We start from the raw sequence: 113,347 nt of genomic DNA on the forward strand, positions 1-113,347 counted from the left end.
GCGGCCGGAGGCCTGGATGCCGACTGCGTGGCGGCGGTCGTCGATGCGGCGGGGCAGGAGCGCCCACGGGTACGCCGCCAATGGCCAGCCGGGCTCAGCGACCGCGAGGTCGAGGTGCTGCGGCTGGTGGCGCGCGGTCTGTCGAACCACCAGATCGCGGCCCGGCTGGTGATCTCCCGTCGCACCGCTGAGCACCACGTCCAGCACATCTACGCCAAGATCGGCCACTCGACGCGTGCCGCCGCTATCTTGTTCGCCATGGAGCACGACCTGCTCAACGGGTGACGTACTCCCGGATGATCGCGGCCACCAGCGCGGGATCCGTGCGGTGGGCGATGTGGGCGTGGCCCTCCAGCACCCGCACCTGCGCCCCCGGGATGGCGTCCCTGGCCATCTCCGTGGCGTCCTGGATGTCGGGGGTGCTGCCGGATCCGGACAGCAGCAGCGAGCGTGCCGCGATGCGGTTCATCCCACCGGGGAGGTACTCCCAGCGCTGCTCGGCCCGGGCCTCGCGAGCGATGGTCGGAGCCGTCTCAACGCGACCCGCCCATTCGGGACCGGCGCGCAGCTCTTCGACCTGCTCGTCGGTGAAGTCGAGGAGGTCGCGGAACAGCATGACGACCGCCGTCTCGTGGTCGCCCGCAGCCACGGCCTGCTCCACCCGGTCGACCCAGCCCACCGGATACCTCAGCCCCAGACTCGGCTCGTAGAGCACCAGGTGGCCGACGTTCCGGGTGAGCTCCGCGGCGCCCATGGCGCAGCTCGCGCCGAACGAGTGCCCCCAGAGCACGACCGGTCGCCCGGTGCGAGCCGCGACCTCGTCCACGACCGCGGCCACGTCCGCGAACTCCAACTCCAGCGAGTACGTCGCGCCGTCTCCGCTGGCGCCGAAGCCGCGGCGGTCCATCGAGTACGTCGTGAAGTCAGTCCTCAGCTCGGCCACCAAGGCTGCCAAGACCGTGTGGTCCTGGATCGAGCCGTGCACCAGCACGATGGCCGGCCCCCGCCCTTCCACCCACACGGCAAGCTCGACGCCGTCGGGGGAGCGAACGGCGAGGCGCTCAACCTTGGTCGACGTGGTCATCGCTGTTCGCCTCCGCTGACTGGATGAACGCGACCACTTCGGCGACGTACGCCTCGGGGTGCGTCACGTGCGGGATGTGACCGGCCCCGACATAGGTCACTTGCCGGGCCTGCGGGAGCAGGCGGGCGAGCCGGCGTTCCACGGGCGCGAAGATCGGCGGGCTCTGGTCGCCGGAGGTGAGGAGCGCCGGGCCGCCGTAGGTAGCGAGCGGGGACTCGCCGACGGACACGCACTCCGGGTCGTTGAGCTCGTCGAGATAGGTCAGCGCGTTACAGGTCATCATGGCGCGCATGGCGTCGGGCAGCGCCGCCCAGCTGCCCGGGCCGAGAGCCACCTGGTCCACGAAGAGCTCGGCCGCGCCGGCGTGGTCGCCGGCGGCGATCCGTCGACCCACCTCCGCGAGCGGGCCGGCCTCGAGGTCGGCCTCGGCGAGCGCCTCCGCACTGCCCTCCTCGAGCACACCGAACAGCGGCGGCTCGTGCACGACGATCCCGCGCAAGAGGTCGGCCCGAGCGGCCGCGAGCTGGAGCGCGATGACGGCACCCGAGGAGCTGCCCACCACAGACGCTGGTGCGAGGCCGAGCTGTTCGATCAGGGCGGCGAGATCAGCGACGTCTTCGGAGAAGTGTCCCTGCCCGGGCGGCCGCTCGCTGTCGCTGTGGCCGCGCCGGTCGTACGAAAGCACGCGGAAGTGCTCGGCCAGTCCCGGCACGACCGGACCCCAGTTGTGGTGCGACCCCCAGGATCCGTGGACCAGCACGAGTGGGACGGCGGTGCCGCCAGTGTCGGCGTACGCGATCCGCACGCCGTTGACCGTGATGAGCTCCAGCCCTTCCCGCCGGGCTGCGGGTGCCGTCGTGGCTGCCATCCGGACCACCCCTTCGCAATGCCGTGGTGTGCCACCAGCCTCCCCGTTCAGGGCCGACGCCGGCATCGGTAGCTTTGCCCATCTCCACTGCGGGCACTCACTACGCGGGCGTTCCGGGTGGGATGTTTCGGTTGTGGTGGAACACGTTCTTGGGGTCGTACTTGGCTTTCAGCGCGGCGAGCCGCCGGTAGGTGGTGTCACCGTAGGCCTCGTGGATGCTGCTCGGGTCGTCGTCGGCGTCGAGGAAGTTGACGTAGACGCCGGCACGGTGGGGCTGGAGGGCGTCGACGAATGATCGTGCCCACGCGGTCTCCGCGGCGCGGATGGTGTCGTCCTGCTCCGGCAGCCAGACCGCGTCGATGCTCATGGTGTGCTGCACATCGCGCCCCGAGTAGGGCGTGGCCTCTCGGGCGGCTCGGGCCACCGTCCCGCCGATGTGGAAGATCGCGGCGTACGACCTCGGGGAGGTGGCCTCGTAGGCATGCTCGGCCACGATGTCGATGACCGCGTCGGAGAGGGCGGCGAGGTTGGTGCCCTTCCAGTAGTAGTGCCAGCCGTGGGGGACGGTGCCGTCGAGGCTGCTCTGGTGGTCGACGTACAACGTCGGCCCGACCAGATCGACGAGCGGAGCTCCGAATTCTCGGAGCGCACGGACGGCCCGCTCGCCTGCCTCCACAGAGCCGGCGTAGCAGCTGGCCACCGCGATGGCGGGACGGAAGTGCAGCTCGGCGCTGACGACGGGCAGCGGAGGCAACGTGCCGAGCCGCACGATTGTCATCAGCTCGTCGGGCGCGTCGGTGACGAACTCTCGGTAGAAGCGCAGCACGTCGGTGGTGTCCTCGGCCGCCCAGAACACAGGTCCGGCCGTGAGCGTCGGGCCGACGGGGTGGAGCGCGAACCGGAACGAGGTGACCACGCCGAAGTTCCCGCCTCCGCCGCGAAGCGCCCAGAACAGGTCTGGGTGCTCGTGGGTCGAGGCCCGGATGATCTCGCCGCCGGCGGTGACGACCTCGGCCTCCACGAGGTTGTCGACGGAGAGCCCGTGCTTGCGCATCAGCCAGCCGATGCCGCCGCCCAGGGTCAGGCCGCCGACGCCGGTGTGGCTGATGATGCCGCCGGTGGTTGCCAGGCCGTACGCCTGGGTCTGGTCGTCGACATCGCACCACAGGGCGCCGCCCTGGACGAGGGCCGTGCGTCCGACGGGGTCGACCCGGACCTCGCGCATCGCGGAGAGGTCGATGACGATTCCGTCGTCGCAGACCGCGGTGCCGGCCACGTTGTGGCCCCCACCGCGGACGGCGATCTCCAGGTCGCAGTCGCGGGCGAAGCGTACTGCCGAGGCCACGTCGGCGGTGCCACGGCATCGGGCGATCACCCGGGGATGGCGGTCGACGCTGCCGTTCCAGACGGCCCGTGCGGCGTCGTACTCATGGTGGCCCGGGACGATCGCCTCGCCCCGGAATCGTGGGATCTGGATCGTGGTGCCTGCGGTCATGGTTCCTCCCTGGGTGGACGGTTCCATCGCATCACCGGCCGGCGCCGGAGAGAACGCAGGAATCTGGACCCCGAGGTAAGGAATCTGGACTTCCGGTCGCGCGGTCGGAGCGGGACACTGCCAGCATGAGGACGTACGGCCAGTACTGCCCGATCGCGCGTGGTGCGGAGATCTTCGCCGAACGGTGGACGCCGTTGATCATCCGGAACCTGCATCTGGGCTGTGAGACCTTCGGCGAGCTCCTCGAGGGAGCGCCCGGCCTCTCGCACACCCTGCTCGCGCAACGGCTCAAGCAGCTCGAACGTCTCGGCATCGTGGAGGTGACACCCAAGGCACTGGGCCGCGGCCACCGCTACCTGCTCACCGAGTCGGGCGATGACCTGTTCACGGTCTGCGTGACCCTCGGCGAGTGGGGAGCACGCTGGCTCGAGGTCGCCCCCGAGCACCTCGATCCGTTCGTGGCGCTGTGGTCGATGTGCAACGCGCTCCGTCCCGAGCGCCTCCCCGACCGGCGCGTGGTCATCCGGCTGGACTTCACCGGCTACCGGCGCCACGAGCGGTATTGGCTGCTCGTCGAGCACGCCGACACCGAGATCTGCAAGGAGTATCCCGGCCTGGACGAGGACCTGTTCGTCACCGCCGATGCCGAGGCGTTCGTCAAGTGGCACCTCGGGCAGCTCTCCTGGGCGCAGGCGATTCGCGACTCACGGATCCAGCTCGATGGTCCGTCCTGGCTCGTCAAGGCCTTCCCGACCTGGAACGGTCGCAGCATGTTCGCCCACATCAAGCCCGACCGGCGCATCGGCAAGACGCCAGCCGCGATCACCTGAACCGTCTCCACCCACAGACAGTGACGTCGAAGGCGTCGCGGCTGAGGTTCGACAGCAACGTCATGGTGGGCGGTCAGAAAAGCCAGCGGAAACATGTTCCGAGCTGCCGAATCGGAACCCCGTCCCACCAGCGGCAACGCCGCAGGAGGGGCGGGGTTCTCGCTTTGTCATTCGCCGACTCCAGGCTCAGTGGAATTGCTGACCACTCCCTGCGGGAGGATCGTCAATCCGCCCGATGCGGCAGCCGGTCGCCCCTTTCTATCGTCGCTTCATGAGCAGGCCCGAGCGATGGAGGACATCATGAGCAGCCACCCGAATGTTGCGGTCATCGACCGGATGACCCAGGCGATCGCCGAGAACGATCGCGAGACGCTGAGCCGTGTCTTCACCGACGACATGGTCTTCCACGGCCGTGGTCCGATTCCCTTCGCAGGCGACCATTCCGGAGTCGACGGCCTGCTGGCGGCGATTGGCACCGTCTTCGAGCTGACCGACGGGGATGTGAAGCTGGAGCAGTTGTGCTGCCTGGCTGACGACGAATGGGGGGCGGAGTGGGAGCACGCCGTCTTTGGCCGCAACGGGCGGACCTTGGAGATGAATGACTCCTTCGTCTACCGGTTCGACGACGGCCGAATCCGCGAGATGTGGTTCATCGCGGCGGGACCAGCCGAGGCTGCGTCGTTCTGGGCGTAGGCGTCGTATGCGCGCGACAATGAGTCCGTGGGCGACGGAATCGGGCGTGCACGCGAGGCCTTCGACAAGCAGGCCTGGCGGCGGGCGTACGACGAGCTGTCGGCGGCCGCAGTGGTGGAGCCGCTCGAGGTCGACGATCTCGAGCGGCTGGCGTCCGCGGCGTATCTCGCCGGACTCAGCGAGGCGAGCCGGTCCGCTTGGATCAGCGCGCACGAGACGTGTGCCCACGTCGGCGACGTGGCGCGGGCGGTTCGGTGCGCCTTCTGGCTGGCTTTCGCGCTGTTGAACGGCGGCGACCTGGCGCGCGGGGGCGGTTGGGTCGACCGCGCCCAGCGGCTGCTGGATGACCGCAAGATCGACTGCGTCGAACGCGGTTACCTGCGTTACGCGGCTGGGCTGCGTGCCGCGTTCTCGGGCGAGGCGAGAGCCGGGTACGAGGCGTTTCACGCGGCGGCGGAGATCGGGGTCCTCTTCCGCGACCCTGAGCTGGCAGCGCTGGCTCGGATCGGCGAGGGCAGGTGCCTGATCTGGTTCGACCGGGTGGACGAGGGGGTCGCCCTGCTCGACGAGGCGATGGTCGCCATCGAGGCCCACGACGTCTCGGCGATCGCGATCGGCGATGCCTACTGCACCGCCATCGAGGGCTGCACCGAGGTCTTCGATGTCCGCCGCGCCCACACCTGGACCGCCGCGTTGAGCCGGTGGGTCGACGGCCAGCCAGAGCTCATGCTGTACCGAGGTCAGTGCCTGATCCATCGCGCCGAGATGCTGTACCTTCGCGGCGACTGGGACGCCGCAGCGGACCAGCTCGAGGAGGCCTACCGCCGGCTGGCCGATCCGGTGGGGCAACGGCGGGGCGCCGCCGCCTACCTGAAGGGCGACCTGCACCGGCTCCGTGGCCAGGACCGTGCCGCCGAGGCCGAGTTCCAGCTGGCCAGCGAGCTCGGTCGCGATCCGCAGCCGGGGCTCGCGCTGCTGCGCTTGGCCACGGGAAAGGTCGAGGCGGCCGCCGCCTCCATCCGGAGGGCCTATCACGAGGCCGGTGACCCCGTCTCACGCGCGCGACTGGCTGCCGGCTACGTCGAGATCACCCTCGCCAGCGGTGATGTCGCCGCCGCGCGGTCGGCCGCCGACGAGCTCGGCGCTGTGGCCGGCCTGCTCGAACGCCCTCTGCCGACCGCGCTGCACCTGCAGGTCCTGGGGGCCGTGCTGCTGGCCGAGGACCAGCCCGAACCCGCGCTGTCCGCCCTGCGGCGAGCGCTGGCCGGTTGGCGCGAGCTGGACGCGGCCTACGAGGCCGCCCGCACCCGGATGCTGATCGCAGCCGCGTGCCGAGCGGTGGGGGACGATGACGGTGCCGAGATGGAGCTCGCCGGTGCCATCCCGGTCTTCGATCGCCTCAACGCAGTCCGCGACGGAGCAGCTGCCCGGGCTGGGCTCCACCTCGCAGCCCGGCCGTCCAGCGGCCTGACCAGCCGCGAGGAGGAAGTCCTCGCCCACATTGCCAAGGGGCTCACCAACCGTCAGATCGCCGAGCGTCTCGTCGTCAGCGAGAAGACCGTGGCAACCCACGTCGGCCACATCCTCACGAAGCTGGGACTGCCCAGCCGCGCCGCCGCCACCGCCTACGCCTACGAACACGGCCTGCAGTGACCGGGCTCCGCCGGCTCCGCGCTGATCTCCCGATCGCACGAACCCACCACCGGCAGGCGGGAGGTACGCCGGCCTCGACCGTCGATCGGGCCGTGGGTCGAGGCCGGATGCGAGTGCACCGCGATGAGGTGCCCCGGCTGGGCGCGTCGTCCGCCGGCATCCGCGAGCGCGGTGCTGGCGTCGCGGTGAGCCCTCTGGATCAGTTCCGCCCCCCGAGCGAAGTTCGCCGCTGAGGTCCGGATCGGGCACGGCGGGGGCAGGACGATCAGGTCCACCGTGTCGGCGTAGAACGCGAGATCTGCGGCCAGGCGCTGGTGGCTGAGCAGGGTCAGCGCGTGGAGGGCGGCGCTGAGCGGTGTGCGTGGTGCTTGGGGGAGCGCGCAGGGGTAGCCGGACGGCAGGACGTAGATGGTGTCGGCGCCGGCTGACACCGCGGCGGACAGCGCCGTGTTGTTGGCCAGTCCGCCGTCGACGAGTGCGACGCCGTCGAGGGTGACCGCGGGGAACACCGCGGGGATGGCGCAGCTGGCCAGGACTGCCAGCTGCGCATCCCCCTCGGTCAACGCCATCTCGCGGCCGGTCAGCTGGTCGGTGGCGACGACGACCAGGGGCACGGGGGAGTCCTCGAGCCGGGCGAACCGCAGGTGTTGCCTCAGCAGCGCTCGCATCCCTCGATCGACGAGGAGCGCGCTCCGACGCCCGGCGAGGGCACCGAGGGCGTGCCGGACGTCGAGGCTGAACACCGACCGTGCCCGTAGCCCACCCCAGACCCGGGCCAGGGCGTCGATGCCTGCCGTCTCGAAGCCGTGCCCGGCGACGAAGGCGGCGTTGAGTGCCCCGGCCGAGGTGCCGACCAGCAGGTCCGGTGTGACCTGCTGATCGGCCAGGGCCCGCAACATCCCCACCTGCACTGCGCCCAGGCTGCCACCGCCGGAGAGGACGAATGCTGTCGTCACCTCGGCCTCGCCTCAGCGCCTGATGGGCGCGACGTCGGTGGGGTAGGCCCACGCCAGGCGGCTCAGGACGAGCGCCGCGAGCATCAGGCCGAAGTCGCGCAGTGCGACGTCGCCGTACCCACCCACGAGCAGCAGGTTGACGATGATGCCCGCCAACCAGGCGGCCACCAGGGGGCCGCCCACGCGGGGGAGGAGGAGCACGACGAGGCCGGCGACCACCTCGACCACGCCGACGGCGTGCATGGCCTGGGCAGCGTCGCCGGGGATGAGGTCGTTGACCTGGACGGCGAGGTACTTCGTCCAGTCGTCGGCGAGCACGTTGGCGAACTTGTCGATGCCGAACAGCACGGGCAGTGCGGTGAACCCGATGCGGAGAGCCCAGAATGCCTGGATCCCGGGATCCGTGCCGATCCGGGCGGGTCGGTGCGTGGTGGTCATGGATGGTCCTTCCTGTCCTGGCACGGCGGGTGCCGGTTCTGCAGCGCGCCATCGGCCGGGCCGGTCCTTGCCGTGCGCTGTCGACCGCATGGTCGTGAGCAGTCTGTGTCGCGGGCTCGGCGGCTCTTACCGACAAGAAATCGGGTCACGGACCCCGGTAAGAACCGGGGGCTCGAGCGACACTCACCCACCGTGACGACTCGAACCGACCTCCACGGCATTCCGGCGACGCAGAGGGGTTCTTCCGGCTCGGGTGACGCCGCCGCGGACTACGCTCATGAGTGAGGTCCGCGAGCTGACCGCCTGGGCGCCGTTGCGGCACCCAGGGCCCCACCTGAGGAGCGAACCGATTTCGAATGCCGACTGGATCGACGACCTCTCGGCGACCGGGCCACGGCATGACACGGCGGTGGCGCGACTGCACGACCTCATGCTTCGATCCGCGTGGCACCAGGTCACTCGCATGCCGGAGTCGGCCACGCTGGGGTCGCGGCGACGCGAGGAGATCGTGCACGCCGCCGCGGACGAGGCGACCATGTCGGTGCTCACCCGCCTGGACGCCTTCGAGGGTCGCAGTCGATTCACGACCTGGGCCTACAAGTTCGGGATCCTCCACACCGCCGTGGAGGTACGCCGCTCGGCCTGGCGTGACCGGGAGATCGATCTCGACTCGGTCCCGGAATTCTCGGCCTCCGACACCGGCCCCGAAGGCTACGTCGAGGCCCGCGACCTCTCCGACGCGGTCGGTCGGGCGATGGTTTCGGCGCTGACACCCCACCAGCGTCGGGTGGCGCTGGCGCTGTTGGTCGACCACGTACCCATCGACGTCCTGGCCGAGCGTCTCGGCACGACACGCAATGCGCTCTACAAGACCCTCCACGACGCGCGGAAGGCGCTGCGGTCCCACCTCGCGACCCAGGGTTTCCTGAGCCCGAGCCCGACCAAGGAAGTGACCCGATGACCACGCCAGCGTCCCTCGGCCCCGAGGCGATCCGGCAGCTGACCATGCCGACGGACCCGTGGCTCTCCTGTGACGACTGCTTCGACCAGCTCGACGCAGTGCTCGAGGAGACGCTCACCCACGCGGCCCCGATGGGCGACTCGTTCCGCGTCCACCTTCGTGCCTGTGCGGTGTGCCACCAGGAGGCCCACTCCCTGGCGGCACTCGTCGCCCCGGACTACGGCATCGACCCCGCACGCGCGGAGGCCGAGCTGGACGCCGTGCTGCGTGACGACGGGTCGCCAGCCGTGTGAGACATGCCCGGAAATGGGCGAACCGCCGGCGTCTCGGGTCACCGGCGGTTCGAGAAGAAAACTAGCTCGGCAGCTGGCGGGGAGTGAACGAAATCCGCTCAAGATCTCCTCAATTCGGTATGCGCCTCGTGTCGGGAGGGCACCCCTGAGGCCTGGAGTGGCTGCTGTGGCAGCATCGCGAACATGTGGGAAGCAGCGTTCTGGGGCTTCGTCGGGGGCGTCGCACTGCTCATCGGTGCGGTCGCGGGGATCTGGCTGCCGGCCAGCAAGCGGTTCGTCGGCCTGATCATGGCCTTCGGGGTGGGCGTGCTGTTCAGCGCCGTCGCCTTCGAGCTCACCAGCGAGGCCTACGACCGCTCCGGGGCCGACGCCGTGGTGCTCGGCCTGCTCGGCGGCTCCCTGGTGTTCTTCGCCGGCGACTGGCTCATCGACCGCCGCGGCGGGAACCGGCGCAAGAGCCAGAACGGCTCCCCGGCCGACGCGGGCGCGATGGCGCTGGTCCTCGGGGCGCTGCTGGACGGCATCCCGGAGTCGGCGGCGATCGGGGTCAGCCTGGTGGGTGGCGGCTCGGTGGGGACCGCGGTCGTCGCCGCCGTCTTCCTCTCCAACATCCCCGAGTCGCTCTCGGCCTCCGCCGGCATGCGCAAGGACGGCCGCTCGGTGACCTACGTGCTGGGGCTCTGGGGCGCGGTGCTGGTCGCCTCGACGATCGCCGCGGCCCTCGGGTTCGGCCTGCTCGGCTCCGCTCCGGCCGTGGTCATCGCGGTCACCCAGGCGTTCGCGGCCGGGGCGATCCTCACGATGCTGGCCGACACGATGGTGCCCGAGGCGGTCGAGCACGCCGGGGCGCTGGTCGGCCTGGTCACCGCGGTCGGCTTCACCCTGGCGTTCCTGCTCTCGATGGCCTGAGCCGGGTATCAGAGGTCGCCGGACATCAGGATCCGGTCGACGTCGACCGGATCGCCACCCGGGCCGGGTTCTCGCGCGGCGTGCGGTACCGCACGGCGTACCGCTCCTCGGCCCGTCGTACCGAGCCGGCATCGGTCAGCACCGCGCCGCGGCCCTCGATCGTCGACCAGCGCCGGCCGTCGACCTGGCAGGCGGCCAGGTGCGGGGCGTGGTCGAGGTTGCGCGCCTTGCGGGAGGAGCCCGAGGTGATCACCCACGCACAGCGCTGCTCGGGGTCCAGCGCCACCCCGACCGGTACGACGTGCGGCCGGCCGTCGGCGCGCAGCGTGGTCAGCGTGCACAGGTGCCGCTCGGTCCAGAAGTCGAGCAGCGCGGGCGGCCACGCGCCCCAGTCAGGCGTCCAGGAGGTCACCGCCCCATCGTGCCCGGCGGCCCACAACGCGAGCCTTGGGTGGTCGCCGGTGAGCGGCTACGTTCGCCAGCATGCTGCCGCGTGCCATCGCCGTCGGGATCGACACCGTGCTGGACCGGACCGTGGCCCCCGGCTACACCAGGATCGGCCCCGCGATCCGCCGGCACCTCTCGACCTGGCCGGCCGACCCCGAGCCCGATGCGATGAAGGGCACGGTGGTCGCCGTCACCGGCGCCACCTCGGGCCTCGGGCTGGCCACCGCGGAGGGCCTGGCCCGCCTCGGCGCCGAGGTCGTGCTGGTCGTGCGCGACACCGACAAGGGCGCCCGGGTGGTGCGCGAGATCCAGGGCCGGCTGCCGCTCGCCGAGCTGCACCTGGCCCGCTGCGACGTCGGCGACCTCGACGACGTACGCCGGTTCGCCGACGAGCTCGACGCCGAGCACCTCGACGTGCTGGTCCACAACGCCGGTGCCATGCCGCCCGAGCGCACCGAGTCCGCGCAGGGGCATGAGCTGACGATGGCGCTGCACGTGCTCGGTCCGGTGCTGATGACCGAGCTGCTGCGCCCGCGGCTGGGCGACGCGCGGGTCGTGATGGTGACCTCGGGCGGGATGTACGGGCAGCGGCTGCGCGCCGACGACCCGGGCTACCTGCAGGGCGACTACTCGCCGACGACCGCCTACGCCCGCAGCAAGCGGGCCCAGGTCGAGCTGCTGCCGGTGCTGGACCAGCGCTGGGGCGGCAGCGGGATCTCCGTGCACGTCACCCACCCGGGCTGGGCCGACACCCCCGGGGTGGTCGACTCGCTGCCGACCTTCCACCGGGTCACCGGCCCGCTGCTCCGCGACGCCGAGGGCGGCGCCGACACCACGGTCTGGCTCGCGGCCACGCAGCCGGTGCCCACCGGCGGCATGCTCTGGCACGACCGGCGGCCGCGCCCCTTCCACCTGCTGCGGCGGACCCGCACCGGCGAGGACGAGCGCGCGCAGCTGTGGGACTGGGTGCGCGCCCAGTTGGACCTGCCCCAGGGCCCGTAGCGCCGGTCCCGGGCTAGATCCAGCGCTGGAACCAGATCCGGTCCAGCCACTCCGAGTGCGTGAGCAGCTGGTCGGTCCAGATCGGCCAGAACCACGCGAAGTTCACCATCACCAGCACGAAGAAGGACCCTGCGACCACCACCCCGGCGGTCCGCCGTGCCGTCGGCACCGGCGAGGTCCCGATCAGCTTGCCCATGGCCAGGGTGACCGCGAGGACCAGGAACGGCAGCGTGACCACCGCGTAGAACAGGAAGATCGGCCGGTCGTCGTACATCAGCCAGGGCAGCCAGGTCGTCAGCGTGCCGACGATGGTCAGCCCGAACCGCCAGTCCCGCGCGCCGACCCACATCGCCGCGGCGTACAGCAGCGCCAGCAGGCCGCCCCACCACAGCACCGGCGTGCCGAGCAGCAGCACCTGGCGCAGGCAGTCGCTGCCAGCGGGGGCGTCGCAGCCCTGGGTGCCGGGCTTGATGTCGACGTCGGCCGCGACCCCGACCGGCCGGTTCAGCAGCAGCCAGCCGGACGGCTTCGAGGCGTAGGTGTGGGTGCTGTCGTTGAGGAAGTGCGTGTGGAACATGTAGACGTCGCGCTGGTAGTGCCACAGCGACCGCAGCGACTGGGTCACCTCGCCGAACCCGCTGGCGTCCGGCTCGTTGCGGGTCGGCCAGTCCTTGCCGCCGTTGTAGTGGGTGTACTGCGTCGCCGAGAGGTGGGTCTCGTACTCCTGCGCGTGGATCAGCCACCCCGTCCACGTGGCGACGTAGACGACCAGCGCGACCAGCACCAGGTGCACGAAGGCGGGGATCCCGTCGACCAGTGCCGACTTCAGCACCGGCCAGCGCACCCCGAAGGAGCGCCGCGCCCCCGCGCTCCACAGCCACGCGAGCAGCCCGAAGGCCGCGAGCGCGTACGCCGCCTCCCACTTGCTGCCCAGCGCCAGCCCCCAGCAGACCCCGCCGACCAGCAGCCACGGCCGGAACAGCAGCCCGCGCACCGGGCCCCAGCCGCGGCCGGTGACCGGGTCGGGCGCCACCCGCGCCATCCGGGCGCGGTACCAGTACCGGTCGTTGACGACGCAGGTGACGCCGCAGAGCATGAAGAACGCCACGAAGATGTCGAGCAGCGCCAGCCGGGACAGCACGAGCTGCAGCCCGTCGAAGGTCAGCAGCAGCCCGGCGACGCAGCCCAGGGCGGTGGAGCCGGTCAGCCGGCGGGCGAGCCGGCACATCACCAGCACCATCAGCGACCCGACCACGGCCGCGGCGATCCGCCAGCCGAACGGGTCCATTCCGAAGGTCTTCTCCCCGAGCGCGATCAGCCACTTGCCGACCTCAGGGTGGACGATCATCGACGGGCTGTCCTTCCAGACGCCCGTGGTGGTGCCGTCGAGGATCTTCTCGTTCGCGTTCCCGACGTACTCCCGCACGTAGCCGAAGTGGGCGAGCGACCACGCGTCCTTGGCGTAGTAGGTCTCGTCGAACTCGAACTCGTGCGGCGTCCCGAGGTGCCACACCCGCAGGAAGAAGGCGAGCACGGCGACGCCGATGCTGGCCGACCAGCCGACCACCGGGTCCTCGAGCCGGGCCCGGCCGCGGGCCCGCACCCGGGCCGGCGGCACCGGCCGACCCTCGGCGGTGCGGGAGAGGGTGACCCGTTCCTCGACCGCGGTGTCGGGAGGCACGGACGTCGTCACGGTCGCAGACTCTACGGGGCCGCCGGAGCGGGTTCGCACGCCTGCGATGATCGGGGCGTGACGACCCCTCCCGGCACGCTCGTGCTCGCTGCCACCCCCATCGGCCGGGTCGCCGACGCCCCGCCGCGGCTGGCCGAGGAGCTCGCGAACGCCGACGTGGTCGCCGCCGAGGACACCCGTCGGCTGAAGCGGCTCACCACCGACCTCGGGGTCACCGTCGCCGGACGGGTCGTCTCCTACTTCGAGGGCAACGAGAGCGCACGCACCCCCGTGCTGCTGGAGGCGCTGCTGGCCGGCGAGCGGGTGCTGCTGGTCACCGACGCCGGCATGCCCAGCGTGTCCGACCCCGGCTACCGGCTGGTCGCGGCCGCGGTCGAGGCCGACGTGCCCGTGACGGCGGTGCCGGGCCCCTCCGCGGTGCTCACCGCGCTGGCCGTCTCGGGGCTGCCCGTGGACCGGTTCTGCTTCGAGGGCTTCCTGCCGCGCAAGGCCGGCGAGCGGTCCCGGCGGCTGGCCGGCCTGGCCGCCGAGGAGCGCACCATGGTCTTCTTCGAGGCCCCGCACCGCACCCAGGCTGCGCTGGCCGCGATGGCCGAGGAGCTCGGCGGGGACCGGGTGGCGGCGGTCTGCCGGGAGCTGACCAAGACCCACGAGGAGGTACGCCGGGGGCCGCTCGCCGACCTCGTCGACTGGGCCGCCGAGGGGGTCCGCGGCGAGGTCACGATCGTGGTCTCCGGTGCCGCCGGGGGCCCGGACGTCGCCTCCGACCCGGCCAGCCTGCGGGCCGCGGTCGCCGACCTCGAGGAGGGCGGCACCAGCCGCAAGGAGGCGATCCTGGAGGTGGCCCGTCGCGCCGGCCTGCCCAAGCGGGAGGTCTACGACGCGGTGCACAAGCCATGACCGCGCGGCTCACGTCGTACGCCCACGACGGCCTGACCTTCGACGTGGTCGACGAGGGGCCGCTGGACGGCCCGGTCGTGGTGCTGCTGCACGGCTTCCCCGAGCGGGCCACGAGCTGGCGCGGGGTGACCGAGCGGCTGCACCGGCACGGGCTGCGCACCCTCGCGGTCGACCAGCGCGGCTACTCGCGCGGCGCCCGGCCGCGCCGCCGCCGCGACTACCGGCTGCCCCTGCTCGTCGGCGACGTCGTCGCCCTGCTCGAGCGGGTCGGCGCCCCGGTCCACCTGGTCGGCCACGACTGGGGCGCGGCGGTCGGCTGGCTGCTCGCGGCCCGCCGCCCCGACCTGCTGCTGAGCTGGACCGCGGTCTCGGTGCCGCACCCGCGGGCGTTCGTGCACGCCGCACTGACCTCGAGCCAGGGCCGCCGGTCGTGGTACTTCGGGTTCTTCTCGCTGCCGCGGCTCCCCGAGCGTGCGGCGCGACCCGGTGGGGCCCTGGAGCGCGGGCTGCGCCGCTCCGGGATGACCGACGCCGACATCGAGCGGTTCCGCACCGAGGTCGTGGCCGACGGCGCGCTGCCCGGGGCGCTGGCCTGGTACCGCGCGCTGTGGCTGGCCACCGGCCCTGCCGGACGGGCCCGGGTGCGGGTGCCCACCACGCTGGTCTGGAGCGACGGCGACGTCGCGGTGGCCCGCCGCGGCGCCGAGCTCAGCGCGGCGTACGTCGACGCGCCGTTCCGGCTCGCGGTGCTCGAGGGCGTCAGCCACTGGATCCCCACCCACGCCCCCGAGCCGCTGGCCGAGGCGATCCTCGACCACGCCGGCCGCCGCACCGGACAGGAGGAGCAGGCATGACCGATCGCCCGACCCGGACCCGCGCCGCGACCGAGGAGAAGAGCGGCAGCCGGCGCGACCGCGAGCGGCCGCCGGCCCCGGACCCGCTCCCGCACCCGGTCGTCGACAACCACTGCCACCTCGACATCGGCGACTCCGACGACCCGGCCGCGTGGTTCTCCACCGGGCAGGCGATCGAGGCGGCGGCCGCGGTCGGCGTGCCCCGGATCGTGCAGATCGGCTGCGACCTCCCCGGCGCCCGCTGGGCGGTCGAGGCCGCGGCGTCGTACGACGCCCTGGTGGCCGGCGTGGCGCTGCACCCCAACGAGGCGCCCCGGCACGCCGCCGCCGGCACGCTCGAGGAGGCGCTGGCCGAGATCGAGCGGCTCGCGCAGGCCCACGGCAAGGTCCGCGCGGTGGGGGAGACCGGGCTCGACAACTTCCGCACCGGCGAGGACGGTCGGGCCGCCCAGGTGGAGTCGTTCCGCCGCCACATCGACCTGGCCAAGCGGCTGGACAAGACCCTGGTCATCCACGACCGCGACGCCCACGAGGAGGTGCTCGCCGTCCTCGACGAGGAGGGCGTGCCGGACCGCTGGGTCATGCACTGCTTCTCCGGCGACGCCGACGTGGCGCGCCGCTGCCTGGACCGGGGCGCCTACCTGTCCTTCGCCGGGACGGTGACCTTCAAGAACGCCCAGCCGCTGCGCGACGCGCTCGCGATCACCCCGCAGGACCGGGTGCTGGTGGAGACCGATGCGCCGTACCTGACCCCGACCCCGTATCGTGGTCGCCCGAACGCGTCGTACCTCGTGCCCGTCACGATGCGCGCGATGGCGGAGGTCCGCGACGTGGACCTCGGCGAGCTGTGCGCAGCCGTGGACGCCAACACCGACGCCGCTTTCGGCGGTTCCTGGTAGCACGAAAAGGTGACGATCCAGAGGATTTGGTCACCATGACATGGGTCACTTCGGTGAAAAATTGGGGACCGGGAGTTTGCGTGCTCCCGGGATCTCGTTATCGTCTTGTGACTGATGGCCGGGATCGGGATCGATCTGACCAGTGCAGGTGGTAGCCGCACCGTAGCGGCAGCCCCGCGTAGAACCCCCGCAAGCACGTTTTCCACCGACCGGTGGTCCGCGTGCGCGCGACGCGCTGGCGCCCGAGAACCGGGGAGTACGACGTTCGGAGAATCGTGCCCATTCATGAAGAGAGCAATGAGCACAACCAACCCCTGATCTCTCGGCTGACCCCTGCCTGGGCGAGGAGCCGCGCCGCGCTGGTCGCACTCGCGACCGTGGCCGTGCTGGCCGTGGCCGGCACCACCTTCGGCTACGCCGCCCTCAGCAAGTCGGTGACCGTCTCGGTGGACGGCAAGTCCGAGCAGGTGACCGCCATGGGCGGCACCGTCGGTGACGTCCTGGACTCCCAGGGCATCGACATCGGGGACCACGACATCGTCGCCCCCGGCCTCGACGAGAAGGTGTCCGACGGGAGCCGGATCACCGTGAAGTACGGCCGCCCCCTCGAGGTGGCCGTCGACGGGAGCGACCCGCACACCTACTGGGTGACCTCGACCAAGGTCTCCAGCGCCCTCGGCGAGATCGGTCGTCGCTTCAGCGGCGCCGACCTCTCCACCAGCCGCGGCGGCACCATCGACCGCGAGGGCCTCAAGCTCGACGTGGTCACGCCGAAGACCCTCACCGTGAAGGTTGCGGACAAGAAGCCGGTCAAGCGTGAGGTCACCGCGCTGACGGTCGAGGACGCGCTGAAGGAGATGGGCGTCAAGGTCGGCAAGACCGACGAGACCACTCCCGCCCCGAAGCACGAGGTCGAGGACGGCGACAGGATCGTCTTCACCGACGTCCGCGTCGTCAAGAAGCAGGTCGAGGGCGAGAGCATCGACTTCGAGACGATCAACCGGGACGACTCCTCGATGATGGAGGGCGACTCCAAGGTGGTCCGCGAGGGCTCCGAGGGGACGCGCGACGTCACCTACCGGCTCGTCTTCCGCAACGGCGACCTCGCCGTGCGCAAGGTGCTGGACCAGCAGGTCACCAAGGCCCCGGTCGCCGAGGTCGTGCACATCGGCACCAAGCAGCCGGCCCCGACCCCGCCGGCCAGCAACTACGCGTCGGGCGACTCGGTCTGGGACCGGATCGCCGAGTGCGAGTCGGGTGGCAACTGGGCCGCGAACACCGGCAACGGCTACTACGGCGGGCTCCAGTTCAACCTGAGCACCTGGCAGTCCTACGGCGGCGTGAGCCGCCCGGACCTCACCAGCCGTGAGTACCAGATCAGCATCGCCGAAAAGGTGCGCGACGCCTCCGGTGGCTACGGTGCCTGGCCGGTCTGTGGCGCCCAGGCCTGACGTCCGGGCTCGGCGCTCGAGCACCTGCTTTCGGTGGTCGAGCCTGTCGAGACCTAGGCTCGTCCCGTGACGAGCGCATCTTCATCCTCCGCCGGTCCGAGGCTCCTCGGGCCGGCGGAGGTGCGTTCGCTGGCGGCCGAGCTCGACCTGCGCCCCACCAAGCAGCGCGGCCAGAACTTCGTCATCGACGCCAACACCGTCCGCCGGATCGTCCGCGAGTCCGGCATCACCCCCGACGACGTGGTCGTCGAGGTCGGGCCCGGGCTCGGGTCGCTGACGCTGGCCCTGCTCGAGGTCGCGGCCCGGGTCGTCGCCGTCGAGGTCGACCCGGTGCTCGCCGAGCGCCTGCCGGCGACCATCACGGCGTACGCGCCGGAGCAGCGGGACCGCTTCGAGGTGGTGCTCGGCGACGCGATGCGGATCGACGCGGTCCCCGGCCCGCCGCCGACCGCGCTGGTGGCGAACCTGCCCTACAACGTCTCCGTCCCGGTGCTGCTGCACATGCTCACGCTGCTGCCGTCCCTGGAGAGCGGGCTGGTGATGGTCCAGGCCGAGGTCGCCGACCGGCTCGCCGCGGCGCCGGGCTCCAAGGTGTACGGCGTGCCGTCGGTCAAGGCCGCCTGGTTCGCCGACGTGCGCCGGGCCGGCGCCATCGGCCGCAACGTCTTCTGGCCGGCGCCCAACGTCGACTCGGGCCTGGTCGCCTGGACCCGGCGCGAGCCGCCGGCCACGACCGCCACCCGCCAGCAGGTCTTCGCCGTCGTGGACGCGGCCTTCGCCCACCGTCGCAAGGTGCTGCGCGGCGCGCTGCGGGGCCTGGCCGGGTCGGCCGAGGCCGCGGGCGCCGCGCTGGAGCACGCCGGCGTGGACCCGCTCGCGCGGGGCGAGTCGCTGACCGTCACCGACTTCGCGCGGATCGCCGAGGGCCTGGCTGCGCAGGGCCCGACCGTGGGGGCACCCGCGTGAGGACCACGACCGCGGGGCTCACGGTGCGTGCCCCCGCCAAGATCAACCTGCACCTCGGCGTCGGGGCGGTCCGCGAGGACGGCATGCACCCGCTGCTGACCGTCTACCACGCGGTCGGGCTGTACGACGACCTCAGCGCGGTCGCGTCCCCGGACTGGAGCCTCGGGCTCGCCGGCGAGGACTACATCGGCAGCGCCGGGGTCCCGCTGGGTGGCGAGAACATCGTCGACCGCGCCGCGGAGCTGCTGGCCGCCCACCACGGCGTCGCGGTGACCGGCGACCTGCACATCACCAAGGCGATCCCGGTGGCCGGCGGCATGGCGGGCGGCTCCGCCGACGCCGCGGCCGCGCTGGTCGCCCTGGACCGGCTCTGGGACCTCGAGACCTCCGACGACGACCTGCTCGCGCTCGCCGCCCGGCTCGGCAGCGACGTGCCGTTCGCGCTGGTGGGCGGGACCGCGCTCGGCACCGGGCGCGGCGAGATCGTCACCCCGGTCGCCGACCACGGCACCTGGTGGTGGGTGGTCGTGCTGTCCCCGGACGGGCTGTCCACACCGGCGGTCTACCGCCACTTCGACGAGCTCTTCCCCGACGCACCCGCGACGCCGCCGCCGGCCGACGAGCTCCTCGCCGCGCTCGACTCGGGCGACCCGTACCGTCTCGCCGCCGCGATGCACAACGACCTGCAGGCCCCCGCCTTCGACCTGCGCCCGGACCTGGAGCTGCGGATCGCGCAGGGAGAGTCCGAGGGGGCCCTGCGCGGGCTGGTGTCCGGCTCGGGTCCCACCTGCGTCTTCCTCTGCGAGTCCGGCGACCACGCCCGCGCGGTCGCCGGGGCGCTGCTCGCCGACCGCGAGCCACCCGTCGTACTCGTCGCCAACGGGCCGGTGGCCGGAGCCCACGTGGTGACCCATGGCTAACCTCGTCAACCTCGAGCGGGTCTCGAAGTCATACGGCGTGCGGCCGCTGCTCACCGACGTCTCGCTGGGCATCGGCGCCGGCCAGCGGATCGGCATCGTGGGCCGCAACGGCGACGGCAAGACCACGCTGCTGGAGGTGATGACCGGTCTCGAGGAGCCCGACACCGGGCGCGTGTCGCGGTCCCGCGGGATGCTGATCGGCTACCTGCACCAGGGTGACGAGCTCGTCGACACCCACACCGTCCGCGAAGCCGTGCTCGGCGGCCGGTCCGACCACGAGTGGGCCGCGGACCCGCGCAGCCGCGAGATCGTCGAGGTGCTGCTGGCCGGGGTCTCCCTCGACCGGCCGGTGCTCGGCCTCTCCGGCGGCGAGCGCCGACGTTGCTCGCTGGCCGCGCTGCTGCTCGGCGACCACGACCTGATCGTGCTCGACGAGCCCACCAACCACCTCGACGTGGAGGCGGTCGCCTGGCTGGCCGAGCACCTCGTGCAGCGGCCCTCGGCGCTGGTGGTCGTCACCCACGACCGGTGGTTCCTCGACGCGGTCTGCCAGTGGACGTGGGAGGTGCACGACGGCGTCGTCGACGCCTACGAGGGCGGGTACGCCGCGTTCGTGCTCGCCAAGGCCGAGCGCCAGCGCCAGGCCTCGGCCTCGGAGACCCGGCGGCAGAACCTGGCCCGCAAGGAGCTGGCCTGGCTGCGCCGGGGTGCGCCCGCGCGGACCTCGAAGCCGAAGTTCCGGATCGACGCCGCCAACGCCCTGATCGAGGACGTGCCGCCGCCGCGGGACCGGCTGGAGCTGCAGCAGTTCGCCACCCAGCGGCTCGGCAAGGACGTCATCGACGTCGAGGACGTCGACCTGCGGCGTGGGATCCCGGGGGCAGGCGAGCGGGTGCTGCTGTCGCACGCGACCTGGCGGCTCGGACCGGGGGACCGGGTCGGCATCGTCGGGGTCAACGGGGCCGGCAAGACCTCGGTGCTGTCGCTGATCGCGGGCGAGCTGCCGCCGTCGGCCGGCCGGGTGAAGCACGGTCGCACGGTCGCGCTCCAGCACCTCACCCAGCAGCTCGACGACCTCGACCCCGAGGGGCGGGTGCTGCCGACGGTCGAGTCGATCCGCCGGGTCACGAAGACCGCCGACGGCGAGATCACCGCGACCTCGATGCTGGAGCGCTTCGGGTTCACGGGGGACCGGCTCACGGCGCGGATCGGGGACCTCTCCGGTGGCGAGCGGCGCCGCTTCCAGCTGCTGCGGCTGCTGCTCACCGAGCCCAACGTGCTGCTGCTCGACGAGCCCACCAACGACCTCGACATCGACACCCTCAACGTCCTCGAGGACTTCCTCGACGGTTGGCCCGGCACCCTCGTGGTCGTCTCCCACGACCGCTACTTCCTCGAGCGGGTCACCGACTCGGTCTGGGCGCTGCTCGGCGACGGCCAGATCTCCATGCTGCCCCGCGGCGTGGACGAGTACCTCGAGCGCCGTACCGCTGACCTGGCCATGGCCGAGTCGGCGCAGACTCGCGCAGAAAATGGGCCGAGTCGGCGCGGACTCCCTCCCGAGAACGGTCGAGTCGGCGCAGACTCGCGTGTCGACGAACCCGTGCCGGTCGCACCCGACACGGCCAAGGCCAAGGCCGGGAGCGCCGAGGAACGGGCGGCCCGCAAGAACATCGCCCGCATCGACAAGCGGCTCGAGCGGATAGCGGAGCAGGAGGCGGCGCTGAACGCCGAGATCCTCGAGCACGCCCAGGACTACGAGAAGCTGGCGGAGCTCAGTGCCCGGCTCGACGAGCTGGCGGGCGAGAAGGAGGAGCTCGAGATGGAGTGGCTGGAGGCCGCCGACATCGTCGAGTGAGGGTGAAACTGCGCCGACTCGGCCTTCCCCGCGGGTGAAACTGCGCCGCCTCGGCACCCCCAGCCGGTCAAACTGCGCCGACTCGGGTCAGGCGAAGGGGGCGAGGAGCATGCGCAGCAGGGCGGCGAGCTGCTGCTGCTCGGCGTGGGGGAGGTCCTGGAGGAGCGACTTCTCGGCCTCGAGCAGTGCCTCGAAGGCGCCGTCCACGGCGGTCTTGCCCTCGGCGGTGAGCCGGACGATGACGCCGCGCCGGTCCTCCGGGTCCGGGTGCCGCTCCACGAAGCCGCGGGCCGCGAGCCGGTCCACGCGGTTGGTCATCGTGCCGCTGGTCACCAGCGTCTCGCGCAGCAGCCGACCTGGCGAGAGCTCGTACGGCGCGCCGGCGCGGCGCAGTGCGGCCAGCACGTCGAACTCCCAGGACTCGATCCCGTGCTCGGTGAACGCCTGGCGCCGGGCCAGGTCGAGGTGGCGAGCCAGCCGCGAGATCCGGCTGAAGACGGCGACCGGGGCCAGGTCGAGGTCGGCGCGCTGCCGCGCCCACGCCTCCACCAGCTCGTCGACCTCGTCCCTCATGGTCGGCAGTCTAGCCCGATCGGTCGAGAATCTTGACATCGAGACAAAATTCGATGAGGATCCGAAGTGTCTTGATGTCAAGAGACTGTGAGGAGAGCTCGTGGCGCACCGCTGGGACCCGGACCGTTACCTGACGTACGCCGACGAGCGCGGCCGTCCGTTCGTCGAGCTGGTCGCGCGGATCGGTGCAGCCGAGCCGCGCACGGTGGTCGACCTGGGCTGCGGCCCGGGCAACCTCACCGCGCTGCTCGCCGACCGCTGGCCGGGTGCGAGCGTCACCGGGCTCGACTCCAGCCCCGAGATGATCGAGCGGGCCCGGGCGGCGGGCGCGCGGGTGGCCTTCGGCGTCGCCGACCTGCGTGAGTGGGTCTCGACAGGCTCGACCGGCGATGAGGCAGCGTCGACCGACGAGGACCTCGTCGACGTGCTGGTCTCGAACGCCACGCTCCAGTGGGTGCCCGGCCACCTCGACCTGCTCGGGGGACTCGTCGGGCGGGTCCGCCCCGGCGGCTGGTTCGCGTTCCAGGTCCCCGGCAACTTCGACGAGCCCAGCCACACGATCCGGCGCGACCTCGCGGCCGGGTCGCCGTACGCCGAGCACACCCGCGACGTGGCCGTCCCCTCCAGCCACGACCCGGCCGTCTACCTCGACCGGCTGGCCGCCCTCGGCTGCACCGTCGACGCCTGGGAGACGACGTACCTGCACGTGCTGACCGGCGAGGACCCCGTCTTCGCCTGGGTCTCCGGGACCGGTGCCCGGCCCACCCTCCAGGCGCTGCCCGACGACCTGCGCGCGGACTTCGAGGAGGAGTTCAAGCGCCGGCTGCGCGCGGCGTACCCCCAGCACCACTACGGCGTGGTGCTGCCCTTCCGGCGCATCTTCGTCGTGGCCCGTACCCCCGAGTGACCGAACAGGAGTGATCATGAAGCTGCACCACGTCCAGGTGGCCTGCCCGCCCGGCGGCGAGGACGCCGCCCGCGCGTTCTACGCCGACGGCCTCGGCATGAGCGAGGTCGAGAAGCCCGCCGACCTGCGCGCCCGGGGCGGCGCCTGGTTCCGTGCGTACGACGCGGACGGCGCCGTCGCCGCCGAGATCCACGTCGGCGTCGAGGACCCGTTCGCGCCGGCCCGCAAGGCGCACCCGGCGTTCGTGCTCGACACGGTCGCTGGGCTCGAGGGCGCCGCCGCCCGGCTCGCCGACGCCGGCCACGAGGTCGACTGGAGCCAACGCACGACCTTCGCCGGTTACGAGCGGTTCCACACCTTCGACGCGCACGGCAACCGGGTCGAGGTGCTGACCCCGGCCTGACGGTGCCGCCGGCCGGCGGTGAGCTGGCCACCGAGCCAGGCGAGCAAACGGTGGCTGACTCACCGCCCGGTCCTGCGCGCGTGGGCGGACTCACCTCCCACTCATAGTTACCCGTCGGTAGCATGACGCCATGAGCCAGGTCCTGACCCTGTGGAAGAAGACCAGCGCGCTGCCCCAGGGGGCCCGCATCTTCTCGGTGCTGTTCGCGCAGAAGGCGCCGTACTTCGCCACCATCCGCCCACGCTTCGTCGACATCCGGCCGAACCACGCCGAGCTGGTGATCCCCAAGCGGCGCCGGGTGCACAACCATCTCGGCACCGTGCACGCGATCGCGCTGTGCAACGGGCTCGAGGCCGCGATGGGGGCGCTGGCCGAGGCCACGATCCCCGCCGACAAGCGGTGGATCCCCAAGGGCATGGAGGTCAGCTACACCGCCAAGGCCACCAGCGACATCACCTGCGTCGCCGAGACCGACCCCGAGCAGTGGACCTCCCTCCCGGACGCAGGGGGCGACCTCCCGGTCCGCGTCCGCGGCGTCCGCGACGACGGCACCGTCGTGATCGAGGGCGTCATCCGGCTCTGGGTCACCCCGCGGAAGTAGCCGCCCCCGGGACCGAGGGGCGACCCCGGATTTCTCCGAGAGCCCAGCCCCGGTTCACCCGGAAGATGCCCGCGGTCCAGACTCCCCGCGGAAACTCCGGCTGTCCGGGCCGGCCGCCGTTGCCGCCGGCCCTTCCACGGCAGTACGAGAGGCTCATCGTGACGACTCCACTTCTTGCCAGGGCCGGTCTGGTCGGTGCCCTGGTCGCCGGCGCGGTCGCCGGGGTCACCAGCATGTCCGCCGAGGCCCGCGACGGGTTCAGCGTGGTCGGCGTCCCCGCCGCGAACCCCCGCACCGGCATCGAGAACAACGTGCTCACCCCGTCGGCGACCCAGGCGTCGGTCGCCTGGGGCAGCCTGCCCCTGACCAACCCCGACACCGCCAACGGGGTGACGCACTACGGCTACAACACCCTCGACGGTGCGCCGCTGACCCAGAGCAGCGACGAGGCGCACAAGACCGAGCCGGACAAGAACGTCTACCTGACGTTCGGCGGCCACCACTACCTCTACCAGGGTCACGAGATCGGCCCCCGCGGCTACGTCACGCGGATCGACCTCGACCAGACCGACCCGGCCAGGCGGGTCACGCTCATCTCCGACAAGGACCCCCAGGGCAACGCCTACCCCACGATCGACGGCATCACCTGGGACCCGTTCACCCACCAGCTCCTGCTCACCGCGGAGGCCAAGTCCCCCACCGGCGGCGTCTTCGGCGTCTCGCTGGAGGCGAACGGCGACGCGGTCGACGGCAGCGCCGTGCGGCTCAACGCCCTCGGCTCGGGCGGGTACGAGGGCGTGCAGAACGACAAGGACGGCAACACCTGGCTCGTCGAGGACATCGGTGGCGCAGGCGCCAGCGGCGGCAAGCTCCCCAACAGCTACGTCTACCGCTTCGTCCCGACCGACAGGACCGACCTGACCAAGGGTGGCGCCCTGCAGGCGCTGCAGATCCGGCGCAAGGACGGCTCCCCGGTCACCGCCGAGCAGCTGCAGTCCAACCCCTCGGACTCGTTCATCACCGACCTGCATACCTACGGGACGTCGTTCAGCACGAAGTGGGTGACCGTCCACACCGGTACGACGGAGGCGTTCGACGCCACCGCCGCGGCCAAGGCGGCCGGCGCCACCCCGATGAAGCGACCGGAGAACGGCGTCTTCCGCCCCGGCACCGACTTCCGGGAGTTCTACTTCACCGAGACCGGGGACACCAGCACCTCCAGCACCCTCCCGGGTGCCTGGGGCGGCGTCTTCCGTCTCTCCCAGGCCGACCCCAGCGCCGACACGGGCCGGATCTCGATCGCGGCCCTGGGCGACAAGGCGCATACCGGCTACGACAACATCGCGTTCGCGACCGACGAGGACCTCCTCGTCGTCGAGGACGCCGGAGACACGCTGCAACAGCAGCGCAACGCCCTCGACTCCGGCTACCTCTTCCGTCTCGGCAGCCGCGATGCTGCGGCGGACGGCCGCGGCCGGGCGCCCGAGCCGGTCCGCTGGCTGGCGGAAGGCCGGGACGCCTCGGCCACGTTCGACGCGATGGGCGGTCCGGCCTACAACGACGGTGACAACGAGATCACCGGCATCCACGTCTCCGACGGCGACCCGACCACCGCGGGCCTCCTCGGCGCCAAGGTCCCGAACCCCACGAGCGACTCGTGGCGGACGTTCTGGACCCAGCAGCACGGCGACAACGCCACGTGGGAGATCCACTGGGGCAGCGGTCGCTGACGGTCCCAGCAGCACCGCTTCGACGACCCGCCCGGGCCTCCCGGGCGGGTCGTTCGCGTCACCCCGCCGTGCTTGACCCCACGAAGACCGGGTTGGTCAGCGCGACCATCGGCGCCGTCGAGCCGGCGGTGGGATCGACCACGACCTGCGCCGGACGGCGTACCTCCGCGCGGACGAACGGCGTCGCGCCGGCCGGCACCTGCACGGTGACGGCGACCGTCCCGGCGTCGTCGGCCACCGCGCCGGCGAGCACGCCCGCCGGTCCGTGGACCTGGGCCAGGCAGCCGGGCACGCCCGCGACCTCGAGGCGTACGTCGACCAGGTCACCCGCCGCGGCGGCCAGCCGGTCGCCGCACTCGGCCCTCGCCTCGCCGAGGGTCGCCTCGAAGACCAGCTCCACGGTCGAGGACTCCGCGAGCCAGGCGTGGCCACCCTTGAGCGCCTCGACGATGGCCGTCGTACCGAGGTTGTCGGCGCGGACGACGGTCTGGGCCAGACCGACGGCCTGGCTGTCGTTGTGGGAGTCGGAGTTGCCGACGACCGGGACGAACCGTCCGGAGACCAGCAGCGCGTGCCAGTGCTCGAGGGCGGTCTGGTCGTCGCCGGTCCACGGCCCGTTCCAGATCTCGACGGCGTCCATGTCGGCGTAGTCGTAGCCGTAGTCCCACCTGATGCTGGGCAGCGGGTTGAACGGGTGCGCCGCGATCGCCATCCCGCCCAGTCGGCGCACCCGCTCGGTGAACCGGGGCAGCTGGCCGTCCTCGGCCCGGTAGCGCCAGTCGATCCAGGCGCCGGCCGGCAGCCCGACCGCCAGCCAGTGTCCGCTGCGGGTGGTGACCTCCTCGCCGCTCATGACCAGGAAGTCGTCGGGGACGTGCCGGCCCCAGACCAGGGTGGCCGCGCTGGTGTTGTGGTCGGAGGAGCCGAGGAAGTCGAGCCCGGCGGCGCGCGCCGCCGCCAGCACCTGGGTCTGGGTGCGCGCGCCGTCGGAGTGGCGGGTGTGCACGTGCAGGTCGCCGCGGTACCAGCCCGGACCCGTCCCCGGCACCCGCCGCGGCGCCGGGTCGGCCTCGAACACCGGGCCCTTCGGGCCGTAGTGCAGGCGCACGTCGACCCGCCACGGCGTGCCCGGCGGCACGATCTGGTAGGGCCCGAGCAGGACGTTCCAGACCCCCGGCGTGATCGGTCCGGCGAGGTAGCCCGGGGTGGCGGAGGTCCGGCTGATCCGGAAGTGCCGACGCGCCCCGCCCGACCAGCCCCGGAAGCCGGCCGCGTCGCCGATGCCGTGGCCCGAGGGGTCGAAGATCCCGATGTCGACGACGTTGTAGCTGAAGCCGAAGCCGGTGTCGGTGGGATCGAAGTCGTAGGAGACCTCGATCGTGCTGACGCCCTTCGGGACCCGGAACGGCAGGTAGTGCCAGTCCGCGGTGTCCGGGTCGGAGAACTCGCCGCGGAAGGTCCGGCCGATGACGGTGCCCGCGGCTGCGGGCTCGAACGTCACCAGCGCGGCGGACGTCGCGACGCCGGCGCCGGCGAGGAAGAGGGAGCGGCGGTCGAGGTGGTGGTCGCACATGGTGCGGTCAGCATGCCGCGCCCACCACCCGGCCGTGGCGGGAACGGGTCAGAAGGTCCCTGCGCCGGCGCCGTCGCCCGTGGGTACGGCCGGCGCTGACTTCTCGCCGGTGAGCCGCCGCTGCAGCATGTGGGCGATCCAGGTCAGGATCAGGTTGCAGGCGATGAAGAGCGCCGCGACCACGATCGCGGTCGGCACCTGGTTGAAGAACTGCAGGTAGATCTGCTTGCTGATGAACGTCAGGCCCGGCGCGAGGATGTAGACGCCCAGGGTGGTGTCCTTCAGCGCCACCACGCACTGGCTCACCACCGCCGGCAGCATGATCTTCACCGCCTGCGGCAGCTGGATGATCGTCATCACCTGGGTTTTGCGCAGCCCGAGCGCGTACGCCGCCTCCACCTGGCCGTGGGGCACCGCGTTGACGCCGGCCCGGAAGACCTCGGCGAGCACCGAGCCGTTGTAGAGCGTCAGCGCGAGCACGACGCACCAGAACGACGACAGCGGACCGTCGCCCACGCTGAGCATGTAGAAGATGAAGATCATCAGCAGCAGCACCGGGATGGCGCGGAAGAACTCCACCACCAGGAAGCTGGGCAGGCGGATCCACCGGTGCTCCGACAGCTTGCCCACGCCGAGGGCCAGGCCGACGACGACCGCGAAGATGATCGCGAAGAACGCCATCTCCAGCGTCTTCAGCAGGCCGTCGACGAGGAGCACCCGCACGTAGTCGGGGGTGACGAACGGTTCCCACTTGGCGTACTCGAGCTGGCCGGTCTCGTTGAGCTTGCCGACGATGAGCAGGACCAGTCCCAGGATCGCCAGCAGCGTGATCCCGGTGTAGACCCGGTGCCGCGCGATCGTGCGGGGCCCGGGTGCGTCGAAGAGGACGTTGCCGCTCATGCCACCCTCCAACGGCGCTCGATGACGTAGGAGCTCAGGGTGAGCACCTCGACCAGGATGATGTAGCCGACCGCGAAGCTCAGGAAGATGCCGGGCCGCTGGTCGGCGTTGTCGTTGGTGAGGGCGTGCATGGTCGCGGTGGCCTCCGCGATGCCGAACGCCGCGGCGACCGAGGTGTTCTTCAGCAGCGCGACCTGCACGCTGGTCAGCGGCGGCACGACTGCCCGCAGCGCCTGCGGGAGCACCACCAGCCGCATGCTCTTGGCGAACGTGAGGCCGATCGCGCGGGCCGCCTCGGCCTGGCCGAGCGGCACCGCGTTGACGCCGGAGCGGAACGCCTCACAGACGAACGCTGCGGTGTAGAGCGTCAGCGCCAGGCAGGAGCGGAAGAAGAAGGAGGAGACGTGGTAGCCACCGACCTCCCAGTCCTCGATGAACTTGAAGTTGTAGCCGAGCTTGGGAGCGGCCACCGCCATGAAGATGAAGATGATGACCAGCGGGGTGTTGCGGAAGATGCCGATGTAGACCGTCGCGGCCTTGCGCATGATCCCGACCGGGCCGACGCGCAGCGCGGCGAGAAAGACGCCGAGCACCAGCGAGAGGATGCTCGAGACGACGAACAGGCCGATCGTCAGGCCGAACGCCTTGAGGTACTCGTCGAAGTTCGAGAAGACCGCATCCATGCGCCTGTGGTGCCTCCTGTCGTGTGGTGCGGGCGGTGGGCGGGACGACGTACGCCGTCCCGCCCACCGTCAGGGGTGGTGACGGGTCAGGCCGCCTGGCACTCGTCCAGCTCGGGCTGGTCCGGAGCGTCGACCCCGGACTTGCCGAGGGTGGCGTCGAACGCGTCCTTCCAGGTGCCGTCGTCGAACGACTTGGTCACCGTGTCGTTGATCCAGCCGCACATCTCCGGGTAGTCCTTGGAGTACCCGATGCCGTAGCGCTCCTCGGAGAACGTGTCGCCGACGACCTTCAGGTCGTCGGGGTGCTGGGCGGCGTAGCCGAGCAGGATCGCGCCGTCCGTGGTCATCGCGTCGACGGTCCCGTCGAGCACCTGGTCCACGCACTCGGAGTAGGTGTCGAAGCCGCGGGGCTTCGCACCCTTGGCCTTGACGTTGTCCAGCGAGGTCGAGCCCGTCACCGAGCAGACCTCCTGGCCCTTGATGTCGTCGACGCTCTGGATGTCGCTGTCGGCGCCGACGAGCAGCTGCTGGCCGGTGACGTAGTACGGGCCGGCCTGCCCGACGACCTGACGGCGCTCGTCGGTGATCGAGTAGGACGCGATCACCAGGTCCACCTCGCCGCTCTGGAGGAACGGCTCGCGGTTGTCGGAGATCGTCTCCTTCCACTCGATGTCCTCGGGAGCGATCCCGAGCGAGCCGGCGAGGATCTTGCCCATCTCCGGGTCGAAGCCCTCCGGGGCGTCGTCGGTGGCGCCCTTGAACCCGATGCCGGGCTGGTCGAACTTCACGCCGATGGTGATCTTGCCGTCCTCGGCCAGCTGCTTCATGCGGGTGCCGTCGTCGAAGTTGTCCGCGGCGTTGTCCACCACGTTGACGTCGACGGCCTCGCTCCCGCCGTCGTCGCCGGCGCTACCGCAGGCGGCCATGGTCGCCGCCAGCCCTGCGGCGGCGAGGACCGCCTTGGTCCGCTTGAATCGCATTCGTCTCTCCTCTGGTTCTCCGGGCCCCCGCCCGGCCCCCTTCGGGGTGTTGTTGCGTTGCGTCGATCCGTGGTGCGGCCCGGGGCCGCGTCGTGTCCTCAGTGCGTGAGGATCTTGCTCAGGAAGTCGCGGGCGCGATCCGACCGCGGGTTGCCGAAGAACTCCTCGGGCGTGTTCTCCTCGACGATCGCGCCGTCGGCCATGAAGACCACCCGGTCCGCGGCCGTGCGGGCGAAGCCCATCTCGTGGGTGACGACGACCATGGTCATGCCCCGCTTGGCGAGGTCGACCATCACGTCGAGCACCTCCTTGATCATCTCCGGGTCCAGTGCCGAGGTCGGCTCGTCGAAGAGCATCACCTTGGGCTCCATGGCCAGCGCGCGGGCGATCGCCACTCGCTGCTGCTGTCCGCCGGAGAGCTGGGCGGGGTACTTCTCGGCCTGGTGCCCGACCCCGACCCGGTCCAGCAGCTCGCGCGCGCGGGTCTCGGCCTCGGCCTTCGCGATGCCGCGCACCTTGATGGGGCCGAGCGTGACGTTCTCGAGGATCGTCTTGTGGGCGAACAGGTTGAAGCTCTGGAACACCATGCCGACCTCGGCGCGCAGCTGCGCGAGGGCCTTGCCCTCCGCCGGCAGCGGCTGGCCGTCGAGGCTGATCGCGCCCTTGTCGATGGTCTCGAGCCGGTTGATGGTGCGGCACAGCGTGGACTTGCCGGAGCCGGACGGACCGATGACCACCACGACCTCGCCGCGGCGGATCCGGAGATTGATGTCCTGCAGCACGTGGAGCTCGCCGAACCACTTGTCGACGTTCTCCAGCGCGACGAGGGAGTCACCTCCGGTCGGCGCCGATGATCCGGTCTGCTGAGCTGTCATGGCTCAGCAACCTATCGGTCCTGGGCCCTCAACGTGGTCACGCGGTGGCCGGAGTTGTTCGATTGAGACCTGCGCGGGCCCCCGCCGTACCCTTGTGCGGTCATGACTGAGGCAAGCCGCACCTACGAGGTCCGCACCTACGGGTGCCAGATGAACGTCCACGACTCCGAGCGCCTGACCGGGCTGCTGGAGGACGCGGGGTACGTCGCCGCCGGGGCCGGCCGGCAGGCGGACGTCGTCGTGTTCAACACCTGCGCGGTGCGCGAGAACGCCGACAACAAGCTCTACGGCAACCTCGGCCACCTGGCGCCGGTCAAGGCCGCGAACCCGGGCATGCAGATCGCTGTCGGCGGCTGCCTGGCGCAGAAGGACCGCTCCACGATCACCCGGAAGGCGCCCTGGGTGGACGTCGTCTTCGGCACCCACAACATCGGCTCGCTGCCGGTCCTGCTGGAGCGCGCGCGGGTCCAGGAGGAGGCGCAGGTCGAGATCCTCGAGTCGCTCGACGTCTTCCCCTCGACGCTGCCGACCAAGCGGGAGTCGGCGTACGCCGCGTGGGTGTCGATCTCGGTCGGCTGCAACAACACCTGCACGTTCTGCATCGTGCCCTCGCTGCGGGGCAAGGAGAAGGACCGGCGCCCCGGCGACATCCTCGCCGAGATCCGGGCGTTGGTGGCCGAGGGCGTCTCCGAGGTCACGCTGCTGGGCCAGAACGTCAACGCGTACGGCGTGGAGTTCGGCGACCGGCAGGCGTTCTCCAAGCTGCTGCGCGCGTGCGGCGACATCGAGGGCCTGGAGCGGGTCCGGTTCACCTCGCCGCACCCGGCCGAGTTCACCGACGACGTCATCGAGGCGATGGCCGAGACGCCGAACGTGATGCCCTCGCTGCACATGCCGCTGCAGTCCGGCTCGGACAAGGTGCTGCGCGACATGCGCCGGTCCTACCGGCAGTCGAAGTTCCTCGGGATCATCTCCCGGGTCCGCGCCGCGATGCCCGACGCCGCGATCACCACCGACATCATCGTCGGCTTCCCCGGCGAGACCGAGGAGGACTTCCGGGCCACCCTCGACGTGGTCCGCGAGGCGCGCTTCTCGGGCGCCTTCACCTTCCAGTACTCCAAGCGCCCGGGCACGCCCGCCGCAGTCCTCGACGACCAGGTCCCGCCGGACGTGGTCAAGGACCGCTACGAGCGCCTGGCCGCGCTGGTCAACGAGATCGCCTGGGAGGAGAACAAGGCGCTCGTCGGCCGCACGGTCGAGCTGATGGTGGCCGAGGGGGAGGGGCGCAAGGACGCCGCCACCCACCGGCTGTCCGGGCGCGCGCCCGACAACCGGCTGGTGCACTTCGCGGCGGACTTCTCCGAGGTGGACGCCGACGGGGTGCGGCCCGGCGACATGGTCACGGTGACGCTGACCTACGCCGCCCCGCACCACCTCGTCGCCGACGGCCCGGTCCTCGCCGTGCGCCGTACCCGCTCCGGCGATGCGTGGGAGGCCCGCCAGGCGTCGCCCTCGACCCCCGGCGTCGCGCTCGGCATGCCCACGCTGGGCGCCCCCGCCCCGCTGCCGGACGCGCCCGCCTGCGGCTGAGCTGCCTGGGAATCGCCGCCGTCAGTCCGAGCGCGGGTCCTTGCTGGAGTAGCCGGCCTTGGGCGCGAGGCCCTCGGGGCTCGGCTCGGGGTTGCCCGTGGACTGCTCGGGCGGGACGTCGGCGTCGGCGTCGCGCTCCTCGGGGCTCACGTCGCGGACGCCGTCGGTGGCGACCTGGCCGGGGCCGGTGGGGCCGACCCGCTCGCTGCTGACCCCCATGCCGCCGGCGGCACGGTCCGGGCCGGCGGAGTTCGGGTTCGAGTCGCGGACGTCGGTCTCCTGCTCGTGGGCGGGCTCGTGGGGGTCGCTCATGCCGGGGACTCCTTCTCCCCGGACATCGACTCCTCGTCCCGCGTCGCCTGGGTGGAGGTGTCCTCGCCCTCCTGCATCTCGTCCGGCACCTCCACGTCGTCGACGGCCGGGTTGTCCTTGGTCGACAGGTCCCGGGTGGTCGGCTCGGCGTGCTGCTCCATCTGCTCGACGGCGTCCGCGCCACCGGGGGCGGGCTCGCCGGGCTCGATCTCGGGCTCGGGCATGGGGCCGAGGTCGTCGTTGCTCATCGCGTCCTCCTGCGAAGTCGGGTCGGGGATCAGGCCGGGGTGAAGCCGAACGTGGTGTACGCCGTGGTCGTACCCGTCCACAGCGCCTCCAACACCGACCGCTCGTGCGGCACCACCGGGTCGGGCAGGTCGGCGAGGGCGCACCAGCGCAGCTCGGCGCACTTGTCGGGCTCGACGATCCGCGGCTCGCCGGACCAGGAGCGGGCGGTGAAGAAGAAGTCGATCCGCTCGTCGATCGGCTCACCGCCCCGGGTGCGCTGCATCGCGGTCACGAAGGCCAGGTCGAGGTCGGTCACGGCGATCTCCTCGAGCGCCTCGCGCCGCGCCGCGTCGTACGCCGTCTCGCCCTGCTCCACGTGCCCGGCCGCGGCCGCGGCCCAGTGGTCGTCCATGTAGCCGGTGTTCCGGCGCAGCTGCAGCAGCACCTCGGGGCCGGTGACCCCGTCGCGGAGCAGGAAGACGTACGACGCGGGCACGACCACGAACCGGTCCAGCGGGGTGCTCACTCGTCGTCGGACTCGGTGATCTCGAGGTCGTGCGGGGTGGTCTCCGGCTCGCCCTCGACGTCGTACACGGTGCCGGTCTCGTCGGAGACGGCGGTCTCCCGCTCTTCGGCCTCGTACTCCTCGGGGTCCGGCGCGTCCTGGAGCTCCTCGGTCGCCTGCGCGGCCAGCTCCTCCTCGGGGACCTCGTTCATCTCGCTGGTCATCTCACTCATCTCCTGAGCCGTCGGAGGGCTCGTCGAGGGACGTCCCGGCGTTCTCGAGCTGGGCTTCCTTCTCGGGGTCGCCGGCGGGGTCGCGCTCGTCGGTGTGGGTCTCGGGCCGGTCGTGGACGTCGTCGGGTGCGACGCTGTCGCCCTCCCGCTTGGTCACCCGCTCGGTCGCCGGGCCCGGGTCCCGGGCCGGCTCGCCGGGGGTGTGCGACCCCGACGGCGCATCGGTGCGCTGCGGGCCGCCGGGCGGCGCGGGGGCGTCGATGCCGCCCGGGCCGTGCGGGTCGACCGGACCTTGCGGCGTGCTCTTCTCGTCGTTCACGTGGCTCCTCGGTGGTGGAGGGTCAGCGCAGGTCGTCGTTCTTGCCGTCGAGCTTGTCCAGCGCGTCTCGCGCCTTCTCCGCTCCGGTGGCGATCTTCTCGCTGTGCTTGCCACCGGTCTTGTCGTCGGCCAGCTGCGCGGCCTTGTCGATCCCGTCGGCGATCTTGTCGCCGTGCTTGTCCACGGCGTCCTCGAGCGCGTTCTTGGCCTTGTCGAAGAAGCTCATGACTCACTCCTCTTGCTGGGTCGTCCTGGCCGGCGGCTCAGGAGGTGTACCCCGTTCCTGACACACTAACCACATGCCACGTGACCCGATCGGAGCGCCGATCACGGTGCCGGTCGTGGCCGTGGTGGGGGCCACCGCGTCCGGCAAGACCAGCCTGTCGCTGGACCTCGCCGAGCGGCTCGGCGGCGAGGTCGTCAACACCGATGCGATGCAGGTCTACCGCGGCATGGACATCGGCACCGCCAAGCTCCCGCCCCACGAGCGGCGGGGGATCCCGCACCACCTGCTCGACACGTTGAGCGTGCGCGACCCGCTCACCGTGGCGGAGTTCCAGGCCGACGCGCGCGCGGTCGCCGGGCGGCTGCGGGCCCGGGGCACGGTGCCCGTCCTGGTCGGCGGCTCCGCGCTCTACACCCGCGCGATCCTGGACCGGTTCGAGTTCCCGGGCACCGACGAGGCGGTCCGCAGCCGGCTGGAGGACGAGCTGGCCGAGGTGGGCGCGCACCGGCTGCACCAGCGGCTCGCCACGCAGGACCCCGAGGCAGCGGCGCGGATCCTCCCCGAGAACGGCCGCCGGGTCGTCCGCGCGCTCGAGGTCATCACGATCACCGGGCGCCCGTTCACCGCGTCGCTGCCGACGATGGAGTACGCCGACCCGGGCAGCGTGCAGATCGGCGTCGACATCGACCGGCCCACGCTCGACGCGCGGATCGAGCAGCGGGTGCAGCAGATGTTCGGGGCCGGCTTCGTCGCCGAGGTCGAGCGGCTGCTCGCCGAGGGGCTGGCCGAGGGCCGGACCGCGAGCCGGGCGATCGGCTACCGCGAGGTCGCGGCCCACCTCGCCGGCGAGCTGAGCCTCGAGGAGGCCCGGGAGCGGACGGTCGTCGCCACCCGCCGGTTCGCGCGGCGCCAGGACTCGTGGTTCCGCAAGGACCCGCGGATCGTGTGGGTCGACCACGACGACCCCGAACGGGTGGAGAAGGCGCTGGCCGCCGTGCCACGCTGAGCCGGTGACGCGTACGACGTACTACACCGCCAGCACGCTGGACGGCTTCATCGCCGACGAGCACGACTCGCTGGACTGGCTGTTCGTGCAGCACATCGACGAGGACGGCCCGATGAGCTACGGCGCCTTCATCGAGACCATCGGCGCGCTGGCGATGGGCGCCACGACGTACGAGTGGGTCCGCGCACACCTCGCGCGGACCGGCGAGGGCTGGTCCTACCAGCAGCCCACGTGGGTGTTCACGCACCGCGAGCTGCCGACGATCGAGGGCGCGGACGTCCGGTTCACCGCCGGCGACGTGCGGCCGGTGCACGCGGAGATGGCGGCTGCCGCGGACGGCCGCGACCTGTGGGTGGTCGGCGGGGGCGACCTCGCCGGCCAGTTCGCGGAGGCGGGGCTGCTCGACGAGGTCTGCGTGCAGCTCGCGCCGGTCACGCTCGGGGCCGGCCGGCCGGTCTTCCCGCGCCGCTTCGACCTGAGGCTGACCGAGCTGGCCCGCAACGGGGACTTCGCCTGCGCGCGGTACGACGTGGTGGGGCCGCGGACCTGAGCGCGGACGGTCGGTGCCGCGTCGTACCGTTTCCCTGTGCCGACCGACAGCTGGACCGAGATCACCACGACCGACGAGCTCGTGACGCTGCTGGGCGAGCCGCTGCCGCGGGTCCGGGACAAGGCCCGCCCGGCGCTGCTCGAGGTGGACCGGGACTGGCTGGCCGCCTCGCCGTTCTGCGTGATGGCGACCGCGTCCGCCGACGGCCGCTGCGACGCCTCGCCCAAGGGCGACCCGGCCGGGCAGCTGGTGCACGTCCTCGACGAGCGCACCATCGCGATCGCCGAGCGGCCCGGCAACCGGCGCGCGGACGGCTACCGCAACATCCTGGAGAACCCCCACGTCGGGCTGAACTTCCTCATCCCGGGCCGCGGCGACACGCTCCGCGTCAACGGCCGGGCCCGGCTGGTCAGCGACGCGCCGTTCTTCGACGAGATGCTGGTCAAGGGACACCGGCCGCTGCTCGCGGTGGTGGTGGAGATCGACGAGCTGTTCTTCCACTGCGCCAAGGCGTTCCTGCGCTCGGGGATCTGGCAGCCGGAGACCTGGGACCCCGAGGGCATCGTGCCGCGCCGCGCGGTGCTGGCCCACGAGATCGAGCCGACCGGCATGACCGTCGAGCAGCTCGACGACTACTACCGTCCCGAGAACTACAGCAAGGGCCTGTATGCCTGACGCCTACCCGTTCCTCAAGGGGCACGGCACCGAGAACGACTTCGTGCTTCTGCCCGACCACGACGGCACCGTCCACGGCGCACTCGCCCCCGAGCGGGTGCGCGCGCTGTGCGACCGGCGCGCGGGCATCGGCGGCGACGGCGTGATGCGGGTGATCCGGACCGCGTCGTACGCCGGACCCGACGCGGGCACGCTGGCCGACTACTCGGGGAGTGCCGAGTGGTTCATGGACTACCGCAACAGCGACGGGTCGCTCTCGGAGATGTGCGGCAACGGGATCCGCGTGTTCGTGCGCCACCTCGTGGACGCCGGTCTCGTCGACGGGACCGTGCCGGTGCCGGTGGCGACCCGGGACGGGGTGAAGGCGCTGACCGTGGCGGGCGACCTGGTCACCGCCGACATGGGCGCCCCGCAGGTCCTCGGCTCCAGCGTCGTGGGGGTCGGCCTGCGCAGCTGGCCGGCCCGGCACGTCGACATGGGCAACCCGCACGCGGTCGCGTTCGTCGACTCGCTCGAGGACGCCGGGTCGCTGCTCGACCCGCCGGCGTACGACGGGGGCACCTATCCGCACGGCGTGAACGTCGAGTTCGTCGTACGACGCGGCGAGCGGCACGTCGCCATGCGCGTGCACGAGCGCGGCTCGGGGGAGACCCGCTCCTGCGGCACCGGCGCCTGCGCGGTGATGGTGGCCGCGGCCCTGCACGACCGGCTGGTGCCCGAGGGCGGCGCGCCGACCGACGACGTGGCCTACCGGGTCGATGTGCCGGGCGGCACGCTCACCGTCACCTGGACCGCCGACGGCCGGGTGCTGCTGACCGGGCCCGCGGTGATCGTGGCCTCGGGCACCACCACGCTCTGACGGGTCGTGTGCCTGAGACCGCGCCATGGCGCGTCCTGGGGCACACGACCCTGCCCCTATGCTCGCCAGCCATGGACATCAACGGAGCATCAGCGATCGTCACGGGCGCCGCGTCGGGCATCGGCGCGGCCGTCGCCCGCCAGCTCGCCGCCGGCGGCGCGAAGGTCGTCGTCGCGGACCTGCAGGCCGACAAGGGCGAGGCCCTCGCGAAGGAGATCGGCGGCGCGTTCGTCAGCGTCGACGTGACCGACACCGAGCAGATCAAGGCGGCGGTCCGCACGGCCGTCGAGCTCGGCCCGCTGCGGGTGCTGGTCAACTCCGCCGGGATCGGCTGGGCCCAGCGCACCATCGGCCGCGACGGTGAGTTCGACTCCGCCCACGACCTGGCGGCGTTCACCAAGGTGATCGCGATCAACCTGATCGGCACCTTCGACGCGGTCCGGCTCGCGGCCACCGAGATGAGCAAGCTCGAGCCGACGGAGGCAGGCGAGCGCGGCGCGATCGTGAACCTGGCGAGCGTCGCGGCGTTCGACGGCCAGATCGGCCAGGCGGCGTACTCCGCCTCCAAGGGCGGCGTCGTCGGCATAACCCTGCCGGTCGCCCGCGACCTGTCCGCCTCGGGCATCCGGCTTAACACCGTGGCGCCGGGCCTGATCGACACCCCGATCTACGGCTTCGGCGGGGACGCCGAGGCGTTCAAGGCCAAGCTCGGCGAGAGCGTGCTGTTCCCCAAGCGGCTCGGTCAGCCCGAGGAGCTCGCCTCGATGGTGCTCGAGTGCATCCGCAACACCTACATGAACGGCGAGACGATCCGCGTCGACGGCGGCATCCGGATGCCTCCCAGGTAACCCGGCGGTCGTGTCCCCCACGGTGCGCCATGACGCACCCCGGGGGACACGACGCGTCAGGGCCAGCGCGTCGTCCGCCACCACCCGTCGTACGCCGTCGAGGTGGGCGCGCCAGAACTGCTGGGGGTCGCCCTCCGGCGGGGGCCCGGGGTCGAGGTCGCGCTTGGTCATGAAGTCGTGCGGCCCCGGGCCGGCCCGGTTCTTGAAAGATCCGACACGTGCACGAGAACCGGCGCATCGACCCCACCGAGCGGGTGCACCTGCGCGACGCCGCCGGCTACAGCCCGCCGATCCACCGGTTCGCGCCCACGCCGGGGCTCGCGGGCCTGGTCCGGCGCTACTGGATGCCGGTGTGGTCGCTGCCGGAGGGCGCGCGGTCGGTGCAGCGGGTGCTGCAGTACCGGTCTGCCTGATCGTGGTCTCCGACTCCTACGCGCTGCTCGTCGGGCCGAGTTCCGGGCTGTCCACCCAGGAGCTCGCCGGGGAGGGCTGGGCGCTCGGCACCATGCTCCAGCCGGCGGCCGGGTCGCTGGTGTGGGGTGCGGGCGTCGCCGGGCTCACGGACCGCGCCGTACCCCTCGTGGACGCGCCGGGCCTCGACGGCGCCGCGCTCGTCGACGCGATCCGGGGCCGGGTCGGCGACGACCCGCACGACCCGGGCCGGCAGCATGCCGCGGTTGCCGCCGTCGAGGCCGCCCTCACCCCGCTGCTCCCGGTCGACGACGAGGGGCTGCTCGTGAACGCGGTGGTGGAGTACGTCGAGGGCGACTCCGGCGTGCAGCGGGTGAGCCAGGTGCGCGACAAGTTCGCGATCGGCGAGCGCACGCTGCAGCGGATGACCCAGCGGCGGATCGGGCTCTCGCCGAAGTGGCTGGTCCAGCGCCGCCGCCTGCACGAGGCCGCCGAGCGGCTCGCCGGCGAGGCGCGCCCCGACCTGGCCCGGGTCGCCGCCGAGCTCGGGTACGCCGACCAGGCCCACTTCGGCCGCGACTTCCGGACCGTCACCGGGCTGACCCCGGGGGAGTACGCCGCGGAGCCGCGGTGACTGTCACCCGCCAGCGGTCCCGGCCGGCTAGGGACCGGACCCGGGACCGCCCCCGGCGGGTGCCCCGGGATAGCGGGTGAGCGACGCAGGCGGTCACGGGCAGCAGCACCGCCACCGTCGACAGGTGCGACGGTGCGTCCCCGGCTGGTGTGCCGCGACGTGGTCGACGCCTGCGTCGGCGCGTTCACCCGCCCTCCCGGGCGGGTCGCCCGAGCGACGACCCTCATTCTGGCGGTGCGGGTCGGGGTACGCGTGCCCCAGATTGGTGAAAAGTCACCGGTCACCCGGGGAAACTTGCCGCCCACCCCGCCAGGTCCAGCACCAGGTCCGCCCGGTGCCGGGCGGCGTCGACCAGAGCGGCGTTCGGCTCGTCGACCCGGTGCACCCATGCCCGCGCGGCGGCGGGGGACTTGCCGAAGTCCTCGTGCCGCGCGACCAGCCTCGGGACCCGCACGGCGGCCGGGGTCTCCACGTGCCAGACCGCGTCCAGGCTGTCGCGGGCGGCGCGCCAGCACGGGTCGTCGAGCAGCAGGTAGTTGCCCTCGGTCACCACCAGCTCCGCCGTCGGCGGCACCGGGAGCGCGCCGGCCAGCGGCTGCTCGAGGTCGCGCTCGAACGCCGGCGCCATCACCACGTGGTCGGGCCGCGCGCGCAGCCGGGCCAGCAGCGCGGCGTACCCCCAGCCGTCGAAGGTCTCCGGCGCGCCCTTGCGGTCCAGCAGCCCGCGACGGACCAGCTCGACGTCGGCGAGGTGGAAGCCGTCCATCGGCACCACGACCCCGGCGTGCGCCGCGGCGAGGTACGCGGCCAGCGTGGACTTGCCCGCCCCCGGAGCCCCGGTGATCCCGAGCAGCACCCGCCCACCCGGTGGGTGCGCGGGGAGCAGTGAGGCGAGCTCGGCCCCCGAGGCCGAGAGGCGCACCACGTCCACCTCAGACGCGGATCCGCGCGGAGGTCGGGTCATACATCGGCCGCAGCGACACCTCGATCGGGTGCCGCACCCCGGCCACGTCGACCTCCCACGACCCGGCCGCCAGCCAGTCCGCCGTCACCGGCGCGCCACCACCGGACACGAACGCCAGCCCCACCGCCGAGCCCAGGGTCCAGCCGTACGACGCGGCCCGCACGTAGCCGACCGGCACGCCGTCGCGGTGCACGACCTCGGCGTGGAACAGCAGCGGCTCCGGGTCGAGCAGCCGGACCTGCACCAGCCGCTGCGCCATCCCGCCGCGGGCGGCGTTCGCGGCCCTGCGCTCCAGCACCGCCTCGCGGCCGACGAACCCACCCGGCTTGTCCAGCGCCAGCGCGAAGCCCAGCCCGACCTCGAGCGGGCAGTCGGTGTTGTCGATGTCGTGGCCGAAGTCGCGGTAGCCCTTCTCCATCCGCAGCGAGGCCAGCGCCTTGAGCCCCACCGGCTCGAGGTCGTACGCCGTGCCGGCGGCCTGCAGCGCGTCGTACACCTTGAGCCCGGACCCGGCCGGCACGTAGAGCTCGTAGCCCAGCTCGCCGAGGTAGGTGATCCGGGCGCACAGCACCTCCACCCCAGCGACGTCGATCCAGCGGGCGGTGCGGAAGCCGAAGGCCTCGGTGGACAGGTCGGCCGCGGTGAGCGAGGCGAGCAGCTCCCGCGACCGCGGGCCCTGCACGTTGAGCTGGGCGTAGTCGGCCGTGACGTCCTCGACGCGCACGTCGGAGGAGCCGACGGCCCGCCCGAGCCAGGCCAGCGCGTGGCCGTGGGCGGTGTCGGAGGCGACGACCCAGAAGTCGTCGTCGGCCAGCTTGGTGACGGTCAGGTCGGCCTCGATCCGGCCGCCCTCGTCGAGCCACTGGGTGTAGGTGATCGTCTCCGCCGACGCGGTCACCGGGCCCGCGGAGACCCGGTCCAGCACGGCACCGGCGTCGGCCCCGGAGACCCGGAGCTTCGCCATGAAGCTCATGTCCATCAGACCGACGCCCTCGCGGACGGCCCGGTGCTCGGCCTCCCACTGCGCGAACCACGGGGCCCGGCCCCAGGTCGGCTCCGCGGACGGGGTGGCCCCGGCACCGGCGAACCAGTCCGCACCCTCCCAGCCCGAGACCTCGCGCAGGTGCCCGCCCTGGTCGACGAGCCGCTCGTGCACGGGGGAGAGCAGCATCCCGCGGGCCGAGTGCAGCTGCTTGCCGGGCGTGTGCGCGGCGTACACGGTGCCGAGGATCTCGGTGGTGCGGGCCGCGCGGTAGCCGTCGTCGGCCTGGTAGGGCCGGAACCGGTCCACGTTGAACCCGGTCACGTCCACGTCCGGGCGTCCGGTGGTGATCCAGTGCGCCATCACCCGGCCCAGGCCGCCGGCGGAGAGGATCCCGACCGAGTTCATGCCCGCGGCGACGAAGTAGTTGCGGATGCCGGGCGCCTCGCCCACCGCGGGCGCCAGGTCCGGCGTGAACGACTCCGGCCCGCAGAAGAAGGTGCGCACGCCGACGTCCAGCGTGACCGGCACCCGCGCCATCGCCTTCTCCAGGAACGGCGCCATCCGGTCCCAGTCCGGCGGGATCTTGCCGAAGGAGAAGTCCGCCGGGATCCCGTCGACCTTCCACGGGGCCGCCTGCGGCTCGAAGAGGCCGACCATCATCCCGCCGCCCTCCTCGCGGTAGTAGCCGTACGACGCGGGGTCCTCGAAGACTGGCGCGTCCGGGTCGAGCCCCTCGATCGTGTCGGTGATCAGGTAGTAGTGCTCGGCGGCCTGGTTCGGGATCACCAGCCCGTTCTGGGCACCGAGCTCGCGGGCCCACATGCCCGCGCAGTTCACGACGTACTCGCACTCGATGTCGTGGCTCTCGCCGGTCGAGCCGGTGGAGACGCGCACGCCGGTGACCGCGCCCCGCGCGGTGCGGACCTCGTCGACCGAGACCCCCTCGACGAGGCGTACGCCGAGCTGCCGGGCGCCCTTGGCGAGCGCGGTGGTCACGTCGACCGGGTTCACCCGGCCGTCCCCGGGGACGTGGAAGCCGGCCAGCAGGTCGTCGGTCCGCGCCCACGGGAACAGCTCGGCCATCTCGGTGGGGGAGATCTCGTCGACCTCGAGCCCGAGGTGCCGCTGGAAGGTGGCGACCCGGCGGTACTCCTCGAGCCGGTCGGCGTCGGCCGCGGCCTCGATCAGGCCGACCGGCTTGAAGCCGGTCGCCTGCCCGGTCTCCTCCTCCAGCCGCGCGTAGAGCTCGCGGGAGTAGAGCCGGATCGCGGTCGAGGTCTCCGAGGTGGACCCGAAGCAGGTCATCAGCCCGGCGGCGTGCCAGGTGGTGCCGGAGGTGAGCCGGTCGCGCTCGAGCAGCACCACGTCGGTCCAGCCCTCGTGGGCGAGGTGGTAGGCGATCGAGCAGCCGATGACACCACCACCGATGATGACGACGCGGGCACGGTCGGGGAGCGCGGGGGTGGTCACCGACCCAATCTAAGGGGCCTGCGTGAGCTTGTAATGGAGCCGGACCGCGGTGGCCGACCACAGCCGCAGCACGTGGTCGGTGCGCAGCACCCCGTCAGGGTCGACGTAGACGTGGAACTCCTCGTGGATCGGGGCACGCGCGGCGTGGTGCCGGTCCCGGTCCGCGACGAGGACGTAGGCCCCGTCCTCGCCGAACGCGCCCGGCGGGGAGCTCAGCACCAGGGACCCGTCCGGCCGGGCCCGGGGGCGCAGCAGGACCTGCACGTTGCCCGCCTCGAGCGGGAAGGCCACGTGGACGCTCGGCTGGTCGGACCCGGGGAGGGTCCGGCTGGAGTAGCAGCCGCTGTAGACGTACTCACCGGTGGAGCGCAGCGTGCGGATCCACCCGGCGGCCCGTTGCCGGCCGTCGGCGTCGAGGAGTGTCACGACCCGGCTGTCCATGCCCAGCGCCACGTCCAGCGGCCGGGTCGGCAGCGCCAGCTGCTGGACCCGGCGACCGAAGAGCCGCGAGACGAGCTCGCCGCCGGGCGCGAAGAGCGGGTTCCACTGGGTCCAGACCTCCATCCGCCACGCGGAGGTGTGCTCGTAGAAGTGCCGGACCTCCGGCCTCAGGTCCGCGGCCCGGAAGGTGGCCCCGTCGAGCTCGGCCATGTCCGGGACCAGCCCGGCGCCGTCGTGCTCGCGCACGGTGCCGCCGAGGGCGGTGGCCGCCGCCCCCAGCCAGCCGTCCCCGATGGTCTGCCCGTCGTGCATCGGGGCCGTCAGCCACGCCTCGTCGCCGGCGAGGTCGACCGGGCGGCCCGTCGTACGCCAGAACGTCCGGGTGACCCGGTCCAGCCGGGGCATCAGCGAGCTCATGGGGAGCAGCGTGCCCGAGGGGTCGGGGAATCGTCGCCCGCCTCGCGGCGTTGACCCTGCACAGGAGTCAGCCCGGGTGATATCGGCTCGCGCTCCCCGACTCCCGGACCTACCCTGAGAGGCATATGACGAACGCACACGACTTCACCCTCGACGCCGAGCTGGACGCGACGGAGAGCTGGGACGCCGAGGACCTCGGGACCGACGAGGCAGGAGACTGGGTCTCCGGCTATGCGGACGAGCCCGACCCCGAGGACGTCGACCAGACCGTCGGCGAGATGGACCTCGCCGAGCGGCACGCGCTGCGGCGCGTCGCGACCCTGCGCACCGACCTCGAGGACATCACCGAGGTCGAGTACCGCCAGCTCCGCCTCGAGCGGGTCGTGCTGGTGGGCGTGTGGACTGACGGCAGCGTCGAGGACGCCGAGAACTCCATGGCCGAGCTCGCGCTGCTCGCCGAGACCGCCGGCTCCGAGGTGCTCGACGCGATCTACCAGCGCCGGCAGAAGCCCGACCCGGCGACGTACGTCGGCCGCGGCAAGGTGGACGGCCTGCGCGAGATCGTGCAGGCCAGCGGCGCCGACACCGTCATCTGCGACGGCGAGCTCGCGCCCAGCCAGCTGCGCAACCTCGAGGACCGGCTCAAGATCAAGGTCGTCGACCGGACCGCGCTGATCCTCGACATCTTCGCCCAGCACGCGAAGTCCAAGGAGGGCCAGGCCCAGGTCGAGCTGGCCCAGCTCAGCTACATGAAGCAGCGGCTGCGCGGCTGGGGTGGCAACCTGTCCCGCCAGGCCGGTGGCCGGGTGGCCGCGGGTGCCGGCATCGGTGGCCGTGGTCCCGGTGAGACCAAGATCGAGACCGACCGACGCCGGATCAACACCAAGATCGCCAAGCTCAACCGCGAGCTGCGCGAGATGAAGGGGACCCGCGACACCAAGCGCCAGGAGCGCCGTCGCCACCAGATCCCCAGCGTCTCCATCGCCGGCTACACCAACGCCGGCAAGTCCTCGCTGCTCAACCGGCTCACCGACGCCGGGGTGCTGGTCGAGAACGCGCTCTTCGCGACCCTGGATCCGACCACCCGGCGGACCACCACCGCCGACGGCCGGGTCTACACGATGAGCGACACGGTCGGCTTCGTGCGGCACCTGCCGCACCAGCTGGTCGAGGCGTTCCGCTCCACGCTGGAGGAGGTCGCCGACTCCGACCTGATCCTGCACGTCGTCGACGGCTCCCACCCCGACCCCGAGGGCCAGCTGGCCGCGGTGCGCGAGGTGTTCGCGGAGATCAAGGCCGACCAGGTCCCCGAGCTGGTGGTCATCAACAAGGCCGACGCCGCGGACCCGATGGTGCTGGCCCGGCTGCGCCAGCGCGAGCCGCACTCGGTGGTCGTCTCGGCGAAGACCGGCGAGGGCATCGCCGAGGCGCTGGCCGTGGTCGAGGGCGAGCTGCCCCGGCCCGACGTGGAGTTCAAGGCGCTGCTGCCCTACGAGCGCGGCGACCTGATCAACCGGCTGCACCAGCACGGCGAGATCGCCTCGCTCGAGCACACCGCCGACGGCACGATCGTGCACGGCCGCGCCAACGAGGACCTCGCGGGCGAGCTGGCGGCGTACTCGCTCTGAGCGGCCGCCGGACGTCATACGTTCCGGTCGTCGGGGCGACGAGGTCGTATGACGTCCCGGCGGGTCAGCGCGGGACCAGCCGGATCGCCAGCCGCGGGCACGCGCGTACGGCGGCCCGGGCGTCGGCGACGAGCTCGTCGGTGACCTCGCCGCGGACGATCGGGTAGCCCCACTCGTCGAGGTCGACGACCTCCGGCAGCAGCTCGTGGCACAGCCCGCGGGCCTCGCAGCTGGGCCAGTCGACCCGGAGCCGGCTCATGACGCCACCGCCCGGTGCTCGCCGGCGCAGCCACCGGCGGCGTGCGCGGCGACCTCCTGCGGCAGCACGGCCAGCAGCGAGCGCACCAGCCGCGACGTGCCGTCCGGGTGGGCACAGGCCCCGCGGCCGCGCACCAGGCCGGCCAGCTCGGCGACCCGGTCGGTGCCGCCCGATCCGTCGACCACGGCCCGCAGCGCCACGCCCAGCGCCGGCAGCCCGTTGCGGCAGGGCCCGCAGCGTCCGGCGCTCTGCCCGGCCAGGAAGTCGACGATCCGGCTGGTCAGCGCGACCGGGCAGGTGCCCGCGGCGGGGGTGAGCAGCACCCCGGCGCCCAGCGGGGTGCCGATCGCGGCCAGGCCCGCCACCGACAGCCGGGCGCTGGCGACGGTGGGCCAGGTCGCCCACGACCCGTGGAACCCGCCGACCAGCGCGGGCAGTCCCCACGCCGCCTCCGGCAGCAGGTCGCGGAGCCGGGTGCCGTAGGGCACCTCGTGCACGTGCGGCACCTCGCCCGGCCGGGTCAGCGTGAGCAGCGCGGTGCCGGGCTCCTGACGGGTGCCGTGGCGGCGGTAGGCGACCTCGCCGCGGAGCGCGAGCAGGCCGACGTGCGCCCAGGTCTCGGCGTTCGAGAGCAGGGTCGGGCGGCCGCGCAGGCCCTCGACCGCCTCCGGCTGCCAGGCGGTGACGGGCAGGTTCGGCCGCCCCGACAGCAGCTCGATGACCGCCCGGGCCTGCCCGGCGACGAAGCGCGGGGCCGCCTCGTGGGCGTGCACGTCCAGTCCGTCGCTTCGCTCGCCGAGGGCCTGCAGGATGCTGCGCCGCACCTGCGTCCGCTCGCCCGGCAGCACCAGGTGCAGCTCGCGGGCGCCCAGCGCCCGGGCGGTGGCCACGGCGCCGTCGAGGACCAGGTGCGGCCGGGCCAGCGCGAGCGCGCTGTCCTTGGCGCTGGCCGGCTCGCCCTCGCTGAGGTTGACCACGACCACCGGCCGGCGCCGCCGCGCGGCCGCCTCGAGCTTGGTCGCGAACGGGAACGCCGCCCCGCCGCGGCCCCGCAGCCCGACCCGGCCGACCAGGTGCTGGAGCTCGGGGAGCCCGAGGTCGGGGAGCGCGCCGTACCGCTCCCGGTGCGCGGCCAGCGACGGGCCGTCGTCGACGCCCTCGAGCAGGGCGGGCCCGCCGTGGATCCAGACTTCCTGCGGGACGGGGACGGGGGAGGTGGCAGGGCCGGTCACGGCAGGCTCCTCTCGGCCAGCGGTTCCCGGACGCGGGCGGGTCGGCGGGTGCGGCCCAGCCGGACCAGGCCGGCGGCCAGGACGGCGCCGACGCAGGCCAGGGTCGGCAGCGCGGCCCAGCGGTGCTCGGGCGCGAGCAGCGTCGCGGGATCGGTCCCGAGGTCGGTGCCGATGCCCAGGCCGTGCACCACGGCGACGCCCCAGGCCAGCCAGGACAGCAGGTGCACCGAGTGCCAGGCCCGGAGGCTGAGGTGGGAGCGGAGCAGGCTGGTCAGCACGACCACCGCCATCAGGTCCAGCGACAGCGTGCCGAGCCCGAGCCACACCGGCATGTACGTCGCGCCGACGGGGACCACCGCCTGCCACCACCGGATGTCGACGAAGGTGTCGGCGACGGCCGAGGCCACGTGCACGACCAGCAGCACCACCGACAGCAGCGCCAGGTTGCGGTGCAGGGACTGGGTGACGAAGCGCGGGACGCCGCGGCCGGCCCGGCCGTTCATCGCGAGCACGCCGAGCACGGTGCTGGTCGTGAGTAGCACCAGCAGCACGAGGCCGGTGCTGCGGTTGAGGTACCAGAGGAACGGTCCGTCGGTCATGCGGCTCCTCCTTCCAGAGGAAGGTCGTCGGTGGGCCAGGCGCCCACGGTGTGAACGCTGCCGTCGCGGGCCACCAGGCGTGCGGTGACGCCGTGGCCGGCCAGCCAGCCGGGCGCGTCCGCGCCCAGCACGACGGCCGCGGTCGAGGCGGTGTTGGCGGCGACGCAGGTCGCCCCGGTCGTGGTGACGGTGCGCCAGACCTCGGCGGCGGGCAGGCCGGTGCGCGGGTCCAGCAGGTGGTGCCGGCGTACGCCGTGCCGGGTCCAGCGGCGGACCCGGGTGCTGGAGGTGGCGAGCCCGCCCCGGTCCAGCGCGACCAGCGCCTCGGGCGGGTCGCCGGGACGCTCCGCGACCGCGACCGGCCACGGACGACCGTCGGGCGCGGCGATGCGGAGGTCGCCGCCGACGCTCACCAGCGCCCCGGCGTCGAGCTGCTCGGCGTACGCCGCGGCCACCAGGTCGGCGGCCCAGGCCTTGCCGGTCGCCCCGAGGTCGAGGGCGGAGCCCACCGGGATCCGCAGAGCCCCGGCCGGGTCCAGCTCGATCTCCCGCCAGGCGTCGGGGTCGGGCGCCGGGGCCATGGCCGGCAGCGCGGGGTCCTCCGCCCGCTCCACCAGCTGCGCGAAGTCCCGGTCATAGCCCAGGTGCACCAGCGGCCGGCCCAGCAGCGGGTTGACCAGCCCGTCGGTCGCGCGGGCCGCGCCGAGCGCCGCGTCGACCGCGGCGACCAGCAGCGGGTCGACCTCGACCCAGTGGCCCGGGTGCGCGTTGGCCAGGCACAGGTCGGAGTCGGGCCGGAACCTGCTGCACACCTCGTCGACGTCGCGCAGCACCTCCCCGGCCAGCCGGCGGGCCGTCCTGAGGTCGTCGGGGCTGCGCACGGCCACGAACACGCTCGTGCCGAGCGCCGCGAAGGTGGACGCGGTCGGGACCACGGTCGTCACGAGCCGGTGGCCGGCGCCGGCGGGGGCGGCGGAGGGGGCGGCGGCGGTGGCGGGGGCGCCGCGGGTCCCGGAGCCGCGGGGGCGGCGGGGGATGCCGGGACCGGCGTCGTCGAGCTGGGGGCGCTCACGCTGCCCCCGCCACCGACGGAGGAGGACGTGCTGCCGGCGGCAGTCACGTAACGGGTGGTCACCCGGGTCCGGGTCGGCCGCGGGTGCAGCACCACCGAGGACCGCAGCGCCTTCGAGGTACGCCGGGCCACGAGCGCGTCGTACCTCGCCCGGGCCTTCTCCGCGCGGGCGGCCGCGACGCGGTGCTGGGCCTGCTGCTCGGCCCGCTGCCGGGCCTGGTCCGCGGCGTGCGCCTGGGCGGCCAGGCCGGCGAGCCAGCCGGTCGAGGTGAGCGCACCGACCAGGGTCACGCCGGTGACGGCGCTGACCGCGAGCCGGTAGCGCTCCCGGGTGCTGGACGAGTAGGTCATGGCCAGCACCCTCCGGGTCCGCGCCGCAAGCCGGCCTCATGGCGTCGTCAAGTCCTCGTCAAGAGGGGGCTTGACCCGGATTTGAGGTTCTCGCGACACGCCCCTAGGGCGAGGGCTCCCACGATGACCCCATGAAACGACTCTCCGCCGGAATCCTGTCCGCCGCCGCGCTGGCCGGCCTCGCCGGCTCGACCGTCGCCTACGGCTGGGGGAGCTCGGGCGCGGGCAGCCCGGCGCCGGTCTCCTCGCCCCGGTCGACCGAGCGCCCGCACGCGCAGGTCGTGCGGCCGGGCTCCGCCTTCCGGTGGGCGCCGTGCAGGCCGCCGGCCCACCTCGAGCACGGGGTCTGTGTGACCGACGTGGTCCGCACCGTGGTGGTCCCGGCCCCGGCGGCGCCCGCGGTCCCGGTGGCCCCCGGGACCGCGACCGCACAGGGCGCCGCCACTGCGCCGAGCACCCCGGCCGCCGTCGCGGAGGCGGGCGCGGAGCCGGGCGAGGACCACGCAGAGGAGTCCGGTGAGGACCACGAGGAGGAGCACTGGGACGACGATGGCGACCACGCCGAGGAACCCGACGACTGAGCCGGCCCGGCGCTCAGCCGGCGGCCCGGGGCAGCACCACCTCGACCAGCGCGCCGCCCTCCGGGGCGGTGCCGGTGCGCACCCGGCCGCCGCAGCCCGCCGCGATGCGGCGGGCGATGTCGAGACCGAGGCCGGTGCTGCCCTCGCGCTGCTGCCGGCCGCCGGCGGAGAAACCGGGGCCTGCGTCGGCCACCAGCAGCACGACGTGGGGCTCGCGGTGGTCGACCTCGTGCAGCTCGAGCCGCAGCCGGGTGCCCTCCGGGGTGTGCGCGAAGACGTTGTCGATCAGCACGTCCACGAGGTCGGTGAGGTCCTCGACCGCCAGCGGCACCACCAGCCGGCCCTCGGGCAGCAGCACCCGCAGGTCGCGGTCCTGGTCGTCGGCCAGCGCCCGCCAGAAGTCCACCCGGCTGCGGACCGTGGCCGTGGCGTCGCAGATCGGCGCGAGGTCGGTGCGCACCGGGCGCCGCGCCTCCTTGACGATGGCGTCGATGGTGCGCTGCAGCACGGTGATGTGCGCCTGCAGCCGCTGCGCCAGCTCGGGGTCGGTGACCCCCTCGGCGTCGAGGCGCAGCGCGGTCACCGGGGTGCGCAGCCGGTGCGACAGGTCGCCGACCGCGGCCCGCTCGCTGACCAGCAGCTCGCCGGTGCGCTCGGCGAGGCCGTTGAGCGCCCGCGCCAGCTCCTGGGTCTCCTGGGTGCCGCGCACCTCGGCCCGGGCGGCGAGGTCGCCCTCGCGCAGCCGGTGCGCGGTGCCGGCCACCTCGAGCAGCGGCTCGCTGATCCGCTTGCCCAACCGGGAGGCGAGCACCAGCGCGAGCACCAGCAGCACCGCGCCCAGCCCGATGATCCCGGTCCAGGCGCGGGCCACGCCGCGGCGCAGGTCGGCCACGGCCACGGTCGACCGCACCACCGTGGTCCCGTCCGCGACGACCACGGGGAGCAGCACCCGGCCGCCCCGGTCGTCGACCACCGTGAACGCCTCGCCGCGCAGGGCCCGGCGTACGTCGGGGTCCTGCTTCATCGACGGCCCGCCGCCGACCTCGCGGCCGTCGGTGGTCAGCACCCGCGTCGTCGTCGCGCCGCGGCGGTTGATGCCGGACACGAACGCGCGCAGCTGTCGGGGGTCGTCGGGCGCGCCGGCCGCCAGGATCGCGACGCTGCGGGCGTCCTGGTCGGCGGCGGCCATCGCCCGGTCCTCGGCCAGGGTGCGCACCAGCAGGCACAACGGGATCACGAACGAGACGATCACCGTCGACGTCGTGACGACGACCAGCCATGAGATCCGGCGCCGCATCAGGGGCCCTCGGCGCGCGGGTCGACGAGGCGTACGCCCACCCCGCGCACGCTGACCAGGTAGCGCGGCTCGGCCGCGGACTCGCCGAGCTTGCGCCGCAGCCAGGACAGGTGCACGTCCACGGTCCGGTCGGACCCGCCGTACGGCTGCTGCCACACCTCGGTCAGCAGCTCCCGCTTGGTGACCACCTCGCCGGCCCGGGAGGCGAGCAGCAGCAGGACGTCGAACTCCTTGCGGGCCAGGTCGAGGGGCTCACCGGCCAGGGTGGCGGTGCGGGTGCGCTCGTCGACCACGAGGTCGCCGACCCGGAGCGCCGCGGGCGCGCTCTCGCGGCCGCCGCGGCGCAGCACGGCCCGGATCCGGGCGGCGACCTGGTCGGTCCCGAACGGCTTGACGACGTAGTCGTCCGCGCCGCTGTCCAGCGCCTTGACCATCGTCGGGTCGTCGTCCTGGGCGGTGATCACGATGATCGGCACCTGGCTGGCGGCCCGGATCATCGAGATCAGGGTCAGCCCCTCCACGTCGGGGAGGCCGAGGTCGAGCAGCACCACCTGGGGCGCCTCGCGCAGCACGTGCTCCAGCCCGGCCAGCCCGGTGGCGGCGGTGGCCACGGCGAACCCGCGCTCCCGGAGCCCCCGCTGCACCGCGGCGCGGATGGCGTCGTCGTCCTCGACCACCAGGATGCTGGTCATGCCCGAACCGTAGCCCCGCGGTCCGCCGCCGGTGGAAGGATGACGGGATGAGGGCGACGCGTGCCGTGCTGCTCGGCGTGGCTGCCTGGCTGGCGGTCGTGGCCGTCGGGTCCACCGCGGTCTGGCTGGTGATCTCGCGCGCCGGCGAGGACGTCGGTGCGACGACCCGGGCGCCGCTGCGGGCGGCCGCCACCGCCCCCGCGACGCCCTCGCAGCAGCGCACCGTGGAGCGCCCCGACCGGACCCGGTCGTCCCCGGCCCAGCCCTCCGCCACGCCGGCGCCGCCCTCGGCGACCCCGTCCGGGTCCTCGACCCCGGCGACCCCGGCGACCCCGGTGGCGCAGACCCGCACCTGGCAGGGAGTCGGCGGCGCGGTCACCGCGCGGTGCCGCGGCGCCGCGGTCAGCCTGGTCGCGGCCCAGCCCGACCCGGGCTTCGCGGTCGAGGTCGGCGACCGCGGTCCCGACGCGCTCGAGGTGAAGTTCGAGGGGCGCGAGGACGAGGGCGACCGCAAGACCGAGCTGCGGGCCGTGTGCGTCGCGGGGGTGCCGCGTTTCGCCGCGCGGACCGAGGGCCACGCCGACGAGTGACCGCTCACCCGGCGCGGGTGAACAGCACGGTTGCGGGCGAGCCGGCGGCGCACGCCCTCTGAGCCCGTCGGCCGCGACGCCGAGGACTCGTTGCGGATTCCCGCCGCAGGGATCCCCGCTGGGCGTAGCGTCAGACCATGCTCATCCTCGCAATCCTGCTGTTCGGCATGATCGTGGGAGCCGCGGCGCAGCTCCTGCTCGGCACCCGCGGCCAGGGCATCAACTGGACCACCGCTGTCGTCGCCGGTCTGCTCGGCTCCCTCGTCGGCGGCCTGCTCGTCAGCCTGCTGGCCGGCGACGGCCTCGAGCTGCAGCCGAGCGGCATCATCGGATCGATCGTCGGCGCGATCCTGGTGACCCTCGCCTGGAACTACTGGCAAGGACGCGGGCGCAAGGCCACCTGACCGGCGGCCGACCGGCCGACCGGCCGAGCGGCCGCGCGGCCGGGTGGCCGGGTGGCCGGGTGGTGCGGGTACATCCGGTGGTCGCGCATAACGGTTCGGCGAAGACTGGGGATTGATTCGCGATTCGGCGGGTTGGACCAGCGGGCGGCCTCATGATTGACCCCGTGATCCATCGGGGGGTTGCGGGACCGGTCCCGCTGCGCGGCGCGCGTCGACGCGCCGGCGTCGCGGCCGCCCTCGTCGCCCTCCTCACCGGCACCCTGTCGCTCTACGTCGCCGATCGTGCGGGCGGCGCGGACCCGTCGCGCTGCGAACGCTTCGCCGCCGCCTCGGTCGAGCGGGCCCGCGAGGTCTCCGGCTCCGGGGCCAGGGTCGTCGTGATCGGCGACTCCTGGTCGGTCGGCCTCGGCCTGCGCAGCCCCGCCGCGTCGTGGCCGTCCCGGCTGCCGGGCAGCATCCGCGTGGCCGGCTTCTCCGGGTCCGGGTTCAGCGAGCGCGCCAGCGACTGCGGCCGGGTGTCCTTCGCGGACCGGGCACCCGCGGCGCTGGCGGGCGGGGCGGATCTGGTCGTCGTCGAGGGCGGCCTCAACGACTACGACCAGAGCGACGCGGCGATCACGTCGGGCTTCGTGCGGCTGGTGCGGGAGCTCGACGGCCACCGGGTCGTGGTGGTGGGCCCGGCGAGCGCGCCGTCGCGCGCGGCCGACGTACCCCACGTGGACGCGCTGCTCGCCGAGCTCGCCGGGGAGTACGACGTGGCGTACGTGCGCACCGACGACCTCGCGCTGACCTACCTCGACGACCGGCTGCACCTGACCCCGGCGGGCCACCGGGCCTTCGGCGATGCCGTCGCCGCGCGGGTCGCCGCGGTCAGCGGCCGGCCAGCCGCCTGAGGTCGGTGAGGATCTCCTCGATCCGGACCGCCAGCGACAGGTGCCCCTCGTCGTCGAAGAGGTGCGCCTCGGCGCCGGGCACGTGCGCGACCAGCCACTCGCCGTGGGCGAACGGGACCATCGCGTCCTGGCGGCCCTGCCAGACCGCGACCGGCACCCGGACCGCCCCGAGGTCGAATCCCCAGGGGCGGGTGGCGGCCAGCCCGTCGTCGCGGGCGCCCACCACGCCCTGGGCGCCGGCGTGGTGCAGGCTGCGGGCGAGGTAGTCGCCCAGCTCGTCGGTGAACACGGCCGCGTCCACCGGCGTCAGCAGGCCACCCATCGCCGCGACCAGCTCGTCGTGCGGCGCCCGGAGGATCGGCAGGAAGTCGTGGGTGAGGTAGTCGGCGTAGGCCTCGGCGCCCTGCTCGGCGGCGGCGTACTCGGCCCGGTTCTCCGGGGCCATCCCCTCGAACCAGTCCAGGCCGTCGCCGTCCTTCGGGGCGACCCCGGCGAGCGTCGCGACCGCCAGGCACCGGTCGGGCAGCACGGCGCCGCAGGCGAGCGCCCGGGGGCCGCCGCCGGACCAGCCGAGCGTGACGAACTCGGTCGTTCCGAGGTGGTCGAGGATCGCCACGGAGTCGGCCACGTCGTCGACGATGCGGGGTGCGCCGCAGGTCCACGGGTAGGGCGTCGAGGTGCCGTAGCCGGGCCGGGAGTAGGTCACCATCTGCAGGCCGAGCCGGGCGGCGGTGTCCTCGAACACCGGGTACGGGACCGCCGCCGTCGGCGAACCGCCGTGGTAGAGCCAGGGCAGGCCGTCCGGATCACCACCGGTGAGCACCTCGAGCACGCGTCCGTCGTCGGTCTTGACCTCGAGCCGCTCGGCCATGGTGCCCCTCCCGGGTGTCTGCGCTGGTGGCTACCGCACCCTAGGCCAGGGGCGAGCTGGGGATGGCCGGTTCGGCTGTCCGTGCCCGCGGCTAGGGTTCTGGGGTGCACCCCACCGTGTCCTCCACGAGCCCCGCGACGGGCTCCGCCGACCCCGCGGCGACCGCCGACGGGAGCACCGTGCGCGAGGTGCTCGCCGGTGCCGTCTCCGCGCTCGGCGGCAGCCAGCGCGACGGCCAGGTCGCCATGGCCGAGGCCGTGGCGGGGGCGATGGAGGACGGCAAGCACCTGCTGGTGCAGGCCGGCACCGGCACCGGCAAGTCGCTGGCCTACCTGGTGCCGAGCCTGCTGCACGACCAGCGGGTGGTGGTCGCGACCGCGACGCTCGCGCTCCAGCACCAGCTGGTCGAGCGTGACATCCCGCGGCTGGTCGAGGCGGTCGGCGACAAGGTGGACACGTCGTACGCCGTGCTCAAGGGCCGCTCCAACTACGCCTGCCTGCACCGGATCCGCGAGGGCGTCCCCGACGACCAGGGTGCGCTGGTCGAGATGCCGTCGGGCTCGATGGGCCAGAAGGTGCTCGAGCTGCGGGCCTGGGCCGAGGAGGAGGCCGAGCAGGGCGGCAGCGGCGAGCGCGACAACGCGCCGCGGCACACCGACCGGGAGTGGCGGCAGGTCAGCGTCGGGCACCGCGACTGCCTCGGCGCCGCCAAGTGCCCGTTCGGCCAGGAGTGCTTCGTCGAGGTCGCGCGGGAGAAGGCGCACCGCTCCCACCTGATCGTCACCAACCACTCGCTGCTCGCGATCGACGCGATCGAGGGGGTGCCGATGATCCCCGACTACGACGTGGTGGTCATCGACGAGGCCCACGAGCTGACCGCCCGGGTCACCCAGGCGGCCACCGATGAGCTCAGCGCCAGCGACGTGGAGCGCGCGGCCCGTCGCTCGCAGCGGTTCGTGGACGGCTCCGAGGCCGACGACCTCGCCGACGCCGCCGACACGCTGCGCGACGCGATCGCCGAGTCCGACCCCGGCCGCTTCGAGCGGGTCCCGCAGCAGCTGGCCGACGCGCTGGTGCTGGTGCGCGACGCCGCCCGCGCCTGCCTCTCGGCGTACCCCAAGGAGGGCGAGTCCGGCGACGCCGACGCCGGCCGCACCCAGGCCAGGGGCTCGGTGCAGGAGGTCTTCGCCAACGCCGAGCGGATGGCCGCCGACCTCGAGTCCGACGTGCTCTGGCTCTCCGAGGGCGGCGAGCGGATCCCGCCCCGGCTCTGCGTCGCGCCGCTGCAGGTGTGGGGGCCGATGCGCGACAAGCTGCTCACCGACAAGACCGTGGTCTTCACCTCCGCCACCCTGATGCTCGGCGGCGACTTCAGCGCGGTGGCCACCAGCGTGGGCCTCAAGCCCAGCGAGCGCCTCGTCGACGGTGGCACCGTCGCCGGGTCCGTCTCCGAGGGTGCGCTGCCGTGGCGCGGGCTCGACGTCGGGTCGCCGTTCGACTACGGCCAGCAGGCGATCCTGTACGTCGCCCGGCACCTGCCGCCGCCCGGCCGCGACGGGCTCGGCAAGGCCCAGCTCGACGAGATCGTGGAGCTGGTCGACGCCGCCGACGGCCGCGCGCTCGGGCTGTTCTCGAGCCGCCGGGCCGCGGAGGCGGCCGCCGAGGCGGTCCGCGAGCGGCTGCCGCACCTGACCACGCTGGCCCAGGGCGACGCCCAGCTGCCCGAGCTCGCCAAGCAGTTCGTGGAGGACCCGCACACCTGCCTGTTCGGCACCCTCAGCCTGTGGCAGGGGCTCGACGTGCCGGGGGACACCTGCCAGCTGGTGCTCATCGACCGGATCCCGTTCCCGCGGCCCGACGACCCGCTGATGAGCGCCCGGCAGAAGGCCGCGGACCGGGCCGGCGGCAACGGCTTCATGCAGGTCGCCGCCACCCACGCCGCGCTGCTGATGGCCCAGGGCGCCGGCCGGCTGATCCGCACCACCAGCGACAGGGGCGTGGTCGCCGTGCTCGACCCGCGCCTCGCGACCGCCCGGTACGGCGGCTTCCTCAAGGCCAGCCTGCCGCCGATGTGGACCACCACCGACCCCGCGGTGGTCCGCAAGGCCCTGGCGCGGCTCTCGGGTTCCTGAGTCACCGCTGGTCGACCCGGTCCGGGGGCGGGCGGTGAGCTGGCCACCGTTCCGGGCCAGGATTCGGTGGCTGACTGACCGCTGGTCGGTCGGTCCGGGGGCGGGCGGTGAACTGGCCACCGTTTGGGGCGTGGGTTTGGTGGCTGAGCCACCGCTGGTCGACCCGGTCCGGGGGTGGGCGGTGAGCTGGCCACCGTTTGGGGCGTGGGTTTGGTGGCTGAGTGACCGCTGGTCGACCCGGTCCGGGGGTGGGCGGTGAGCTGGCCACCGTTCCGGGCCAGGATTCGGTGGCTGACTCACCGCCGACCGGGCAAACCGACGCCCACCAGGACCGCCCCGGGCGTACCCTGAGCCGCAGCCGGAAGCGCTGGATCGGGGACGGACCGTGACGTGGACGAGACCGGCGGCCGTGCTCGCGGCCGTGGTGATGCTGGCGGCGGGGAGCTCGCCCGTCCTGGCCGCGCGCTCGGGCGGGCGCGACCAGTCCTTCGCCGGCGACGGCGTGGCCGTGCTCGACTTCGGCCCGCGTGCCGACGGGGCCGCGGCCGGCGACGTCCTGGTGACGTCCTCGGACAAGGTCGTCACCGTGGGGCCCGTCGGGGTCGGGGCCGACACCGTCTTCGGGGTGTCCCGGCTGCGCGCCGACGGCACCCCCGACCGCAGCTTCCACGGGACCGGCCGACGGCTCACCTCGCTGACCGGGCGGGACGTCCCGCGTCGGGTCATCGCCCTGGGCGGCGGCAGGCAGCTGGTCGGCGGCTCGGCCGGTGACGCGTTCGGCCTGGTCGCCTACCGGCGCGACGGCAGCCCCGACCCGGGCTTCGGCACCGGCGGCGCGGTGACCACCGACGTGACCGCCGGGCCGGACCAGGTCCTCGACCTGCGGCGCCGGCCCGACGGGTCGATCCTGGCCGCCGGCACCGCCGGCGAGGGGTTCGCCATCGTCCGCTACCGGCCCGACGGGACGCTCGACCCGGGCTTCGGGGACGCCGGCGTGGTCGTCACCACCGCCGGCTTCTGGGGCACGCCCAACGCCGTACGGCTGCAGCCCGACGGCCGCCTGCTCGTGGTCGGCTCGAGCGAGCCGGACGCCCACGGCTACCTGGGGTTCGCGGTGATGCGCTACACCGCCGACGGGACCCTGGACGAGACCTTCGGTGGCGGCGACGGCCTGGTGACGACGTACCCGCCCGGCCGCGAGTACTCCCGGGCCTGGGCCGTGCTCGTGCTGCCCGACGGCCGGCTCGTCGTCGGCGGCGGCGGGTACGGCGAGGGCGACTACTCGTACTTCTGCCTGGCCCGCTACCTCGCCGACGGCACGCCCGACAGCACGTTCGGGCAGGACGGGGTGCTGAGCACCTGGCTGCAGCCCTACTACGCGCACGTCAACGCGCTCGCCCGGCAGGGGGACGGGAAGATCGTCGCCGCCGGCTGGACCGACGGCGAGGACTGGTCGGACGCGCTGGCCGTCGTCCGCTACCACCCCGACGGCACCCTGGACCGGGCCTTCTCCCATGACGGGAGTGCCGTGGTCGACCTCGCCCAGCGCACCGCCGAGGCCCGCGCCGTCGCGACCCGGAACGGCAAGATCGTGCTCGCCGGCGAGATGGCCAGCTACGCGGGTCGCCGGTGGGCGATCGTGGTCCGCTACCGGCAGTGACCGACGGCTTCCCGGAACGGCGCCCACAACCGCCCCGCCCGGCGTAGCGTGACCGGCAGTCGACGGCCGCAAACGGGCCAGACGGGGGACCCGGAGCATGAGGCTGACGAGACTTGCCGCGGTGCTCGCGGCCGCGGTGGTGCTGGCGCCCGGCGGTGCGCAGGCGGCGGTCGGGGATCCGGGGTCGCTGGACCGGTCGTTCTCCGGTGACGGCAGGGCCGTCCTGGACTACGGCAGTCGGTACGACGACCAGCAGGCGACCGACGTCCTGCCGCTGCCCTCGGGCAAGACCGTCGTGGTCTCCGCGCTGTCGACGTCGACCGGGAGCGCCTTCGGGGTGGCCCGGCTGCGCGCGAACGGCACGCCGGACCCGCACTTCTCGGCCAACGGTCGCCGCACCACCACGTTCACCGGCAACGACGCGCCGCACCGGGTCGTCTCCCTCGGGGACGGCCGGATCCTGGTGGCCGGCTCGGCCGGGGGCGCCTTCGGCCTGGTCGCCTACCAGCACGACGGCAGCCTCGATCCCTCGTTCGGCACCGGCGGCAAGGTGGTCACCGACGTGTCGCCCGGCGCCGACCGGGTGCTCGACCTGCGGCGGGAGCCGGACGGCTCGATCCTGGCGGCGGGCATCGCCGGCGACCAGTTCGCGACGGTCCGCTACGACGCGGACGGTTCCCTGGACCACTCCTTCGGCGCCGGCGGCGTGGTGCTGACGACTGACGGTTTCCCCGGAGACCCCTATGCCGTCCGCCTGGCGCCGGACGGCAAGTTGCTCGCGACCGGCATGGGCGACCGGGACTCCCAGGACGTGCGGCCGCTGCTGGTGTCGCGGTACGACGTGGACGGCTCCCTCGACCAGACCTTCGGCGGCGACGGCCGGGTGACCACCGTGCCGCAGAGCGCCGACTACCAGGACGCCGAATACCTCGAGGGGGACGCGCTGCTGGTCGACCCCGAGGGCCGGGTCCTGGTCGGCGGCGAGCTGGACTGGGCCGACTACTCGTTCTTCTGCCTTGTCCGGTACCTCCCCGACGGCACCCTCGATGCGTCGTTCGCGGACGACGGACTGGCGATCGACGGGGGCGACGGCTACTACGCCCAGATCCGTTCGCTCGCCCAGCAGGCCGACGGGAAGATCGTCGCGGCCGGCTGGACCGACCGCGTGCGCAAGTCCCTCACGCTCGCGGTGCTCCGCTACACCACGACCGGCGAGCGCGACACCACCTTCTCGGGCGACGGCGACGCAATCATCGGCTTCGGCGGCCAGCCGAGGTCCTCGGCGTACGCCGTGGCGGTCCGGGGCAGCCGGATCGTGGCCGCCGGCGATGCCTACGGCCTCGTCGGCGCGAGGACCGTGGGAGTGGTCGCGCAGCTGCGCCAGTGACCGCCGACGTCAGATCCGGGCGCGCCCGTCGTACCCGCCGCGCGGCTTGCCGAGCCCGAAGAACGACGCGACGGTCGGGGCCACGTCGATCGTGCGCGCCTGCGCGGACGACGTCGTACGCCGCGGCACGGCCGGGTGCCCGCCGCTGACGAAGAACGGGATGGCCCGGGTGGCCGGATGGCCGTGGTTGCCGGGGATCGGGTTGCCCGTCGGGTCCGGCTCGCTGAACCGCCAGCCGGCCTTGCAGAAGACCACCACGTCGCCCGCCTCGGGCCCGAGCCGCAGCCACGCCTTGCGCCGGTCGTGGGCAGCGAGCACGCCGGGGGTGGCCTCGGCGATGCGCTGCATCCGCCGGACCGCGGCGTCCCGCTTCGCGGCGGCCCCGGTCCAGTAGAGGAGGTCGGCGCCACCGTTGTCGGCGATGGCCACCTTGCCGGCCAGCAGCGGGTCGGCGTCCAGGGCGCCCTGCAGGCTGATCACGTCGCCGGGGCGGGACCAGTCCATCGAGTGGTCGGCGAGGACGACCAGCATCGATTGCTCCCAGCGCCCCGACGACCTCAGCAGGTCCACGAAGCGCTGCGCCTGCCGGTCGGTGTCGGCCAGCGCCGTGCGCCGCGCCAGCTGCACGTCGTTGCCGGTGTAGTCGGCGTGCCCGAACCGGTCGATGTCGCCGAGGTTGACGAAGACCAGGTGCGGGTCGAGCTCGTCGACCATGGTCAGTGCCGCGTCCATGGTGAAGACGTCCGGCGCGTGCCCGGAGACGGGGACGACCGGCGCCGGCTCCCAGCGGTGGGTGGCCCGGTCGCCGAAGACGCCGTACAGGTACTCCTTGCTGAGCACCGTCCCGGTGGTCAGCCCGGCCCGGTTGAGCCGGCCGATCACGGTGCCGGTGCGGATGTCGCGCTTGCGGTCCATGGTCCGGACCTCGCCGAGCGCGCGGTCGAAGATCTCGTTGGCGGGCACACCGGTCCGGTCCGGCCGCAGCCCGGTCATCATCATCACGTGGTTGGGGATGGTCTCCATGACCCACATTGAGGCGGCCTCCGGGAAGCTCAGCCCACCCTCGCGCAGCGCGTGCAGGTTCGGGGTGAGCACCGGGGAGATCTCGTCGGGCCGGCAGCCGTCGACCACGAGCACGTAGGCGCGCTTCCTCGTCCCGGCACCGGCCGCGGCCACTGCCGGAGCGCCCGCCACCGTGGAGAACACCAGCCCGGCGCCGCCGGCGCGCAGGAGGGTACGCCGGCCGGTGCGGACCTGGGCCGCGCCGCGGGCGAACGCGCTGGTCTCGACGGGCTCGACCGACGACGGCGTGCACATGTCAGGCCCCCACGGGGTGGTCGACGGACACGACCCGGCCGCTGCCGGCCGGGGCGGCGTACGAGGTGGTCCAGGTGATCGTGGCGTCCCGGTCGGCCCGGTCGCTGATGATGAACCAGTCCATCTGGGCCCGCTGCGGGGTCAGGTCGAGCACCGAGAAGCCGTGCGCGTCGAAGTCGAGGTACTTGATGTGCCGGTTGTTGGCCTTGATCGTCTCCTCGACCGCGGTGCTGGTCGCCCCGGTCGGGTCGCCGGTGATGTCCTTGAGGTTGTTGGAGGTGACCGAGGTGCACACGAACTCCACGCCCGCGGTCTCGTCCTCGCTCGGCCCCTGCCCGGTGTAGGTGGACGCGTCGTACGGCAGCTCGGCGGCCCAGCCGGAGTGGATGTCGCCGGTGATGAAGACGGTGTCCTTGACCTGGTGGTTGCGGATGAAGTCGAAGACCCGGCGCCGGTCGGCGGTGTAGCCGTCCCACTGGTCGACGTTGTACGGCGCGCCGTTCGCCGGCAGCAGTCCGGTCACGTCGTTGACCGGGTTGACCAGCTCGTCGGGCAGGTCGCCGAAGTTCACCGGCGCGATCATCACCGGGTTGCCGATCAGCTTCCACTGCACGCCGCGGTGCCGGCGCAGCGAGCCCTCGAGCCAGTCCAGCTGCTGCTCGCCGGTGATGGTGCGGGTCGGGTCGCTGACCTCGCCGTCGGGCCACGGGGCCGGCGGCGCGGGGGAGTCGACCTGCTTGCTGCGGTGGGTGCGCAGGTCGAGCATGCTGAGCTCGGCCAGGGTGCCGAAGCGGAGCCGGCGGAAGAGCCGGCTGCCGTCCCCGATCCGGACGCTGCCGTCGAGCCGCGCGGGCATCCACTCGTCGTACGCCCGGTGCGCGCGGGCGCGGCGCGCCTTGAAGCTGCCCTCACCGCCGTCGCCGTGGCCCGGGGTGTGGTTCTCGGCGCCGTGCTTCCAGGTGTCGTTGGCGACCTCGTGGTCGTCCCAGGTGACGATCCACGGGTACTTCGCGTGGGCGTCCTGCAGGTCCGGGTCGGTCTTGTACTGCGCGTGCCGCTGCCGGTAGTCCGCCAGCGAGACCATCTCGTGGGCGGGCTGGTGCTTGCGGATGTCCTCGTTGTCCGGGCCGTAGCCGTACTGGCCGGGGCCGTACTCGTATAGGTAGTCGCCCAGGTGCACCACCGCGTGCAGGTCGTCACGCGCGGCCAGCCCGCGGTAGGCGCTGAACCAGCCGGCCTGGAGGTTGGCGCAGGAGACCACGCCGAAACGCAGGTGGTCCGGGGTGGCGTCGGCGGCGGGCGCGGTGCGGGTGCGCCCGGCCCGGCTGGTGTGGCCGTCCCAGCGGAACCGGTAGTGGTACCAGCGCGCCGGGTCCAGCCCGGTCACGTCCACCTTGACGGTGTGGTCGCGCTCCGGGCCGGTCGCGAAGCTGCCGCGGCGCACCACGTGCCGGAAGCGCTCGTCGGTGGCCACCTCCCAGTGCACCCGGACCCGGGGCCCGTGGCCCGAGCCCGGGGTGCTCGCCGCGGTCGGCGTGACGCGGGTCCAGATCACGACGGCCCGGGGCAGCGGGTCGCCGGACGCGACACCGTGCCGGAAGGCCCGGTGGCCGGCGGCACGCTGCGAGGCGGTCGCGTCGGCGGTGCCGGCCACGGTCACCAGGACACCTCCGGCGGCGCCGGTGGCCAGGACGGTACGCCGGGGCAGCGCGCGGTTCAGGGCGGGGCGAGGTGTGGTCACGGACCGATCAACGGAGCTGATCGGTCAGAGGTGACGCGGCCGGGGTGTGAGCACCGTCCCGTCACCCGCGCGTCACCGGAGGGACACCCGCCGGTGGGCTGACGCGGCGGCGGACTACTTGGCGTGCGCGGCTGCGCTGGGCGCGCCGGGACCGGCGGACACAAGCTCCGGGGCGTCCGACGCGGTGTCGCCGTTGGTGCGACCCGGGGCGTCCTTGGGCGACGGCAGGGTCTCGGCGGCCAGGAACCCGGCCACGACCACGAGCCAGCCGACGATGACGTCGATGACCCAGTGGTTGCCGGTGCCGACGATCACGATCGCGGTGCCGGCCGCGTAGGCCCAGCCGAGGCCCTTGAGCCAGTGCCAGCGGGCGTGCCGCTGCAGCGAGATCGCGACCCAGAGCGCCCAGCCCGCGTGCAGGGAGGGGAACGCGGCGAGCTCGTTGGTCAGCCCGCCCAGGCCGCGCGGCGCGGAGGCGTCCGTGCCCCACCAGCCGTCGGCGGCGTGCAGGCTCAGCACGTCGGCGTACCCCTGGATGAACCGCGGCGGCGCGGTGGGCATCAGCAGGTAGGCGACCAGGCCGAGGATGGTGGCGATGGCGAGCGCCCGGCGGGCGGGCACGTAGCAGTGCCGGCCGAGGCGGTAGAGCCACAGGAGCACCGCGCCGGTGACGATGTAGTGGAGCGTGGCGTACCAGTAGCTGCCGACCAGCCCGATCGCGTCGTTGTCGATGAAGAGCTTGTTGAGCGACAGCTCCCAGTGGATGCCGAGGTGCCGCTCGATGTGGAGCAGGTCGTTCGCGCGGGCCAGGGCCGGCCCCATGTTGGCGTCGGCGAAGAGCCGGGAGAGGCTGTAGGCGACCCACAGGGAGAGCACCAGCACCAGCTCGAGCACGCCACGGAAGACCCTCGGGTATCGGTTACGGATCCCCGGGATCACGGGCAGGCTCGGCATCGTCACAGGCGTACTTTCGGGCTCACTGATCGTCAGACAGAGCCAAGTATTACCCGGAAGTATTCCGATGACAGGGGATTAAGGCCCCTTGTCACGCGCGGCGTCACATGCGGCGCAGGACCGCAGTGACCTTCCCGAGGATGGTCGCGTGGGTGCCGTCGATGGGCTCGTAGGCGTCGTTGTGGGGGAGCAGCCACACCTGGCCGTCCTTGCGCTGGAACGTCTTGACGGTGGCCTCGCCGTCGATCATGGCGGCCACGATCTCGCCGTTCTCGGCGGTCTGCTCCTGGCGGATCACGACGTAGTCGCCGTTGCAGATGGCGGCGTCGATCATCGAGTCCCCGGAGACCTCGAGCAGGAAGAGCTGGCCGTCGCCGACGAGCTGCTTGGGCAGCGGGAAGACGTCCTCGATCCGCTCCTCGGCGAGGATCGGGCCACCGGCGGCGATCCGCCCGACGACGGGGACGTACTGCGCGGCGGGCACGGCGTCGCCGATCCCGGTCTCGTCGTACGACGACTCGTCGGCCGCCGAGATCGAGCGGCGGGCCGCCAGCACCTCGGGCAGGAACACCTCGATCGCGCGCGGCCGGTTGGGGTCGCGCTTGATGAACCCCTTCTCCTCGAGCACCTTCAGCTGGTGCGCGACGCTGGAGGAGCTGGTCAGGCCGACCGACTCGCCGATCTCGCGCATGCTCGGCGGGTAGCCGCGCCGCTCGATCGAGCCCTTGATCGTGGTCAGCACGCGCTGCTGGCGCGGGGTCAGGCCGGTGGCGTCCGGGGGGCCGTCGGGCAGCTGGGCAACCTTGTGGGCGTCGGTCTTCTTCGTGGCCATGCGGCTGCCTCCGGGTTCGCGGCGTACGGCCCGGGCGTCCCGGGCTGGTGCCACCAACCGTAGCCAAACCGGACCGGTGATTCAAACATCTGTTCGAACTGCGTGTCGCACTGGTCAACCGGTGGTCGAGCCTGTCGAGACCACGCCCGGTCTGGTTGACTCCCGTCATGTCGACGAACCCCGCCCCCAGCTCCGAGCCCATCAGCTGTGTCGTCACCGGCGGCGCCCGCGGCATCGGTCGCGGCATCGCCGAGCGGATGGTCGCCCGGGGGTACCAGGTCGTGCTGACCGACGTGGACGGCGAGGGCGCGAGGCGGACCGCCGACGAGATCGGCGCCGCCGAGGGGCTGGCGCACGACGTCCGTGACCCGGGCTCCCACGCGGAGGCCGCCGCGACGGCCGGGCGGCACGGCGTGCTCACTGCGTGGTTCAACAACGCCGGCGTCGGCGACGACGGCACCCTGGCGGAGCTGTCCGAGGAGGCCGTGCGGCGCCTGGTCGACGTCAACCTGATGGGCACGATGTGGGGGATGCGCGCGGCGATCGCGGCCTTCGAGGCCTCCGGGCGCGACGGCGACATCGTCAACACGGCGTCGCTGGCCGGGCTGGGGCCGGTGCCCGGCTACAGCGTGTACGCCGCGACCAAGGCCGCCATCGTGTCGATCTCGATGTCCGGTGACGTCGAGACCCGCAAGGGGATCCGGGTGCGCGCGCTCTGCCCGGACGGGGTGAGGACCGCGATGCTCGACCAGCAGACACCCGGCGGGATGGGGAGCGCGCTGGTCCACTCCGGCGGCCGGATCCTCACCGTGGACGAGGTGGCCGAGGAGGCGGTGGGCCTGCTGGGCAGCCGCCGCGTGGTGCGCTCGGTGCCGGGCTGGCGCGGTGGCGTGGTCCGGGTCTCCGCGATGGCGCCGTCGGTGGCCGCCCGCGGGCTGGGCCTCTTCGTGGCGCAGGGGCGTCGCGCGATCAGCCGCAACGCCTGATCCGCGTCGGGGGCCGCTCGAACGTGTTCGAACAAATGTTCGTCCAGGGCCTTGTGCTGTTCGAACACCTGCTCTAACCTCGTACACATGTTCGATCGAACGTCTGATCGAGCCGATCGTGACCAGGGTGGTCCAGACATCCCGCAGGGGACTGTCGGTGGCCGCCGTTAGACATCGGTTCGACAGCAGATCGAGCTAACGACCCGAGGCTGACCGCCGCTTCCCCAGGAGGTCCCGATGAGCACGATGACCGCGAGCACCACGTTCCGTCCCACGCTGGCCCCGGCGAGCGCCGGCCAGCTCCGGCTGACCCGCCGCGGCCGGCTCGTCGTCCTGGCGCTGGCGATGCTCGTCGCCCTCGGACTGGGGCTGGCCCTGGCCGCCGGCTCGGTCGCCACCGAGGAGCCCGGCACCCCCGAGCCGACCCGCGTCGTGATGGTCGGTGCGGGTGACACGCTCTGGGGCATCGCCGCCGACATCGCCGACGACGGCGGCGTCCGCACCATGATCGACCGCATCGAGCGGCTCAACGCCCTCGACTCCGGGATGGTCGTCGCCGGCCAGCGGCTGCGCGTGCCCGTCGAGTGACCCAGGCCCCCTGGGGCAGCACCAACACAGACTCCCGCCGGTCGACTCGACCCCGACCGGCGGGCCGGGGAAGACGTGGGGCGGGGCCAGGTGGCCCCGCCCCACTTCGTTTGCCATCCTCACGCCATGCCCACGTCGTACGCCGCCTGCCGCGCGCGGCCGACGTCACGCTGACCTTCCACGCCGAGCGCCGCGCCCTGGCGCGTCGGCTGCCGGAGGTCTTCGCCCGCACCGTGATCGACGGCATGGTCTGGGTCTGCTGGCCCAAGAAGGCCGCCCAGCGCTCCGCCCGCAACCCGGACGGTCCGGTCTCGGACCTCGACGAGAACCTCGTGCGCGGGCTCGGCCTCGGGCTGGGCTTCGTCGACGTCAAGGTGGCAGCGGTGGACGAGGTGTGGTCCGGGCTGAAGTTCGTGCGCCGGGCCGCCGACCGGCAGCGCTGAGTCCTGCTGGACTGGACCAGTCAGCGAGAAGCGCGTCGGCCACCGGCTGGCCGCACGGGCGCCGGCGGCGGCGTGGGGGAGGACGCGTGGGTGGCGATGGGGTCGGCGGTCCGCGGCTCCGGGACCACGGGACGGGTCCGGCGGGTCCTGGGGTGCGCGGGGTCCTCGGTGATCCCGAGCCGGCGCAGCAGCCGGCTGACCAGCATCAGCCCGACAAACAGGCAGGCGACGGCGCCGACCGAAGCCAGGACCAGGAAGAACCACGCCTGAGAGTCGCCGCTACGCGCCGTGGCGCCGAAGTCGATCGCGGCGTAGACGAGGTAGCCCCAGGCGACCACGGCCAGCGTCACCCCGGCCGCGGGGGCGAGCAGGGACCGCTGCAACGACGGCGCCTTCTTGGCTGCGCGTCTCGACCCTGCCCTCTTTCCCGACCCCACCAGCCCATTGTGTCCGATGAACGGCCGGCGTGTGCCCGGACCCGAGGGCTATTTCCCGTAGATCTCACCGGGAATCTCTCGCGACGCCTGTCGACGGCCTGCCCTAGGCTGTCCCTCGTGGTGGATGGTGCCGGCACTCCTCCGGAGGTGCTCACAGCCGAAGCCCCACGCGAGCCGCTCGGGCACCTGTCGCGTCTGGGCTTCGCTTTGCGCAGCGCGCCCGACGTCGATCACATCGCGCGGTACCTCCTCGACGACCTGGTCGAGCTGCCCGAGGTGGCCCGGGTCGGGATGGCGCTCACCGAGGGCGGCGGCCGGCGGCTGCGGTTCATCGCCAGCGAGCGGCTCCGCCCCGACGGGCTGGAGTGGTGCCACATCGACAGCTATGACGACGTGCCGCTGACCGCCGTGGTCCGCACCGGTGAGCCGGTGCTCGGCAACCTCGACGAGCTCGAGCGGGACTTCCCCGGCGTGGTCGCCAAGCAGCGCGAGGAGGGAGTCCGGGCACTGGCGGCCTGGCCGCTGCCCGGCACCGGCTCGCCGATCGGCGGGCTGATGCTGTTCTACGACACCGAGCAGGCCTGGCCGGAGGCTCACACGCGGTTGCTCGAGGCGACCGCCCGCCGGGTGGCCGAGGCCGTCAGCCGGGTGCGCGTCACCAGCGGTCGCGGGCCGGGGGACACCACCCCCGACGACCCCAACCTGATCGGGGAGGGCCATCGCGAGGGGCTGCTGCTCTCGAGCGACCCGCTCGCGCCGGGCGCCTCGCGCCAGTTCCTGCGCGCGCAGCTCGCGCAGTGGGAGGTCGACGAGGACACCGTCGACACCGCCCAGCTGTGCCTCTCGGAGCTGGTCACCAACGTGGTGATGCACGCCCGGACCACCTCGGAGCTGACGCTGCACCTCGAGGACGGCGTGCTCACCGTGGTCGTGCGAGACCTCGGCGGCTCCAGCCGCGCCGGTGACCCCGCGGCCACCGACGAGACGGAGAACGACGACCCGCTGCGGGTCTACGGCCGCGGCCTGATGCTCGTCGACGCGCTCGCCGACCGCTGGGGCCAGGAGATCGACGCCAGCGGCACCACCGCGTGGTTCATCCTCGAGCTCGGCTCCGGACAGAGCCCCTCCGCCCAGACCGGCTGACCCGGCGGCTTCCGGTCTGCCGACCCCGCGTGGAGCGGACACTCGGCCGTTCGTCAAGGGACCTTTGCCCGAGTGAAACCCGTCGCCGATTTCCTAACCTCGGTTGCCATGCAGAGGCCCTTCCCCGTCATCTGGTCCCGTCACCTCCGTGCCACGTCCGCCGTGGCTGGGCACAACGCCATCGCCGCCGCGCGTGTGCTCGCCGAACGCCAGGCCGAGCGCGCCCAGGCCGAGAAGCTCCGCACCGCCCCCGCCACCGCATGAGGCAGCCCGCCTCCACCGGACCGCGGCCCTGCCGCCCTCGTCGTACCAGCCGGCGCCGTCGTGGCGGCGGCGGCAAGGTCACCGCGCAGTAGTTCCGACGAACCGTCGTGCGCCGAGCGCGACCAGGCCCAGCGGTACGACGCACAGCGTCGGCGCCAGCCGGGGCAGGTGCAGCGTCGTCAGGGCGCCGACGGCGGCTCCGGTCATCAGCATGAGCAGCACCTTCCCTCGCGGCAGCCAGGTGGTGTGCGGGCGACGAGCGGCGAGGTCTCCGATGAAGCTGGTCAGCGTGCCGGTCAGGTAGGTCGACGAGAGTCCGTTGACGCCGAAGCGTTGCACGGCGCTGCTCTGAACCCCCAGGGCCACAGCCGAGAGCATCAGCAGCCCGAGGGCAACCTGATCGGACCGGTGTCCCTCGGTGGCTTCCCAACCGACCAGGTAGGCCACGAAGACCGCGAGCTCGACCAGAAGGGCGTTGGTCACCTGTCGCGGCCAGACCGGGTCGTCGTCGCGGGGCGATCCGGCGAGCCCGGCCCCCGCCAGCAGTCCCACCACGAAGGCGAGGATCGCGGCGCCTGAGGTCAGTGCGAGCTCTTCGTCGGCGGCGCCGGCGGACAGGCCGAGCAGCACCATGTTGCCGGTCATGACGCTGGAGAACGCCCCGCCGAGGGCGAGGAAGCCCATTGCGTCGGCGGCGCCGGTGGCGAAGGTCAGCGTGACGACCAGGGCGTGGCGTCGTCGGGTCGCCCGGGGGTCGTGGCGGGGCCGCGAGGTCGGTAGAGCCGGCGGCGCCACGCCGGTGTCGGCGGAAGAGGTCGGTCTGCCCACGGAGCTGTATCCTCTGAGTCGATTGTCTTTCGTATACAAAAGCGGCGGGAAGTCGCGGAGGGGGTGCGGTGAGCGACCCGCGGATGCCGACGCTGGGCGCCCAGCACCTGCCGCTGCGCGACCAGGTCCTGATCGCGCTTCGCACGGCGATCATCAGCGGCGACTACCCGCCCGGGCAGCGCCTCACCGAGGATCGGCTGGCCGCGGACTTCGGGGTCTCTCGCAACCCGGTGCGGGAGGCCCTGCGCGTGGCCGAGACCGAGGGCTTCGTGGTGAGCCTCCCGCGCAGGGGAGCAGTCGTGGCCTCACCGAGCCCCACCGCCATCAGCGACATCTTCGCGGTGCGCGAGCGCATCGAGCCGCTGGCCGCGCGGCTGGCGGCCGAGCGTGCGGGCGAAGAGGGGGTGGCCGGCCTGCGCGACATGCTCGAGCAGGCGCGTGCGGCCACCGACGCTGACGACCTGGCCCGGGTGGCCGAGCTCAACAGCGCGCTGCACCTGCGGATCCTGGACCTGAGCGGCAACCCCTGGCTGACCTCGATTGCGACGTCGCTCTACCTCCACGTCCAGTGGGTCTTCCGCCTGGGTGCCGCCCAGCGAGCACCGCACTCCTGGCGCGAGCACATCGTCCTCGTCGACGCGATCGAGTCGGGGGACCCCGACGAGGCCGAGCGCTGCGCCCTGACACACGTCGCCGCCGCATCGCGGGCGGCGCACACCCAGGCCGAGGAGGGCGAATCCGAACCCGGGGGCGATCAGCGCCCGCACGCGTAACCCTGCATCCCGCGCGGGTTCGCCCCCGCGGTGAGGACCCCGCTCTCGGGGTCGCGCCCGACGGCGCACATGCGGCCCAGGCTCCACGGGTCCGAGCGGCGCACCTCGTGGCCGCGAGCCTCGAGACCGCCGAGCACCTCCTCGCCGAGCCGGTCCTCCGCGATCAGCACGCCGGGCTCGACACCACGCGGGTAGAACGACGCCGGCAGGCTCGTGGTGTGCCACGTCGGCGCATCGATCGCCTCCTGCAGCGACTGTCCGCCGGCGAGGACCCGGAGCACGAAGAGCAGCTGCCACTGGTCCTGCTGGTCACCGCCGGGCGTGCCGCAGGCGAGCACGGGCTCGCCGTCGCGCAGCACCATCGTCGGGCTGAGCGTGGTGCGCGGGCGCATCCCGGGCGTCAGGGAGGAGGGCAGCCCCTCCTCGAGCCAGGTCATCTGCAGTCGGCTGCCGAGCGGGAAGCCGAGCTCGGGGATGGTGGGCGAGCTCTGCAGCCACCCGCCGCTGGGCATCGCCGAGACCATGTTGCCCCAGCGGTCGACCACGTCGACGTGACAGGTGTCGCCCTTGGTCTGCCCGTCGGTGCGAACCGTCGGCTCACCGGTGGTCGGGTCGGCCTCCGCGCGCGGGTGGTCGGCGACGGCGAGGCCGTCGGTCACGTAGCGGGCCAGCCGCGGGGGACGGCCGCCGGGCGAGCCGGGCCGCACCTCGCGGGAGGCCGACCCGGTGATGAGGGCGGCGCGCTCCTTGGCGTACCCGGCTGAGAGCAGGTCGGTCAGCGGCACGTCGGTGTCGCCGTACCACGCCTCGCGGTCGGCGAACGACAGCTTGAGCGCCTCGGCCTGCGCGTGCACGCCCTCGACGGTGGAGGGGTCGAGCACCAGTCCGTCCAGAGCACCCAGCGTGGCGAGTGTCTGGAGGAGCACCGGTCCCTGCCCCCAGGCCTGCGTCTTGACGACGGTGTGCCCGGCGAAGTCCGCGGTCGCGGGTTCCTCCCAGGTCGCCTCGTAGTCCGCGAGGTCCTGGCCGGTGACCAGGCCGGGGTGCGCCGCGCCGCTGGAGTCGCGGAAGGCCCGGCGCGAGAAGGCGTCGACAGCCTCGGCGACGAACCCCTGCGACCAGGCGCGACGGGCCCCGTCGATCCCGGCCTCGCGGGACGCCGCGCCCTCCGTCGCGTCGACGAGCCGCTGCAGGGTGCGGGCGTACGCCGGGTTCCGGAACAGCTGGCCCTCGCGGGGGGGCCGCCCGCCGGCGAGCCAGAGCGCCGCCGAGGTGTGCCAGTCCTGCTCGAACAGCTCCTGGACGGCTGCGACCGTCGCCCCGACCCGCCCGAGCAGCGGGTGGCCGTCCTGGGCGTAGCCGATGGCGGGGGCGAGCACCTCGCCGAGTGGCATGCTGCCCCGGTCGCGCAGCAGCAGCAGCCACGCGTCGACCGCGCCGGGCACGGCGGCGGCGAGAGGGCCGGACCCGGGCACCAGGTCCAGCCCGAGCCCGCGGTAGTGCTCGATGGTCGCGCCGCGCGGCGCCGGACCCTGCCCGCAGAGCACCCGTGGGTAGGGGTCCTCCGCGGTGGACACGATCGCCGGCACCTCGCCACCAGGGCCGTTGAGGTGCGGCTCGACGACGTGCAGGACGAAGCCGGCGGTCACCGCGGCATCGAAGGCGTTGCCGCCGCGCTCGAGGATGCCCATGGCCGACTGGCTGGCCAGCCAGTGGGTCGAGGAGACCATGCCGAAGGTGCCCTGCAGCGTGGGGCGGGTCGTGAAGCTCATGCGGTGGGGGTCCTCCTGGCGGTGTCGTTCGAGGGGCCGGGCGTGTCGGCGGGGCCGCGGCGTACCTCGGGACCGGATCCGTCGGGACGCACGTAGTGGCAGGCGGCCGACCCGTCGCCGAGGTCGATCTCGGGCGGCACCTGGGCGCACGTCTCGGTGGCCGCGGGGCAGCGGGTGCGGAACCGGCAGCCCGACGGCGGGTCGAGGGCCGAGGGCAGGTCGTCGCCGAGCAGCACCGGACGGCGCTGTCGCTGCGCGACCGGGTCGGCCACGGGCGCGGCGGCGAGCAGCGCCTGGGTGTAGGGGTGCGACGGCCGGTCGAAGACCCGCCGGCGGGAACCGCGCTCGACGAGCTTGCCGAGGTACATCACCGCGACGTCGTCGGCGAGGTACTCCACCGCGGACAGGTCGTGGGTGATGAACAGGCAGGCGAACTCCATGTCGCGCTGCAGATCGGCCAGCAGGTTGAGCACGGCCGCCTGCACGGAGACGTCGAGCGCGCTGGTCGGCTCGTCGGCGACCAGCAGCGAGGGCCGGGAGATGAGCGCCCGCGCGATCGACACCCGCTGCCGCTGCCCGCCGGAGAGCTCGTGCGGATAGCGCTGCGCCACCTCGGCCCGCAGCCCGACGCGACCGAGCTCCTCGGTGACCCGGGCCCCGCGGTCACGCCGCGACAGCCTCTCCCCGCGCAACCGCAGCGGTTCGCCGACGACGTCGCCGACGAGCATCCGCGGATCGAGTGAGCCGGCCGGGTCCTGGAAGACGATCGAGACGTCCCCGCGATGCGGCCGCAGCTGCCGACGGGAGAGACGGCTGACGTCGGTGCCCGCCACGCGGACGGTGCCCGAGGTGGGCTCGACCAGGCGGGTGATGCACTTGCCGACGGTCGACTTGCCCGACCCGCTCTCGCCGACCAGCGCCAGCACCTCGCCGGGCCTGATCGTGAAGGAGACGTCGTCGACGGCCTGCACCGGGCCGAAGTGCATGACCAGGTCCTCGACCTCGAGCGCCGGGGGCGTCGCCGCAGTGGTCGTTGCCTCGGCGGTCATCGGGCCTCCTCGGGCACGTCGGGGACGGGGTGCCAGCACGCGACGACGTGAGCCGGTCCGCCGGGGGCCCGGTCCGGGGCCGACAGCGGTGGCCGTTGAGCGCGGCACTGCTGGTCCGCGGCGGAGCAGCGGTCGGCGAAGGTGCAGGCGTCCGGCTGCTCGGCGAGCACCGGGACCAGGCCGGGGATCTCGTCGAGCCGCTCGGTGCCGGCGTGCCGGCCCGGCTGAGGTGAGGCGGCCATGAGCCCGGCGGTGTAGCGGTGCCGGGGACGCGCGAACAGGTCACCGACAGGGCCTGCCTCGACCACGCGTCCGGCGTACATCACCACGACCCGGTCGGCGACGTCGGCGATCACCCCGAGGTCGTGGGTGATGAACAGGATGCTGGTGCCGAGCCGGTCGCGCAGGTCGCGCAGCACCTGGAGGATCCCGGCCTGCACGGTCACGTCGAGCGCGGTGGTGGGCTCGTCGGCGACGAGGACCTTGGGGTCGCAGGCCACGGCCATCGCGATCATCACGCGTTGGCGCATGCCACCGGAGAGCTGGTGGGGATAGTTGTCGACCCGTTGGGCGGGCGAGGGGATGCCGACCAGCCGGAGCAGCTCGACGGCCCGTTCACGGGCTGCCGGCCGGGAGATCCGCTCGTGGGCGCGAAGCACCTCCGCGACCTGGTGGCCGACCGGGACGACCGGGTTCAGGGAGGTCATCGGCTCCTGGAAGATGTAGGCGATCTCCCTGCCGCGGACGCCGCGGAGCACGGGTTCGCGGGCGCCGACCAGCTCGGTGTCGCCGCGCTCGGTCCCGTGCAGCCGGATCGAGCCGGTCACGGTGGCGCTGCCGGGCAGCAGCCCGGCCAGGCTCATCGACGTCACGCTCTTGCCGCAACCGGACTCGCCGACCACGCCGACGATCTCGCCGGCGCCGAGGGTGAGGTCGACACCGTCGACGGCCGAGACCCGGCCGGACTCGGTGGTGAACGACACCGACAGGTCGCGCACCGTGAGGACCGGCCCGGTGTGGGCCGGGGCGGAGGCTCCCGGGTGGTCCGCGTGGTCAAGGCTCGTCGACGGGCTCATCAACGGTTCCCCTTCGGGTCGAGGGCGTCGCGCAGGGCGTCGCCGAAGACGTTGAACGCGAGCGCCAGCAGCATGATCGTCAGGCCGGGCATCACCGCCGCCCATGGCGCCTTTGCGGCGAACTGCTGGGCCGAGGCCAGCATGGTGCCCAGGCTCGGGGACGGTGGCTGGATACCCAGGCCGAGGAAGGACAGCACCGCCTCGCCGAGGATGGCGGCAGGGACCGCGACGGTCGCCTGCACGAGGATCGCGGAGGTGGCGTTGGGCAGCACGTGCCGGGCCAGCACCCACGCGTCGCCGGCGCCGTCGACGATCGCGGCCGCCACGAAGTCCAGCGACTTCAGGCGCAGGGTGTCGGAGCGGACCACCCTGACCACGCCGGGCACCTGGGCCACGCCGATGGCGATCGCGGCGTTGCCGAGGCTGGCGCCGCGGATGGCGGCCAGCCCGACGGCCATGATCAGGAACGGGAAGGCGAGCAGCAGGTCGGTGAGCCGGCCGATCACGGCATCCGCCCTACGGAAGTAGCCGCCGGCCAGGCCGAGCGGCACGCCGACCAGCAGTGCCACGAGGACGGCGAGGACGCCCACCTCGAGCGACGCGCGGGCGCCGTACATGATGCGGGAGAGCACGTCGCGGCCCAGGTCGTCGGTGCCGAGCACGTGCCCGGGCGTGCCGGGCGGGGACATCGTGTGGGAGAAGTCGGTCTGGGAGGGGTCGTACGGCGCGAGCCAGGGTGCCAGCGCGGCCGCGAGCACGGCCACGACCAGCACGACCAGGCTCGCCATGGCCAGCGGGTTGCGCCGCAGCCGGCGCAGCACGCGGGCGCGGCGGCCGGGCCCGACGGCGACGGGCACCACAGGGGTCTCGACGACGGCGGTCACGATGCCTCCCCGGCGACCCGGATGCGCGGGTCGACGATCGAGTAGAGCAGGTCGACGACGAAGTTGATGGCGATGTAGGAGGCCGCGGTGATGAGCACGACGGCCTGGATGACGGGGTAGTCGCGCTGGAAGACGGCGTCGATGGTCATCTTCCCGAAGCCGGGCAGCCCGAAGATCTGCTCGGTGACCACGGCCCCCGAGATCAGCCCGCCGAGCTGGAGGCCGACGATCGTGATCACCACGATCAGGCTGTTGCGCAGGGCGTGCCGGCCGACGACCGTGCCGGGACGCAGGCCCTTGGCCCGCGCGGTGCGCACGTAGTCGGCGGAGAGCGAGTCGAGCATCGCCGAGCGGGTCTGCCGCATGATCACCGCGGCCAGGCCGGTGCCGAGGATCAGCGCCGGCAGGATGAGGTGGTGCAGGTTGTCGATCGGGTGGCTGAGCGGGACGAACCCCGAGGCGGGGAAGAGCCCGGCGCCGACCGAGAGGTAGAGGATCGCCAGCAGGCCCAGCCAGAAGTGCGGCACCGACAGCCCGATCAGCGCCAAGCCGTTGGCCAGCCACTCGCTCGGCCGACCGCGACGGACCGCGGCCAGCACGCCGGCGCCGACGCCCAGGACGACGGCGATCAGGATCGCCAGCGCCGAGAGCTCGACGGTGACCGGCAGCGCGCTGCGCAGCATCGAGGAGACCGGGACACCGGTGCGGATCGAGGAGCCGAAGTCGCCGCGCACCGCATTGGCCACGAAGTGCCCGAACTGGACCCAGACCGGCTGGTCGAGGCCGTAGTGGTGGCGGATGGCGGCCAGCGCCTCGGGGGACCGGTCCTCACCCGCGAGGGCGAGGGCCGGGTCCCCGGGCAGCGCCCGCATGCCGAGGAAGACGACCACCGTGGCGAGCACCAGTGTCAGCGCCGACTGCCAGGCCCGGTGGAACAGGTAGCGGCCCACGATTACTTGGTCAGCCCCGCGAACGCCAGGCGCACGACGCCGTCCGGGAAGACCTGCACGCCCTGGACGTCCTGGGAGACGCCGGTGATGTTGCGCTGCCGGTAGAGGTAGACGATCGGGTCGTCCTCCTGCATCACGGCGTTGGCCTTGCCGTAGAGCTCCTGCCGGGTCGACAGGTCCTGCGCCTGCCGTGCGTCGTCGAGGATCTTGTCGAGATCGGGGTTGCTGTAGCCGGCGACGTTGAGGCTGCCGCCGGAGCCGACGAACGGCGTGATGTTGGCGTCGGGGTCCACCCGACCGCTCCAGCCGAGCTGCAGCAGGTCGAAGTCGCCGCGGTCCTGCTGGTCGAGCAGGGAGGTGTACTCGACCGGCTGGATCTTCAGGTCGAAGCCGCCCTCCTTGACCATCGCCTGCAGGGCCTGGGCCAGTCGCAGGCTGTCGGGGGTGTTCGACTCCAGCATCGTGATCTTGTACGGCGTGGAGACGCCGGCCTGCTTCAGCAGCTCCCGCGACTTCGCGGGGTCGTGCGGGCGGCAGTCCTGGACGGCGTCGGAGGAGTACGGCGAGGCCGGCGCGATCGGCGAGCAGGCCGTGTCGTACTGGCCGTCGAAGACCGCCTTGACCAGGCCCTCGCGGTCGACGGCGTACTCGAACGCCTGACGCACCTCGGCCGACTTCGCGTCGGGCCGGTCGATCGGCTTGGGCTCGGTGCCCACCCCGTCGACGTTGCCGACGTTGAAGGTCACGCCCTGGTAGCCCAGCGACCCCGACTGCAGGATGTCGAGCGAGGAGTCCTTGCTCAGCTCGCCGACATCCTGGGCGGAGATGGTGTCGGCGACCGCGACGTCACCCGAGCGCAGGTTGGCGGCGCGGATGCCGGAGTCGGACAGGATCCGCCACACGATCTTGTCGAGGTGCACCTTGTCGGCGTCGTAGTAGTGGGGGTCGCGGACGACCTCGATGGAGTTCTGCGGGACGCGCTTGGAGAACTTGAACGGCCCGACGCAGGTGGGGTGCGAGGCGAAGTCGTCGCCGTACTTCTCCAGGGCGGTCGGGCTCATGATCATCCCGGCGCGGTCGGCGAGGGCCGCGGTGAAGGGCGTGAACGGCTCCTTGAAGTGCACGACCACGGTACTCGGATCGGGGGTCTCGATGGAGGAGACCGGGCCGAGCTCGCTGGTGCGGCCGGACTGCGGGTTGGTGAGGTCGCGCTCGAGCGTGGTCTTCACCGCCGCGGAGTCCAGCTCGGTGCCGTCGGCGAACACTGCGTCGGTGCGCAGCGGGATCGTGACGGTCTTCCCGTCGTCGCTGGTCTTCGGCAGTGCAGTGGCCAGCTGCGGGACGACCTCGGCGTCCTGGTCGACGTCGTAGAGCTTCTCGCACATCGTCTCGAAGACGTAGCGCGAGTAGAGGCTCCGCGAGAGCGTCGGGTCGAGCATGTCCGGCTCGGCCGACAGCGCCATGGTGAGCGTGCCGCCCTCCTGGACGGCACCGGCGTCGGCGGTCGATCCGAAGGCGTCGTCGCCCTGGCCGCTGGCGGAGTCGCCGGAGCCGGACTCGACGGGGGAGCAGGCCGTCAGTGCGGCGAGTGCGAGGGCGGCGGCGGCGATGCCGGCGCGGGAGAAGCGGGTGCTGCGTGACAACGACATGCAGTGTCTCCTGGGTCCGAGTTTCCCGTGGTGTCCCGCACCGTATGTTGTATACGAAGTGGGCACAAGACCCCTCGTGGTGGCGCTGCTCCGCCGACCGTGCGGTCCGACTCCGGCCCTTCGGCCCTGCCGCGTGCCCCCGGGCACGCGCACGGTGAAGCGGAGGGCGCCGTCCCGATGGTCGGGTGAGGCCCTCGGGAAGGACGGCGGAGTCATGCACCTGTCGAAGACGCTGTGGGGGTCTGCACTCGCCGGCGTCGCGATCGCGCCGGTGCTCGTTGCCACGACCCAATTGCCGCCGGCCACCGCCGCCGCGCTGCCCACCGTGGAGATCGTGGGCGACGCCATCGTGTTCACCGCTGCGCCAGGGGTGGACGACGGCGTGATCATTTTTGGTGCCGAGAGCGGGGTGCTGAACTTCGGCGGCGTCACCGGCTCGTCCTTCAACACACACACGTGCACGAGCAACGGCTGCGACATCACCGGCATCGACCGGGTCGTGGTGCGGCTCCGCGACGGCAACGACGTCGTCTACGCCGACATCCCCTGGCACGTCCCACCCCTGAGGTTCGTCATCCACGGAGGTCCCGGCAACGACTCGATCGGGGGCAACGCCGGCCACGACGACAGGCTGTTCGGTGGGGCGGGTGACGACTGGATCCGCGGCTACTCCGGTGGGGACCTCATCCACGGCGGCCGTGGCCACGACGTGCTGCGCGGGGGCAAGGGACTGGACCTGATCTGCAGCGCTGACGGCGTGGCGGACAAGGTCCACGGCGGCCTCCAGTTCGACACGGCGTACGTGGACGAGCGGGACACGGTGGACGGCGTCGAGCAGCTCCGCTGAGCCCCACGAATCGCCTCGCGTGCGGGGCGCAGGACACCCCGGCGACACACCACCCGAAATGACTATTTTGGGGGAGCCGCGGGCCGCTGACCTGCGGTTTCTCGATGGCCCTCCGACGCCTCCCCGACTGGTGTCGCGTTCGCTTGCGAAGCCTGGGGATCGGGGCGTACGGTTACCACTACATCTAGTACTTACACCGGTGTAGTTATCCACATCTAGTTCACAGAACAGGTGCGGAAGCCCCACAGGTGACCGGATGTTCTACACAGAAGAACCCCCGTTATCCACAAGTCATCCACACCCCATCGAGGGTGTCCGCGGTGACCCCGGAGACCGGGCCGACGCCCGCGAGAGGAGGACCCGAGATGCACTGCCCGTACTGCCGCCACACCGACACCCGGGTCCTGGACTCCCGCGTCGCCGACGACGGCGGCTCGATCCGCCGCCGGCGTACCTGCAGCGCCTGCACGAAGCGGTTCACCACCGTCGAGCAGATGCAGCTCACGGTGCTCAAGCGCAGCGGCGCGACCGAGCCGTTCACCCGGGACAAGGCCGTCGCCGGCGTCCGGAAGGCCTGCAAGGGCCGGCCGGTCTCCGAGGACGACCTCGCCTGCCTCGGCCAGGCCGTCGAGGACGCCCTGCGCGGCGCCGGTGCCGCCGAGGTGCCGGCCCACGAGGTGGGCCTGGCGATCCTCGGCCCGCTGCGCACGCTCGACGAGGTGGCCTACCTGCGGTTCGCGAGCGTCTACCGCGCGTTCGAGTCGGCCGACGACTTCGAGGACGAGATCGCGATGCTGCGCGCCGAGCGTGCGCCCGTGCCGTCCTCGCCCGTCGAGCTGCTCGACGCCACGGCCCCGCCGGGCTGACCCAGACCGCCCGGCGCGCGTAGTGGGGAAGCTGTGCGCGCCGGGCGAACCAACACCTTCCCCCATCTGCAACACCTGCGGCACCCACAGGCCGCACCCAAGTGTCGGTGGTCGGAGAGACCATCCAAGTAGGACCCAGACAGCGAAGTCATCGAGGGACAGGGAGATCGCACACATGACCGAGACGGTGAGCGGCGGCGCAGCCGCCAAGACGGGGGCAGGCCTGAAGATCGAGAGGATCTTCAGCACCGACGGCGTGCACCCCTACGACGAGATCACCTGGGAGCGTCGCGACGTCGTCCAGACAAACTGGAAGACCGGCGACACCGTCTTCGAGCAGCGCGGCGTGGAGTACCCCGACTTCTGGTCGGTCAACGCCTCCACGATCGTCACCACCAAGTACTTCCGCGGCGCGGTCGGCACCGACGTGCGTGAGTGGAGCCTCAAGCAGCTCGTCGACCGGGTCGTGAAGACCTACACCAAGGCCGGCATCGACAACGGCTACTTCGCCACGACCGCCGACGCCGAGGTCTTCGAGCACGAACTGACCTGGCTGCTGGTCCACCAGTACTTCTCCTTCAACTCTCCCGTCTGGTTCAACGTCGGCACCCCCTCGCCGCAGCAGGTCTCGGCCTGCTTCATCCTCTCGGTCGACGACTCGATGGACTCGATCCTGAACTGGTACAAGGAGGAGGGCTTCATCTTCAAGGGCGGCTCCGGCGCCGGCCTGAACCTCTCCCGCATCCGCTCCTCCAAGGAGCTGCTCTCCTCCGGCGGTACGGCGTCCGGCCCGGTCTCCTTCATGCGCGGCGCCGACGCCTCCGCGGGCACCATCAAGTCTGGTGGCGCCACGCGTCGCGCGGCCAAGATGGTCGTCCTCGACGTCGACCACCCCGACATCGTCGAGTTCGTCGAGACCAAGGCGCGCGAGGAGGACAAGATCCGCGCGCTGCGCGACGCCGGCTTCGACATGGATCTCGGCGGCTCCGACATCACCTCGGTGCAGTACCAGAACGCCAACAACTCCGTCCGCGTCAGCGACGAGTTCATGCGTGCGGTCGAGGACGGCACCGACTTCGCGCTGCGCGGCCGGATGCACGGTGAGGTCATCGAGCGCGTCGACGCCCGCGAGCTGTTCCACAAGATCTCGAAGGCCGCCTGGGAGTGCGCCGACCCGGGCCTGCAGTACGACGACACCATCAACGACTGGCACACCAACCCCGAGACCGGCCGGATCACCGCGTCCAACCCGTGCTCGGAGTACATGTCGCTCGACAACTCCTCGTGCAACCTGGCGTCGCTGAACCTGCTGAAGTTCCTCAAGGACGACGACACCTTCGACTCCGAGCTGTTCGCGAAGGCCGTCGAGCTGATCATCACCGCGATGGACATCTCGATCTGCTTCGCCGACTTCCCGACCGAGGCGATCGGCAAGACCACCGTCGACTACCGCCAGCTCGGCATCGGGTACGCCAACCTCGGCGCGCTGCTGATGGCGATGGGCCTGGGCTACGACTCCGACGGTGGCCGCTCCATGGCCGCCGCGATCACCTCGCTGATGACCGGCACCTCCTACAAGCGCTCCGCCGAGCTCGCCGGCGTGGTCGGCACCTACAACGGCTACAAGCGCAACGCCGAGGCCCACAAGCGGGTCATGCGCAAGCATCAGGCCGCCAACGACACCGTGCGCACCCTCGCGATCGCCGACTCCGGCGTGCACAAGGTCGCCACCGCCGCGTGGGCCGACGTGATCAAGCTGGGGGAGACCAACGGCTTCCGGAACGCGCAGGCCTCGGTGCTCGCGCCCACCGGCACCATCGGCTTCATGATGGACTGCGACACCACCGGCATCGAGCCCGACTTCTCCCTGGTGAAGTTCAAGAAGCTCGTCGGCGGCGGCTCGATGCAGATCGTCAACCAGACCATCCCGCGCGCGCTGCGCAAGATGGGCTACCAGCCCGAGCAGGTCGAGGCGATCGTCGCCTACATCGCCGAGCACGGCCACGTGATCGACGCGCCCGGCCTGAAGTCCGAGCACTACGAGGTCTTCGACTGCGCGATGGGCGCCCGCGCCCTCAAGCCGATGGGCCACGTGCGGATGATGGCGGCCTGCCAGCCGTTCCTCTCCGGCGCGATCAGCAAGACGGTCAACCTCCCCGAGACGGCCACCGTCGAGGAGATCGAGGAGATCTACCTGCAGTCGTGGAAGCTGGGCCTGAAGGCGACCGCTTGCTACAGGGACAACTGCAAGGTGGGCCAGCCGCTGGCCACCGGCAAGGGCGAGAACAAGGGCACCCCGGTGGTCGAGCCTGTCGAGACCACGGAGCCCGTCGAGGCCAAGGTGATCGAGAAGGTCGTCTACGCCCCGACCCGCAAGCGCCTGCCGAAGTCCCGCGTCTCGCGCACCACCTCCTTCACCGTGGGTGGCGCCGAGGGCTACATGACCTCGGGTGCGCACGACGACGGCCAGCTCGGCGAGGTCTTCCTCAAGCTCGGCAAGCAGGGCTCGACCCTGGCCGGCGTGATGGACGCGTTCTCGATCGCGGTCAGCATCGGCCTGCAGTACGGCGTGCCGCTGGAGACCTACGTCTCGAAGTTCACCAACCTGCGCTTCGAGCCGGCCGGCCTCACCGACGACCCGGACGTGCGGATGAGCCAGTCGATCATGGACTACATCTTCCGCCGCCTCGCGCTGGACTACCTGCCCTTCGAGTCCCGCTCGGCCCTGGGCATCTACTCCGCCGAGGAGCGCCAGCGCCACCTCGAGACCGGCTCCTACGAGCCCGTCGAGGAGACCGGCTCCGCCGCCGAGCTCCTCGAGGCCCCGTCGGTGGCCGAGTCGTCCTCGGTGGTCGAGCCTGTCGAGACCACGGTCGAGGCCGAGCTGGTCGAGACCCACGACAGCCACGGCGCCGACCAGCGCCAGGTCCCGGCCCAGCCCGCCAAGGAGGCCCACACGAGCGCCGAGCTCCTGGAGAAGATCACCGGCCACGCCGTCGACTCCCCGCTCTGCTTCACCTGCGGCACCAAGATGCGTCCCGCCGGCTCCTGCTACGTCTGCGAGGGCTGCGGCAGCACCAGCGGCTGCAGCTGACCGGTATACCCCTTGATGAGGGCGGGTCGCGGATGGCGGCCCGCCCTCGTCCGCAACACGCAACTCTTGTGCGTCGTCAAGCCAACGCCGACAATTAGGATCTCGAACGTGAGCTCGAAGACCGACATGGTTCCCGTTAGGCCGTTCCGGTTTGTTGACCTGTTCGCGGGGATCGGTGGCTTTCATGCGGCGCTGAGCGCTCTGGGTGGGGACTGCGTGTACGCAGTCGAGATCGACCGGGAGGCCGCGGCGGTCTACGAACGCAACTGGGGTACGTGCGCCCTCGGTGATCTTGTGGTCGATACGGCGGGCGAGGAGATCCGTGTGCCCGAACACGATGTGCTCGCAGCGGGCTTTCCCTGCCAGCCCTTCTCCAAATCCGGTCTGCAGCGTGGCATGGACGAAGCGCGAGGCACGCTCTTCTGGAACATACTCAGGGTCCTCGAGGTCCACCGGCCGTCCGTGGTCATGCTGGAGAACGTGCGGAACATCGCGGGACCACGGCACACTCACGAGTGGGAAGTGATCATTCGGTCGCTGCGTGAGCTTGGCTACCAGGTGTCTTCGGCACCAGTCGTCCTCTCTCCGCACCTGCTGCCTCCCGCGCTGGGCGGGTCTCCACAAGTACGCGAGCGGGTGTTCATCCTGGGGGTGTACGTAGGGACTGATGCGTCCTTCGTCGATGTGGAGCCGCAGGTTTCACGACGTCCTGATCCTGCCTGGGACCCGCAGTCGTGGCACTTGGCCACCGACCTCCCGCTGGAGTCGCACATGGCACCCGAGGAACTCATGCAGTTGCGGCTCTCAGCCCAGGAGAATCACTGGCTTGACGCCTGGGACGACTTCGTAAGGTCGATGCGCGCCGACGGTGTCGCCCGGCTGCCTGGTTTCCCTGTGTGGGCGGACGAATTCGTCCATGTGGACGAACTGTGCATCCCGGCTGGAACACCCGCGTGGAAAGCCGGCTTCTTGCGGAAGAACGCGGAGCTCTACACGGCGCATCGTGAGGCCATCCAGGCGTGGTTGGCGCGGTGGGACCAGCTCCGCGATTTCCCGGCCTCGCGTCGAAAGTTCGAGTGGCAGGCGCAGGACGCCGCATCCTTGTCGGAGACCATCATCCATCTTCGTCCGTCAGGTGTGAGGGTCAAGAAAGCCACGTACACGCCCGCTCTCGTGGCAATCACCCAGACCACGATCCTCGGCGACCAGCGTCGCAGGCTGTCCAAGCGTGAGGTGGCCCGCCTTCAAGGATTTCCGGACTCCTTCACGTTCGGGCCGCAACGAGCCTCGGCTAGTTACAGGCAGGCCGGCAACGGCGTGAACGTGGGCGTCGCGTACAACGCTCTGAGATCGTTCGTGCACCGGATCGCGGCCTCTTCTGAGGTGCTGGAGTTCATGTCCACAGAAGCGTTAAGGAAGTTTCAGCCGGTGGCGCGGTCGCTGGAGGACGCGCCGCCGCGTCCGTGGTTCGACGATGACCCTCGTTCAGCGGGGGAGCAGAGCCTGTTGTCCACGGCCCGCGCGTGATTTCGGGAGCATGTCTGCCGCGCCAGGGGGACTTCGTGCTTAGGGTTGGGGCAGAGACCGCAGGCTGATTGATGGGGGACCGGTGCCCGGGACGCAGGTGCAGAACAAGGCGCAGATCGTCGCGCGGATGTACGAGCTGGCGGGTGAGGAGCCGCAGCCACTAGGGCCCGGGAGCAAGGAGAGGAAGTCCGCCCTGGAGGCTCTCGGTCGATCCGTTGGCCTCGACCTGACGAGCACACCTGGCAAGCACGAGTGTGGCCGCCGGATCGCTGCCCGCGTTGACGTGGCGTGGGACGGCGCTTGCTACTCGACGGGTGACACGATCACGCTCGAAGGATTGCGTCGGTTGCTGTTGGGGGCGGAGGCGGCGTTGGGGTCGGAAGACGTAGACGACGGGATAGGTCGCGCGGTGAAGCCTTCGAGCGACCAGGAGAGGGACGGTTCGGTGGACGACCAGGAGCGCTCGGATCTCGAGAGCGCGGTGGCAGAGAACTTGGCGGCATTGACGCAGCCGGGGGAGGCGCCAGAGGGGGTCACGCCTGCGCCGGACGAGGTGCCGGTAGCCGCAATCGACTTCGCGGACGGCAACTGGCTGAGTCACCTGGTGTCAGTGCAGGGATGGCTCCGGCTGCCACACGACCTGGCTGTCGACGATGCTGATTCGCTTCTCGTCTCGCTGGCTGAAGCGCTCGACGTGCCCGAGGCCACCGCCCAGGCTGTTCTACCCCGACTCTCAGACCGGCTAGAGCGAGCCGTGGCACTTCGTGATGCGTTTTGGGAACGGCTAGAAGCCGCTGCGGAAGGCGATGCCACGCTGTCGACGGCTAGCAGGCAATGGGTCGCCGACTGGGATGAGGTCGACGACGAGGTCGTCGCAGAGCGCGGTGGCCCCATCCACGCCGAGGCCGACACCTGGCCGATCACGCAGTTCGTGCAATATGCGAACTACGACGAGCTTGAGCTCAGCCCCTCTTACCAACGCGCTGAGGTCTGGCCTAACAGTGACTCTCAGATGCTGATCGAGTCAGTGCTGAGGGGGATCCCGCTCCCGTCGGTCATCCTTCTCCAGAGGTCCGGAGCGAGTGGTACCGCCTACGAGGTCGTGGACGGCAAGCAGCGCCTGACAGCGATCTTGAGATTCATGGGCCGGCACCCCAGGGGTGTGGCTGAGGTCCGCCGCCGCGCCGAGGTATGGGGTGAAAGCCCGGACGACGTGCTACGTCTCTTTCAAGACGACTATCCCGCCTTCAAGCGTCTTTGGAAGCAGCGGGAACAGTCGACGCTGACTGCGAAGCTCGAGAAGGATCTTCACTTCCCCTACCCGCTGCGTTCGGGGAACGTCCCAGCCCTGTCTGGCGGCCTCGAAGCGCTGCGTGGGAAGTACTACTGCCAAGCGCGTGAGTATTCGGTCGACGTGCTCGGGGACAAGCGTCGAGTGCGCTCCATCTTCGAGGAGCAGTCCAAGTACAAGGTCCCTGTCATCACCTACACGCAGGTGACGAGCGAACAGATCCACGAGGTCTTCAGCCTGTACAACAGACAGGGCAAGCACCTCAACGCTGAGGAGATCCGCAACGCGCTCTTCCACCACCTGGCGCTCATGCGGGGCCTGTTGGTCACGGCCGGCGACTCAGCCGATGTGGACGTTGTCGCCCCCTTCCTCAGGCCAGCCTGGTCGGACCTGAGCTCGACATCCCGCACGCTCGACCGTTATGGGTTCAGGGACGCGGCGGGGTACAAGCGGACCAAGATCCTCTCGTGGGTCGGATCGATCCTCGTGCATGGTGATGGCCGCTTGGAGTCGCGTTCGACAGCGACTCACATCAACGGTTTGCTCGAACGTCTTGGGGATAACCGGAATGACTCCCTGCGTAGCGAGGCGAAGGTTCGGGAGCTCATGCTCCTGCTCGACCACGGATTGGATGCGCACGCTCTGGTGCCCAATGAGGTGTGGACCGACCGCTTCGTCAACGCCCAGTCTCGCGGGAAGTGGCAGGAGCTGCAGCTGGTGGCCAGTCTCACCGGGCTCGCTGCTGCCTACGAGTTCCACGGGGAGGCACTGCTCGACCTTGTCGAGGAGCGTTTCGACGACATCCGAGCCATGGCCGCGACGAGGGAATGGCAGCGGCCGGACAAGACCCAGTCGAGGGAGCAGTGGCAGTACGTCGCGGACGTGATTGGAGGCGTGCTCAGCATCTTTGAGGTGCCCGACAAGGAGGTGGAGCACTCACTGCTCGAGAAGTTCGGTGGCACTGGCCTCACAAGCCTTCGAGCGCTTCGTGGTCAGCGCATGGCTGAGCGCTAATGGTGGGGGACCCACCCCCCTACGGGGGCGTTCGCATCACGCGCGTCGCACCTCAGGGAGACAGCCAATCCTGGTGGCGTATCTACGCCGACTCCCTGCAGGAGGCGGGATTGCCTCCGGAGAGCAGGCGAGCGATCAGCGACGATGCCGACTACTTGGTGCAGCGGTGCCTGCTCAAGCCGGGCGACGAACGGTGGTCCAGCAGTCGGGAGCGTCGCGGCGTCGTGATGGGTGCGGTGCAGTCTGGCAAGACAGCGTCGATGATGGCGGTGATCGCCAAGGGCCTGGACGCCGGGGTGGATGGCGTGGTGGTGCTGGCCGGCACACGCACAGCGTTGTGGCTGCAGACCCTAAGCCGCGTCGACGATCAACTCGACCGGATGCACGGGGCGGCAGTGGCGAGGCTGCGGCTCCCGCCACCTGGTCAAAGGGAGCTGGTGGGTGGCGAGCTCAGTTCGCTCTACTCTCTCACCGATCAGCAAGTCCTGAGGGCACTGTCCAAGCGCCGACCCCTGCTGGCCATCGTGATGAAGAACGTCGCACATCTCGAGCAGTTGTCCCGCACCTTGCACGAGACGGTCTACCCCGCCGTCGCAGAGCAGCAGCGAGACTTCCATCTGCTGGTCATCGACGACGAGGCTGACGACTCCTCGATCGACGACCCTGGGGTTGGGCCTGCCGAGGTGCGCCAGGTTCCGCGCCGCATCCTCGACCTTTGGGAGTCACGGCAGCAGACAGGCTCGACCGCGCTGTCCAACCTTTATGCGACCTACGTCGCCTACACCGCGACCCCTCAGGCCAACTTCCTGCAGGACCCTTCAAACCCGCTTGCGCCGAGAGACTTCGTCATGGCGCTGAGGACGCCCGGGCCCGACGGCGACGTCGAAGTTCGAAGTCCCACTTTCCGCGTGGCGAAGGGGTACCGCTCTTGGTATACGGGGGGCGAGGTCTTCTACCACCATCTGCAGGCGGCGCCCCTGTGCGTCGAGGCTCCGGACACAGCAGCAGAAGCCTTGACCGAGGGCGTTCGAGCATTCCTGGTGGCCTCAGCCATCCGGGACATGCGGAGCGGTGCGAAGCTCAGCCCGGCCACCGCGGTGAACAAACGGTTCAGTTCCAAGTCGGACGCCGTGGCAGCCATTCCGCCCGTCGCATCCATGCTTGTGCACCCCTCGTCCGCCCTCGATGATCACTTCACTGTCGCTGAAGACCTCGTGGCGTGGTCACGCGGTCCCGCTACCGAGGCGGGACAAGTTCGGCGGTTGGGTGTCGAGGGCATCCGCGAAGACATGCAGGACAACCTTGAGCGATGGCTCAACTGGCTGCAGTCCTACCGAGCGACCGCTGACCAGTGCGTGCGAGAGCTCGGCGCTTCACAGGCCCCTTGGGTGCCTGCCGAAGACAGCTGGGCGGAAGTCAGTCGGGTGATCCTCGAGGACATCGTTCCGGGCACGACCGTGGCGGTCATCAACTCCGACGAACGCGCCGACAACCGCCCTGAGTTCTCCGTGCAACGAGACGGCGAAGCCTGGCGAGCGCCGCGCAACCTGTCGACCATCTTCGTGTCCGGCAACGTGATGGCCAGGGGCATCACCCTGGAGGGGCTCTCAACCACCGTCTTCACACGGGAGACCAATGATCCTCTGGCCGACACGCAGATGCAGATGCAGCGGTGGTTCGGCTACCGGGGTCCGTACGTCGAGTTGTGCCGTGTCTTGGCGGGCGGGCCGCAACTCCGGTTGTTCCGGCAGTACCACGACAACGACGAGGCGCTCCGGCGGCAGATCATCGCTGCGATGGGCGCCGAACGCGAAACAGCACCGCCGGTGTCGGTGCTGCAGGGCCTAGCCTTTCGGGCCACGGGGAGGGTCTCTGAGGTCCGCGGGCGAAGAATGTGGCCTGGAGGAAGACCCTTCGTCCAGCAGATGAACTCACCGGACAAGGAAGGTCCGAACGCGGAGTTCCTGGCGGAGATGTTCGCTTCGGGGGCACGTGGGGTCCCGGATGAGCATGCTGGCCAGGGGCTCATCAGCAACAGGACGCTGTCTTTGGAAGCAACGGCAGCCCTGCTCGACAGTCTGATCTACCCGGCGCTTGAGCCGACGGCCGTCGAGCGCTGGCAACGGGCGCAGGAGCAGATCGGCGTTCAGCCTCGGGACCCCCTGTACCCGCTTTACCGCGGGCCCGTGACTGGAGGCCGGCCCTTCGTGGGGCTGTCGCCCTTCGACATTGCTGCGTACCTACGGACGTGGGCGGTGCTTCTCGAGCGCCGCGCTCCAGGGTTCTTCACTACTGACGAACCGCCCTTGCAGTGGAGCCTGCTCGATCTCGACGAACGACGTCGCAGGGCACCTGTGTTCCGTGTGGGCCTTCGGTTCGGTTCAGCACCCTCGGTCGTGGATGGACCGTGGAACAACTTGCCGGTGCCGGTCAGGCCCATGCGGCGCACCGTGCGTGACCGCGACGTCCTCGACTCCACCTGGGGCTCGCGCGGCGAGTCCGAGGACGGCATCTTCGGCGACGAGTTCTTCGACTACTTCGGAACCGGTGAGCGGCCTGACCTGACGAGTTCCGGGATGCGACGTGCTGGAGAACCCGGCCTCGTGCTCTTCCATCTTGTTTCAAGGCCGGACGACGGCACGCCGACGGTGGCTGTGGGTGTCAGCCTGCCGGCCGGCGGGCCCGACCAGGTGATCGCCCTGGGGGCGGCAAGAGGAGGTCATGATGGCTCAGCAAGGTGACGGGTCCTTCGAGTGGCTGAAGGAACAGCTGCGGGGCCTCGACAGCGCGGCTGCCGAGGACGCACGAGACCTTGTGTGGGCTGATGAATCGCACTCCGTCGGCGTGAGTCGCGACCCGCAGGGGCGGCTCGAGATCTTCCTGCCCGGCACGCCCCTCAGAGCAACGATCAAGGCAGTGTCTGACAGCCTTAGCCACCATCAGTGGTGGTTCGCTGATGGCGGAGTGATCGAGGCGAGTAAGTTGCAGTTCCCGGGCGCCCCTCACTTCGACGGAGTGGTCGCATTTCTGTGTGCCGAACTCCTCGAGAACGGCGCTTCATCCGATCTGCAGATCGCTTTCGCCAGGACGGAGCAGTCCATCGCGCTTGCGCTCACCCGGGCGGCGCTTGGGAGCGAGATCCTTGTCGGACTTGCCGGGGAGCTGACGTTGCTTGACGGACTGTTGTCGAACGTTGAGCCTCCCCAACGGTGGCAGGTCCTCGATGGATGGGCTGGGAGCATGCCGAGCTCGCGAGACTTCCAGTTGGGTGCAACCGGCGTTGAAGTGAAGACGACAAATGGATCTTCGTCGACACATCACATCCAAGGGCTGCACCAGGTGGAGGTCGGCTACGCCGACGGCGGCGAGGTCGAGACGAGCTTGTTCCTCCTGAGCCTGGGAATCCGATGGACTGACCCGGGCGAAGGAGGGGACACCATCCCCGTGCTCGTCGAACGCATCGCTCAGAACTTGGAGGTGGATGATCGGGAGCTGTTCCATCAGCGTCTGCTTCAGTACGGAGGCGATACAGGCTCGGGCTATCGCCACGACCGCGACAAGTTCGTCGCCAGCTACGCCCGCCCCTTCACCATCCGGTTTGAGCGTTTGTATGACATGACAGACCCAAGGATCAGGCTGCCCAAACGAGGTGACCTGTCAACGTTCACCGATTTGGATGTGGACTCACTGTCCTTTCGCGTGGCGCTGCCCCAGCAGGTCCGGGGCGACATTAACCCGACCACAGGCTGGAGCACGGTCCTCGATCGGTTGATCGGCGATTTCGCGACGCGCTAAGGCCGTCCCGTCACTCAGGAGTGGAGATGAGCTCGCGGTACCGGCCGAAGACCGCGTCCGCGGCTGCGGAGGGTTCTTCGTGCTCCCAGAAGCGGAGCACGTGCCAGCCAGCCTCTTGCAGTTGCCGGTCAGTTGAACGGTCACGCTCCTGATTGCGAGCGATCTTCCACGCCCACCACTCACCGTTGGTGTGTGGTCGGCGACCATGGTCAGGGCATCCGTGCCAAAAGCAACCGTCGAGATAGACGGCCAGTCGAGCGCGCGTGAAGGCGACGTCGATGGTCCGCCGGTTGTTGCCAGGGACCTTGAGCTGCACCCGGAACCGCAAGCCACGAGCATGCAGCTCCCGGCGCAACGCGAGCTCTGGTGAGGTGTCGCGGCGGGCAAGCGTGGACATCTTGGCGGACAGCTGGCCCCCGGGACTGGTGCGAGACGGCTCTACTGGCACATGGCGAGTGTGCCCGAGGAACGGTCAGAGAACCGCAGGTCACGCTGCAGTCGCGTGTATCCAGCCACGTCGTGGAACCCATGCTGCGTCATTTCTTGAGAGGCACTTTCGGTCCTGCAGGCCCGGGCACCGGGGCCAGTTCGCGACTGCGTCCGCGGCACCGTCACCCTCGCGGACACACTGACAGAACAACCGCTGCTGAGCCCGTACGGCCCACGAGGATCCGCCATAGAACACTCCGATCAATCAGAAGTGTTGCCATCACCCCTTGAGGCCGCCCGCTATGAACGCGCCAGCCTGTGACCGTGCCATCTCATCAGCGTCCTGACTGTGGATCGCGCCGATCATCCTCGTACCTTGGACATGTGCCGCAAGATCCCGTGACCTCGGAGGCCATCAGTCGGCGAATGAGTCTGCAACGCCGGGTCGACACCCAACCCGAAGTACTGCTTCGACGTGAGCTACATCGTCGCGGTCTTCGGTTTCGCGTGAACTACCCGGTGCCGGGTAGACCGCGCCGGACTATGGACGTCGGGTTCACCCGGCTCAAGATCGCCGTGTTCGTGGACGGATGTTTCTGGCATTCCTGTCCTGACCACGCCACCTGGCCTCGCGACAACGGCGAGTGGTGGCGGCAGAAGCTGCTAACGAACGTGGCCCGGGATCGCGACACCGATCAGGTCCTGAGGGACTCCGGGTGGGAGGTCATCCGCATATGGGAGCACGAACTCCCCGAAGATGCTGCGGAGAGAGTCGGCGATGTCGTATGTCGCCGGCGTGGCTCCGACGGGACTGTCCCCCCCGCAACTTAGGATTCTCTGCGTGAAGCAGCTGCGCGTCATCGACTTGTTTGCGGGCTGCGGTGGCCTTACCAGTGGGTTCGTATCGACGGGACTCTACGAACCTGTCGCGGCAGTCGAGCACGACCTGCACGCGGCGGCCACATACGCCCACAACTTCGGCGCGGACCACGTCCACGTCGGCGACATCGCTGAGTGGGTGACGGGATCCATTCCGGCTGCCGATGTCGTGGTCGGTGGTCCTCCTTGCCAAGGGTTCTCGGCTCTCGGAAAGCAGGATCCAGCCGACCCTCGCAATGTGATGTGGCGCCACTACATGAGCACCTTGCGCCGCGCACGCCCCGCCTTCTTCGTCCTGGAGAACGTGCCGCAGTTCCTGCGTTCGGCGGAGTACCTCGCCTTCGAGGCAGAGACGGCGCCCAAGGGTTTGCTGTCCGACTACGTGCTGGAACCATTCGTGCTGAACGCCGCCGACTACGGTGCGTCGCAGTCGAGGCGCCGTGCGGTGGTGATCGGGCGGCGTAGGCAGCTCGACGAGATAGGCCCTCCTCCTGAGTCCGAGCGTCGCACCTTGCGCGAGGCTTTTCCGGCGTGGTTGGAGGACAGCGTCGAAGCAGTGGAATTGCCTCAGAGCCTTGTGGAGTTCCAGGGCACTCGTGTTCCGGGAACGTTCAAGCTCAGGGATCTGCACGTCACGCGGCGTCCTAGCGAGCTGTCTCTGGCACGGTTCCGTGCGATTCCGCCTGGCGGTAGCCGGAAGGACCTGCCTGACGAGCTCCTGACGCCGTGCTGGCGGAAGCACAAGTCCGGCGCGGGGGACGTGATGGGACGTCTGGTCTGGGGAAAGCCATCGGTCACAATCCGTACGGAGTTCTTCAAGCCCGAGAAGGGCCGGTACCTGCACCCGACCGAGAATCGACCCATCACCCACGCGGAGGCTGCACTAATCCAGGGGTTCCCGGAAGATTTCGTCTGGTGTGGGAACAAAACCTCAATCGCCCGCCAGATCGGGAACGCCGTGCCACCAGCACTGGCCCGGGCGCTGGCCTTGCACCTCGCGCCTCGAATTGGCTAGACCAGTTCTTGGCATTTCACCTTCTGGTGTCGGAGGACTGCTGTTGACTCTCCTCGGCATCCAAACAGCAAGGAACGGGGAAAGCGTTTGTCCGGGTGGGCAGGGGTCGGGGAAGGGCTCGCAGCAGAGGTCGCACAGCAGTCCGATCGATGCCTCGCGACGTATCGGGAGGACGCATCTCGAGTCGAGCAGGACGCAGCCATCGAGACGAGCACGGCGCAGGGAGGCTACGGTCGCAAGCAGCTGTACGAGCTGATCCAAAACGGCGCTGATGCTCTCCTAGGCAGTTCGGGGCGCATCCACGTTGTTCTGTCTCGAGCGTGCCTCTACGTCGCCAACGAAGGAAAGCCGATGACGCCCGAGGGTGTCAGCTCCTTGATGGCATCCCACCTCTCTCGAAAGCGCGGCGACGAGATCGGCCGGTTCGGCCTCGGATTCAAGTCCGTCGTGGCGATCTCCGACAACCCGCAGATCTTCAGCCGGTCGGGGTCGTTCGGGTTCGATCGAGAACTGGCGAGGACTCGGATCAATGCGGTCGTGCCTGGTGCGCCGTCCTTCCCGATGCTGCGATTGGCCGAGCCTCTGGATGCCGACCGAATCGCTGAGAACGACGCCATTCTGGCGGAACTGATGCAGTGGGCCACCACCGTGGTTCGGGTGCCGCTGATTCGAGGGTACGAGCATCTCGCCGAGGACGTGGCGGGCTTTCCCCCCGAGTTCCTGCTGTTCTCACCTCACGCCACGGAGGTGCGCCTGCAGGATCTGGAGGCGCATGTAGACCGCATTCTGCGGGTTACACGTCGCCCTGATGCGAGTCTGGTCCTCGTCTCCGAGGGCAGGGAGTCGGTGTGGCGCGTGGCGTCCCGGGAGCATCGTCCGAGTAGGGCGGCTCTGGAGGACGCCGGGGAGCTGGCGCATCGGGAACGGATCAAGGTCTGGTGGGCGGTGCCCATGAGCGGGCGGGCGTCGGTCGGACAACTGTGGGCCTTCTTCCCGACGGAGGACCGGACAACACTGTCCGGGATCGTCAATGCTCCTTGGAAGATGGGTGACGACCGCCGAAACCTGCTCCCGGGCCAGTTCAATGCAGAGATTCTGACCGAGGTGCTGCCTGCTCTGATCGCCTCTGAGTGGCATCACCTGCTCGACCAGCAGGATCCCTGCTCGGTCCTGGATGTCCTGCCTGCTCGTGGACGAGAGTCGCGCAGCTGGGCCGATGGTGTGGTCAACGAACCTGTCTTCAAAGCGCTGCAGGGGATGCCGTCCTTGCCCGACGACTCGGGTCAACTGACCAAGCCGTCCTTGTTGCGTCTGCACCCCAGCGGGATCGGGGAAGAGTTGCTGCAGCTGTGGGGTTCCCTTGAGCCGCGGCCGGCGAGATGGGTGCATCACGGGATCGACAAGAATCCCGAGCGCCGGCTCAAGGCCGAGCGCCTCGTCGGAGAGAGTGCCTCCAGCCGCGCTTCGATCACCGAGTGGATCGAAGCCTTGACCGATGACGCATCCGTTCAGTCGTCCGCGACGGCCATTATGCTCGTCGCCGCCATCATGAACTCACGGCCAGAGTTGACTCGCGCGGCGAGGGCAGCGCGGGTTGTCCTGCTGGAGGACTCGAGTCTGGCGCCCATTGTGGCAGGTCAGATTTTCGTCCGGGCTTCGGCGGAAGATGCTGGGTTCAACTTCATTCATCCTGATCTGGCCCACCTTCCCGCGGTCAACGAAGCCCTCGCCCGGATGGGGGTCAAGGTCCTGGATCGAGCAGGCGAGCTCCGCAACCTGATCAACGGTCGCAGGCCGTCCGAGATCGAATGGACTCGCGCGTGGGGGCTGATCCGCCAGTGCACCCCCTCGGTCGCACTGCAGGTCCTGCGTGAGGAGTTGCCGGCTCCTCTGGAATCCAGCGTCCGAGTCAAGACCAGGCAGGGTGATTTCGTACCCGTGGGATCGGCGTACCTCCCCGGTGGAATTGTGTCGGAGAGCGACTCAAGGGACGCCGTGGTCTGCATCGACACAGGTTTCCATCGAGGCGAACTGGAAACCTTGACCGAGATCGGATGCGTCGCTCAACCGACGCTGCGTCATGATCCGCCCGACGAACCCTGGTTGCTCAACTACCGCGATGAGCTTCGGCGTCGATACCTGGAGACCGCGAAGGGCGCCAAGCCGCAGATGGACCGGCTCGACGTCTCAGGTGCGGCGCCGCCGTGGCCGCTCCAGCCCTTTGGCCGCTTGAGCTCGCGAGGCAGGATGGCGCTGACCAGCATCGTCTTGGGCCTGACGAGTGGTGACCCCTGGATCGTGAGACACCAGTCGAACGCGGCGTACGAACCCAAGCGGTACATGAACGCGGTCTACTGGGCAGTTATGCAGCACGGCCGCTTCGACACCGCCTTCGGGCCGATGCCGTCCGACGCATGTCTGCTTCCTTCGGAGGAACTGCCGACTGACGTCTTGCCGATCGTAGACCTCCCCGAGACAGTCAGCGCGGCGCTGAGAATAAAGTCCGAGCCAGGAGACCTGGGGCCCGAGGCATGGAAGCACATGTTGGCGGTCGCCGCCCGCTGGGAGGACACTCGCCGTGCCTTTCGTTTCTATGCCTGGGCCGTCTACTTCGCCGAAGCACCCGAAACGATCAAGGCCCAGGTGGGGCGCCGCAGCGTCGAGGTTCCGACTCGTGAAGTAGCGGTCGTTACGAGTGAAGAGACTTTTCACGCATTGACCGAGCAGAGTCTGCCGGTGGTGCTCGTGGACGACGTCGACGATGCCAAACACCTGCAGAGCGAATGGGAGCTCGAGGACGGCGCGCGGCTTCTGGAACAGGAGCTCGTGTTCCAGGTGTCGGGTGAGGCCCAGACCCTGTTGGACCTCTTCCCGAAACTACGCCTATACCTAGACCCGGATCAGCATGCGGTGCAGCTGCAGACATGTGACGCGCTGGATCTTGTCACCGCTACCCGGGACGGGATGAAGTCGAAGCCGGTCCCACATGCTTTCGAGGACGGCCAGGTGCTCGTGACTGCCACCGCGCCCGAGAAGGTGCTGCGCTCCGTCTCCGAAGTTCTTCAGCTCGACCTGACGATGCTCGACATCCGTTCGATCATCGACAATGTGCGGGAGCAGGCGACCGAGAGGCTCGTCGCCGAGCTTCGCAACGCGGAATCGGACGAAGCGCGCCTTGCACATCTCGTTGGAGGCGAGAAGCTCAGAAGGTCACTTCCGGCGGCGGCCATCGAGTCGATCGAGGGGCAACAGGGCCGGCCCATGACCGATCTTGAGATGGCAGGGCTTGTCCGCTCCGTGCACGGTGTCGCGGCGCTTCAGCACTTCAAGGCGGTGCTTGAGGAGAAGGGCCTGAATCCTCCGTTCGCGTGGGCAGGGGGCTCGAAAGCCAGGAAGTTCGTCACCGATTTGGGCTTTTCGCCAGAACTCGCTGGTTTCTCGACGGACGCTCGGCCAGCCGCTTTCGTGGTCGAAGGGCCTGCCGAGTTGGGGCCGCTCCACGACTATCAGCAGTTCGTGACCGGACGCATCAAGGAACTTCTGCGTGGGAGCCTTGGCCGCGGCATGGTCTCCCTGCCGACCGGTGCGGGAAAGACCCGAGTGGCGGTCCAGGCACTGGTCGAGGAACTCAGAGACGGTCTTCTCACTGGTCCCGTTGTGTGGATTGCCCAGAGCGACGAGCTGTGCGAGCAGGCCGTCGAGAGCTGGAGTTACATCTGGCGTGCGATGGGGCCAAGCCATCGGATGACGATCGGACGACTCTGGGGCTCCAACGATGTGCCAGAGGTGACAGATGGCTTTCAACTCGTGGTGGCCACGCCGGACAAGCTCGACACCAAGATCAACAACCCCGACTACGAATGGCTCACCGATCCCACCGTGGTCGTCGTTGACGAGGCACATACCTCAGTTGCGCCGTCCTATACACGTGTCCTCGATTGGTTGGGGCGTGGTCGTTCGCGCAAGGGCAGCCGAGTGCTGCTCGGCCTGACGGCGACGCCGTTCCGCAACACCAACCAGGCGGAGACCGAACGGCTGGTCGCGCGCTACGACCGGAACCGTCTGGATCTTGGTGCTTTCGAGGCGGATGCGTACACGGAATTGCAGAACCGGGGGGTCCTGGCGAGGGTGAATCACCAGTTGCTGGAAGGCGCCTCAGTGCACTTCACCGCGGCCGACCGGGATTCGATGGACAGGATGCGGGTCATCCCCGCACAAGTCCTCAACAAGCTCGGCGCAGATACCGAACGCAACCAGCGGATCGTCGATTCTGTCGTGTCGCTTCCCCACGACTGGACGGCGCTTCTGTTCGCCACGTCGGTCGAGAATGCGATGGCGCTTGCCGCGCTCTTGAGTCACCGCGGCATTCCTGCCGTGGCGATCTCTGGAACCACTGATCCAGCTGCGCGTCGGTACTACATCGAGGAGTTCAAACAGGGTCGAATTCGGGTGATCACGAACTACAACGTGCTGACCCAGGGTTTCGACGCCCCCAAGGTTCAGGCCGTGTATGTCACACGCCCCACGTTCAGCGCCAACGTCTATCAGCAGATGATCGGCCGAGGGCTACGCGGACCGCTGAACGGCGGATCGGAGGAAGTCCTCATCGTCAACGTCGAGGACAACTTTCAGCAGTTCGGCGAGAATCTTGCCTTCCTTGAGTTCGAACACCTCTGGAACCCGGACGCGGAGTCGAAGGTTGATGAGTGACTCAACCGTTCGGCTCGACGCCGAGCAGGAGCAGGCCGCGTCGATCTCGCCGGACGTACGTCAGATCGTGCTCGCGCCACCAGGTAGTGGCAAGACCGAGGTGGTGGCCGCGCTGCTCCAGTCGCTGGCGGACCAGGGGCTGGACGCCTACGACGAGATCCTGGCCATCAGCTTCTCGCGTGCCGCTGTCGGTGCGCTTCGACGGCGCGCCGGCCAGGGTGATGCGCCCGCGCCGGCCATCCGGACCCTGGACGGCCTAGCGGCTCGTCTGCTCGACGAGCTGGCCGATGAGGAGTGGCGCGCACTCAGTTTCGACAAGCGGATCAAGCGTGCCCTCGAGCTGGTCGAGGAAGGGGGTGAGTCCATCGATCTCGACATGCTGCGCCACCTGATCGTCGACGAGGTGCAGGACCTCGTCGGCATCCGTGCGCGCCTCGTGTGGGCCATTCTGGAGCGGCTGCCCGGAGAGGTCGGCTTCACTCTGCTCGGTGACCCCGAACAGGCGGTCTACGACTTCCAACTGGAGAACGAGAAGGATCTGACATCTGGGCAGTTCCTCGATCGCGTGCGTGGCCTGGGCGGCGTACAGGACATCCGGCTCCAGCATCAGTACCGCGCCCGTACTGAAGAGGCTGGCGCAGCCGCCACCCTGCTGGCGAGCCGACCGTGCGGCGAGGAGCGCACCCGCGTTGTGCGTTCGTTCCTCAGTCAGGTTTTCATGGCAGGGGATGTGGCGGACGTCGGCCGCGCGGCGCGACGCTGGAAGGGGTCGACTGCGTTCCTCTGTCGTACCAATGGCCAGGCCTTGATGGTCTCCGCGTCGCTGCGTGACGCAGGTTGCCCGGTTGGCATGAGGTCCCAGGCCGAGGAGTTGCCGGTTGCCGCTTGGATCGCGGAGACAGTGCACGGAAGTGCTGGGACCACGATGCGACGGACTGATGTCGAGTCAAGGCTGGCGGGGCTGGCCCCCATGGGCGCCGAGGAGGCATGGCGCCTGCTCAAGGAGGCCGAGGGCGACTTCCGACTGCACGACCGCATCGACCTTCGACGGCTACGCAATGCCGTCGCGCGCAGAAATCTGCCGGCCGAGCTGCTGGACGGGGCTGCGGCCGGTCAGGTGATGCTCGTCTCGACCATTCACCGCGCCAAGGGCCTCGAGTTCGACAATGTGGTCCTGATCAACCCGTCCGATTTGCTGCCCGCCGATGCTGATCAGGAAGACGTCTCGGTCGCCTATGTGGCGGCCACGCGGCCTCGCGTTCAGCTGGTCGCGGCGCGGTGTCAGCTGCCCCGACATCTGCGTCTCGACAACCGCACCGGACGTTGGTACATCGGGGGTTACGAGAAGTGGAGGACCCGCGCCTTCGAGGTTCGTGGGATCGACACCTCGGACGCCGTTGACATCGAACACGGCTTCTCGGCGAGCTCCTTGCCTGTGGGTGCCGAGGTCAGCGCCGTGGTTGATCCACGTCGATCCGACTTCGAGTTTCCGATCTACTCGCTGCAGTACGGCGGTCATGAGGTGGCTCGCACATCCGAGGCCTTCGGACGGACGCTGGCCCGCAGAATCGGTGGCTACGCGGGGAAGCGCAAGGTGCCATGGCCCGGACTGAGCGGCTTGGCTCTCGAGGCCGTCGAGACTCGGGCCGGTGAGGGAATCTCGATCGAGGACCCGCTTCTATCCCTCGGGGTGAGAGTCGGAGGAATGGCCACACTGGACTGGGGAGGCAATGGCGCGGCATGAGGGACATACAAGCCTGGTACGACTTCCGGGACCGCATGACGGATGCCCTGGGGGCCGACCTGATGGGCGGTCCTCAGGACGCACAGCTCGACGAGGCTCCCATGGATCGCTTCGTTCTCGGCATCTTGCATCCGCAGGACGGGTTGACCATGGAGGAGGCGGACAGCGAGACGGACTCGGCCGAGTCGAGTTCCGCTGCCGACGGTGTTTTCGACCCGGCCGTCGCCCTTTCCCGCATGCGTTATCCGTCGAGCATGGGCTTCACGTTCGCGGTGGACCCTCGAGCGTCTCCCGAACTCGTCATCGAGGCCGCAGCGGCCCGGTATCTCCCCGACTCCCAGACGGACGGAGCATGGCTGCGGAACGAGTCGATCAGTGAGCCGATCCGAATCGCCACGGGCGCAGTCGGTCCGCTCAAGACCCCGTTGGCCGCAGGCCTGGAGCTTTACACCGTGGTGCGAGCTCCGATGGACGGCGTGTGCTCCGTGACCGTGGTGTTGGTCAACACGCAGGGCTCGCCACCGACGGGACGCCGTGACGAGTACTGCTGGTTCCAGCCGCGACTGTCGGTGTCGGTTGACACGGGGCGCTTCGTCCCCCGCCACTCCTCGCCTTCGCAGGGCCTGGACGATGCCGACCTCGCCTCGTACTCCCTGCTCTACCGCGAGGTCGAGGACCTGGCAGTAGGTCACGGTTGCGCCGTGGCCTGGGACCACGCCGCGCAGACCGTGACAAGACTCGAGGCCACCTTCCTTCCCTGGTACGACGTCAAGCTTGCCGAGCCGGCCGGCGGGGGCGGTATCCGTATCACCATGCGCGAGCTCGCCGAGGGCGGAAAGCTCGACGCCCTGCACGCCCTGGTTTCGGATTACCGGCGTTGGATCGCGGACCGGCGAGCGGAACTGTCCGGCCTGGCGGCTGAACATCTCCCCACCGCCGAACGACATCTGGCCGATGCACAGGAGGCCGCTGCACGAATCGAGCGCGGGCTTCGTCTGCTGGATCAGGATGCGCACGCGGCAGCCGCCTTCCGTCTCATGAACGAAGCGATGAGCCTGCAGCGCTCGCGGCAGGACGCACAGCGGGGGCAGGGTCAGCGCGAACAGGTCTGGCGCCCCTTCCAGATGGCCTTCATCCTGCTCAACCTCGAAGGTCTGACCAATGCGGACTGCCCGGATCGCGAGCTGGCGGACCTGCTGTGGTTCCCGACCGGCGGTGGAAAGACCGAGGCGTATCTCGGTCTCATCGCCTACGCGATCCTGCTTCGTCGATTGCGTGATCCCCGAGACGGTGGTGTCTCGGTGCTCATGCGTTACACGTTGCGATTGCTGACCATCCAGCAGTTCGAGCGCGCCGCGGGTCTCATTTGCGCCCTGGAGTCGCTGCGCCGCCTGCGGCTGCGTGATTCCGAGCCCATCTCGCTTGGCCTGTGGGTGGGCCAAGGCGCAACGCCGAACACGATCGCGGACGCCCGCGCAGCGCTCCGGGCCATCGACAGGGGTGAAAGGAGCAAGAACGGCAACCCGGTTCAACTCCTGCGGTGCCCCGTCTGCGGAACTGGATTGAAGGTGAGCGACTACCGGATCCTGCGTGGTCCGGATCGGCTCGAGGTTCGATGCGGTAACGCCGCGTGCGAATTCGCTCCCGGCCTCCCTGTGCACCTGGTCGACGAGGACGTGTACCGGGTCCGGCCATCGCTGGTCATTGGCACGGTCGACAAGTTCGCGATGATGGCCTGGCGTGAGGAGGTCCGGAATCTGTTCGGGCGCGACTGTGCCGATTCGCCCCCCGACCTGATCGTTCAGGACGAACTGCATCTCATCAGCGGTCCGCTCGGCACGATGGTTGGCCTGTACGAGGCCGCGGTCGACTTGGCATGCACCGGCGCGAACCGGCCGAAGGTGGTGGCCTCGACCGCGACCATCCGGCGTGCGAGCAAGCAGGTCAATGCGGTGTTCGACCGCGAGGCCCGGCAGTTCCCGCCGCCCGGCCTCACGGCCGCCGATTCGTACTTCTCCGTCGAGGCTCCCTCCCACAGCAAGGGAACCCGTCGATACCTGGGGGTACTCGCGCCGTCCGTCAGCCACACGACGCTGATGGTGCGCACCTACGCGGTGCTGTTGCAGTCCGCGAAGGACCTGCCGGAGGACGACGAGGTGCGCGACGCCTACTGGACGCTGCTCGGCTACTTCAACAGCCTGAGGGTGCTCGGCGGTGCCTTCATGCAGGTCTTCGACGACGTCCCCGACCGGATCAAGGTCGTGGCTGGCCGCGCCGGAACCGAGCCACGGGAGGCGATGAACGTCGGCGAGCTCACCTCCCGGGTGGATTCGGCGGACATCCCGCGTGAGTTGGAAATCCTGGGGACCTCGTTGCCGAGCGAGGAGACCCAGGACGTGGTCCTTGCGACGAACATGATCTCCGTGGGGGTCGACGTCGATCGGCTGGGACTTATGGCTGTCATGGGCCAGCCGCAGACGACGGCTGAGTACATCCAATCCACCAGCCGGGTCGGGCGTCAGCACCCGGGCCTCGTCGTGGTTATCTACAACGCTGCGCGGTCGCGCGACCTGTCCCACTACGAGAACTTCGCGTCGTATCACCGAGCCCTGTATCGCCAGGTGGAGGCCACGGGGGCGACGCCTTTCGCGGCTCGAGCTCGAGACCGGGGACTGCACGGAATGCTGGTCGCGATGACGCGTCTCATGATCGATGGCCTGGCCGGGGATCCGCGCGCCGTCCAGTTGCCGAACCATCGCGCCGAAGTTGAGGGGTTGTGCGACGGGATCGTGGAACGGTGCCGCAATATTTCGCCTCACGAGGCGGAAAAGGTGCGCGCTCAGCTGGACGCGCTGATCGACAGTTGGGCCGACGCCTGCGACGCGCCGTCACTGAAGTACGCCGGCTGGCGGAGCCCGGACGGCGCCCTTCTCCAGGAGGCCGGTCAGGTCCTGCGTGATCAGACTGCGGGCTTTCCGGTCGACGCACCGGCCTGGCCGACGATGTTGAGTCTGCGGGACGTCGACGTTTCCTCCAGCCTCTTTCTTGTCCCTCCCACTGTGAAGGATCGCTGACATGTCGCGCAGGACCGTGGCTGAGGCCCGCCGCAGCCAGTTGGTGACCACGTTCGGGGTCGGGGCCCTGTTCCCTGCTCAGGACGAGAGCTTCATGATTGTGGGCCTGGACGACTGGCAGGAGTTCCTCTGTCCGGTCGTCCCCGAGCCCCGGCTGGCTCAATCGCTCGGTGTGCACACGTTCCGCCTTCCGCCGTCGGGGAGCAGTAAGGGCCAGGATCTGCCTGTCATTCGCTTCCCGCGGATTCATCACTGCCCGGCCTGCCACAGGCTCGGCACGCTGAACCGGTTCGGTTCCTGGGACGAGAACGTCCACAAGGAGTGCAGCAGGAAGCTCACCCCTTCCCGCTTCGTCGTCTGCTGTACGAACGGCCACATCGACGACTTTCCGTACTTCGCGTGGGTGCACCGCGGCCAGGTGGTGCACGAGAACGCGCAGCATCAGCTCTCACTGCGTACGCGTGGCCAGAGCTCCTCCCTGAACGACATCGTCGTGTCGTGCTCGTGTGGGGTGCAGCCCCGCAGCATGGCCGGCTCGTTCGGGCCCAAAGCGCTCCAGGGCATCAGGAAGTGCACCGGCGAGCGACCGTGGCTGCGCACCGCACCGGCCGAGGAGTGCGACGAGGTGCCCCGCACGCTGCAACGTGGTTCCTCGAACGTCTGGTTCGCGGTGCAACGCTCTGCACTCTCGATCCCGCCGTGGTCCGAGGGCGTCATGAAGGTCGTCGGGAACTATTGGCCCGCATTGGAACACGTGCCCGCCGAAGCGCTTGCACCGGTGCTCAAGGGAATGCAGATTCCTAAGTCTTCCGGCTTGTCCGTCGACGAGCTGATCGCTGCGATTCTCGAGATGCGAGGGGAGGGCGAGCAGGCGACTCCGACCGAGGCGGACCTTCGGAGCGAGGAGTACCAGGCGCTCGTGCTGGGTCGTCCGGAGGTCGACCCCCATCAGCAGTTCGTCTGCGAACCCGTGGAAGGGCTTGCGGACGCCGCATCGGACCTCATTGCCCGTGTGTCGGAGGTGTCGAGGCTTCGAGAGGTGCGGGCTCTTCAGGGCTTTCGTCGAGTCACGCCAGGAGAGGATGGCGGTTCCTCGGATCGCCTTTCCAAGCTGTCGTATCATCCGGCGACTTGGCTCCCGGCCATCGAGGTCCTGGGGGAGGGGGTCTTCCTGCGGCTGCGCGAGGACGTCGTGAGCGAATGGGAGGAGAGCCAGTTCGCTCGGCAGCGGGCTGCCGCCATCAATGATGCCTACGACATGCGCGCTCAGCAGTTCGGAGCAGGCAACGCCACAGAGATCAGCCCCCGCGAGCTGCTCCTGCACTCTTTCGCGCACGTGCTTCTCACGGAGTTGAGTCTTGATGCCGGTTACCCCGTTGCCTCTCTGCGAGAGCGTGTTTACGCGGGACCTGGACAGACCGGAGTGCTCGTCTACACGGCATCGGCAGACTCGGCCGGCAGTCTCGGTGGCCTCTCGGCACAGGCCGATCCGGAACGGATCTGGGGAGTGCTGCAGTCGGCCATCCATCGGGCGCGATGGTGCTCCTCCGATCCGGTATGCATCGAATCGTCCGGTAGCGGCGCCGACGCGCTCAACCTCTCTGCATGCCACGCGTGCTTACTCCTTCCCGAGACGAGTTGTGAACGGATGAACCACGTTCTCGACCGCGCCACCCTCGTGGGGCTTCCGGGAAGACCCGAAGAGGGTTTCTTCCACCAGTTCATCAACTAGGAGTGACTGTGAATACCGCGAGTGTCCATCTGTCTCTTCACCTCCCTCCGATCGATCGGGTTCACAGCCGTAGCGCACTGCTCGGGCTCCCACATGGCGAAGGTGGCCAGTACTCGATGGACGAAGTCACGGCGGAGGCCTTCAAGGCGGCCATCGGGTCGCCTGGGGTGTGAGAGCCGGGGACGGCGTGTGACTCTAGGATCTCGGATGTCGACGACAGGTGATCCCAGGGCGCTGTTCGCTGCGTTTACGGACGAGGAATTGCTCCGACATGGGGTTCAACCGGGTGACCTTGGGCTGCTGCGGACACTCCGCACGCAGGACCAGCTCTACGACTACGCCGAAGACTTCGGCGAGGACACTACGCTCAACTTGCTCGAGGCACTCGCCTACCCACCGACGGTAGCGGCGGTGTCGGTGTCCGCTGCTCCTGAGCCCCCAGGGGAGCCTGCTGACCCGAGTAGGAGATCGAAAGCGACGGGAACACCCGCGGTCAGCAGCGCAGCGGTCAAGCGCAGGACGACTCCTCCATACACAGCGACCCCTTCGCAGCCTTCAAAGGTGGGGCTCTCCCCTGGCCAACCATGGCCGGGGCCGCTCGGTAGTCAGCGGTGGCGACTCAGTCCCGGCCACCGCACATTGACCCGGATGAGGGACAACGTTCAGCTCCGCGACGTACTCGGTACCTCCGCGGCTGACGCTGTGGTCGCGCAGTTCCTCTCCATCAGACCATCCGGTGGACGAGTCTGGGTGGACGAGGACGGTTCCGCAGTCACCCTGGTGGACGCGTCTCCCGTGTACCTCGGCCGTCTGGGCCTCTCGGAGGCCGAACCCCCGGCTGACGACGGCACCCTCCGCGCTGGGGTCGTGGCGACGCTGTCGCGCGCTCCGGGCTCCACCGCCCGGGAGCTCGCGTTCCTGTTGAGCAAGAACGGCTACCCCGGGACCACGCGCACTGACGTGAACTCCGTCCTTTATCGGGAGCGCCACGTATTCCTCAAGGACGACTCGCAGGTCCCACGTTGGAGCTTGCAGGTGAAGGTCGCCGACGGCAGCGTCATGCGCGCAGAGGCACCAACGCCCAAGGCCAGAGCGGGAGCAAAGCCGACGGTCGAGAAGGCCAAGGATGCGCGCGGAGTTCTCGCCGACTCCCCTGCTGGGGCATGGATCGTCATGCCGATCACCGGGACCGGTCGCCGACGTGCGCCGGAGGGCGTACTGGATCTCATGACCTGGCAGCGCGAGGCCATGGCCAACTGGTACGAGCGAGGGTGTTTCGGCATCGTCGAGGCGGTCACGGGCACCGGCAAGACCCACATCGGCCTGGAGGCGGTGGCGCACGCGGCTGCAGTGGGCGAGAAGTCGACGGTACTGGTCCCGTCGGTGGACCTGCAGGATCAATGGGGTGATCGGTTCGACCGTTTCCTGCCCTCCCTCGCGGTGGCGAGGGTCGGAGGCCGGACCTCCGGGCATCCCCAGTTCGCTGATGTCACCATCGCGGTGGTTCATTCAGCCCTCAAGCAGGATCTCAGTTCATTTTCGGACGACCCATTGCTCGTGGCCGACGAGGTGCACCGATACGGGGCGAGCGAGTTCCAATACGCCCTCAGAGCCGGCTACAAGCGGCGCCTGGGGCTGACCGCCACTCTTGAACGCGGCGACGACGCCGTCGAGGCCGTCCTGGCGCCGTACTTCGGGGGAACGATCCTCAAGATAGGTTTCGACCGCGCAATTCGCGAGGGCGTCGTGGCTCCGTTCCGATTGATCATGGCCCCGGTTGCGATGAGCGAGGAAGAGGAGCAGGAGTACGAAGCTCTGACCAGACAGATCTCCAACGGCCTGAAGGTGTTGCGGAGCGAGGGTGCACTCGGTAGTGGTACGGGTGCGGCTCTGGTGCAGCAGCTGGGTCGCTTGCGCGGTGCGGGCGGACGCGTCGGGCAGGCCGCTCGCTCGGCGGAGACCGCTATGCGAAAGCGCCGTTTGTTGCTGGCAACGCTCGAAGGGAAGCTCGACGCCGTCGAGGAGCTCGCCGAGGTCATCGACGCGTCGCAGGGAGCTGTCCTCTTCACGCAGTCGAAGGAAGTGGCCGAGGAGGCGGCGGGACGCCTCCGGGAGTGGAGCGTCGCCGCCTCTGCACTGCACAGCGGCATGCCGGATCGGGAGAGACGGGACAGTCTCCGGGCGCTGGAGGAAGGACGGCTCCAAGCGCTTGCTGCCCCCAAGCTGCTCGACGAAGGCATCGACGTACCCACGGTCGATCTCGGTATCGTGATGACGGCCAGCCGGTCGCGACGCCAGATGGTTCAGCGGCTAGGCCGCGTGATCAGGCGCAAAGCCGACGGCCGAGCTGTTGACTTCGCCGTTCTGTACGCCGCGGGCACCGTCGAGGATCCGAAGGACGGGGCGCACGAGGGATTCTTCGACCTTGTGGGCGAGGTCGCCACCAACCGGCTGCAGCTGGAAACCGGTTGGACTGCCGACGCTCTCGCTTCTTCTCCCTGAAGTGCGCCACGACGGGCGTCGCGTGTGACCCTTGAGCGCAGGAACCCGAGTCGAGCGGACACCCAACTATCGGAGATCAGACGTGCTCGTCCGGTGGGGGCAGTAGGCCCGGTAGAAGGTGTAGCGCCGGGCGGAGCCCGCCCGGTCCGGCACGGCGACTTCCGAAGAAATGGACCGCCTCTGTCACGGCCGGGGGCATCCACTGCACGGCGGTCCTCGCTCCTGGTTGCCTGTCCGACAATAGTGTGCGTCCCGGGTCTCACCCGCCATGGTCGGCACGACTCCGTCTCACGCATCCCGTAGGAGCAGCTGAGCAAGGTCCGGCTGACTGGCCAAGGCGAGTTCCCAAGTCCCCTTGGCCGACCGAACTGCGCAGCGCGGAGACCTACGCCAAGCAACAATGACGGCCACGCAGCGGCATGTCGCAGATGCCTGACAGATGCGCCCGCGGTGGGTTTCACTGATGGGCATGGACGATCTCACGGGGGACCACCTTCCGCGACCCTTCGACAATGACCCTGCAGTCCGCGCCCATCGCGCCCATCAAGGTCGCTGGCGGCGGGAGACCCTCCAATGGCCAGCGGGACCGCCGACGGACAGCCGAGCCCGATCTCGCTATCCGACCCTGGACAGCTGCCTCGCCGAGGAGCATGAAGGCATCAGTGCACAGGAGGAGGGGCTGAACCTCATGTCTGACGCGGCTCGCGAGTACGCCCGCAAGCGCCTCAGCGAGCTCAAGCCCATCGGTGGTCTGGCGGAGAAAGACCGCCTGTGGCGCAACCTGCTCTCAAGCCAGCCCCTCGCCTTCAGCATCGCGGGTGAGCTGCGTGCGCACCCTTCTGCAGCGGCGGCCATGTTCGCCGAACTGACCGGTGCGGACGTTCGCGCCCTCGGCAGGCTCGACGACCCCTCCCATCAGCTGAACGGTATTGAGGCTGAGTGGTTCCCGCCGCGCGACCTGCACACGCGGGACAGGTCGGGATTCGACGTGGCTGCGATTCTCGAGCTGGCCGACGATTCTCGTCTGCTCGTCACGGTTGAGGTGAAGTACGTCGACACGTTCTCGCCCACCAAGCTCGACCCAGAGTGCTATGCCGCCGCGCTGTCCGAGATCGGGTTGGCTCCAGTGGATGCGAAGGAGATCGTGGACCAGGGTGGGAGCCAATTCCTTCGCTCGGTGCTCCTGACCGACTCCGTGCGTCGCACGGGCGTCCGCGGAGAGGGTGGAGTCGATCAGGCGATGGCGGTGGTCCTCACTCGAGGCGACGACAGCCGAGCGGCATCCGTAGTCTCCGCCCTGCACCAGCATGCGATGCCCACGTCGGTCGCCCTCTGGAGTCACGAGAACTTCTTCAACGCAGCTTCGAGTCAACCTGCCCTGTTGGAGTGGGCAGCCCGCATGAGCGACCGCTACCTCCTGTGAGCTACTCGCGGGACAGGGACAACGGCCGGCCGCAACCTCCATGGTCGGCGGCCTGCATAGTGGCAAGGTTGCGGCCATGGTGCGGCTGATCCCGGAGGAACCGGCGTTCACGACTCCGTCCGAGCGTCAAGTCTGGGAGCGGCTCCGGGATGGATTGCCGTCGACGTGCATCCTCATGGCCAACGTCCGGCTCACCGATCAGGACAAGGACCACGAGGCGGACCTGGTCGTGCTGATCCCCGAGTCGGGCATCGTGGTGCTCGAGGTCAAGGGCGGCTCGGTCTGGCACGACGAGGGTGGCTGGTGGATCCGCCGCGGTGAGGGCGACGAGCGGTGCTGGCCGGTCGACCAGGCCCGCGACACCAAGCACGCCCTCAGGCGGTACGTCGAGCAGGACCCGCGCTGGGGCGGGCGCGGCCACGTGGCGTGGGGGCACGGCGTGGTGCTGCCGTACAGCGAGCTCGGCAACGAGTTCTCCGTGCCCGACCTGCCCCGGTGGGCGCTGCACGACAAGCACGAGATGGCCGACCTGCCGGACCGGGTGTACGACAACGGGTGGGCGCTCGCGCACGGTCACCCGACGCCGAACCAGGACGACATCGAGCTGGTCGCCGAGATCCTGGCGGGCCGCCACCACACGGCGTACGACGTGAACGCGGACGCCGAGCAGCGTGCCGCGGCCGCGGACCAGCTGACCCAGGAGCAGATGGTGATCCTCCAGGTCACCCGGCTGCTGCGGCGGGTGGAGGTGCGCGGGGGTGCAGGCAGCGGCAAGACCGTGCTGGCCCTGCAGAAGGCCAAGGACCTCAGCCGCGGCTTCGGGGAGGGGCAGCACTCCGAGCGGGTGGCCCTGCTGTGCTACTCGATCGGGCTCGCGGAGTACCTCAAGCGCGTCGTGGCGTCCTGGCCGCGCAGGCACCGGCCGGCGTTCGTCGGGACCTACGAGGAGCTCGGGCGCCTGTGGGGGATCGAGATGGGCAGCCCGGACGACAGCGAGTTCTGGGAGGAACGGCTGCCACGGCTCATGGCCGAGAAGGCCGCCGAGCTGCCGCCCGGCCACCGGTTCGACTCGGTGGTCGTCGACGAGGCCCAGGACTTCGCCGACGACTGGTGGGAGGCGGTCGTCGGTGCGCTGCGCGACGAGGAACGCGGTGGCCTCTTCGTGTTCTCCGACGAGAACCAGCGCCTCTTCGCCCGCTTCGGCCGCCCGCCGGTGCAGCTCGTCCCGCTGGTCCTGGACGACAACCTGCGGAACACCCGGCAGATCTACAACTGCTTCGGCCCGCTCGCGCCGAGCCGGATGCAGGCGCGCGGTGGGGACGGGGTCGAGGTGGGGTTCGTGTCAACGAGCACGGACAAGGCCCTCGACGCCGCCGACGACCAGGTGGAGGCGCTGCTCGAGGAGGGTTGGGACCCGGCCAAGGTGTGCCTGCTGACCACCGGCCACCGGCACCCGGTGCAGACCGAGCAGGTCGAGCGCCACGGCAAGGTCGGCTACTGGCGTTCCTTCTGGGACGGGGAGGACGTCTTCTACGGCCACGTGCTCGGGTCGAAGGGCCTGGAACGGGCCTGCGTCGTCCTCTGCGTCAACGAGGAGGGCGAGCGGGACCGGGCGCGTGAGCGGTTGTACGTCGGGATGTCGCGCGCCACGGACGTGCTCGTGGTCGTGGGTGATCCCGAGGTGATCCGGCGAGTCGGTGGCGACGAGGTCGCCCGGCGACTGGGCATCCCGGTCTGAGGCCGAGGGGGACAGATGGCGCGATGGGTGTGTGACTACTGCGGAGAGACCGGCTCGGTCCCCGAGGGCGAGCTGGTGGAGTGGGTCCAGTGCCCGACCTGCGGGGAGCCGGTGCTGCCGCTGCCCGGGAGCGACTGACGCCTCGAATATTCGCTCGCTCGCCCGCGCTCTCCTGTGGTTAGGCAGCTAACCTCGACCCCCGGACCTGCGATCGACGTGGGCCATGCGATCCGGATGACGAATGAGACCAAGCGCAGAAGTGAGTGAGCTCGCAACCGGCGGCCGTGCCCGGCTCATGGGCCGAGTGGGACGGCGTCCGATCCGCTCCTCCGGCGCCTTCTTCGTGGCCGGTGTCAGCATGGTGCTCTCGGAGCCAGTCTCGCGGGTACTGCCAGTTCTCCTGTTCCTGCTGTGTTTCCTCGCTGCGCTGGCACTGCTCCTCACCGGGACACCCACGTGGTTCCGCACTCGTGACCCCAAGCGACCACGGGCTCCGCGTGCCGTCCAGGCGACTCGGCGTCGGGTGCCGCCGGAACCCGGCCGCCAGGTACACGAGATCGCCTACAACTGCGTGATCTGTGGACGGCCTCTCACCAATGCACAAAGCATGCGCGCCCGGGTGGGCAGCACGTGTATCCAGCGATACGGGCCGCGGTACAAGATGGTGCCGAACCCAGAGCACGAGCGGTGGAGAGGCCTCGTCGCCGCTGCGGAAGCCGACAGGGTGGATGAGCAAGCACGTCTCGATGTGGAGCACCTGCGCGCCATGACGCAATACCAGCAGGTCGCTGACGTCTGGGCGGCGGAGCGCGCCAGTCCCGCAGGTCAAGCCAGGCGCGAGGCGCGGCAAGTCGGTGGGCGCCTCATGTTGATCGGGGTCACGGCCCTGCCGGTCATGCTCATGGGGATTGCGGTCACGCTCCCGTTCTTCTGACTCGGGAACTGGGGGCGGAGCTATCCGGCGAGCCCCAGGTGCAGGCGAAGCTCCGCCGGGGTATTCAGGGCGCCGAGGTCGTCGCAGTCATGGTCGGTACGCCGGTCGTGCGCATCGGCGAGCGAGGGTGCCGTGACCCCCAGCCGGCAGGTGGGGCAGACCACGGCGAACCGTTCGGCGGCGTCCTGCCCGCGGGACACGGCGTACGGACGCTCGGCGAGGCGCCAGTCGCGCAGGTCGCGATGGCCGGCGGAGGTCACCACGTCCCCGTAGTTCATGACCAGTCCGCACGTGCAGGCGGGTCCGCCGGACCGTTCGCGCACGACACGGTGCACGTCGAGCGCGACCGACTCGACCTGCCACTCGAGGTCCTGCTGGATGATCGCCTCCATCCCGATCGGCCCGCAGGCACCCGGCCGCTTGCCGGTGGCGCTGAGGAAGTGGAGGTACTCCAGCGGGGTGGCGAGGATGCGGGCGTCGTAGCGGTACCCGTCCAGGGTGAGCTCGTCGAGCTGCATGGCTTTCTCCCGTCGTCAGGGCCCGTGGTCGGGCCTCGGCTTGGCCGCGGTCTGCGGCCCTGGTCTTCTCCGGAGGGCACCGTGCCGGGTGACGCGGTTGCCGCTCGGCCACGTCCGGAGGCGTGCGGCCGAGTCTCTTGACCCGCCGAGGACTGTAGGCGGCCCCGCCGACATCGCCTTGTCCCCGAGATGGGGGAGCCAGGCCCGCGTCCGCAGCGACGGACCTGTCAGGCGTCCTAGCGTCCGGGACATGTTCCAGACCCGCCCGTTCGACCCTGCCTGGCACGCGCCGAGCTCGGACGGCCGCCGCGGTCACTGCTCGTGGCACGGACGGGGGTCCTGCGGTGGGGCTCCGGTGGTGTCGTTCCTCGACGACCTCGGCTATCGGCAGTCCGGGTGCGAGCGCGCCCTCGACGAGCTCAGGGGTCGCGGCCTCGTGCACCAGCAGCGCGACCCCGACTTCGGGGAGGTCGGGTGACCGGCCGGTAACCCCGGCGCGCGGCCCTCGTTGGAGGGGAGACAGGACCTCCTGCTGAAGGGACCGCCCGTGCGTCTCCAGTCCACCGTCACTGCCCTGCTCGCGACCGCGCTCGCCGCGACCGCCACCGTGTCGCCGGCCATCGCGCCGGCGGAGGCTGCGGAGTCGTCCGGAGCGTTGGTGCGCCCGGCGAAGGATCCCTTCTACACCTACGACGGCGACAAGCCGCTCAGGGACATCAAGCCCGGCACGCCCCTGAAGACGCGGGACGTGACGCTCGCGGCGGACACCAACCAGACTCCGCTGCCGGCCGAGCAGATCCTCTACCGCACGACCGACACCCTCGGGCACGCGGTCGCGAGCGTGACCACGGTGGTGCTCCCGGCGACCGGGACGGCGCAGCCGCGGGTGGCGGCGTACCTCAGCTTCTACGACGCGCTGTCGTCCAAGTGCAACCCGTCGTACACGCTGCGCGGCGGCAACCCCGGCGCGGTCAACCAGCAGCTGACCGACCTCGAGCAGGGCACGGTCCGGAGCCTGAACCAGCAGGGCTACATCGTGACCGTGCCGGACTTCGAGAACCAGGACCTGCACTGGGTCGCTGGGCGCGAGTCGGGGCGGAGCGCGCTCGACGGGATCACCGCGACCCTCAAGGCGCTGAAGCTCGACCAGGCCACGCCGGTCGGGATGATGGGCTACTCCGGCGGGTCGATCGCCGCGAACTGGGCCAGCGAGCTCCAGCCGCGCCGCGCCCCCACGATGAACCTGGTCGGCACGGCCATGGGTGGCGTTCCGGCGAACCTGAAGCACAACCTGCCGTACGTCGACGGCACGCCCGAGTGGTCCGACGTGATCCCGGGCGCCATGGTCGGCATCAGTCGGGCGTACGGCGTGGATCTCGACAGGTACCTGTCGAAGTGGGGCCGGATGGTGGCGAAGACCGAGTCGCACCAGTGCATCGGCGAGATGTCGGGGGAGTTCCCGAACCTGACGATCAAGCACCTGATGAAGAAGCGCTACGAGGACATCCTCGCCGTGCCGGTGTTCCGGCGGATCATGAAGGACCTCCGCATGGGCTCGGTCACGGGCCACCCGAGCGCGCCGATGTTCATGCTGTGGGGCTACCACGACGGCAAGGGCGACGACGTGATGGTCGCCGCCGACCAGGCGAAGCTGGCCGCGGAGTACTGCCGCCAGGGGGTGCCGGTGCAGACCCAGGAGATCCAGGGCGAGGACCACAGCGCTGCCGGCGCGAGCTTCATCCCCGCCGCCGAGGCCTGGCTGGCCGCGCGCTTCGCCGGGACCCCGCCGCCGAGCAGCTGCTGATCAGGCCCCACACCGGCGGGCCAGCAAGTGCGCACAGCTCGCCCCGGCGCCCGAGTTGTCCACAGGCGCCGGAACGAGCGTTGTGGCGGCACCCGGACCTGCGAAGTCTTGGGGCATGACCTCACCGAGATCGCCGTTCCCGTCCCGCCCGTCCCCGGGGTTCCGCCGCGGGAAGCGGGTCAGCGACCTGATGACGCGTGAGTACGCTGCGTTCGTCGAGAGCGCGACCGCCGCCGAGCGCTCCGGCGACGCGGAGACCGCGCTCGAGTACCACCAGGGCGTGCCGATGTTCCGCCGCAGCGCGCACCGGGTCGTGCTGACGCAGCTCGCCGACCTGTCGGACGAGATGACGCCGTGGCTATGGGCGCGGTGGGCCGCCTACCAGTGCACGCGCGTCGAGGACCCGGACACGCTCGGCAAGGTGACGTCACAACTGGCGCTGGACTACACCGTGCGGGTCTTCCACACCGACGAGCTCGCCCGCGCCTGGGAGGTCGGCGACGACCCGGTCAAGCTGCTGGCCACGACCGCCGGGGAGGACTGGGCCTACCACCAGACCTGCACCTTCGAGCTCCTCGGCCTCGAGCTGTTCTTAAACTCCATGGCCGATGCGCGCCTGGCGGAGGGGTGCGCCCTGGCGCGCGAGTGGGTCGGGGCCACGATGAGCGGCTACCGGGTCGAGTCAGTGATCCCCGGACGGCTGGTCGTCCGTGACCTCGGCGAGGACCGCCCCGTCGAGGTGCTCGACTTGGGGGCGGGACTCCTCGGCGTGGGTGGCCGCCTGATCGGCCGACTGGTGCCCAGTGGGACCACCCCGGCGCTCATGTTCGACACCCGCCCGCTGCCGGTGGACGAGCAGACCGCCGTCGCGGCCGCGACCGGAGACCGTCGCAGCGCGTGGATCGCGGCGCTCGAGCAGGCGTTCGCCGAGGAACGTCTCGAGCGCTCGATGTTGCGATCCGCGGACCGCGAGCTCGTCACCGACGTGCCGAGCCTGAGCCTGCTCGAGCGCGGGACCTCGCCGGCCGCCTTGGCCAGCACCAGGCAGCAGCTCGCTCGCGGGCGTGACGAGATCGGGCGCGCGGCGTACCGCGTCCTGCGAGCGGTCACCGAGGGAACGTTCGGGACCGAGGCGGACGCGCCCTACGTGGCGGCCGCCGTGCTGAACCCCCACGGGTTCGCGGAGGCTCAGGCACAGCTGGTGGATCCCGGTCATCGCGGGGCCTGGGAGCACTGGGCACGGCTCGTCCCGGCGCCCGCCCAGGGCCGGCTCACGCGGCTGGCAGCGCTCAGCGCTGAGGCCGCGGCCTGATCGTCAAAGGGCGTCGACGTGGAGCCCGGTTGACCGGGCGGTAACCACCGCGCGGCGTGCGTCGTTGGGCGGGCATGCGCCTGCGACCCGCCCTGCTCACCCTCGCCGTGCTGGCCACGTCCCTCCTCGGGACGACCCCGGCCGAGGCCCGAACCGCCACAGACCACCGTGCCGCGCTGCCCGAGGTCGGCACGGTCCTCAGGTCCGGCCCCCTTCGGCACGACCTGTGGATCCCGCGGACGACGAGCCGGGCATACAAGCTCGCCTACGTCACCACCGACGCGTTCGGGCACAAGGTGCCGAGCACCGGCACCGTCTTCCTGCCGAAGGGCAGGGCACCCGAGGGTGGCTGGCCGGTGGTGTCCTGGGCGCACGGCACCTCGGGCATCGGCGACGGGTGTGCGCCGTCGCGGGTCGGTCCGGCGATGCCGAAGCGGGACTGGGCCTACCTCGGCACCTGGATGCGGCAGGGCTACGCGATCGTCGCGAGCGACTACGCGGGCCTGGGCACGCCGGGACTGCACGCCTACCTGCACAACCGGTCGACCGCCCACAACGTCGTCGACATGGTCAAGGCCGCGCGCAACCTCGACCTCCCCGCGTCGCAGCGGCTGAGCAACAAGTGGGTGGTGATCGGCCAGTCGCAGGGCGGCGGGGGCGCGGTCGCGACGTCGAGCTACGCGACCGAGTTCGGCGG

Annotated in this window: 107 protein-coding genes and 1 riboswitch (2 of these 108 only partly in view); of the genes, 63 read left to right on the forward strand and 44 right to left on the reverse strand. The window is 70.9% G+C overall.

Features of this window, described 5'->3' with window-relative positions; translation table 11 throughout:
* Positions 1-285, forward strand: partial view of an HD domain-containing phosphohydrolase gene (locus ABD268_RS11530; protein ID WP_344151765.1) — the 3' end only. Its footprint begins 1,257 nt before the window's first position; only the last 285 of its 1,542 coding nucleotides appear in the window; its start codon lies off the left edge, out of view; the stop codon is at positions 283-285.
* On the opposite strand, the gene ABD268_RS11535 is transcribed toward ABD268_RS11530, so the two are convergent.
* The 3 genes from ABD268_RS11535 to ABD268_RS11545 form a co-directional block, all read right to left on the reverse strand.
* Positions 275-1,084: an alpha/beta fold hydrolase gene (locus tag ABD268_RS11535; RefSeq protein ID WP_344151767.1), complete on the reverse strand. Its 810-nt coding sequence runs from the start codon at positions 1,082-1,084 to the stop codon at positions 275-277. The genes ABD268_RS11530 and ABD268_RS11535 overlap by 11 nt on opposite strands.
* Positions 1,062-1,952, reverse strand: coding sequence for an alpha/beta fold hydrolase (locus ABD268_RS11540; protein ID WP_344151769.1), 891 nt, complete (start codon positions 1,950-1,952; stop codon positions 1,062-1,064). The genes ABD268_RS11535 and ABD268_RS11540 overlap by 23 nt, the downstream gene beginning before the upstream one ends.
* Before the next feature lie 100 nt (positions 1,953-2,052).
* Positions 2,053-3,447, reverse strand: a complete 1,395-nt coding sequence (locus ABD268_RS11545) for an FAD-binding oxidoreductase (protein ID WP_344151771.1) — start codon at positions 3,445-3,447, stop codon at positions 2,053-2,055.
* 125 nt (positions 3,448-3,572) lie between these two features.
* Between ABD268_RS11545 and ABD268_RS11550 the strand changes: the two genes are divergently transcribed.
* The 3 genes from ABD268_RS11550 to ABD268_RS11560 all read left to right on the forward strand — a co-directional run bounded on the left by ABD268_RS11550 (position 3,573) and on the right by ABD268_RS11560 (position 6,623).
* Complete coding sequence (locus ABD268_RS11550; RefSeq protein WP_344151773.1) at positions 3,573-4,277, forward strand: winged helix-turn-helix transcriptional regulator; 705 nt, start codon at positions 3,573-3,575, stop codon at positions 4,275-4,277.
* Positions 4,278-4,565: 288 nt separating this feature from the next.
* Positions 4,566-4,970, forward strand: coding sequence for a nuclear transport factor 2 family protein (locus ABD268_RS11555; RefSeq protein ID WP_344151776.1), 405 nt, complete (start codon positions 4,566-4,568; stop codon positions 4,968-4,970).
* A 27-nt stretch (positions 4,971-4,997) separates the two neighbouring features.
* Positions 4,998-6,623, forward strand: a complete 1,626-nt coding sequence (locus tag ABD268_RS11560; protein ID WP_344151779.1) for a LuxR C-terminal-related transcriptional regulator — start codon at positions 4,998-5,000, stop codon at positions 6,621-6,623.
* Here ABD268_RS11560 and ABD268_RS11565 read toward each other — a convergent pair.
* Both ABD268_RS11565 and ABD268_RS11570 read right to left on the reverse strand, forming a co-directional pair.
* On the reverse strand, positions 6,602-7,579 hold the full coding sequence (locus ABD268_RS11565; RefSeq protein ID WP_344151782.1) for a patatin-like phospholipase family protein: 978 nt from the start codon (positions 7,577-7,579) through the stop codon (positions 6,602-6,604). The two genes, ABD268_RS11560 and ABD268_RS11565, sit on opposite strands and share 22 nt — an antisense overlap.
* 12 nt (positions 7,580-7,591) lie before the next feature.
* Positions 7,592-8,017, reverse strand: a complete 426-nt coding sequence (locus tag ABD268_RS11570; RefSeq protein ID WP_344151785.1) for a hypothetical protein — start codon at positions 8,015-8,017, stop codon at positions 7,592-7,594.
* Between the two features lie 430 nt (positions 8,018-8,447).
* Between ABD268_RS11570 and ABD268_RS11575 the strand changes: the two genes are divergently transcribed.
* The 3 genes from ABD268_RS11575 to ABD268_RS11585 all read left to right on the forward strand — a co-directional run bounded on the left by ABD268_RS11575 (position 8,448) and on the right by ABD268_RS11585 (position 10,180).
* Entirely contained in the window at positions 8,448-8,978 is a 531-nt protein-coding gene (locus ABD268_RS11575) for an RNA polymerase sigma factor (protein WP_344152138.1), read from the forward strand.
* On the forward strand, positions 8,975-9,271 hold the full coding sequence (locus ABD268_RS11580; protein ID WP_344151788.1) for a hypothetical protein: 297 nt from the start codon (positions 8,975-8,977) through the stop codon (positions 9,269-9,271). The genes ABD268_RS11575 and ABD268_RS11580 overlap by 4 nt, the downstream gene beginning before the upstream one ends.
* A gap of 183 nt (positions 9,272-9,454) precedes the next feature.
* Positions 9,455-10,180, forward strand: coding sequence for a ZIP family metal transporter (locus ABD268_RS11585; protein ID WP_344151791.1), 726 nt, complete (start codon positions 9,455-9,457; stop codon positions 10,178-10,180).
* A gap of 25 nt (positions 10,181-10,205) precedes the next feature.
* On the opposite strand, the gene ABD268_RS11590 is transcribed toward ABD268_RS11585, so the two are convergent.
* Positions 10,206-10,592, reverse strand: coding sequence for a TIGR03618 family F420-dependent PPOX class oxidoreductase (locus ABD268_RS11590; protein ID WP_344151794.1), 387 nt, complete (start codon positions 10,590-10,592; stop codon positions 10,206-10,208).
* Between the two features lie 71 nt (positions 10,593-10,663).
* On the opposite strand from ABD268_RS11590, the gene ABD268_RS11595 reads away from it, so the two are divergent.
* On the forward strand, positions 10,664-11,629 hold the full coding sequence (locus ABD268_RS11595) for an SDR family NAD(P)-dependent oxidoreductase (RefSeq protein WP_344151797.1): 966 nt from the start codon (positions 10,664-10,666) through the stop codon (positions 11,627-11,629).
* 13 nt (positions 11,630-11,642) lie between these two features.
* Here ABD268_RS11595 and ABD268_RS11600 read toward each other — a convergent pair whose 3' ends face one another.
* A complete protein-coding gene (locus tag ABD268_RS11600; RefSeq protein WP_344151800.1) occupies positions 11,643-13,322 on the reverse strand; it encodes a dolichyl-phosphate-mannose--protein mannosyltransferase in 1,680 nt (559 codons plus the stop codon).
* Positions 13,323-13,379: 57 nt separating this feature from the next.
* Between ABD268_RS11600 and rsmI the strand changes: the two genes are divergently transcribed.
* The 7 genes from rsmI to ABD268_RS11635 all read left to right on the forward strand — a co-directional run bounded on the left by rsmI (position 13,380) and on the right by ABD268_RS11635 (position 21,170).
* A complete protein-coding gene (gene rsmI / locus ABD268_RS11605) occupies positions 13,380-14,222 on the forward strand; it encodes a 16S rRNA (cytidine(1402)-2'-O)-methyltransferase (protein WP_344151803.1) in 843 nt (280 codons plus the stop codon).
* Entirely contained in the window at positions 14,219-15,076 is an 858-nt protein-coding gene (locus ABD268_RS11610; protein ID WP_344151806.1) for an alpha/beta fold hydrolase, read from the forward strand. The genes rsmI and ABD268_RS11610 overlap by 4 nt, the downstream gene beginning before the upstream one ends.
* Positions 15,073-15,975, forward strand: coding sequence for a TatD family hydrolase (locus ABD268_RS11615; RefSeq protein WP_344151809.1), 903 nt, complete (start codon positions 15,073-15,075; stop codon positions 15,973-15,975). Before ABD268_RS11610 ends, ABD268_RS11615 begins: the two co-directional genes overlap by 4 nt.
* A 377-nt stretch (positions 15,976-16,352) precedes the next feature.
* Positions 16,353-17,426, forward strand: a complete 1,074-nt coding sequence (locus tag ABD268_RS11620) for a resuscitation-promoting factor (RefSeq protein ID WP_344151812.1) — start codon at positions 16,353-16,355, stop codon at positions 17,424-17,426.
* A gap of 66 nt (positions 17,427-17,492) precedes the next feature.
* The gene (gene rsmA, locus ABD268_RS11625; protein ID WP_344151815.1) at positions 17,493-18,392 is read left to right on the forward strand and encodes a 16S rRNA (adenine(1518)-N(6)/adenine(1519)-N(6))-dimethyltransferase RsmA; all 900 of its coding nucleotides are present in this window, start codon (positions 17,493-17,495) and stop codon (positions 18,390-18,392) included.
* Positions 18,389-19,312 carry a 4-(cytidine 5'-diphospho)-2-C-methyl-D-erythritol kinase gene (locus ABD268_RS11630; RefSeq protein ID WP_344151818.1) on the forward strand — a complete coding sequence of 308 codons (924 nt, stop codon included), beginning with the start codon at positions 18,389-18,391 and terminating at the stop codon, positions 19,310-19,312. Before rsmA ends, ABD268_RS11630 begins: the two co-directional genes overlap by 4 nt.
* Positions 19,305-21,170: an ABC-F family ATP-binding cassette domain-containing protein gene (locus tag ABD268_RS11635; protein ID WP_344151821.1), complete on the forward strand. Its 1,866-nt coding sequence runs from the start codon at positions 19,305-19,307 to the stop codon at positions 21,168-21,170. The genes ABD268_RS11630 and ABD268_RS11635 overlap by 8 nt, the downstream gene beginning before the upstream one ends.
* A gap of 87 nt (positions 21,171-21,257) precedes the next feature.
* Here ABD268_RS11635 and ABD268_RS11640 read toward each other — a convergent pair whose 3' ends face one another.
* The gene (locus tag ABD268_RS11640; protein ID WP_344151824.1) at positions 21,258-21,743 is read right to left on the reverse strand and encodes a MarR family winged helix-turn-helix transcriptional regulator; all 486 of its coding nucleotides are present in this window, start codon (positions 21,741-21,743) and stop codon (positions 21,258-21,260) included.
* Between the two features lie 100 nt (positions 21,744-21,843).
* On the opposite strand from ABD268_RS11640, the gene ABD268_RS11645 reads away from it, so the two are divergent.
* The 4 genes from ABD268_RS11645 to ABD268_RS11660 all read left to right on the forward strand — a co-directional run bounded on the left by ABD268_RS11645 (position 21,844) and on the right by ABD268_RS11660 (position 25,384).
* The gene (locus ABD268_RS11645) at positions 21,844-22,650 is read left to right on the forward strand and encodes a methyltransferase domain-containing protein (RefSeq protein WP_344151827.1); all 807 of its coding nucleotides are present in this window, start codon (positions 21,844-21,846) and stop codon (positions 22,648-22,650) included.
* Positions 22,651-22,666: 16 nt separating this feature from the next.
* Positions 22,667-23,053, forward strand: a complete 387-nt coding sequence (locus tag ABD268_RS11650; protein ID WP_344151830.1) for a VOC family protein — start codon at positions 22,667-22,669, stop codon at positions 23,051-23,053.
* Positions 23,054-23,183: 130 nt separating this feature from the next.
* Positions 23,184-23,654, forward strand: a complete 471-nt coding sequence (locus tag ABD268_RS11655; RefSeq protein ID WP_344151833.1) for a hotdog fold domain-containing protein — start codon at positions 23,184-23,186, stop codon at positions 23,652-23,654.
* 158 nt (positions 23,655-23,812) lie between these two features.
* On the forward strand, positions 23,813-25,384 hold the full coding sequence (locus ABD268_RS11660; protein WP_344151836.1) for an alkaline phosphatase PhoX: 1,572 nt from the start codon (positions 23,813-23,815) through the stop codon (positions 25,382-25,384).
* A 58-nt stretch (positions 25,385-25,442) separates the two neighbouring features.
* Here the strand turns inward: ABD268_RS11660 and ABD268_RS11665 are convergent, their stop codons facing one another.
* From ABD268_RS11665 to ABD268_RS11685, 5 genes are all read right to left on the reverse strand, one after another.
* Entirely contained in the window at positions 25,443-26,957 is a 1,515-nt protein-coding gene (locus ABD268_RS11665) for a CehA/McbA family metallohydrolase (protein ID WP_344151839.1), read from the reverse strand.
* 48 nt (positions 26,958-27,005) lie between these two features.
* On the reverse strand, positions 27,006-27,857 hold the full coding sequence (locus ABD268_RS11670; protein ID WP_344151842.1) for an amino acid ABC transporter permease: 852 nt from the start codon (positions 27,855-27,857) through the stop codon (positions 27,006-27,008).
* Entirely contained in the window at positions 27,854-28,540 is a 687-nt protein-coding gene (locus tag ABD268_RS11675; RefSeq protein ID WP_344151845.1) for an amino acid ABC transporter permease, read from the reverse strand. The genes ABD268_RS11670 and ABD268_RS11675 overlap by 4 nt, the downstream gene beginning before the upstream one ends.
* Before the next feature lie 86 nt (positions 28,541-28,626).
* Positions 28,627-29,520 carry a glutamate ABC transporter substrate-binding protein gene (locus ABD268_RS11680; protein WP_344151848.1) on the reverse strand — a complete coding sequence of 298 codons (894 nt, stop codon included), beginning with the start codon at positions 29,518-29,520 and terminating at the stop codon, positions 28,627-28,629.
* Between the two features lie 98 nt (positions 29,521-29,618).
* Complete coding sequence (locus ABD268_RS11685) at positions 29,619-30,395, reverse strand: amino acid ABC transporter ATP-binding protein (RefSeq protein ID WP_344151851.1); 777 nt, start codon at positions 30,393-30,395, stop codon at positions 29,619-29,621.
* A gap of 102 nt (positions 30,396-30,497) precedes the next feature.
* Between ABD268_RS11685 and miaB the strand changes: the two genes are divergently transcribed.
* On the forward strand, positions 30,498-31,985 hold the full coding sequence (gene miaB / locus ABD268_RS11690; RefSeq protein WP_344151854.1) for a tRNA (N6-isopentenyl adenosine(37)-C2)-methylthiotransferase MiaB: 1,488 nt from the start codon (positions 30,498-30,500) through the stop codon (positions 31,983-31,985).
* A gap of 21 nt (positions 31,986-32,006) precedes the next feature.
* Here the strand turns inward: miaB and ABD268_RS11695 are convergent, their stop codons facing one another.
* Genes ABD268_RS11695 through ABD268_RS11720 form a run of 6 tightly spaced genes read right to left on the reverse strand, consistent with a single transcriptional unit; the run spans position 32,007 to position 33,808 of the window.
* Entirely contained in the window at positions 32,007-32,297 is a 291-nt protein-coding gene (locus ABD268_RS11695; RefSeq protein ID WP_344151857.1) for a hypothetical protein, read from the reverse strand.
* Positions 32,294-32,545, reverse strand: coding sequence for a hypothetical protein (locus tag ABD268_RS11700; protein ID WP_344151860.1), 252 nt, complete (start codon positions 32,543-32,545; stop codon positions 32,294-32,296). Before ABD268_RS11700 ends, ABD268_RS11695 begins: the two co-directional genes overlap by 4 nt.
* Before the next feature lie 29 nt (positions 32,546-32,574).
* Complete coding sequence (locus ABD268_RS11705; protein ID WP_344151863.1) at positions 32,575-33,051, reverse strand: NUDIX hydrolase; 477 nt, start codon at positions 33,049-33,051, stop codon at positions 32,575-32,577.
* Positions 33,048-33,254: a hypothetical protein gene (locus tag ABD268_RS11710; RefSeq protein WP_344151866.1), complete on the reverse strand. Its 207-nt coding sequence runs from the start codon at positions 33,252-33,254 to the stop codon at positions 33,048-33,050. Before ABD268_RS11710 ends, ABD268_RS11705 begins: the two co-directional genes overlap by 4 nt.
* A 1-nt stretch (position 33,255) precedes the next feature.
* A complete protein-coding gene (locus tag ABD268_RS11715; protein ID WP_344151869.1) occupies positions 33,256-33,582 on the reverse strand; it encodes a hypothetical protein in 327 nt (108 codons plus the stop codon).
* 22 nt (positions 33,583-33,604) lie between these two features.
* Positions 33,605-33,808 (reverse strand): antitoxin, encoded by a 204-nt coding sequence (locus ABD268_RS11720; RefSeq protein ID WP_344151872.1) that lies wholly within the window; start codon positions 33,806-33,808, stop codon positions 33,605-33,607.
* Between the two features lie 73 nt (positions 33,809-33,881).
* Between ABD268_RS11720 and miaA the strand changes: the two genes are divergently transcribed.
* From miaA to ABD268_RS11755, 7 genes are all read left to right on the forward strand, one after another.
* On the forward strand, positions 33,882-34,814 hold the full coding sequence (gene miaA / locus ABD268_RS11725; RefSeq protein ID WP_344151875.1) for a tRNA (adenosine(37)-N6)-dimethylallyltransferase MiaA: 933 nt from the start codon (positions 33,882-33,884) through the stop codon (positions 34,812-34,814).
* A gap of 4 nt (positions 34,815-34,818) precedes the next feature.
* Positions 34,819-35,364: a dihydrofolate reductase family protein gene (locus ABD268_RS11730; protein ID WP_344151878.1), complete on the forward strand. Its 546-nt coding sequence runs from the start codon at positions 34,819-34,821 to the stop codon at positions 35,362-35,364.
* 36 nt (positions 35,365-35,400) lie between these two features.
* Complete coding sequence (locus ABD268_RS11735) at positions 35,401-36,039, forward strand: pyridoxamine 5'-phosphate oxidase family protein (RefSeq protein ID WP_344151881.1); 639 nt, start codon at positions 35,401-35,403, stop codon at positions 36,037-36,039.
* Entirely contained in the window at positions 36,032-36,898 is an 867-nt protein-coding gene (gene dapF, locus ABD268_RS11740; RefSeq protein WP_344151884.1) for a diaminopimelate epimerase, read from the forward strand. Before ABD268_RS11735 ends, dapF begins: the two co-directional genes overlap by 8 nt.
* Before the next feature lie 71 nt (positions 36,899-36,969).
* Positions 36,970-37,746, forward strand: coding sequence for an SDR family NAD(P)-dependent oxidoreductase (locus tag ABD268_RS11745; RefSeq protein WP_344151887.1), 777 nt, complete (start codon positions 36,970-36,972; stop codon positions 37,744-37,746).
* A gap of 218 nt (positions 37,747-37,964) precedes the next feature.
* The gene (locus ABD268_RS11750) at positions 37,965-38,159 is read left to right on the forward strand and encodes a hypothetical protein (protein ID WP_344151890.1); all 195 of its coding nucleotides are present in this window, start codon (positions 37,965-37,967) and stop codon (positions 38,157-38,159) included.
* A 2-nt stretch (positions 38,160-38,161) separates the two neighbouring features.
* Positions 38,162-38,791: a helix-turn-helix domain-containing protein gene (locus ABD268_RS11755; RefSeq protein WP_344151892.1), complete on the forward strand. Its 630-nt coding sequence runs from the start codon at positions 38,162-38,164 to the stop codon at positions 38,789-38,791.
* Positions 38,792-39,071: 280 nt separating this feature from the next.
* Here the strand turns inward: ABD268_RS11755 and ABD268_RS11760 are convergent, their stop codons facing one another.
* The 3 genes from ABD268_RS11760 to ABD268_RS11770 are packed head-to-tail and all read right to left on the reverse strand — an operon-like array spanning position 39,072 to position 43,068.
* The gene (locus tag ABD268_RS11760) at positions 39,072-39,713 is read right to left on the reverse strand and encodes a nucleoside/nucleotide kinase family protein (RefSeq protein ID WP_344151895.1); all 642 of its coding nucleotides are present in this window, start codon (positions 39,711-39,713) and stop codon (positions 39,072-39,074) included.
* Positions 39,714-39,723: 10 nt separating this feature from the next.
* A complete protein-coding gene (locus ABD268_RS11765) occupies positions 39,724-42,210 on the reverse strand; it encodes a GcvT family protein (RefSeq protein ID WP_344151898.1) in 2,487 nt (828 codons plus the stop codon).
* Between the two features lie 9 nt (positions 42,211-42,219).
* Complete coding sequence (locus tag ABD268_RS11770; RefSeq protein ID WP_344151901.1) at positions 42,220-43,068, reverse strand: hypothetical protein; 849 nt, start codon at positions 43,066-43,068, stop codon at positions 42,220-42,222.
* 125 nt (positions 43,069-43,193) lie between these two features.
* Here ABD268_RS11770 and hflX point away from each other — a divergent pair, with 125 nt between their 5' ends.
* Positions 43,194-44,696, forward strand: a complete 1,503-nt coding sequence (gene hflX, locus ABD268_RS11775; RefSeq protein WP_344151904.1) for a GTPase HflX — start codon at positions 43,194-43,196, stop codon at positions 44,694-44,696.
* A gap of 64 nt (positions 44,697-44,760) precedes the next feature.
* Here hflX and ABD268_RS11780 read toward each other — a convergent pair whose 3' ends face one another.
* Genes ABD268_RS11780 through ABD268_RS11800 form a run of 5 tightly spaced genes read right to left on the reverse strand, consistent with a single transcriptional unit; the run spans position 44,761 to position 48,209 of the window.
* The gene (locus ABD268_RS11780) at positions 44,761-44,955 is read right to left on the reverse strand and encodes a ferredoxin (RefSeq protein ID WP_344151907.1); all 195 of its coding nucleotides are present in this window, start codon (positions 44,953-44,955) and stop codon (positions 44,761-44,763) included.
* Positions 44,952-46,187, reverse strand: coding sequence for an NADH-ubiquinone oxidoreductase-F iron-sulfur binding region domain-containing protein (locus tag ABD268_RS11785; RefSeq protein ID WP_344151910.1), 1,236 nt, complete (start codon positions 46,185-46,187; stop codon positions 44,952-44,954). Before ABD268_RS11785 ends, ABD268_RS11780 begins: the two co-directional genes overlap by 4 nt.
* On the reverse strand, positions 46,184-46,786 hold the full coding sequence (locus ABD268_RS11790) for a ferric reductase-like transmembrane domain-containing protein (RefSeq protein WP_344151912.1): 603 nt from the start codon (positions 46,784-46,786) through the stop codon (positions 46,184-46,186). The genes ABD268_RS11785 and ABD268_RS11790 overlap by 4 nt, the downstream gene beginning before the upstream one ends.
* On the reverse strand, positions 46,783-47,730 hold the full coding sequence (locus ABD268_RS11795) for an FAD:protein FMN transferase (RefSeq protein WP_344151915.1): 948 nt from the start codon (positions 47,728-47,730) through the stop codon (positions 46,783-46,785). Before ABD268_RS11795 ends, ABD268_RS11790 begins: the two co-directional genes overlap by 4 nt.
* A complete protein-coding gene (locus tag ABD268_RS11800) occupies positions 47,727-48,209 on the reverse strand; it encodes a hypothetical protein (RefSeq protein WP_344151918.1) in 483 nt (160 codons plus the stop codon). Before ABD268_RS11800 ends, ABD268_RS11795 begins: the two co-directional genes overlap by 4 nt.
* A gap of 131 nt (positions 48,210-48,340) precedes the next feature.
* Between ABD268_RS11800 and ABD268_RS11805 the strand changes: the two genes are divergently transcribed.
* A complete protein-coding gene (locus ABD268_RS11805; protein ID WP_344151921.1) occupies positions 48,341-48,790 on the forward strand; it encodes a hypothetical protein in 450 nt (149 codons plus the stop codon).
* Positions 48,791-48,803: 13 nt separating this feature from the next.
* On the opposite strand, the gene ABD268_RS11810 is transcribed toward ABD268_RS11805, so the two are convergent.
* Positions 48,804-50,087 carry a HAMP domain-containing sensor histidine kinase gene (locus ABD268_RS11810; protein WP_344151924.1) on the reverse strand — a complete coding sequence of 428 codons (1,284 nt, stop codon included), beginning with the start codon at positions 50,085-50,087 and terminating at the stop codon, positions 48,804-48,806.
* Complete coding sequence (locus ABD268_RS11815) at positions 50,087-50,779, reverse strand: response regulator transcription factor (RefSeq protein ID WP_344151927.1); 693 nt, start codon at positions 50,777-50,779, stop codon at positions 50,087-50,089. Before ABD268_RS11815 ends, ABD268_RS11810 begins: the two co-directional genes overlap by 1 nt.
* Positions 50,780-50,826: 47 nt before the next feature.
* Between ABD268_RS11815 and ABD268_RS11820 the strand changes: the two genes are divergently transcribed.
* The 3 genes from ABD268_RS11820 to ABD268_RS11830 all read left to right on the forward strand — a co-directional run bounded on the left by ABD268_RS11820 (position 50,827) and on the right by ABD268_RS11830 (position 52,666).
* Entirely contained in the window at positions 50,827-51,369 is a 543-nt protein-coding gene (locus ABD268_RS11820; protein ID WP_344151931.1) for a hypothetical protein, read from the forward strand.
* A 137-nt stretch (positions 51,370-51,506) separates the two neighbouring features.
* Positions 51,507-51,773, forward strand: a complete 267-nt coding sequence (locus ABD268_RS11825) for a GlsB/YeaQ/YmgE family stress response membrane protein (protein ID WP_344151934.1) — start codon at positions 51,507-51,509, stop codon at positions 51,771-51,773.
* 164 nt (positions 51,774-51,937) lie between these two features.
* On the forward strand, positions 51,938-52,666 hold the full coding sequence (locus ABD268_RS11830; protein WP_344151937.1) for an SGNH/GDSL hydrolase family protein: 729 nt from the start codon (positions 51,938-51,940) through the stop codon (positions 52,664-52,666).
* On the opposite strand, the gene ABD268_RS11835 is transcribed toward ABD268_RS11830, so the two are convergent.
* Complete coding sequence (locus ABD268_RS11835; protein ID WP_344151940.1) at positions 52,644-53,537, reverse strand: alpha/beta fold hydrolase; 894 nt, start codon at positions 53,535-53,537, stop codon at positions 52,644-52,646. The genes ABD268_RS11830 and ABD268_RS11835 overlap by 23 nt on opposite strands.
* 104 nt (positions 53,538-53,641) lie before the next feature.
* Here ABD268_RS11835 and ABD268_RS11840 point away from each other — a divergent pair, with 104 nt between their 5' ends.
* The 3 genes from ABD268_RS11840 (at position 53,642) to ABD268_RS11850 (ending at position 58,716) form a co-directional block, all read left to right on the forward strand.
* Entirely contained in the window at positions 53,642-55,669 is a 2,028-nt protein-coding gene (locus ABD268_RS11840; RefSeq protein WP_425573714.1) for an ATP-dependent DNA helicase, read from the forward strand.
* Positions 55,670-56,054: 385 nt separating this feature from the next.
* Positions 56,055-57,329: a hypothetical protein gene (locus ABD268_RS11845; RefSeq protein ID WP_344151943.1), complete on the forward strand. Its 1,275-nt coding sequence runs from the start codon at positions 56,055-56,057 to the stop codon at positions 57,327-57,329.
* A 97-nt stretch (positions 57,330-57,426) separates the two neighbouring features.
* Positions 57,427-58,716 (forward strand): hypothetical protein, encoded by a 1,290-nt coding sequence (locus ABD268_RS11850; RefSeq protein WP_344151946.1) that lies wholly within the window; start codon positions 57,427-57,429, stop codon positions 58,714-58,716.
* A gap of 9 nt (positions 58,717-58,725) precedes the next feature.
* Here ABD268_RS11850 and ABD268_RS11855 read toward each other — a convergent pair whose 3' ends face one another.
* The 4 genes from ABD268_RS11855 to lexA form a co-directional block, all read right to left on the reverse strand.
* Entirely contained in the window at positions 58,726-60,033 is a 1,308-nt protein-coding gene (locus tag ABD268_RS11855) for an alkaline phosphatase family protein (RefSeq protein WP_344151949.1), read from the reverse strand.
* A gap of 1 nt (position 60,034) precedes the next feature.
* Positions 60,035-61,774, reverse strand: a complete 1,740-nt coding sequence (locus ABD268_RS11860; protein WP_344151951.1) for an alkaline phosphatase D family protein — start codon at positions 61,772-61,774, stop codon at positions 60,035-60,037.
* Positions 61,775-61,888: 114 nt separating this feature from the next.
* Entirely contained in the window at positions 61,889-62,728 is an 840-nt protein-coding gene (locus ABD268_RS11865; RefSeq protein ID WP_344151954.1) for a phosphatase PAP2 family protein, read from the reverse strand.
* Between the two features lie 103 nt (positions 62,729-62,831).
* Positions 62,832-63,560 (reverse strand): transcriptional repressor LexA, encoded by a 729-nt coding sequence (gene lexA, locus ABD268_RS11870; protein ID WP_344151957.1) that lies wholly within the window; start codon positions 63,558-63,560, stop codon positions 62,832-62,834.
* Between the two features lie 167 nt (positions 63,561-63,727).
* Here lexA and ABD268_RS11875 point away from each other — a divergent pair, with 167 nt between their 5' ends.
* The 3 genes from ABD268_RS11875 to ABD268_RS11885 all read left to right on the forward strand — a co-directional run bounded on the left by ABD268_RS11875 (position 63,728) and on the right by ABD268_RS11885 (position 65,577).
* Entirely contained in the window at positions 63,728-64,546 is an 819-nt protein-coding gene (locus tag ABD268_RS11875) for an SDR family NAD(P)-dependent oxidoreductase (RefSeq protein ID WP_344151960.1), read from the forward strand.
* Positions 64,547-64,783: 237 nt separating this feature from the next.
* A complete protein-coding gene (locus ABD268_RS11880; protein WP_344151963.1) occupies positions 64,784-65,134 on the forward strand; it encodes a LysM peptidoglycan-binding domain-containing protein in 351 nt (116 codons plus the stop codon).
* Positions 65,135-65,244: 110 nt separating this feature from the next.
* Positions 65,245-65,577: a hypothetical protein gene (locus ABD268_RS11885; protein ID WP_344151966.1), complete on the forward strand. Its 333-nt coding sequence runs from the start codon at positions 65,245-65,247 to the stop codon at positions 65,575-65,577.
* Between the two features lie 20 nt (positions 65,578-65,597).
* On the opposite strand, the gene ABD268_RS11890 is transcribed toward ABD268_RS11885, so the two are convergent.
* Positions 65,598-65,960 carry a hypothetical protein gene (locus ABD268_RS11890; protein WP_344151969.1) on the reverse strand — a complete coding sequence of 121 codons (363 nt, stop codon included), beginning with the start codon at positions 65,958-65,960 and terminating at the stop codon, positions 65,598-65,600.
* A 201-nt stretch (positions 65,961-66,161) separates the two neighbouring features.
* On the opposite strand from ABD268_RS11890, the gene ABD268_RS11895 reads away from it, so the two are divergent.
* Both ABD268_RS11895 and ABD268_RS11900 read left to right on the forward strand, forming a co-directional pair.
* The gene (locus ABD268_RS11895) at positions 66,162-67,157 is read left to right on the forward strand and encodes an ATP-binding protein (RefSeq protein ID WP_344151972.1); all 996 of its coding nucleotides are present in this window, start codon (positions 66,162-66,164) and stop codon (positions 67,155-67,157) included.
* Positions 67,158-67,265: 108 nt separating this feature from the next.
* Positions 67,266-67,421: a hypothetical protein gene (locus ABD268_RS11900; RefSeq protein WP_344151975.1), complete on the forward strand. Its 156-nt coding sequence runs from the start codon at positions 67,266-67,268 to the stop codon at positions 67,419-67,421.
* Positions 67,422-67,499: 78 nt separating this feature from the next.
* Here the strand turns inward: ABD268_RS11900 and ABD268_RS11905 are convergent, their stop codons facing one another.
* Positions 67,500-68,249, reverse strand: a complete 750-nt coding sequence (locus tag ABD268_RS11905; protein ID WP_344151978.1) for a YoaK family protein — start codon at positions 68,247-68,249, stop codon at positions 67,500-67,502.
* Positions 68,250-68,317: 68 nt separating this feature from the next.
* Here ABD268_RS11905 and ABD268_RS11910 point away from each other — a divergent pair, with 68 nt between their 5' ends.
* Positions 68,318-69,022 (forward strand): GntR family transcriptional regulator, encoded by a 705-nt coding sequence (locus ABD268_RS11910; RefSeq protein WP_344151981.1) that lies wholly within the window; start codon positions 68,318-68,320, stop codon positions 69,020-69,022.
* On the opposite strand, the gene ABD268_RS11915 is transcribed toward ABD268_RS11910, so the two are convergent.
* From ABD268_RS11915 to ABD268_RS11940, 6 genes are read right to left on the reverse strand one after another with little or no spacing between them, the layout of a single operon-like run.
* A complete protein-coding gene (locus ABD268_RS11915) occupies positions 69,004-70,794 on the reverse strand; it encodes a gamma-glutamyltransferase family protein (RefSeq protein ID WP_344151984.1) in 1,791 nt (596 codons plus the stop codon). The two genes, ABD268_RS11910 and ABD268_RS11915, sit on opposite strands and share 19 nt — an antisense overlap.
* Positions 70,791-71,843 carry an ABC transporter ATP-binding protein gene (locus ABD268_RS11920; protein ID WP_344151987.1) on the reverse strand — a complete coding sequence of 351 codons (1,053 nt, stop codon included), beginning with the start codon at positions 71,841-71,843 and terminating at the stop codon, positions 70,791-70,793. Before ABD268_RS11920 ends, ABD268_RS11915 begins: the two co-directional genes overlap by 4 nt.
* Complete coding sequence (locus ABD268_RS11925) at positions 71,840-72,919, reverse strand: ABC transporter ATP-binding protein (RefSeq protein WP_344151990.1); 1,080 nt, start codon at positions 72,917-72,919, stop codon at positions 71,840-71,842. The genes ABD268_RS11920 and ABD268_RS11925 overlap by 4 nt, the downstream gene beginning before the upstream one ends.
* A complete protein-coding gene (locus ABD268_RS11930; protein ID WP_344151993.1) occupies positions 72,919-73,803 on the reverse strand; it encodes an ABC transporter permease in 885 nt (294 codons plus the stop codon). Before ABD268_RS11930 ends, ABD268_RS11925 begins: the two co-directional genes overlap by 1 nt.
* The gene (locus tag ABD268_RS11935; RefSeq protein ID WP_344151996.1) at positions 73,800-74,753 is read right to left on the reverse strand and encodes an ABC transporter permease; all 954 of its coding nucleotides are present in this window, start codon (positions 74,751-74,753) and stop codon (positions 73,800-73,802) included. Before ABD268_RS11935 ends, ABD268_RS11930 begins: the two co-directional genes overlap by 4 nt.
* 2 nt (positions 74,754-74,755) lie before the next feature.
* Entirely contained in the window at positions 74,756-76,402 is a 1,647-nt protein-coding gene (locus tag ABD268_RS11940) for an ABC transporter substrate-binding protein (protein WP_344151999.1), read from the reverse strand.
* Positions 76,403-76,616: 214 nt separating this feature from the next.
* Between ABD268_RS11940 and ABD268_RS11945 the strand changes: the two genes are divergently transcribed.
* From ABD268_RS11945 to ABD268_RS11975, 7 genes are all read left to right on the forward strand, one after another.
* Positions 76,617-77,249, forward strand: a complete 633-nt coding sequence (locus tag ABD268_RS11945; RefSeq protein ID WP_344152002.1) for a calcium-binding protein — start codon at positions 76,617-76,619, stop codon at positions 77,247-77,249.
* 365 nt (positions 77,250-77,614) lie between these two features.
* Positions 77,615-78,115 (forward strand): transcriptional regulator NrdR, encoded by a 501-nt coding sequence (gene nrdR / locus ABD268_RS11950; RefSeq protein ID WP_344152144.1) that lies wholly within the window; start codon positions 77,615-77,617, stop codon positions 78,113-78,115.
* Positions 78,116-78,290: 175 nt separating this feature from the next.
* Entirely contained in the window at positions 78,291-81,209 is a 2,919-nt protein-coding gene (locus tag ABD268_RS11955; protein ID WP_344152005.1) for a vitamin B12-dependent ribonucleotide reductase, read from the forward strand.
* Positions 81,210-81,317: 108 nt separating this feature from the next.
* Entirely contained in the window at positions 81,318-82,736 is a 1,419-nt protein-coding gene (locus ABD268_RS11960; protein ID WP_344152008.1) for a DNA cytosine methyltransferase, read from the forward strand.
* An 82-nt stretch (positions 82,737-82,818) separates the two neighbouring features.
* On the forward strand, positions 82,819-85,041 hold the full coding sequence (locus ABD268_RS11965; RefSeq protein ID WP_344152011.1) for a GmrSD restriction endonuclease domain-containing protein: 2,223 nt from the start codon (positions 82,819-82,821) through the stop codon (positions 85,039-85,041).
* Between the two features lie 110 nt (positions 85,042-85,151).
* The gene (locus ABD268_RS11970) at positions 85,152-87,782 is read left to right on the forward strand and encodes a Z1 domain-containing protein (RefSeq protein ID WP_344152014.1); all 2,631 of its coding nucleotides are present in this window, start codon (positions 85,152-85,154) and stop codon (positions 87,780-87,782) included.
* Positions 87,766-88,836 (forward strand): PD-(D/E)XK motif protein, encoded by a 1,071-nt coding sequence (locus tag ABD268_RS11975; RefSeq protein WP_344152017.1) that lies wholly within the window; start codon positions 87,766-87,768, stop codon positions 88,834-88,836. The genes ABD268_RS11970 and ABD268_RS11975 overlap by 17 nt, the downstream gene beginning before the upstream one ends.
* A gap of 10 nt (positions 88,837-88,846) precedes the next feature.
* Here the strand turns inward: ABD268_RS11975 and ABD268_RS11980 are convergent, their stop codons facing one another.
* Positions 88,847-89,284 (reverse strand): very short patch repair endonuclease, encoded by a 438-nt coding sequence (locus tag ABD268_RS11980; protein ID WP_344152020.1) that lies wholly within the window; start codon positions 89,282-89,284, stop codon positions 88,847-88,849.
* A 380-nt stretch (positions 89,285-89,664) separates the two neighbouring features.
* Here ABD268_RS11980 and ABD268_RS11985 point away from each other — a divergent pair, with 380 nt between their 5' ends.
* The 11 genes from ABD268_RS11985 to ABD268_RS12035 all read left to right on the forward strand — a co-directional run bounded on the left by ABD268_RS11985 (position 89,665) and on the right by ABD268_RS12035 (position 109,016).
* Positions 89,665-90,096, forward strand: coding sequence for a very short patch repair endonuclease (locus ABD268_RS11985; RefSeq protein WP_344152147.1), 432 nt, complete (start codon positions 89,665-89,667; stop codon positions 90,094-90,096).
* Positions 90,097-90,106: 10 nt separating this feature from the next.
* On the forward strand, positions 90,107-91,159 hold the full coding sequence (locus ABD268_RS11990) for a DNA cytosine methyltransferase (RefSeq protein ID WP_344152023.1): 1,053 nt from the start codon (positions 90,107-90,109) through the stop codon (positions 91,157-91,159).
* Between the two features lie 87 nt (positions 91,160-91,246).
* Positions 91,247-95,869, forward strand: coding sequence for a DEAD/DEAH box helicase (locus tag ABD268_RS11995; protein WP_425573715.1), 4,623 nt, complete (start codon positions 91,247-91,249; stop codon positions 95,867-95,869).
* Positions 95,862-97,613 carry a UvrD-helicase domain-containing protein gene (locus ABD268_RS12000; protein ID WP_344152029.1) on the forward strand — a complete coding sequence of 584 codons (1,752 nt, stop codon included), beginning with the start codon at positions 95,862-95,864 and terminating at the stop codon, positions 97,611-97,613. Before ABD268_RS11995 ends, ABD268_RS12000 begins: the two co-directional genes overlap by 8 nt.
* 35 nt (positions 97,614-97,648) lie before the next feature.
* Positions 97,649-100,687 carry a helicase-related protein gene (locus tag ABD268_RS12005; protein ID WP_344152032.1) on the forward strand — a complete coding sequence of 1,013 codons (3,039 nt, stop codon included), beginning with the start codon at positions 97,649-97,651 and terminating at the stop codon, positions 100,685-100,687.
* A 1-nt stretch (position 100,688) separates the two neighbouring features.
* Positions 100,689-102,419, forward strand: coding sequence for a DrmB family protein (gene drmB / locus ABD268_RS12010; RefSeq protein WP_344152036.1), 1,731 nt, complete (start codon positions 100,689-100,691; stop codon positions 102,417-102,419).
* A gap of 750 nt (positions 102,420-103,169) precedes the next feature.
* Positions 103,170-104,921, forward strand: a complete 1,752-nt coding sequence (locus tag ABD268_RS12015) for a DEAD/DEAH box helicase (RefSeq protein ID WP_344152039.1) — start codon at positions 103,170-103,172, stop codon at positions 104,919-104,921.
* Between the two features lie 469 nt (positions 104,922-105,390).
* A complete protein-coding gene (locus ABD268_RS12020) occupies positions 105,391-106,344 on the forward strand; it encodes a PGN_0703 family putative restriction endonuclease (protein WP_344152042.1) in 954 nt (317 codons plus the stop codon).
* A gap of 76 nt (positions 106,345-106,420) precedes the next feature.
* Positions 106,421-108,082 (forward strand): nuclease-related domain-containing DEAD/DEAH box helicase, encoded by a 1,662-nt coding sequence (locus ABD268_RS12025; protein ID WP_344152045.1) that lies wholly within the window; start codon positions 106,421-106,423, stop codon positions 108,080-108,082.
* 15 nt (positions 108,083-108,097) lie between these two features.
* On the forward strand, positions 108,098-108,220 hold the full coding sequence (locus tag ABD268_RS12030) for a hypothetical protein (RefSeq protein ID WP_344152048.1): 123 nt from the start codon (positions 108,098-108,100) through the stop codon (positions 108,218-108,220).
* A 586-nt stretch (positions 108,221-108,806) separates the two neighbouring features.
* A complete protein-coding gene (locus tag ABD268_RS12035; RefSeq protein WP_344152051.1) occupies positions 108,807-109,016 on the forward strand; it encodes a hypothetical protein in 210 nt (69 codons plus the stop codon).
* 20 nt (positions 109,017-109,036) lie between these two features.
* Here the strand turns inward: ABD268_RS12035 and ABD268_RS12040 are convergent, their stop codons facing one another.
* A complete protein-coding gene (locus ABD268_RS12040) occupies positions 109,037-109,534 on the reverse strand; it encodes a hypothetical protein (protein ID WP_344152054.1) in 498 nt (165 codons plus the stop codon).
* Between the two features lie 31 nt (positions 109,535-109,565).
* Positions 109,566-109,677: riboswitch (SAM riboswitch) on the reverse strand.
* 107 nt (positions 109,678-109,784) lie between these two features.
* On the opposite strand from ABD268_RS12040, the gene ABD268_RS12045 reads away from it, so the two are divergent.
* The 4 genes from ABD268_RS12045 to ABD268_RS12060 all read left to right on the forward strand — a co-directional run.
* Entirely contained in the window at positions 109,785-110,012 is a 228-nt protein-coding gene (locus tag ABD268_RS12045; protein ID WP_344152057.1) for a hypothetical protein, read from the forward strand.
* A 69-nt stretch (positions 110,013-110,081) separates the two neighbouring features.
* Positions 110,082-111,338, forward strand: coding sequence for a lipase family protein (locus ABD268_RS12050; protein WP_344152060.1), 1,257 nt, complete (start codon positions 110,082-110,084; stop codon positions 111,336-111,338).
* 115 nt (positions 111,339-111,453) lie between these two features.
* Complete coding sequence (locus ABD268_RS12055; RefSeq protein ID WP_344152063.1) at positions 111,454-112,650, forward strand: hypothetical protein; 1,197 nt, start codon at positions 111,454-111,456, stop codon at positions 112,648-112,650.
* 74 nt (positions 112,651-112,724) lie between these two features.
* Positions 112,725-113,347 carry the 5' portion of a lipase family protein gene (locus ABD268_RS12060; RefSeq protein WP_344152066.1) on the forward strand. Its footprint extends 550 nt past the window's final position, so the window shows 623 of its 1,173 coding nt (coding positions 1-623); its start codon is at positions 112,725-112,727; the stop codon falls past the right edge of the window.

Origin of the sequence: Nocardioides koreensis (genome assembly GCF_039531775.1) — a bacterium.
Taxonomy (GTDB): domain Bacteria; phylum Actinomycetota; class Actinomycetes; order Propionibacteriales; family Nocardioidaceae; genus Nocardioides; species Nocardioides koreensis.

What these genes read in the sequence shown, in the direction of transcription:
- ABD268_RS11535 (WP_344151767.1), bottom strand. Translation starts at nt 1,084, where the DNA reads ATGACCACGTCGACCAAGGTTGAGCGCCTCGCCGTTCGCTCCCCCGAC.
- ABD268_RS11540 (WP_344151769.1), bottom strand. Translation starts at nt 1,952, where the DNA reads ATGGCAGCCACGACGGCACCCGCAGCCCGGCGGGAAGGGCTGGAGCTC.
- ABD268_RS11545 (WP_344151771.1), bottom strand. Translation starts at nt 3,447, where the DNA reads ATGACCGCAGGCACCACGATCCAGATCCCACGATTCCGGGGCGAGGCG.
- ABD268_RS11550 (WP_344151773.1), top strand. Translation starts at nt 3,573, where the DNA reads ATGAGGACGTACGGCCAGTACTGCCCGATCGCGCGTGGTGCGGAGATC.
- ABD268_RS11555 (WP_344151776.1), top strand. Translation starts at nt 4,566, where the DNA reads ATGGAGGACATCATGAGCAGCCACCCGAATGTTGCGGTCATCGACCGG.
- ABD268_RS11570 (WP_344151785.1), bottom strand. Translation starts at nt 8,017, where the DNA reads ATGACCACCACGCACCGACCCGCCCGGATCGGCACGGATCCCGGGATC.
- ABD268_RS11575 (WP_344152138.1), top strand. Translation starts at nt 8,448, where the DNA reads ATGCTTCGATCCGCGTGGCACCAGGTCACTCGCATGCCGGAGTCGGCC.
- ABD268_RS11580 (WP_344151788.1), top strand. Translation starts at nt 8,975, where the DNA reads ATGACCACGCCAGCGTCCCTCGGCCCCGAGGCGATCCGGCAGCTGACC.
- ABD268_RS11585 (WP_344151791.1), top strand. Translation starts at nt 9,455, where the DNA reads ATGTGGGAAGCAGCGTTCTGGGGCTTCGTCGGGGGCGTCGCACTGCTC.
- ABD268_RS11595 (WP_344151797.1), top strand. Translation starts at nt 10,664, where the DNA reads ATGCTGCCGCGTGCCATCGCCGTCGGGATCGACACCGTGCTGGACCGG.
- ABD268_RS11610 (WP_344151806.1), top strand. Translation starts at nt 14,219, where the DNA reads ATGACCGCGCGGCTCACGTCGTACGCCCACGACGGCCTGACCTTCGAC.
- ABD268_RS11615 (WP_344151809.1), top strand. Translation starts at nt 15,073, where the DNA reads ATGACCGATCGCCCGACCCGGACCCGCGCCGCGACCGAGGAGAAGAGC.
- ABD268_RS11635 (WP_344151821.1), top strand. Translation starts at nt 19,305, where the DNA reads ATGGCTAACCTCGTCAACCTCGAGCGGGTCTCGAAGTCATACGGCGTG.
- ABD268_RS11640 (WP_344151824.1), bottom strand. Translation starts at nt 21,743, where the DNA reads ATGAGGGACGAGGTCGACGAGCTGGTGGAGGCGTGGGCGCGGCAGCGC.
- ABD268_RS11650 (WP_344151830.1), top strand. Translation starts at nt 22,667, where the DNA reads ATGAAGCTGCACCACGTCCAGGTGGCCTGCCCGCCCGGCGGCGAGGAC.
- ABD268_RS11655 (WP_344151833.1), top strand. Translation starts at nt 23,184, where the DNA reads ATGAGCCAGGTCCTGACCCTGTGGAAGAAGACCAGCGCGCTGCCCCAG.
- ABD268_RS11665 (WP_344151839.1), bottom strand. Translation starts at nt 26,957, where the DNA reads ATGTGCGACCACCACCTCGACCGCCGCTCCCTCTTCCTCGCCGGCGCC.
- ABD268_RS11670 (WP_344151842.1), bottom strand. Translation starts at nt 27,857, where the DNA reads ATGAGCGGCAACGTCCTCTTCGACGCACCCGGGCCCCGCACGATCGCG.
- ABD268_RS11675 (WP_344151845.1), bottom strand. Translation starts at nt 28,540, where the DNA reads ATGGATGCGGTCTTCTCGAACTTCGACGAGTACCTCAAGGCGTTCGGC.
- ABD268_RS11680 (WP_344151848.1), bottom strand. Translation starts at nt 29,520, where the DNA reads ATGCGATTCAAGCGGACCAAGGCGGTCCTCGCCGCCGCAGGGCTGGCG.
- ABD268_RS11685 (WP_344151851.1), bottom strand. Translation starts at nt 30,395, where the DNA reads ATGACAGCTCAGCAGACCGGATCATCGGCGCCGACCGGAGGTGACTCC.
- miaB (WP_344151854.1), top strand. Translation starts at nt 30,498, where the DNA reads ATGACTGAGGCAAGCCGCACCTACGAGGTCCGCACCTACGGGTGCCAG.
- ABD268_RS11695 (WP_344151857.1), bottom strand. Translation starts at nt 32,297, where the DNA reads ATGAGCGACCCCCACGAGCCCGCCCACGAGCAGGAGACCGACGTCCGC.
- ABD268_RS11700 (WP_344151860.1), bottom strand. Translation starts at nt 32,545, where the DNA reads ATGAGCAACGACGACCTCGGCCCCATGCCCGAGCCCGAGATCGAGCCC.
- ABD268_RS11710 (WP_344151866.1), bottom strand. Translation starts at nt 33,254, where the DNA reads ATGACCAGCGAGATGAACGAGGTCCCCGAGGAGGAGCTGGCCGCGCAG.
- ABD268_RS11720 (WP_344151872.1), bottom strand. Translation starts at nt 33,808, where the DNA reads ATGAGCTTCTTCGACAAGGCCAAGAACGCGCTCGAGGACGCCGTGGAC.
- miaA (WP_344151875.1), top strand. Translation starts at nt 33,882, where the DNA reads ATGCCACGTGACCCGATCGGAGCGCCGATCACGGTGCCGGTCGTGGCC.
- dapF (WP_344151884.1), top strand. Translation starts at nt 36,032, where the DNA reads ATGCCTGACGCCTACCCGTTCCTCAAGGGGCACGGCACCGAGAACGAC.
- ABD268_RS11745 (WP_344151887.1), top strand. Translation starts at nt 36,970, where the DNA reads ATGGACATCAACGGAGCATCAGCGATCGTCACGGGCGCCGCGTCGGGC.
- ABD268_RS11770 (WP_344151901.1), bottom strand. Translation starts at nt 43,068, where the DNA reads ATGAGCTCGCTGATGCCCCGGCTGGACCGGGTCACCCGGACGTTCTGG.
- hflX (WP_344151904.1), top strand. Translation starts at nt 43,194, where the DNA reads ATGACGAACGCACACGACTTCACCCTCGACGCCGAGCTGGACGCGACG.
- ABD268_RS11780 (WP_344151907.1), bottom strand. Translation starts at nt 44,955, where the DNA reads ATGAGCCGGCTCCGGGTCGACTGGCCCAGCTGCGAGGCCCGCGGGCTG.
- ABD268_RS11790 (WP_344151912.1), bottom strand. Translation starts at nt 46,786, where the DNA reads ATGACCGACGGACCGTTCCTCTGGTACCTCAACCGCAGCACCGGCCTC.
- ABD268_RS11800 (WP_344151918.1), bottom strand. Translation starts at nt 48,209, where the DNA reads ATGACCTACTCGTCCAGCACCCGGGAGCGCTACCGGCTCGCGGTCAGC.
- ABD268_RS11805 (WP_344151921.1), top strand. Translation starts at nt 48,341, where the DNA reads ATGAAACGACTCTCCGCCGGAATCCTGTCCGCCGCCGCGCTGGCCGGC.
- ABD268_RS11810 (WP_344151924.1), bottom strand. Translation starts at nt 50,087, where the DNA reads ATGCGGCGCCGGATCTCATGGCTGGTCGTCGTCACGACGTCGACGGTG.
- ABD268_RS11815 (WP_344151927.1), bottom strand. Translation starts at nt 50,779, where the DNA reads ATGACCAGCATCCTGGTGGTCGAGGACGACGACGCCATCCGCGCCGCG.
- ABD268_RS11820 (WP_344151931.1), top strand. Translation starts at nt 50,827, where the DNA reads ATGAGGGCGACGCGTGCCGTGCTGCTCGGCGTGGCTGCCTGGCTGGCG.
- ABD268_RS11825 (WP_344151934.1), top strand. Translation starts at nt 51,507, where the DNA reads ATGCTCATCCTCGCAATCCTGCTGTTCGGCATGATCGTGGGAGCCGCG.
- ABD268_RS11835 (WP_344151940.1), bottom strand. Translation starts at nt 53,537, where the DNA reads ATGGCCGAGCGGCTCGAGGTCAAGACCGACGACGGACGCGTGCTCGAG.
- ABD268_RS11850 (WP_344151946.1), top strand. Translation starts at nt 57,427, where the DNA reads ATGAGGCTGACGAGACTTGCCGCGGTGCTCGCGGCCGCGGTGGTGCTG.
- ABD268_RS11855 (WP_344151949.1), bottom strand. Translation starts at nt 60,033, where the DNA reads ATGTGCACGCCGTCGTCGGTCGAGCCCGTCGAGACCAGCGCGTTCGCC.
- ABD268_RS11865 (WP_344151954.1), bottom strand. Translation starts at nt 62,728, where the DNA reads ATGCCGAGCCTGCCCGTGATCCCGGGGATCCGTAACCGATACCCGAGG.
- lexA (WP_344151957.1), bottom strand. Translation starts at nt 63,560, where the DNA reads ATGGCCACGAAGAAGACCGACGCCCACAAGGTTGCCCAGCTGCCCGAC.
- ABD268_RS11875 (WP_344151960.1), top strand. Translation starts at nt 63,728, where the DNA reads ATGTCGACGAACCCCGCCCCCAGCTCCGAGCCCATCAGCTGTGTCGTC.
- ABD268_RS11880 (WP_344151963.1), top strand. Translation starts at nt 64,784, where the DNA reads ATGAGCACGATGACCGCGAGCACCACGTTCCGTCCCACGCTGGCCCCG.
- ABD268_RS11900 (WP_344151975.1), top strand. Translation starts at nt 67,266, where the DNA reads ATGCAGAGGCCCTTCCCCGTCATCTGGTCCCGTCACCTCCGTGCCACG.
- ABD268_RS11915 (WP_344151984.1), bottom strand. Translation starts at nt 70,794, where the DNA reads ATGAGCTTCACGACCCGCCCCACGCTGCAGGGCACCTTCGGCATGGTC.
- ABD268_RS11920 (WP_344151987.1), bottom strand. Translation starts at nt 71,843, where the DNA reads ATGACCGCCGAGGCAACGACCACTGCGGCGACGCCCCCGGCGCTCGAG.
- ABD268_RS11925 (WP_344151990.1), bottom strand. Translation starts at nt 72,919, where the DNA reads ATGAGCCCGTCGACGAGCCTTGACCACGCGGACCACCCGGGAGCCTCC.
- ABD268_RS11940 (WP_344151999.1), bottom strand. Translation starts at nt 76,402, where the DNA reads ATGTCGTTGTCACGCAGCACCCGCTTCTCCCGCGCCGGCATCGCCGCC.
- ABD268_RS11945 (WP_344152002.1), top strand. Translation starts at nt 76,617, where the DNA reads ATGCACCTGTCGAAGACGCTGTGGGGGTCTGCACTCGCCGGCGTCGCG.
- nrdR (WP_344152144.1), top strand. Translation starts at nt 77,615, where the DNA reads ATGCACTGCCCGTACTGCCGCCACACCGACACCCGGGTCCTGGACTCC.
- ABD268_RS11955 (WP_344152005.1), top strand. Translation starts at nt 78,291, where the DNA reads ATGACCGAGACGGTGAGCGGCGGCGCAGCCGCCAAGACGGGGGCAGGC.
- ABD268_RS11975 (WP_344152017.1), top strand. Translation starts at nt 87,766, where the DNA reads ATGGCTCAGCAAGGTGACGGGTCCTTCGAGTGGCTGAAGGAACAGCTG.
- ABD268_RS12000 (WP_344152029.1), top strand. Translation starts at nt 95,862, where the DNA reads ATGAGTGACTCAACCGTTCGGCTCGACGCCGAGCAGGAGCAGGCCGCG.
- ABD268_RS12005 (WP_344152032.1), top strand. Translation starts at nt 97,649, where the DNA reads ATGACGGATGCCCTGGGGGCCGACCTGATGGGCGGTCCTCAGGACGCA.
- drmB (WP_344152036.1), top strand. Translation starts at nt 100,689, where the DNA reads ATGTCGCGCAGGACCGTGGCTGAGGCCCGCCGCAGCCAGTTGGTGACC.
- ABD268_RS12020 (WP_344152042.1), top strand. Translation starts at nt 105,391, where the DNA reads ATGGACGATCTCACGGGGGACCACCTTCCGCGACCCTTCGACAATGAC.
- ABD268_RS12025 (WP_344152045.1), top strand. Translation starts at nt 106,421, where the DNA reads ATGGTGCGGCTGATCCCGGAGGAACCGGCGTTCACGACTCCGTCCGAG.
- ABD268_RS12030 (WP_344152048.1), top strand. Translation starts at nt 108,098, where the DNA reads ATGGCGCGATGGGTGTGTGACTACTGCGGAGAGACCGGCTCGGTCCCC.
- ABD268_RS12040 (WP_344152054.1), bottom strand. Translation starts at nt 109,534, where the DNA reads ATGCAGCTCGACGAGCTCACCCTGGACGGGTACCGCTACGACGCCCGC.
- ABD268_RS12045 (WP_344152057.1), top strand. Translation starts at nt 109,785, where the DNA reads ATGTTCCAGACCCGCCCGTTCGACCCTGCCTGGCACGCGCCGAGCTCG.
- ABD268_RS12055 (WP_344152063.1), top strand. Translation starts at nt 111,454, where the DNA reads ATGACCTCACCGAGATCGCCGTTCCCGTCCCGCCCGTCCCCGGGGTTC.